Source organism: Vreelandella sp. V005, assembly GCF_052645115.1.
Genome location: NZ_JBQXYA010000009.1, coordinates 1 through 115,343, shown reverse-complemented (window position 1 = coordinate 115,343; position 115,343 = coordinate 1). Strand labels below are relative to the sequence as shown.

The window sequence follows — 115,343 nt, the reverse complement described above, 5'->3', positions numbered from 1 at the left end:
ACGAGCGAAAGGCGTCTCTAGCAAGAACAGAGCCACTCTTTTCCGAACGACCACCTTCCCGTGCCTGAGCACAGTGGCGTTTTAGCCGTTCTTATCTCGATCACCGTTGCGGGGGCAGCGTTGGAATCACGCGAGGCGTTCACCAACTTCCCGTTTCACTAGCGACATTTCAGCCGCTAGCACCTGAGAGTGGGCGTAAACTAGCAACTTGCCAATGGGAGGTCAATTGAAACAGGGGGGCTATTGGAGCGCCATTACCAGCCCGTGGCGCACATACCACACATGGCTGGCCTGGGCAGTGGCGTCTTGGGTGAACCAGCCGTTGAGATCGCGCAGGCGACGCTGTTCTGGCTGCATGGGCACAATCCCGCGGCCGACTTCAGTGGCAATAATGATTAACGCCGCGTTTAGCTCGTCGGCACGCTGGCAGAGCGTCGCCATATCGCGTTGCCACTGCTGGTGCAGGGCATCGTTATCGTCATGCTCAAGGGCAGCGTCAAGCCACTCAAGCACACCGGTAATCACCAGCGGCGTATTAGCGGCTAGCGCCTGCTGGCTATCGATGAGGGGTTGCCCCGCCTCAAGCCGGTGCCAGTTTGCCGAGGGAAAGCGCGACGTTACGGCGTTGCGTTTGCCAGCGCAGGCACCGCCGATGAAGAGCTGCATTGCCATTCCCCTTTTCCATGCTCGTCTGTCTGATAAATAAGCTGCCAGCGCCTGCCCTGGGCTTGAAGTACCGTGCCGTCCCAAAAGTGGATCGTTTCAAAACGTCGGCGCAGCTCGCGGATCACGCCGCCATGGGTGACGGCTAAAATCTTTTTATGGCCATCAGCCCGAGCATTGGACGCTAGATCATGCAGCCAGGCATCCAAACGCTCGCGCAGTTGGGCCGCCGATTCGCCACCGGGAATTTGCAGTTCACCCACGCTATCGATCCAGGCGCGGAAGTGGGGTAAATCTTTGAGTTCGTCGTAAACCTTGCCTTCGTACTCGCCAAAATCGAGTTCGCGTAAGTGGGGCTCAAGGGCTAGCGGCGTTCCTTCCCTCGCCGCTTCCGCCCATTTCAGCGTCTGCTGGCAGCGATCAAGGTCACTTGTGTAGATGGCATCAAAATGTTCATCAACCAAGGCTTCCCGAAGTGCCAGCAGTCCCGCTTCCGCCTCGGGGAACAGCAGCGGAATATCACGTTGGCCTTGATAACGGCGCTCTAAATTCCAAGCGGTAATACCGTGGCGAACTGCCACCAGCTCCACAGTAAGATCAGTAGCCAAAGCTCTCCTCCTTCAATGGTGGCGCCTACCATATCGCCGTTAATGCCGTTAAACAGTCTCATCATGCACCAGCGCATGATGACCACAAAAACCGTGACGATTAGCACCATTACCACCACGCTGGGCACCCACAGCGCTATTAATGCCAGCGGCAACAGCGCCAACGCCGCGTCCTGGCCGCTAAGCGATTGCTGCCAGCTCCAGGCTAAGCCTTTCGGCTGGGCGCAGGGAGTCAACACCAGTAACACCACGCCAGCCCAGCGCCCTAGCGCGGGAACCATCAATAGCCACCACCAGGGCGCGTGATAAGCCAGTAATGCCCATAGCAACACGGCCTTCCAGGCAAGCAGAAACATCAGCGCCAACATACCGAAGCTACCGATTTGCGGGTCTTTCATGATTTCCCAGCGGCGCGCTAGCGGCTGGTTACTGCCCAGCGCGTCGGCAATATCCATCACGCCATCCAAATGCAGCCCACCCGACAGCGCCACCCACACACTCAAGCACGCTAATGCGGTGATCGGGGCCGGAGCGCTTTGCATTACGAACGCGATGAGTGCCAACAAACTGCCAATCATCACCCCCACCAGTGGATAGGCGCGCACGGCCCAGCGCCGGGTCTCCGGTGTCCAGGGGGCGGCGATGGGAATGGGGAGGCGAGTTAGAAACTGCAGCGCCAGCACGGCTCCCCATAGGGCATTTTTCAAATCTTCGGCTCCTTATCTGGCTTCCATTCGACTGCGCCGCCAGCCACCACTTCGATGACCGAGTCCGCCTCTTTCGCTAGCCAGCAGTGCGCACGCTGAAGAAAATTGAGGTAGCGCCAGGTTTCAGCATCGGTGGGCGGCAGCGCTTCGTTAATATCGTTGGAAACAATCACCATATGGAGGCTACGCGCTCGGGCATCGGCAAGTGCGCGAGCCAGCAGTGATAGCCCCGCTTGCTCGCTAAGCTCACTGGCATACAACACTTGGCTGGCCCAGAGCGTCAGGCAGTCGAGGAGCACGGCGCTGCCATTGGGCACCTTCCCCAGCGCTTGATCAATAGCCAGTGGCTCCTCCAGCGTTTTCCATTGAACGCTCTGCTGCTGCATTTGCTGGGATGTTTGCCTGGACTGCTGATGACGGGCCACTCGTGCCGCCATTTCGGCGTCGTAGACGTCTGCGGTGGCTAGGTAGTAACAGGGCAAACTGCCCGCGGCACTGGTCACCTGCTGTTCGGCGATCTCGCTTTTACCCGAGCGCGCCCCGCCGCTAACGAAGACAATCATGCAGCGCCTTCTCAAGCTCGTGATTTAACCGCTGATTAGCGGGTGCATCGCGTAGCGCCACGCGCAGCCATTCGCCATCAAGCCCGGCAAAGTTATGCGTATGGCGCACCAGCACGCCTTGGCGCAACAACCGCTCGAACAGCGCGTCCGTGCTTATTCTCTGTGAAATACGAGGCCGGATGAGAAAAAAACATGCGTGGCTGGGCACCACTTCCAGCCCCAGTTGCGCAAGCGCTTGGGCCATACGCGGCCACTCGCTGTTTAGCCATTGCTGGGTGCGGTCGGCAAATGCCTCGTCAGCCAGCAGCGGTGCCACCAGTTCAGCCGCCAAATGATTAACACTCCAGGCCGGTTGGTGGCTTGCCGCCACCTCAACGGTCACCCTATTGGCCAGCAGATAACCCAGGCGTAGGCCCGGCAGGGTATAAAACTTGGTCATGGAGTGCAGCAAAATTAAATGTGGAAAGCGCGCCAGCAGAGGCACCAGTGACGCCTGAGGCCGCGCCCCGCCGCTCAAGCCGATAAACGCTTCATCGATCACGACGCGACAGCCAATGGCGGCGGTATGCGCCAGCAAGGCTTCCATCGCCGCGGTATCCATCAGCGTGGCGGTGGGGTTATTTGGGCGGCATAGAAACAGCACATCGATGTTGTCAAGCGCCGCCAAGAGTGAATCCATAGCCAGCGTAAAGTGCGGCGCTGGCAGGGCTATTTCGGTCACCGTGAGCCGGTGGGCACGACAGGCGCGGGCATACTCGCCAAAGCTTGGGGTCACAATGGCGGCGCGCTCACCCGCATGCAGCGCCGCGGCAAGATAAATCGCTTCCGCGCCGCCATTCGTCAATAACACTTGGTCGGATTGGAGTTGATAATGAGCAGCAATGGCGCATCGCGCTTTGCCGTAATCCGGTGCTGGGTAGCGTTCAAGGCCCGCTAGCCGTTTGGTTAGCCAGTCGCGTACCCAGGCAGGCGGCCCTAGCGGGTTGAGGTTGGCACTAAAATCTTCCAGCGGGTGATCGGCGGGTAAACCGAAGTGTGCCAGCAACGTTTCGGCTTGGCCGCCATGCGTTGGCCATTGAGGAGTGATCAATGGCGAGTTCAGCCCTGAAGCGCTGGGCCATTCGGATAAACTCATAGCGCTCCTCGCAGAATTAACATCACGCCGGCTATCACGAGCACGGACAGCCCCATAAACAGTAGCCATGCACCGTGCATCAATTGAAGGGTGGTGCTGATATGGGCAACGCGAAGCGGTTCAAGCGGCTCGCCCAGAGTGGCACGGCGGGAAGCCACGCCTTGGTAGTAGTTAGTGCCGCCCAACTGAACCCCGAGCAGCCTGGCCACCATGGCTTCCGGCCAACCGGCATTTGGGCTGGGGTGGCGCGGTGCATCCCGGCAGGTGCCGCTTAACGCGCCTTGCCAGCGTAACGATAAACTGCTGAACAGGCTCAGTAGCAGCCCGGCAAGCCATAGACAAAGCGTGGTTAAGCGAGCCGGTAGCCAATTGGCCACGTCATCGAGCTTGGCGGAGGCAAAACCAAAATCGCCGTAGCGCTGGTTTTGGTAGCCTACCATCGAATCCAACGTATTCACCGCCTTGTACGCCAGCGCCAGCGGTGCGCCACCGATTAGCGCAAAAAACAGCGGCGCGGCAATGCCGTCAACGGTGTTCTCCGCCACGGTTTCGACCGTGCCCCGGGTGATCTCTGCCTCGTCCAAGTGCTGGGTGTCGCGTCCTACAATCATGCCTAGCGCTTTTCGCGCCGCGGGCAAATCGCCCTGACTCAGTGGCGTTACCACCGCGCGGGCCGCATCACCCAAGCCTTTGATCGCGAGCGTGGTGGAGAGCAGCCAGAGTTCAGCGATCAGCGCCAGGCCAGGATGCAGCTGTGTTAACACTGCGAGCAGCAGCCAACTAGCGCCCCCTACCCCGCCTACCACGATCAACGTCAACAGCAGGCCGCTAATGCGCCGCTGCTTGGCCGTACCGCGATTCCACAGCCGTTCAAAGCTGGCGATAAAACGACCTATCAGCACCACCGGATGCGGCAGTGAGCGCGGGTCGCCGACGATGACGTCGAGCCCGATCGCCAGCAAGATCAGCGTCATCCCACTGAACGTGGCACCGACGATCATGACGTTGCCTTATCGCTAATACCGGCGGAATCAAAAGTAGCCATTTCCGCCATCATCGCTGCGGCTGACTGTAGCAAGGGATAGGCCAGCACGGCGCCGCTACCCTCGCCTAGCCGCATGCCCAGATCCAGCAGCGGCTTCGCGTCGAGCGCCCGCAGCGCTACCTCGTGCCCGGGCTCTTGAGAGCGATGACCAAAAATCAAATAGCCGCGTACGGCGGGGGAAAGCCTGCAGGCAATCAAGGCGGCTACGGTGGCGATAAAACCATCGACAATGGCTGGCAAGCGTTGCTTGGCGGTGGCTAAATACGCACCGGTCATGGCGGCAATTTCCAGCCCACCCAGCTTGGCCAATACCGCCAAAGGAGCCTCGGGATCGGCATTGCGCGCCGCGATAGCACGTTCAATCACCGCTACTTTATGGCTTAGCTGCTGCTGATCAATGCCCGTTCCAGCGCCCACCAAACTCGCCACCGGCTCGCCGGTTAATACGGCTAACATGGCGCTGCTGGCGGTGGTATTGGCGATGCCCATCTCCCCCACCATCAGGCATTTTGCCCCCGCCTGTGTAGCCCGCTCAACCGCCTGCGCCCCTGCATTGATAACCGCTAACGCCTGCTCAGGCTGCATCGCGTCCGCTTCCAGCATATTGGCGGTGCCATGGCGTACCTTGGCATTCATCACGCCAGGAATCTTTTCATCGCCGACAATGCCGACATCCACGATTTCCAGTCGCGCGCCCACCTGCCGGGCAAATACATTGACGGCAGCGCCACCCTGGGCAAAGTTGGCGGCCATTTGCGCCGTTACCGTTTGCGGAAAAGCGGACACGCCCTCAGCAGCCACCCCGTGGTCAGCGGCAAACACAATCACAGCGGGAGGCATAACGCTGGGCTTGAGCTCGCCCGTTATAGCGCTTAGCTGAATGGCTAACGTTTCGAGCGCGCCCAAGCTGCCTGGCGGCTTGGTCAATGTATCCAAGTAACGACGCGCCTGTTCACCTGCATGGAAATTAACTGGCTGGATGTCGTCAATAATCACGTGCATGCAGGCTCCGCCTAGATGGATAAATAATAAAGATTAAACATAGCGCGCAAAATGGTAGCAAATGCCTGAATGCTATACTTGCTATTTCCTTGGTGGCTCAACCAAGCTGTTGAGGCCTGTGGAATTCATCGCTTATAGGCGTGGCGATCTAGCCTCCCAAATCGGGTAATAAAACTACAATTATTGTTTTTATTACCGTAAAGTCTCTTATAACGACATTAAAAGATGTAAAATAACTACATGCTATAAACACCGTCTCTATCATGCAGAGGTCCCTATGCCGAGCCCAACACCTGCCACCTTAAACCCCACCGTTGCTGAGGTTACCCAGCGCATCCGTGAGCGCTCCCGGCACCGGCGTGGCCTGTACGAATCCCATATGGCCGCCCAGCATAAGCAAGGCGTTCACCGCGGTGAGCTCTCCTGCGGGAACTTGGCACACGGTTTTGCAGGCTGCGATGTTCCTACCGATAAAGGGCGCTTAAAGCTAACCAATAGCGCCAACCTGGGTATCGTATCGTCTTATAACGATATGCTTTCAGCCCACCGGCCGTTTGAAGACTACCCGGCCGCTATTAAAGAAGCCGCACGCGGCATGGGCTCAACCGCTCAGTTTGCGGGTGGCGTGCCCGCCATGTGTGATGGCGTGACCCAAGGCCAGCCGGGGATGGAGCTATCGCTGTTCTCACGCGATGTGATCGCCATGGCCACCGCCGTGGCGCTTTCGCACAACATGTTTGATGCGGCGCTGTATTTGGGGATCTGCGATAAAATCGTTCCGGGACTGTTCATTGGCGCGGCGCGTTTTGGTCATCTACCGGCCATGTTCGTTCCCGGTGGCCCGATGACAACGGGGCTGCCCAACGATGAAAAGGCACGCGTTCGTCAGCTTTACGCAGAAGGTAAAGTCGGCCGCGACGAGCTGCTGGAGGCCGAATCACAGTCGTACCATAGCCCCGGCACCTGCACGTTCTACGGCACCGCCAACTCCAACCAGTTGATGATGGAGATGATGGGCCTACACCTGCCCGGCGCCTCCTTTGTTAACCCAGGCACTCCGCTGCGCGAAGCTCTCACCCGCTACGCCACTGAACAAGCTATTCGCAATACCGAGCAGAGCGGCAACTATCGCCCGTTCTACAAGCAGATTGACGAACGCGCGATCGTCAACGCCATCGTTGGTTTGCTGGCCTCGGGCGGGTCGACCAACCATACCCTGCACCTGGTCGCCATGGCGGCTGCGGCGGGCGTCACCATTAACTGGGATGACTTCACGGACCTCTCCGCCGTGGTACCCAGCATGACCCGCATCTACCCCAACGGCCAAGCGGATGTGAACCACTTCCAGGCGGCTGGTGGCATGAGCCTGCTGATTCGTGAGCTACTTGAGGCGGGGCTTATCCATGGCGATATTCCCACGGTCTTTGGTACCGACATGATGGCCTACACCCAGGAGCCTTTCCTTGAAGAAGGTAAGCTTACCTGGAGAGAAGGTCCGGCCACGAGCCATGACACCGACGTGCTGCGCCCGGTTAGTAATCCCTTCTCGCCCACCGGCGGGCTTACCGTGCTTGACGGCAACCTGGGCCGCGGCGTGATTAAAATTTCGGCCGTCAAACAGGCTCACCGCGTTATCGAAGCGCCGGTGCAGCTGTTCGATGATCAAAATCAGGTCAAAGCGGCGTTTGAATCAGGCCAGCTTGATCGTGATGTGATTGTGGTGGTGCGCTTCCAAGGCCCCAAAGCCAACGGCATGCCGGAACTGCACAAGCTCACCCCGTTCTTGGGCGTGCTTCAGGATCGCGGCTATAAAGTGGCGCTGGTAACAGACGGGCGTATGTCCGGCGCGTCGGGCAAGGTGCCGTCCGCTATCCATGTAACGCCAGAAGCGGTCGACCGTGGGCCACTCTCAAAACTCCAAGATGGCGATATCGTTCGTTTGGATGCCGAGAGCGGCGAACTGAACGTGTTAGTAGATGCTGCCACCATGAATGCCCGCCCTTGCGCAGAAGCCAACCTGGAACATAACCACTTTGGTATGGGCCGTGAACTGTTTGGCGGTTTCCGCCACTTGGCCACCAAGGCCGAAGAGGGTGCGGGCGTTTTTGGTGGCTTTGAGGCCGAAGTGTTGGCGCGGGAGCTGGAGAAAATTGAGCAGGAGGATCAATGAGCCGACCGGCCCTCATTGGCGATATCGGGGGTACCAATGCTCGCCTGGCGTTAGTGACGCCAGGTGAGGTCACGCCGCACGATATCGTTAATCTTCCCTGCGCTGACTATCCCGGCGTTATCGAAGCGGTGCAGGATTATTTACAGCGTGTGGGCGCTACCGGCGATAAAGCGCCCCGTGAAGCATGTCTCGCCTTTGCCTGCCCCGTTCACGCTGAACGGGTCAAAATGACCAACAACCATTGGACGTTTTTAAAAAGCGAGGTGCAGCAGGCGCTGAACCTGTCGCTTTTTAAAGTCATTAATGACTTTACCGCCCAGGCGCTGGGGGTGCCTCATGTGGCTGCCAGTGAATTGGTCGAGGTGCAGCCAGGCACGATCCAGCCACATGCCACGCGTTTGGTGATCGGGCCAGGAACAGGCTTGGGCGTTGCCGGTGTATTTCCCGGCCAACACGCCTGGATTCCGCTTCCCACGGAAGGCGGCCATGTCACCTTTGCGCCTACCGATGATACCGAGCGTTCAATCGTCGAGATGTTTAAACAGCACCATCAGCGGGTCAGCGTCGAACGTTTACTATGCGGCCAAGGCCTGTTTGAGCTTTACCAGGCCTACTGTTCGTTTGAGGGTGCTGAGCCACGCTTAACGAGCCCGGCAGACGTCACCCACGCGGCGAATCAAGGCGAGCCTCTGTCGACGGCTGCCCTGCTCCGCTTTTTGAAGATTCTTGGCGATGTCTGCGGTGACGCCACGTTGACCATGGGCGCCCGTGGCGGTGTTTATCTGTGTGGCGGCATTCTTCCTCGTCTGCTGGACTGGCTACCAAAAAGTGAACTACGCAGCGCGTTTATCAATAAAGGGCGCGTGGGCAGTTACAATGCCGACATCCCCATTTGGGTAGTCACCGCCCCCTGGACAGGCTTGCTGGGTGCTGCCGAAGCCCTGCATAACGAAGAAGTCTTCTAACCACTGCCATTTGGATCCTCTATGCCCGCCGCTACTTTTGAGGTGCCGTTCCTGCTCGGCATGATGCGCCTGCACGAATCCCCTGCTATGCACGACGCCAAGCAAATGGCCGACTGGATCGAAGCACGCCTGGCGCAGGGATTAAACTGGTTTGACCATGCCGATATCTATGGCAGCGGCCAAGGCGAAACACTGTTTGGCGCCGCACTACGGTCACGCCCTGCGCTCGCCAAGCGGGTTAACATCGTCACAAAAGCCAGCATTGCTAACGACAACCCATTCCCCGGTTCCGGCAAGGTGAAGCATTACAACGCCAGCCCCGCTTACTTGAATAGCGCCATCAACGCCTCGCTGGAGCGTTTACAGGTTGAACGCCTTGACCACTTTTTGATTCATCGCCCCGATTTACTGATGGATGCCGAGGCCACCGGCCGTGCGCTGGATGACGCTATTGAGGCAGGCAAGATCGGAGCTGCCGGCATTTCCAACCACTTGCCCAACCAATGGCAACGCTTACAAAGCGCTATGCATCAACGCTTGAGCGCTAACCAGATCGAGCTTTCGATTACCCGTTACACACCGCTCTTTGATGGCAGCTTTGATGCGCTATGCACCGATAGGCATGTGCCATTGGCTTGGTCACCCTTGGCTGGCGGGCAGTTATTAGAAGGCGCCGTGGGTGACTGCTTGAATAAATGGGCCGCTGAATGGGAGAGCTCACCAAGCGCTTTAGCGCTGGCATGGCTGCGCAGCCTGCCCAACTCGCCGGTACCGGTGATTGGCAGCCTCAAGCCTGAACGCATCAGCGATATGTTGAATGGCCCCGCCGTATTACCGCGCGAAGCGTGGTATGAGTTGTTAGAAGCCGCCCGAGGGCACTGCGTGGCATAACACCGGGCACAATGCTGCGATAACACCGCACCACCAGAAAACCATTATTCTAATCACAATAAGGAACCACCAATGACACCCGTTATCGCCTTTGGGGAAGCACTGGTTGATATGCTCTCGAGCCGTTTAGGGGAACCCACAGAAGCTCTGGAAACCTTCACGCCTTACGCGGGCGGCGCACCGGCCAACGTGGCGGTCGCCTGTGCCCGCCTGGGGGTGCCTAGCCAGTTTCTGGGCATGGTGGGCGACGATACGTTTGGGCATTTCATCGTACGCGAACTCGACAGCCACGGCGTAGATACCCGCGGCGTGGTCTACACCCAAGATTCGCGCACGGCGCTTGCATTTGTTTCCCGTGATGCAGTGGGTGAGCGCACCTTTGATTTTTATCGCCCGCCCGCGGCTGACTTGCTGTATCGCCTGGAGCATTTACCCCACGGCATCTTCGAAAGCCCGGCCATTTTGCACCTGTGCAGCAACAGCCTCACCGACCCGGAAATTGCCGATGTCACCCTGGCCATGGCCACCATTGCCAAGCGCGCAGGCTGTCTGGTCAGCGTTGATGCCAACCTGCGTCATAACCTGTGGCCAGGCGGTGAGGCGGATGCCAGCCTGGTGACACAATTGCTGGACGGTGCTGAGCTGCTCAAGCTCTCGCTAGAAGAGCTCGATTACCTGCGCGCCGACCACCCCGCCGAGGCCTGGCTTTCAGAACGGCTGGCGGCTGGCGTCAAGGTTATTTTGATCACCGATGGCCCTAACGAAGTAGTACTGAAAGGGATAGGTTTTGACCAACGCATTGCCCCGCCAGCCGTGGACGCGGTGGACACCACCGCGGGTGGCGACGCCTTTATCGGTGGGCTATTAGCGGAAATCTCCGCACACGGCATCAATGAAGACTGGCAAAGTAATCGCGATTTTCTCAACCGCGCGGTGGCTACCGCCTGCCGCTGCGGCGCTCACGCAGTGACTCGCCCCGGCGCCTACGCTGCGCTGCCCACTCGAGACGATGTCGGCTTGTAGCTCATACAAGATCCGCTAACGTGGCGCGCCTTCCTATAGGCGCGCCATTTTTTTATGCTCGCCAGCAGTGAATAGGCGCAGTTCACTCGTACTTATGTCTATATCCGCCTGCTTGCGCAAATGTCAGACATTTAATAAGCTTGTCATGACCGAATAATGACCGAGTGATAAAACCCAACATGACGCTGGACGCCCTTCCGCCCCACCAGGGGGGCGCTGAACAGTTAGCACATTTGCTCGCCCAGGCACTGTTGGCGGGCCACTGGCAGCCAGGGGACACTTTTCCCCGCGAGCTGGATATCGGCAAGCACTTTGCGGTGAGCCGCAATCAGGTTCGCAATGCGTTGACTAGCCTCACCGCAGCTGGCCTGTTAGAACGCACGGCGGGGCGTGGCACACTGGTGCGTAAGATGGGGGAATGGCACCTGCTCGACCCGCTGATGAGTGAATGGATGACCGGCCTGGTCAACCTTGACCCCCAATTAGTGCGCGCTATTTACGCGTTTCGCTACTCTGCCGAGCCGGTGGTGGCAGCATTGGCGGCGCAAGCCGCCCAGGCCGACGACCTGGAGCGCCTGGAACGTGCCTTTGCAGGCATGGAGTACACGGCAGGCAGCGTTGATAAGCGCGCGGAACATGCTGAGTACGATGTCGCTTTTCACGATGCCACCTATCGCGCCAGCCACAATTTAGTCTGGCGGCAAATGGGACATTTACTACGCCCCTCCATCATGGCGTTGATCCATCGTTCCCAACATCGAACCGACACCTTAGACGACAGCCTCGCCCGCCATCGGCAGGTGCTTGACGCCATTAAACTCCGCGATACTCACGCCGCTGAAACGGCTGCCAGAGAAGTGTTGCGCCGTACCGCAATCGATCTTGGCATTGTCAGCTAATTCACGCTTTGAATAAGGACTACCCTCCATGAAAATCACCAAACTCAAGACATGGCAAGTTCCCCCGCGCTGGCTGTTTCTCAAGATCGAGACCGATGAAGGCTGCTACGGTTGGGGCGAGCCGGTCATCGAAGGCCGCGCCGCCACCGTTGAAGCCGCCGTGCACGAGCTTTCCGACTACCTCATCGGCCAAGATCCTCATCGTATCGAGCATCTCTGGAACATGATGTACCGCGCCGGCTTCTACCGTGGCGGGCCCATTTTGATGAGCGCCATTGCCGGTATTGACCAAGCGCTGTGGGATCTTAAAGGTCGCGATCTGGGTGTGCCCGTTCACCAACTGTTAGGCGGTGCTGTGCGCGACAAAATGCGTATGTATGCCTGGACCGGCGGCGACCGCCCCAGCGATGTGGGTGCGGGTGCCAAAGCGCTGGTCGAAAAAGGCTTTACCGCCTTCAAAATGAACGGCACGCCTGAACTGCAAATCGTCGACTCACATCGCAAAGTTGATGAAGCCGTCGCCCGAGTGGCGGAAGCCAGGAATGCGGTAGGGCCTGATGTAGGCATTGGCATAGACTTTCATGGCCGCGTTCATCGGCCCATGGCCAAAGCGCTGCTTCGCGAGCTGGAGCCCTTCCACCCCATGTTTGTGGAAGAGCCGGTCGCCCCCGAACATCTGCCCTGCTTGAAAGATATCGCCGGTGGTTTAGGCTACCCGCTGGCCACCGGCGAGCGGCTGCATACCCGCTTCCAGTTCCGCGACCTGTTGGCCGATGGCATGATCGATATTATCCAGCCGGATATTTCCCACTGCGGGGGCATTAGCGAAGGTCTCAAAATCTCCGCACTAGCGTCTGCCTACGATGTCGCCCTGGCTCCCCACTGCCCCCTTGGCCCATTAACGCTGGCCGCGTCGTTACAGCTGGACGCGGTGAGCCACAATGCCTTTATTCAAGAACAGAGCATGGGCATTCACTACAACCAGGGCAACGACGTGCTCGATTATCTGGTCGACAAATCCGCCCTCGCGATTGAAGACGGCTTCTGCGTGATCCCGCAAGGCCCAGGCCTGGGTGTTGAGATCAACGAAGAATTTGTTGAAGAGCGCGCAAAGGTAGGCCACCGCTGGCGCAACCCCGTCTGGACACACGAAGACGGCTCAATTGCGGAGTGGTAAGCCATGGAATCAACTGTGATCAGTAAAACCCCTGACACTGCGGATCCGTTGGCTTGGATTGCGGTGGATTGGGGCTCCAGCAACCTGCGCGCCTGGGGGCTGGACCAACACGATCGAGTGATTGCCCAAGCCAGTAGCGATAAAGGCATGCTGTCGCTTAAGGCCGACGAGTACGAAGCCGAGCTGCTGCGACTGGTGGGTGATTGGCTGCCCGCCACCGGGAACACTAAGGTAATGGTGTGCGGGATGGCGGGCGCCCGTCAGGGCTGGCTGGAAGCCGCTTATTTGCCGGTACCGACACGCCTTGACCAGCTTAGCCAAGGCGCCGTATCGCCAACGCTTACCAGCGAGCAGTTACGTGTTTACCTGCTGCCAGGTTTAAGCCAAACGAGGAGTACCGCTACCCACTTTGACGTAATGCGCGGCGAAGAGACCCAGCTGGCGGGCCTGGTCGCCGACGCGCCAGCCGTGTCGGGGCTCGCTTGCTTGCCTGGTACCCACGCTAAGTGGGCGACGCTTGAAGCGGGCGCTGTTACCCAGTTCACCACCTACCTGACCGGTGAGCTATATCAGCTGTTGGCGCGCCAATCGGTATTGCAGCACTCTATCGGCAGTGATGATTTAAACGATTCGGCCTGTCGCGATACTTTTGTCTCTGCCGTCAAAGAGTGTGTTGACGCGCCCGCCACCTTCAGCAGTCGCCTGTTCGGCCTACGTGCGCAGGATTTGCTCGACGGTCAGCTAGCCAGCGGCGAAAAGCGGCGGTCTTTGCTCGCCGCGCGGCTTTCTGGGCTGACGATTGGCCTTGAACTGGCTGGCGCCTGTAGTGAACAGCCAAATCAAGTGCCTATCACGCTGATCGGCAATCAAGCCCTCTGCCAGCGTTATACGTTGGCCCTTAATGCCATCGGGTATCAGACGCACCATGTGGATGGCGACACAGCGGTGCTTTCAGGCCTTCGGCTTGCGCATCAAGCTTTAAAGGCTTAATGCTGCTAACTGTTAATGGAGAACTATCTATGTCGCTGCCCTTGATTGGTATTTTGCGCGGTGTCACCCCTGAGGAGGTGGTAGAGATCGCGAAAGCGGTGCTGGCCGCAGGCATCACCCACATTGAGGTGCCTCTCAACTCGCCCAACCCACTGGAAAGCATTCGCTTATTGGCAGAAACGTTAGGGGAACACGCGGTAATTGGCGCAGGTACGGTGTTAACCCCCGCCCAAGTGCGCGACGTGCAAGCCGCAGGGGGGGGCTTGATCGTTTCACCCAACTGTCGACCAGCGGTCATCGCAGAAACCCACCGCCTTGGTATGGCCAGTTGGCCAGGCATCGTGACGCCTTCAGAGGCCTTTGACGCCCTGGAGGCAGGAGCCACCGGGCTAAAACTCTTTCCCGCTGTGCAAGTGGGTTTAGAGGGCATGAAAGCGGTGCGTGCAGTACTCCCCACTGGCACGTTGCTCTATGCTGTGGGTGGTGTTGGCATCGACAATTTCGCCGAGTGGCGTGCGGCTGGCGTCGATGGTGCAGGCCTAGGCAGCGCGCTCTACAAACCGGGTCAAGGAGCTGCTCAGGTAGGTAAGCAGGCTCAAGCCCTGGTCGATGCCTGGCTAGCAGGAGAACAATAAGGAGAACCAACCATAATGAATGCAGACAGCAGTGTTGTCACTTGGCAGGCCGAGCTAGCGGTTGATAGCCGCTGTACGCTGGGGGAAGGCCCACAGTGGGATGCCGTAAATAAGCGCCTGTATTGGTGCGACATTCTCGAAAAAAGACTGCACTGGCTGTCCCCTGCCAGCGGAGAAAGTGGCCTTTTTCAGTTAGATCATATGGTGTCGCTAGCCACCCCGCTTGAAGACGGCGGGCTACTGTTAGTCGGAGAAGATCGCCTGTGCCGTTTCGACCCCACTAACGGTAACGTTGAAGCGTTTTGTGACTTTGAAACCGATAACCCGGTGACGCGTAGCAATGATGCCCGGGTCGACCGGCATGGCAGCTTGTGGCTTTCCACCATGGGTAAACATGCCGAGAAAAACGCAGGCAGCCTTTACCGCCTGCATCGAGGCAAACTTACCCAATTACGCACTGGTTTGACGATCCCTAACGCGATCTGCTTCTCTGCCGATGGCCACTTCGCCTGGTTTACCGACACGGTGACAGGCGTGGTAATGCGTTGGGCACTCGACAGTGAAGGCTGGCCCGAAGGCGAACCTCACCCCTGGGCGGACTTCTCTTCCACTCTGGGCAATCCCGACGGCGCGGTCGTCGACAGCGAAGGCTGTCTATGGCTAGCCCTTTGGGGGGCTGGGCAGGTTGTGCGGCTTAATCATGAGGGAGAAGTGATAGGCCGTGTCCAGTTACCGGTCAGCCAACCCTCTTGCTCTGCCTTTGCAGACACCGACCTGCAAACGCTTTATATCACCACGGCGCAAGAGGGGTTCAGTGCTGAACAGCTTGCCCAGGAGCCAACCGCTGGTTCGCTTTATGTCGTCGAGACTGGCATCAAAGGGCTAGCTGATCCGCTGCTGCGTCTGGAATAAGCTTGGTGTCACTGCCGTGTCGCTGCGCTCTTCGCAACGACGCGGCCTCGCTTCCGACAATCTCCGCTTAACCAGCGAAGCTGATGTACATAACAATCACCAATACCACCAGTACGATACCGGCGGGCACGGCGCCTTTCCACGGGGTTAGATCCACGTCACCGCTGTGCTCTTGAACCCAGTCGGTTTCCCGCGGGCGCACCTTACCGATCAGCAGCATGGTCACCACCAGCAGCACAAATACCAGCGCCACGAAGTGGAACTCGTGCATGATCTGCGGCAGCAGCGTGAATGGCGGCACAAAGTAACCAGCGGCAATTAATAAGCAGCCACCCACCAGGGCAATTTTAGCCGCCATTGGCGGAACACGCTTGGTCAGCAGACCTACCAGCACCACCGCCAGAATCGGAATAAAGTAGATCGCGTTCATTTTCTGCAGGTAGCCAAACAGGCTCTCCTGACCTGCCAGAAGCGGCGCAATAATCATGGTGATGATCGCCATGATCCAGCCAAACACCTTGCCGGATTTAACGACCTGCTGTTCGGTGGCATCTTTATTCAAAACGCCTTTGTAGATACCCAGACTGAAAATAGTGGTGGTGCTGTTCAACGCCGAGTTAAACGAGGAAAGGATCGCACCGACCATCACCGCAGCGAAAAAGCCGGTGAGATAAGGCGGTAGCACGTTAAAGACCAAATGGCCGTAGGCTTCATCGGCACGCACGCCCTGGTCGGCATAAAGGTGATAGGCAATGATGCCCGGCAGCACCAGGTAGAGCGGCCCCAGCAGCTTGAAAAGACCGGTTAAAAGAACACCCTTTTGGCCCTCGGCAAGGTTTTTAGCGGCAAAGGTACGCTGAATGATCTGCTGGTTAGTGCTCCAGTAAAACAAGTTGATCAGGAAAACACCGGTAAACAGGGTAAAGAAAGGTACCTGCTGCTCGGCGCCACCGATCGAGTTAAGCTTTTCTGGGTCGCTCTCTTTTAGAATGCTCCACCCTTCCATAATCCCGCTGCCGTCACTGACGGCCTGCAGGCCGAAGTAGACGATCACGAAACCACCGATCAGTAGCCCGACGCCGTTAAGCGTGTCGGAAACGGCAACCGTGCGCAGCCCCCCAAACAGCGCGTACACCGCGCCGATAATGCCGACGATCCACACCGTCAACCACAGCAGCGTGGTGGACGATTCAATACCGGTTAACCCTTGAAGATCAAGCATTCCCTGCAGGCCTATCGCGCCTGAGTAAAGAATGATGGGCAGCAGGATCACCGCATAGGCAATAAGGAAAATGATATTGGTGATCAGTTGGGTGTCTTTATCGAAACGAATTTCGAGTAATTGCGGCAGCGTCGCGATGCCGCTTTTCAAAAAGCGTGGCAGGAAGAATAGCGCCAGCGCCACCAGGGCAATGACCGCCACTACCTCCCAAGCCATCACACTCAACCCATCGGCAAAAGCGGCGCCGTTGAGCCCGACCATCTGCTCGGTGGAGAGGTTCGTCATCAACAAGGAGCCAGCGATCAGCGGAAAGGTCAATGATCGGCCGGCCAAAAAGTAGCCGCTGGTACTGGAGTGGTCATCCCGGCGGGTAATGCGCCAGGTAATAAAGGCGACTAATCCTGTAAAGAACAGGAAGGACGCCAAGGTCAACGCGTGCATAGTGAATCACCTCATCATCATTATAGGCGGTGCGCACCTTTAGAAAGGCGTGCAGTGAAAATGTCAGACATATTGTTAAGTCATTTTAGACGAGCCGAATATAGACCCGTTATACACCTTTGGTCTTACGCGCTCTCAACTGCTAAACAAGGGGGACAAAACCAAAAAACCCCGGTCTCGTTGTTAAACAAAGTGTTTAAACAACACAAACCAGGGTTGATGTGACTTAGTTCAGCAAAACCTTCAGCGTATTACTTAGTGATGAAAACGCTCGGCTGCTTGGCGCGCTAACTCACGAATGCCGTCCCAGTCTTCCGCTTCCACCATTGCTTTAGGCGTTAACCAGGAACCACCCACACACATTACATTGGGCAGCGATAGATAATCCTCAGCATTATCAACCGTAATGCCACCCGTGGGGCAAAAGCGTGCTTCGGGAATCGGTGCACCAAATGCTTTGATCGCTTTAGCGCCGCCACTGGATTCCGCCGGGAAGAACTTGAACCGGCGGTAGCCGTACTGCCAGCCTGTCATTAGTTCAGAAATAGTCGAGACACCCGGCAGCATTGGCACGGGGCTTTCAACGCCATAGCGGTAAAGCGCGTCGGTAGCGCCTGGCGTCACTACGAAGTCTGCACCGACCTGCTCGGCCTGGCGATACTGAGCTGGGGTTAGTACGGTACCTACCCCAATGCTTGCACCGGGCAGCGCTTCACGCATGCGCTTTACGGCTTCTAGCGCGCAGTCGGTACGCAGAGTGATTTCCAGCACGGTTAAGCCACCTTCCACCAGGGCACGGCCCAATGGCACGGCATCTTCAAGACGCTCAATGGTGATGACGGGAATCACTTCAGCTTTCGAGCAAATGCTATCCAGCTCGGCGGTGCGTGTGGACGGTAACTGTTTTTCGATGGTCATTAGTGAGTCTCCAAGCAAATTGTTATTGGCTAAGGCGGCTGAATCTCAATGATCAGTCTTGAGCAGCGGCCTAAAGCGAAACCTTAAGGCGCCCAATATATCGCCAGCGGGCAGGTTAGAAAGACACGAATAGGCAGTTGACGGGCATCGTCGCCGTTCAGCGCCTTAGCCAATACGGCGCGTTTATCATCGCCGGTAATATGTAAAAAGTGACGGCGCGCTTGGTGTAAGCGATCCGCTGAGAAGGTAATGCGTGGCTGCGGCTGGCTAGGCGTGCGTACGGCCACCAGCAGTTCGTCTGTGGCTAGTGCTAGGTCTAGCTCACGGCTATCGGGAAACAGGGAGGCGGTGTGACCATCGCCGCCCATGCCTAAAATCACCACACTCGCAGGCCATGCCAAGGAAGCCGCTTGTTGAGCGACGGTCTCGACCCCCTCTTCTGGCGTTGAGGCATCGCAAGTTAACGGTATAAAATTGGCCGCCGACGCACCGCCCTGTAGCAGGTGCTCACGCACCAGCCGGGCATTGCTATCGCTGCTCTCCTCGCCCACCCAGCGCTCATCGGCAAGGGTGATATCAAGACGTTTCCAGGGCAATGGTTTCGCCGCCAGCGCTTTAAAAAATGGCACCGGCGTCGAGCCGCCTGAAACGACCAGCAGCGCGCGTTCTTGATGGCTTAAATCTTCTTGAAGAGCTTGAAACACTGCTTCGGCAAGCTGCTCGGCGAGCTGTTGACGTGCTTGGCTCATATCAATAATCCTCGTACCAGCTGCGGCCGTCCTGGGTGATCATGGCGATAGAGGCAACGGGCCCCCAGGAGCCTGCAGGATAGCGGCGTGGCGGCGTATCGCGTTTTTTCCAGCCGTCGATTAACTGATCGCACCAGCGCCAGGCATGTTCGATTTCATCGCGCCGAACGAACAGATATTGTTGGCCCTTCATTACTTCCAACAACAGACGCTCATAGGCATCCGGTATCCGCGATTTGGGGAAGGCACTGTTGAAGTCTAGGTGCAGCGGGCCGGGGCGTAGGCGCATGCCTTTGTCCAGACCGCTGTCTTTGGTTAGTACCTGCAGCGCAATGCCCTCTTCCGGCTGAAGACGGATAATCAGCTTATTAGAGGCAATACCGCGCTGGTCTGGGTCGAAGATGTAGTGCGGCTGCTGACGGAAGTGAATCACGATCTGTGACAGCTTCTCCGGCATGCGTTTACCCGTACGCAAATAGAATGGTACGCCTGCCCAGCGCCAGTTAGAGACCTCTGTTTTCATCGCCACAAAGGTCTCGGTCTGGCTTTGGGTATTGGCACCCTCTTCTTCTAAATAACCCGGCACCGACTGGCCATCGCTGGTGCCTGCGATATATTGGCCGCGCACGACATCACGCCCCAGCGCTTCGCCGACAAAAGGTTTGAGCGCTTTCAGCACCTTCACCTTCTCGTCGCGGATAGCATCGGCATCCAAGTTCGAGGGCGGGTCCATCGCAATCAAGCACAGCAGTTGAAGCAGGTGGTTTTGCACCATATCGCGTAACTGGCCTGCCTCGTCGAAGTAGCCCCAGCGACCTTCAATGCCTACTTTTTCCGCAACCGTAATTTCTACATGGGAGATATTGTTCTGATTCCACTGAGTGCCGAATAAAGGGTTGGCAAAACGCAGTGCAATCAAATTCTGTACGGTCTCTTTGCCCAAATAGTGGTCGATGCGATAAACCCGCGATTCAGGAAACACCTCACCAATGGCGTCATTTATTTCGACCGAGGAGTGCAGGTCGTAACCGATGGGTTTTTCAACCACCACACGGGACTCGTCATCTAGACTTTTGCTGGCCTGAAGATGGCGGCAAATATCGCCATAAATACGCGCCCCTACGGAAAGATAAACCACCATGGGCCGTGACGAGCCTTGGCGCCATTGGCGAATAGCGTCGTAGCCTTCGACGTTGGCAAAATCGAGCTGTAAGTAATCCAAGCGGGCAAGAAAGCGCTCCAGGCTTTGCTTATCTTGCTCGTTGCTCTTGATTCGCTTTTGCAGCGTCTCGTTCACCATCTGGCGAAACGACACCACATCGTGCTCTTGGCGAGCCAGTCCCATGATGCGCGTGCTTTCTGGCATTAAGCCTTCACGGTCAAGATGGTATAAGGCAGGAAACAGCTTGCGCATGGCAAGATCCCCCAGCGCGCCAAACAGGGCTAAATCGATAGCATTATTTGGATCGCCCAGCGGGGCACCTTGGGAAGCATTGGACTGGCTCATCGTTGCTCCTATTTATAATTAGGCTATCTAATGTAGTTAGATTACCTAAAATTTACCGTATTGCGGGCTTTGTTCGCAACAATTCGTGTAATTTTACTACAAAAAAGCAGCTAGCTACAATTGATAGTCGATAGGCTTACTGTACGCTTCTAACATGCCCAGCGGCGATGGCAGTGGCGCTCCACCCCCACAAAACTAGTCAAATGCGCTGATTTTTTACAGACTTTTTATGGAAGGTCGTGTTCTCTTAGCGCATGCTTAAGAATACTAAATGGCGAGCTGGGCATATGGCACCTTTGACACCGTGGTTTCATCGCAGCAGGGAGATGTACCGGCACTGGGCGCCAGTGTTTAAAATCATGGCGATTCTGTGGATGGTGCTCGCGCTTTTCATGCTGGTGCCGCTGCTGGTATTGCTGATTGAGAATGACCCCGATGCGCCCGCCTTTGCTGTTTCCGTGTTGATAATCATCAGCGCAGCCGCGCTGACTTGGCTACTTACCTATCGAGCATCGCTGGAACTCAAACCCTGGCAGATGTTTATCCTAACCGCGGCGAGTTGGGTCACAATTAGCGGCTTTGCCAGCCTACCGTTGATCCTGGGTGCTCCTCAATTAACCTTCACGAACGCCGTGTTTGAATCGGTATCGGCGATCACGACCACCGGCTCTACCATCCTGGTCGGCATTGAACACTTCTCCGATGGGTTGAAGCTGTGGCGCGGGCTAATGCAGTGGATGGGAGGCATTGGCATTATCGTGATGGGCATTGCCATTCTGCCTTTTCTGAAAGTCGGCGGTATGCGGCTGTTTCATACCGAATCGTCCGACTGGTCGGATAAAGTAATGCCACGCACTGGCGGCATCGCTAAAGCGACGTTAACGATTTATGTCAGCCTCACCTTGTTCGCGATCGGTAGCTACTGGTTTGGCGGAATGACGCTGTTGGACGCCACCGTCCATGGTATGAGCTCTCTCTCTACCGGCGGCTTTGCGAACTCAGACGCTTCTTTCGGCGCTTACAGCGAGCAGCCATGGCTACTCTGGATGGCGAGTTTATTTATGCTCAGCGGCGCATTACCGTTTGTGCTTTATATCCGTTTTATACGCTCATCACGTGATGCCCTGTGGAAAGACCAGCAGGTTCGTGGCCTTTTGAAGCTATTATTGGCTGCGATTTTAGTGCTCAGCGCTTGGCGAGTCCTGCACGGCGATAACTGGTTTGTGTCGTTAACCCATGTCACCTTTAACGTGGTATCCGTAGTGACCACCACCGGCTACGCCTCTGATGACTATACGCTGTGGGGAGCGCTGCCGGTGGCCGCTTTTTTCTACCTGACCTTTGTGGGTGGCTGCAGCGGTTCGACCAGCGGGGGGATGAAAGTTTTCCGCTTCCAAATTGCTACTTTAATGCTGCAAAACCAACTGCGGTACTTGATTCATGCCAACGGCGTTTTTACTAATCGCTATAACCACCAACCGGTGACTAGCGATATTTCGCGCAGCGTCGTGGCGTTCTCATTTTTCTTCTTTATCACCATCGCAGCCCTGGCACTCAGCCTATCCGCACTGGGGCTAGACTTAGTAACAGCGCTTTCCGGCGCCGCCACCGCGGTGACCAATGTCGGGCCTGGGCTTGGCGATATTATTGGCCCTGCTGGCAACTTTTCATCGTTACCTGATGCGGCGAAGTGGTTGCTATGCATTGGCATGCTAATGGGTCGTTTAGAGATCTTGACCGTCGTGGTATTGCTGACGCCGATGTTCTGGCGGCGCTAGTGAAGTACCCTCCAGGACGACAGCCACTATTTGCGCATTGTGATAAGCAAACTGCGCTACAAACGTGGCGACGATCCCCAGTCGCCTAACCTGCTGCAAACAGAACCCGGCATTGGTTACCGACTCTCCATTGAGCCCAGCCAAGAGGACAATAACCCATGAAAATCATTATTCTCGGCGCTGGCCAGGTCGGCGGCACCTTGGCAGAACACCTCGCTCGCGAGGAGAACGACATCACGGTCGTGGATACCGACGCGAAAAAGCTGCGCGATCTGCACACCAAGCTCGATATCCGCACCGTGACCGGCGCGGGCTCCTACCCGATCGTGCTGCGCCAAGCAGGCTGCGAAGACGCCGACATGTTGATCGCAGTGACCAGCAGCGACGAGATCAATATGATCGCCTGCCAAGTGGCGCATACGCTGTTTCGCACGCCCACCAAAATTGCCCGGGTGCGCGCCACGGCGTATTTAACCCGTAAAGGCCTGTTTGCCCACGAAGCCATCCCCATCGACGTACTGATCAGCCCTGAGCAGGTGGTGACCGACCATGTGCGCCGCCTGATCGAGCACCCCGGTGCGCTACAGGTACTGGAGTTTGCCGGTGGCCTGGTGCAGCTGGTAGCGGTAAAAGCGTTTTACGGCGGCCCGCTGGTGGGCCAGGATTTGGCGTTTCTGCGCCGCCATATGCCCAACGTGGATACCCGCGTGGCGGCGATCTATCGCCGTAGCCGACCGATCATTCCCCGTGGCGATACGGTCATCGAAGCCGACGACGAGGTCTTCTTCCTCGCCGCTCGGCGGGATATTCGCGCGGTGATGAGCGAGCTGCGCCGGGTCGAGCGGGATTTTCGCCGGGTGGTGATTGCCGGGGGCGGCAATATCGGCGAACGGCTGGCGGAGCATTTGGAGCATAGCCACCAGGTCAAGATCATCGAGCACAACCTTGAGCGCTGCACAACGTTATCTGAGCGGTTGGATCGCACCGTGGTGCTCCACGGCAGCGCCACTAGCAAGAGGCTGTTGGAAGAGGAGAATATCGAAGAGTGCGATATCTTCTGCGCGCTGACCAACGACGATGAGGTCAATATCATGTCGTCGCTGCTGGCCAAGCGGTTAGGCGCCAAGAAGGTGCTGACGCTGATTAACAACGCTGCTTACGTCGACTTGGTGCAAGGTGGCGAGATCGATATCGCCATTTCGCCTCAGCAGGCAACCATCGGCAGCCTGCTGACCCATGTGCGCCGCGGCGACATCGTCAATGTCCACTCACTGCGCCGGGGTGCCGCAGAAGCGATTGAAGCGATCGCCCACGGCGACAAGCAGTCCTCTAAAGTGGTTGGGCGCACCATTCGTGAGATAGATCTACCCGAAGGCACCACGATCGGCGCCATTGTGCGCGGTAAAGAGGTCATCATCGCCCATGGCGACGTGATGGTGGAGAGCGGCGACCACGTGATTCTGTTTGTGGTCGACAAACGCCGAATCCGCGAGGTAGAGCGCCTGTTCCAAGTGGGTCTCACGTTCTTTTAAAACGCTGCTAACAGGCGCTTTTTCAGTAGTTAAATCTCGACCGCGCGGCCAATAAACTCGATTGGCCCAGTAGGCAGGCCGGTGGCCGAACCGGTTTCGTCTTCCAGGGTCAGTTCAAACAGCTGGTTATCTTCAAGCGGCGGCAGCTGATCCAGGCGCATCCGAATCGGCTGACCTGGCTCCACTAAACCCAGTGATACCGGTGCCTGCCATTCATCCGCCTTGGTCCAGAATTCTAGCGCCTTACCTTCAGGCACTTCGAACGCACCCAGCGGGATGAGCTCTATTTCCTGGCGCGATGATGCCTGTACTACCCAACCGGCCGACTGCGTTTGCGGGGCAAGCAGCACCACCATATACTCCGGCGTCGTCGGTTCAGTGGCTTCATTGGTCAACATCACGCCCATGACTAACGCCGCCGCCAAACCAAACCCGGCCGCACCTCGCCACAGCGGCAAGCTGTGCAGCATTCGGCGGGGCCGTGGCGGCGTATTAGCAGAGCCAGCACGTTTAGCGGATGCTTCTCGTGCCTTTCCTTCTCGAGCCTTTAAGCTGCGTTCAATACGCGGCCATAAATAATCAGAAGGAGTGACCGGCGTGGTGATGGCGGTATAGGGCAAAAAGCGCTCTTCCCAGGCCATCACGGCTTTTTGTAATTCGGGTTCGTTAGGTAACCGTGTTTCCAGCGCTTCTCGCTGCGTTAACGACAGCGTGCCCAACACGTACTCCCCCGCCAAGGCATGGTCGTCTTCACTTACATGTTCGTGCTGACTGGGGCGGGTCATGCCATACACTCCCGTAAGCGCAGTAAACTGCGTTTTATCCAGGCTTTTACGGTGCCGAGCGGTGCCCCTGTATGGGCAGAAATTTCTGCATGACTCAGGCCATCAACGTAGGCATGGAGCACACAGTTGCGCCGCTCTGGCTCGAGTTGTTCTAAACAGCTATCCATCCGCTGGCCGGTCTGCCAGTCAAAGGCTTCTTCAGCAACATAAGCGTGCTGGAAATGTTCGTCCTGCGCTAATTCGTCGGCAGGATCATTGGCAAAATTAATTTCACGGTCACGGTAGCGAATAGCATTCAACGCCAAATGGCGCGCCACACTAAATATCCATGCTCGCGCAGATCCTTTGCTGGGGTCGAAGCTGTCGGCACGTTGCCAAATATTGAGACAGGCATCATGCACGATATCTTCCGCCATCCCCCGGTCTTTGACGATTCTTATGACGACACCTAATAGTCTGGCGCCTTCGTAAACGTAGAGTTGATGCAAAGCATCATGCTCGCCGCGGGCACATTTCGCCAATGCGGCAGCATGATCAAATTCTAAAGACACGTCAGTCAAAACCTAGCTCCCTGGTGACGGCACCGACGCCAGTCGTCGTTATCACAGACAGCATAGCCGCTAGGGACCCGACAAACGAGTCCCCAGCAGAATTAGACTTACTCAGCGGTCCAGAAGATGTAATCGGCTTGATAGGTAACGACAGCAGTTGCACCATCGTGATCCATATCGCAAGTCACATCAGGCGCAACACCGCCCTGAGTGTTCAGACGCTGAATGTAGCTAACACCAGTCATCGCGCCTTCACCCTCGGCGGGGTTCGCTTCTACAAGCTGTAGCGGAATATTGCCGTCGCCGTTGGCTGCCGTTGCTAGCTGGGTGCCGGTCACTTTAGAACCATCCAACGCTTCCCACGTGGCCGGGGGGCCATAGTAGCTGCCTACTTGGCTGCCATCGCTATCGTTAAGCGCAGCGTGCGGGCCTTTGAATACCCAGCCCATGTTGCCGTCATCTTTGGTTTCGCACATGTAGGTAATGGCGCCAACGCCTACAGTTTCAAGCGCGATGGTGTTGCCGTCCGGCACTTGGACGTCCGCAGGCGTTTCGGCCAAAGCGGCTTGACTGAAGGATGCAATCAGAGTGGCGGCCAAGGTAGCGCGCGTTAGATGATGTAGTGTCATTTCAGTCTCCTAAAAGGGTTGTTATCAGCGGCCAACAATGGCAGCTGTATAGTGAATACCCGCGAGACCCTTGATTGGATGCAGCTCATTAAAAAAAATTTTAAATTACCGCAATAAAAAAGCCCGCGAAGGATCGCGGGCAACGAGCATTGGAGAAGAAACGGTGTCGTTAAAGAGCTCGCATCGTTTAGAACCACACTTCTGTTTGAACGCCGAACGACCATTGGCCGCCGGTAAAGCCTTCGTTACCTAATGAGCTAGCACCGTAATTATTTAAATCGTCATCCCAATCGCTGAAGGTGGTGAACAGACGAATCTCAGGGCGTTGCCAGAAGCCGCCAACTTGCGGTTTGAAGGTGGGCGCAATCGTAAACTTGCTAAAGCCCCCATCGACGGCGTTGCGGCCACTGTATCCCTGGGGATCAAGATCCATCCATTGATAGCCCGCTTCGTACTGCATTTCAAAGTTTTGCGTTAGCTCATTAGCCAAACGCACATTGATGCCCGCCCAGTTGTATTTGTCACCCTGGGCATAACGGTCTTCGCTGGTTTCAGCCAGGATAGAGGGTGCAATACGCCACTGAGGGGCAATGTACGTGGTGCCGTATACGGCCAAGCGGGTGGCGGTAGCGTCGTCGGTTAGCTCACCACGGGAACCAAGGCTTTTCGTTTCAGCGCCCAAGCCCTGGCCATGGAGCACGGCCGCCTTGAAGTTACCTTCGCCCATACCAAAGAAGCTATCGCCGTGATAAGCAATCATGGTGTGGAAGCCGGTGTCCGCAGCAGTTTGGCCGGCACTGATATCACGCTCGTCGTTGTCCGCGGCGGACATGCCGTTGACCATCCACTGCCAATTACCAAAATAGTTGTTAGAGGTCAGGATAAGGTTGTCGGTATCGCCTTCAAGACCTGGGTTTTCGCGGTCCACAATCGGATAATCGGAAAAGCTGCGGCCGTAAATCGACAGGTTGGATTTCCAGTTATCTGCCAACTGCATGTCGTAGATACCGCCACCAGTACCCGCCAAGAAAATCACATCACTGTCGAGCCAGTGGATATCGAAGTTGTCGCGATCAAAACGTTTACCAGCCCAAATTGAGGCGTTTTCAAACACACCGGTAAAGCTGGGAAGCTCGCTGAATTCAGCAAATACCTGGCGCACGTTAAGGTCCGACTCTCCCCCGGTCCAATCGTTGCTGGAAGTTGTGCCATCCGCAATCATGGTGCGATACAGGGCCTTCGCGCCGTTATCGAACTGCATCCGATAATTAAAAATGGCTTCCGCGTAGGTGTCAGGCTCATTGCCCAAACGGCCAACCGCCCCGCCTTCACCACCTGCTGGCGTTAGATAAGGGCCAGCGTTCTCGCTTTTACCATCTTCGCCAATCAGCAGGCCTGAACGCGCATAAACATTAAAAGAGAATCCCTCTTCGCCATCGGTATGACGTTCGACGCGAGCTAACCGCTCTTCGATCTCAGCGTCACTTTGGGGTGCGCTTTGAGCCTGCTCAGCAATCTCGGCCCGCCGCTCGGCAGCATCGGCGCGCTGTTCCGCTGCTTCTATTCGGGCTTCCAACTCGGCAAAGCGTTGTTCCAGGCTCATCTGTGCCGTAGCGTTGCCACTCACTGCGAAGCTAGCAGCCGCAACGGCAATCGCTAATGGCGTTTTGAATGTCATTTTATGCATTGTTATTGGTACCTGTTGTTATTGGTTAGTGTCTTTAATCCCACGCTTTCAATCGCTTTTTTTCAGCTCCCTTGTCGCACCGCCTTTGGCTGTGTGGTGATGTCTTTATTGCTAGGTGCATCATCAAAAAGCGCCTTATCTAAATCGATTAAGATAAAGTCAAAAATCTGCCCTGAGCTAGTGCATTCTGCTAAGCAACGCCCTGGTGTATCTTGGGCCGCTAAGCCATGCACGCTAAGCCATGTACGCTAAGCGATGCCCTGCCCTTGGGACGACAAAGCTAAGAGAAGATAGCCGAAACTTAATCGATTAAGCACGGTTTTAACAACCACTATTTGCTGATTAAAGACCAATGTCTAAGGCAAGATGTCCAAGCGAGAATTCGAGCATTTTCATAGTGGTCTATCGTACCCTTCGTTTATCATCAGGATGGCGCCGCGCGCAGGAGATATTTGGATTACTTTGTGACGACTTTTCAACTAAATAGCTTATTAATAATTAGCCTTTATAGGAGGCATCGTGACTGATCAACGCCGGATGACACTCAAGAACCTTGCCCAGGAACTCGGCGTCTCCACAGCGACGATCTCCAATGCTTTCAACCGCCCAGATCAGCTCTCACCTGCCCTACGCGAACGCATACTTAAAGAGTCCAAGCGACTGGGATACAGCGGGCCCGACGCTAAAGCGCGCAGCCTACGTACAGGCCGCTCTCGAATAATTGCGGTGGTTTTAACGGAGAGCCTTACCTACAGTTTGAACGACGCTGTGGTATGCGAGTTTCTATCAGGCGTCGCCGAGGTGCTTGACGCCCATGGCCATACGTTACTGCTGGTCCCTGGGCGCGGGCATGCCTCCCAACCGCCAGGGTCCGCTAACATTGCCGATGGTTTTATCGTTTACGGGTTAATGCCCAACAATAAGCTGTTAGACGAACTACCTGCTCAACGCACGTTGGTAACGGTCGATTTCAATATCGAAGGCTATCCGACCGTCCATGTTGATAACAGCGCGGCCAGTTACCAAATCGCGAAGCATGCGCTTCGCACACTCCCTAAACGCCCAGCGATCATTAACTTGCGCTTAACAAAACAAGCCTATAACGGCCGGGTGAAACCGGAGCATACGCTGCTACCCGATACGAGCACGATGAGCCGAGCTCGACTAGAAGGATTTCATAGCGCACTTGATGAGCATGGGATTGATACTGAGCAAGTACCGCTATGGAACATAGAAGAAAACACTTTTGAGGTTTGTTCCACCGTCATTGCTGAGATTCTGGATCAGCCTTTAGGACAACGCCCTGATCTATTGCTATGCATGTCTGACCGCATTGCATTGACAGCCCTCATCCTGGCTGAGGAACGAGGTATAAAGGTTCCTGAAGAACTCCGCATTACAGGCTTTGATGGCATTGCTGAAGGACAATACCGCGCACCGCGGTTAACCACGGTGCGACAGGATAGCGCAGGTAAAGGGCGGCTAGCCGCGCAGATGATCTTGGGGCGTACCCCGTTCGCCCAACAACTGCTCAAAACAGAGCTGTTGCTGGGCGATACCTGCCCTTAGGCTTTCTACGTACTACTTTTCAGTCTTCTGCATCGCAATGGCGGTGTCCAGCATACGGTTGGAGAAGCCCCACTCGTTGTCGTACCACGCCATAATTTTCACCAGACGACCATTCACGCGAGTATGGTTGGCATCAAAGGTGGATGAGTTGGCATCGTGGTTGAAATCGATGGAGACCAGCGGCTCGGCGTTAACCGCCAGTACCGGCGACTTGGCCGCCGCTTTCTCGACGATAGCGTTAATTTCTTCCTTGGTGGTGTCCCGACTCGCGGTAAAAGTGAGGTCCACCAGCGACACATTGATCACCGGCACGCGCACCGCCAGGCCATCGAACTTACCGGCCAGTTCGGGCAACACCAAGCCTACCGCCGCCGCTGCCCCGGTTTTGGTCGGGATCATCGAATGAGTCGCACTACGGGCACGGTACGGGTCGGAGTGGTAAACGTCCGACAGGTTCTGATCATTGGTGTAGGCGTGTACCGTGGTCATCAGGCCGTTCTCGATACCCACCGCATCATTCAAGGCTTTCGCCACCGGTGCCAAACAGTTCGTAGTGCAGGAAGCATTCGACACCACTGTATGCTCGGCCGTCAGAATATCGTCATTTACGCCGTAAACGATGGTGGCATCCGCATCCGGGCTGGGCGCAGAGATAAGTACCCGCTTGGCACCCGCCGCAATGTGTTTGGCGGCTGCATCGCGCTTGGTAAATAGCCCCGTGCACTCCATCACCAAGTCGATATCCATTGACGCCCACGGTAACTGGGCTGGGTCACGCTCCGAGGAGATCGCAATCCGATCACCATCCACGGTGATGCTCTCAGCATCGTGCTCGACCTTGAAAGGAAAGTGCCCATGTACGGTATCGTGACGCAACAGATGGGAGTTCAGCGCGGGATCACCCAGGTCGTTAATAGCAACGACCTGGACACGATCACGGTAGCTATTTTCATAAAGGGCGCGTAGTACGTTGCGGCCGATACGGCCAAATCCGTTAATCGCAACTCTTATGGTCATGATAGCTCCTCAATCAACCAATGGTAGCAAGTGGCGTATTTTGTAAAATATTTACTAAAAATACGTATTTAAGCGTCAAGAGGCTGATAATCCGACTTACAATCGCCCCAAAAGGCTTTCAAATATCCAATATGTAGTAAAATTACTATATAAGCGCTATCGTAGTCCAATATTTAATCACCAACAACACCCCTCCAAGGAGCGTGTCACCGTGACGAAAGCGACCGCGAAGACAGCAGCCCAAGCCTTCACTTCCCCCCTTTCTCCTTCTGCATCCGGTGCTCATGTCCCCTTGAGACGCACTAAAATCGTTGCCACGCTCGGCCCTGCTAGCGACCGCCCCGGCGTGCTTGAAGCAATGCTCAAGGCGGGCGCCGATGTGGTGAGGTTAAACTTCTCGCATGGCTCAGTTGACGATCATCGTCGGCGACTCAATGACGTGCGGGAAATAGCCGCTCGCCTTGGGCGCAGTGTCGCGGCGCTGGGCGATCTACAGGGCCCTAAAATACGTATTGCGCGTTTTGTTGAAGGTGCCGTCAAACTCGATGTCGGCCAGGCGTTTGTTTTGGATATGGCGCTTGACGCCAATAGCGGCAACGCAGAGCGGGTCGGCTGTGATTACCAAACCCTACCGGATGATGTCTTAGAAGGTGACCGGCTACTGCTGGATGATGGCCGTTTGGTACTTGATGTCACACGAGTAGTTGGACAGGAAGTGCACACCCGCGTTCACGTGGGTGGCAAGCTCTCCAACAACAAGGGCATTAACAAACAGGGCGGCGGACTTTCAGCGCCTGCCCTGACTGAGAAAGATAAGGACGATCTAAAAACCGCTATTGAGATTGGCGTTGACTACTTAGCTGTCTCCTTCCCGCGCAGCGCCGCGGATATGCAGGAAGCCCGTGAGCTGCTTGGGGAGGCCGGCAAAGAGATCGGCCTGGTCGCCAAGCTCGAACGCGCCGAAGCGGTGGCCAATGACGCCACACTGGATGCCATCATTGAAGCGTCAGAGGCGGTGATGGTGGCGCGGGGTGATCTTGGCGTTGAAATTGGTGATGCAGCACTCATCGGCACCCAGAAACGCATTATCAAGCATGCACGCTCCCTGAACCGTGCGGTGATCACCGCCACCCAGATGATGGAGTCGATGATCGAATCGCCGCTGCCTACCCGCGCCGAAGTCTTCGACGTAGCCAATGCGGTGCTCGACGCGACCGATGCGGTAATGCTCTCAGCGGAAACCGCCGCAGGGGATTACCCGGTGGAGACCATCGAAGCAATGAACCGCGTCTGCCTGGGTGCCGAACGGGAGCGTCTGGCTCAGGAATCAGGCCATCGCATTCACGAAGGTTTTGAGCGTATCGATGAAACCATTGCGCTATCGGCCATGTATGCCGCTAATCACCTGTCTGGCGTCAGTGCCATCGCCTGCATGACATCGACCGGCTATACACCGCTGATCGCCTCCCGCATTCGCTCCGCGCTGCCTATCATAGGGCTGGCCCATAGCCCCATCGCCCAGCGCCGCATGGCGCTTTACCGCGGTGTTGTCTCGATACCTTTCGACACTACCGAGATGGACCCGGCCAACCTCAATCAGGAGGCCTTGAAATGCCTGCAGGCGCAGGGATTCATACACCCTGGCGAGCATGTGATTCTAACGCGCGGCGATCATATGAATGCACACGGTGGTACCAATACAATGAAAATCCTTGCTCTCGATAGCGAATAGTGGAGCAATAACCACGCGAGCTTAAAAAGAAAAGTGACGGGCCTCCAGGGCCATCAAGGAGAGTAAAGCCATGACTGACGCGCAACCGCCCCGCCAAGCCATCCGTACCCTGCAAGCGCGCAAGCGAATTGCGCTCATTGCCCACGACGGCAAGAAGAGCGAAATGCTGGAGTGGGCAACCCGCTGGCAGGGTGTACTCAGCCAACACGAGTTGATTGGCACCGGCACCACCGCCGGACGCTTGAAAAGTAGCCTGGGTCTCAGCGTTGAAGGCTTGATGAGCGGGCCGCTGGGAGGCGACCAGCAGATTGGTGCTCGCATCGCCGAGCAGCGCCTGGATGTACTGATTTTCTTTTGGGACCCTTTCTCGCCTCAGCCTCACGACCCGGACGTGAAGGCGCTGCTGCGCTTAGCCGCCTTGTGGAATGTACCGGTTGCCTGCAATGCGGCTACCGCCGACTTCCTGCTTTCATCGCCCTACCTGGGCGAAAGTTACGATATGTCGATTCCGGATGCGAGTGCCTGGGCGCAGGCTAGAACGGTTTAAGCCAGCCGTCTAACGTTAGGTCAGCAACAACGGAGCACCGTGTTCAGCGGGCGTGCAGATGACGATCAACCACCTGCAGCCCACACTCATAGCGGCCCTCTAAGGCGGCCAAGGCGCAGTTCAACGTTAATGCGGCAATACGATCATAATCCTGCAGCGCTGAGTTGACCGGCTGGGGAAGAAAATCCAGCAGCCGGTGATCGCCAAACGTGGCCAGTCGAACGGTCTCTGGCAAACCGCCGCGCTCCAGGAACACATCAAACACCCCTTCCAGTAGCGTATAAGACGCTGTTACCAGCGCATCGGCACCGCCCATTTCATCCAGCAGCCGGGTGGCAAGGCGCGCTCCTTCATGACGCTCGTAACGCGTGCCGCTTAAAATAAGCGGCTCTATATCAGCCCCTTTGAGCGCCGTCTGAAAACCTGCCCGCCTTTCACTGCTGATCGAAAGATTCGGCATCGCCTCCAGCCAGGCAACGCGCCTGGTGGCGTTACCGATGACCGAGCGAGTCAGCTTTTCAGCCGCTTCACAATCATTGCTCACCACGCTGGCAAATAGCGCGGGATTCAGGCCACGATCCATGCCCACCACGCACCAGCCCTCATCGACCAAATCGGCGTAGAAGGTGTCGTCGCTAGGCAAGCAACTGGCGGTGATCAACACCTCGCAGCGCTGGGCACGCAGCGCCAGCGCGAGCGATCGTTCACTCTCGGCACAATCATCCGAACTGACAATCAGCAATTGATAGCCCTGCTCCCGCGCGCCGCGCTCCAGGCGTTTTGCCAGCCGGGCATAACTGATGTTTTCCAAATCCGGCACGATCAGGCCCAGCAGGCGGCTCGCCCCACGGCGCAGCGCGGCCGCCTGCGGGTCAACGTGGTAGCGATGTTGACGCACCACTGCCATCACTTTCTCAATCGTGGCTACGCTGATGCGGCGCTGCTCGGCCTGGCCATTAATCACGTAGCTAGCCGTCGTGCGCGAGACGCCCGCTAGCCGGGCAATATCGGCGAGTGTCATTCGGGTTCCTCTTAATGTGACCGGGCAGTTTATCAGTAAGTTAGCGCCTACCAGACCAAAGTCTAAAAGCACAAACCTTGTGTCATTTAGTGAATCGATTCAGCATAGCACTAAACCCAGATTCGATGGCAAGGATGAAACACGCTTGCAGCCAGCTTCATTCTACTGGCAACACCGCCATCATCATTTAGCTACGATCATTTACGACAATCACTTATGTACACGCCCTGCTACCGACCCACAGTACTCATCTGAGGTACTGAGCCTGAGGCATTGAGGAATGGCAGAGCGCGTTTACAGGAGAACTCTATGTTGACCCTCGGCCCCGATGACATCTTGCTAGACCGCCATGCGGATGGCTGGCAAACCGCGCTAGACAGTGCCGCTGAAGCGCTGGTAAACGCCGGATTGGTTGAGGCCGAGTACCGTGACGGCCTGCACGCCCGTGAAGCCCAGTCATCGACGTACCTGGGTAACGCTATCGCGATCCCCCATGGCACGCCGGAAAGCCGCCAATATGTGAAACAAACCGGCGTGCGAGTACTGCAATTTCCCCAGGGGATCGAGTGGCACGACGGCCAGCAAGTGTACGTCTTGGTGACGATTGCGGCCCAAAACGACGAGCACCTGGATATTCTGCGCCAGCTCACCCACGTATTGGATCGTGAAGGCGTTGCCGAACAGTTGGCCAATGCCAACTCCGCTGCCGATGTCGCGCGCCTGCTGTCCAAACCAGCGCTTGAGCCACGCCTGGATGCCGACACGCTTTGTGTGAGTTTTCCCGCCCAAGACCCGCAAGAGCTTGCCCTCGCCGCCGCTGCGCGCCTGCGTCAAAGCGGCTGTGTCGATAACGCCTTCATTACGGCAGTCGCCACCGCTCAGCCCACTTGGTTAGGCAAAGGGCTTTGGCTTGCCAGCAGCTCACAGGGCGTCAATCAGCCCGCGCTTGGGGTCGCCACACCGGCCTCATCCACGCTGGAAAGCGACGGCCACCCGGTCCATGCGCTGTTTTGCCTGGCCGCCCATGGCGATGCCCACCGGCCGCTGTTGGATCAACTGATGGCAGTGCTGGAAAGCGGCGAAAGCGACACGTTACTCACGCGCAACAGTGATCAGTTGTTAGCCCGGCTGGCGGGTGAAAGCGCCTCTACCCATACCCGCCGTGTCCGGGTGCTTAATCCCCATGGCCTTCACGCCCGCCCTGCCAAGCAATTGGTACAGGCTGCTCGCTCCCAGCCCATGGCTATCAATGTCCGCCTGGAAGAAGGCAGCGCCACGCCGGTTTCCGCGGCCAGCTTGACCAAGGTGATCGGCCTGGGGGCACGCCGTGGCCAGTGGCTGATGCTATCCGCCGAAGGCGACAACGCCGCGCAAGCGCTCGAGAGCGTAGCAGCAACGATCGAGGCGGGATTGGGCGAGAAAGTAACGCCTTTCGATGGCGGCTTTGATGCAGCACCGCTTGCCAGCGCGACCCAACCCGCCGTTGAGCCGCTGATTGCCGATACGCCCCATACCGGGGTGGCTGCCTCACCAGGCTTGGCCATTGCCCCCGTGTTTGTGATCCGGCCGCTGCAATTTGAGTACGCACAGCACGCGGCAGATACCGACCAGCAGCTCGCTCGCCTGGATCACGCCATTCAGGAGGGCGCGGCTCAACTGCAAACCCTGGTGCGCAATGCCCAAGGCGGCGAAGTAGCCGATATTCTCTCGATGCATGAAGAGATGCTCGCTGACCCCGAGCTTCACCACGCGGCCACGGATGCCATTCGTGAGGGACGCTCGGCGGAAGCGGGCTGGTGGGAGGCGATCGAAACCGCCGCCCACGCCCAGGAAATGCTGGCTGACCGACTACTTGCCGAACGCGCTGCCGATCTGCGCGACGTAGGACGCCGGGTACTGGGCGTACTCTGCGATGTGACGCTGCCCGAACCGCCTGACCACCCCTATATTCTTGTAATGGACGACATCGGCCCTTCCGATGTGGCCCGGCTGGATACCTCCCGGGTCCGCGGCCTGCTCACCGTGCGCGGTGGTGCCACGGCGCACAGTGCTATTCTGGCCCGCGCCTTGGGTATTCCCGCCGTGGTGGGCACGGGGCAAGCGGTCATGGCACTCAAAAACGCCAGTATGCTGATTCTTGACGGCGATCGTGGCCGGGTAACGTCGCAACCCTCTGAGGAGCGGCTTCAGCGTGCCGAGCAGCAGTTGCTCGACCTGCAGCAGCGCGAAGCCGATGCCTGGGAGACCCGCTTTGAGGTTGCCCAGACTCGTGACGGCCACCGTGTTGAAGTCGCCGCCAACCTAGGCAACACCGCCCACGCCGCCGACGCAGTGGAACGCGGCGCCGAGGGTGTTGGCCTGCTGCGTACCGAGTTTCTGTTTATGGCTCACGCCAGCGCGCCCGATTTGGACACCCAGATTGGCGAGTATCGCCAAGCGGTAGACGCGCTAGGTGACCGCCCGCTGGTGGCACGCACACTGGACGTCGGCGGCGACAAGCCGCTGCCCTACTGGCCGGTGCCCCAGGAAGATAACCCCTTTCTGGGCCTGCGCGGCATCCGCCTGGCGCTAACCCAGCCCGACGTGCTCGAGACCCAACTGCGTGCACTTTTGATGGCCAGTAAAGATCATCCGTTGCGCATTATGCTGCCGATGATCAAGGACATTGCCGAGTTCCGTGCAGTCAAAGTGATCTATGACCGCCTGCTGCAAGAGATACCCGCCTCCCAGCGCGCTACCGATGTGCAACTGGGCGTGATGATCGAAGTCCCTTCCAGCGCGCTATTGGCACCCAGCCTCGCCGCCGAGGTGGACTTCTTCTCAGTGGGCACCAACGATTTGACCCAGTACACCTTGGCGATTGACCGCGGCCACCCCGAGCTTTCCGCCCAGGCCGACGGCCTTCACCCGGCGGTGCTGCGCTTGATCCAGATGACCGTAGCGGCAGCACATAGCCAAGGCAAATGGGTTGGCGTGTGCGGCGAGCTGGCATCCGATGCCGTTGCTATTCCGGTATTAGTAGGCTTGGGCGTTGATGAACTGTCGGTCAGTGCGCGTCAAATTCCTTTGGTCAAAGCTCGCCTGCGCGAGTTTGACTTCGCAGAAGCTCAGGCAAGCGCCCAGCTTGCCCTGGCACAAGCGACCAGTGACGACGTGCGCGATGCGCTGGAGGCGCGCTGATGGCCCGCGTTCTGTGTATCACTCTCAACCCTGCGCTGGACTTGGCGTTTAACCTTGACGCTTTAGTGCTGGGCAGCGTTAACCGGCCCCGCAGCGCACAGTTAGAAGCGGCGGGCAAAGGCGTCAATGTTGCCCGAGTGCTGGCAGGCCTTGGTCACCGCGTCACGGTCAGTGGTTTTTTAGGAATCGAGAACGACGCTCCCTTTGTCCTTGCCTTCAAACAGTTAGATTTGCTCGATGCCTTTGTACGGGTACCCGGCAGCACGCGCATCAATGCCAAGCTAGCCGAACAGAGCGGCCGCGTTACCGATATCAACGGTCCCGGTATGCCGATCGACGCCACCCATTTACAAACGCTGATCACCTCGCTGGAGGCTGAGCTTAAAAGTGCGACGCCACCCCAGGCGGTGGTTGTCGCCGGCAGCCTGCCCCCTGGGCTGTCACTAGACAATTTCAGCGCGCTATTAAACCACTTAAACGCCAGCGGCGTACCGCTCTGGGTAGATACCAGTGGCCCGGCACTCAATGCGGCGATAGCGACTCACCCCGCAGGCGTTAAGCCTAATGAAAACGAACTGGCAGAGTGGGCAGGCGCAGAGGTGACCTCTTTCGATGCGCGCTTGGATGCGGCCAAGCGGCTGCATAAAAGCGGCATCGCCCATGCGCTGATTTCAGCGGGTGCCGAAGGGGTGCTATGGGTGAACGCCCAAGGCGCCTGGCACGCCACACCCCCTAAGGTCACCGCGACGAATACCGTCTGCGCTGGCGATACCCTTGTTGCGGGCATGCTCCACGGCCTGCTGACTCATCAGAACGGTCAGCACGACGCTGAGCAAACGCTGCGCTTTGCCACCGCGCTCTCGGCCGAAGCCGTGCGCCACGTTGGCGTGGGCAACCCCCACGCTGCCGATTTCGATTCACTCCAACAACACACCCGGATACGGCGTCTTGACGACACCATCACCGAGGGATCCACGCTATGAACATTATTTTGATTACCGCCTGCCCCAGCGGCATGGCCACCACTTTCCTCGCGGCCAAGCGTCTGGAACAAGCGGCTCAACGCCAAGGCTGGTCGATTCACGTTGAAATGCATGGCGAAATCGCACCGCTACAAACGGCCACCGCCGAGCAGATCGCCCATGCCGATCTGATTGTGGTCGCCGCCGATCATGTGCCCGCCCCGGAGCGCTTTGAAGGCAAACGCCTTTTTCAGGCGCCGATTGCCAGCGCCCTGCCCAACCCCAACGACTTTTTAGCCCAGGCCAAGCGCGAGGCGCCCATTTATAGCGCCCCCAAAGCCACCAGTGCGGCGGGCGGAAAAAGAATCGTTGCCGTCACCGCCTGCCCTACCGGTGTCGCCCATACGTTTATGGCCGCCGAAGCACTGGCAGAGGCGGGCAAAGCCATGGGCCACGCCATCCGCGTGGAAACCCAGGGCTCGGTGGGAGCTCAAGATAAATTGACGGAAGAAGAGATCGCCGACGCTGACGTCGTCGTACTAGCCTGTGATATTGACGTTGATCCATCGCGCTTTGCAGGTAAGCGTATCTACCGCACCTCGACCGGCAATGCGCTGAAAAAGCCACGCCCTACGCTTGAAGCCGCCCTCAGCGAGGCTGCCACAGAAAACGGTAATAGCAGCGCAGGCACAGCGAACAAGAGCGTTAAAGAGAAAGGTGTTTATAAACATCTGCTCACCGGCGTTTCCTTCATGCTGCCGATGGTCGTGGCGGGTGGTCTGCTGATTGCCCTCTCTTTCGTGTTTGGCATTGAGGCCTTTGAGCAGGAAGGCACCCTGGCTGCCGCGCTGATGCAAATCGGTGGTGGCACCGCCTTCGCACTGATGATTCCCGTTCTGGCAGGTTATATTGCCTACTCCATCGCCGACCGCCCCGGCATTGCGCCGGGGATGATTGGCGGCATGCTGGCGGCCAATATCGGCTCCGGCTTTATCGGCGGTATTTTGGCTGGTTTCCTGGCAGGCTATGTGGCGCTGGCGGTGACGCGCTACGTCAAACTGCCCTCCAGCGTTGAATCCCTGAAACCGATTCTTATCATTCCGCTGGTGGCCAGTTTGGTTACCGGCCTCACCATGATCTACGTGATTGGTGAGCCGGTCGCGGCGCTGCTTAGTGCCCTCACCAGCTTCTTGGAATCCATGGGCTCCACCAACGCGGTGCTGCTGGGTATTCTACTGGGCACAATGATGTGCTTTGACCTGGGTGGCCCGGTCAATAAAGCCGCTTACACCTTTGGCGTGGGCCTGCTCGCCTCTGAAACCTACGGCCCCATGGCGGCGATTATGGCCGCGGGCATGGTGCCTGCCATTGGTATGGGGATTGCCAGTTTTGTCGCGCGCAACAAGTTTTCAGCACCGGAGCGCGAAGCGGGGAAAGCCTCCTTCGTGCTGGGCCTCTGTTTTATCAGTGAAGGCGCGATTCCCTTCGCGGCCAAGGATCCGCTGCGGGTCATTCCGGCCTGTATCGCAGGCGGGGCGCTTACCGGCGCGCTCTCGATGCTGGTGGGTGCGAAGCTAATGGCGCCCCATGGCGGCATTTTTGTGCTACTGATCCCCAACGCCATTACCCCGGCGCTGCTCTACCTTGGCGCTATTGTGGCTGGCTCATTGGTGACGGGTTTAAGCTATGCGTTTATCAAACGCGGCGCAGCCCAGGTCGCCGTTGCCACTTAACTACTTTTGATTACAAATGAAGGGCAGGCATGCCGCCTGCCCTCACAAAAGTAGGTAGCTTTACGCAGCTAACCTCTTTTCAAGTACAAATACCCTCTACTATTTGCCGCTTTTTAGGTAGTATTTTTACATAACGCCACTTTTTGTACTTGATTACCACCTTCACTTATAACAAACGGATCGCCCTATGTTTCAGCTCACTCGCAGTGTCACTTGGCAGGCGCTTGACCGCCTGCGCGGCAAAACCGCTAACGATCGAATTCGTGATTACTTCACCAATGATCCGCAGCGTTTTGAGAAAATGAGCCTACGGGTGGGCGGTCTGTTTCTCGACTACTCCAAGCACCACGTTTCCGATGAAGTGCTCGCCAAGCTGATAGAGCTGGCCGACCACTCGGCGCTGGTTCAGCGCCGTGCGCAGATGTTCTCCGGCGATATTATCAACGTCACCGAAAACCGCCCGGTACTGCATACGGCCTTGCGTCACTTGGGCGATGAGCCGGTCTATGTAGACGGCGAAGACGTGATGCCGGAGATCACCCGCACCCGCGAGCAGATCAAGCTTTTTTCAGAAGCAGTGCGCAGCGGCGAGTGGAAAGGCTACAGCGGCAAACGCATTAAAGACGTGGTCAATATCGGTATTGGCGGCTCGGATCTGGGGCCCAATATGGCCGTGCGCGCGCTGCTCAAATACCGCCACCCGGAGCTGCACTTCCACTTCGTTTCCAACGTGGACGGCACGCATATTCAGAAAGTGCTCTCGCGCCTCGACCCCGCCACCACGCTATTTATCGTCTCCACCAAGACTTTCTCTACCCAGGAGACGCTGCTTAACGCCAAAACCGCGCGGCGCTGGTTTCTGGAGAACGCTGGCGAAGACGCCGATGTGGGCGCGCACTTTATTGCCGCTTCCACCAACCGCAAAGCAGCCATGGAGTTCGGCATTCGCGAAGAGAACGTGTTCGAGTTCTGGGCCTGGGTTGGTGGACGCTACTCCATGTGGTCGTCCATCGGGCTGCCGATTGCGCTTTCGATCGGTTTCGAAGGCTTTATCGAACTGCTGGAAGGCGCTCATGAGATGGATAACCATTTCATTAACACTCCCTTCTCGCAAAACATGCCGGTGCTGATGGCACTGATTGGTATTTGGTACATCAACTTTATTGGTGCCGAAACGCAAGCCATCGTGCCCTACGACCAGGCGCTGAACCAACTGCCCTCCTTCCTGCAGCAGCTGGATATGGAGTCTAACGGTAAGTCGGTGGATATTTTCGGCCACCCGGTCAACTACAAAACCGGCCCGATTGTGTGGGGCCAAACCGGCTCCAACGGCCAGCATGCCTTCTTCCAGCTACTGCACCAGGGCACCCGCTATGTGCCGATTGATTTTATTGCCTCGCTCAAGCCCGAGCCAGGCGTCGAAGACCACCACTTCGCCCTACTGACCAATATGCTCGCCCAGGCCAACGCCTTTATGGAAGGCAGCCAAGGGGACAGCAAAGAGCTAAGCCAACACGACCCCTACAGCTGCCCAGGGAACCGCCCCTCCAGCACCCTACTACTGGACGAGCTAACGCCAAAAAACCTGGGGGCACTCATCGCGCTCTACGAGCACAAGGTATTTGTCCAAGGCGTCATCTGGAACATCAACTCCTTTGACCAGTGGGGCGTCCAGCTCGGCAAGCGTATCGCCGGCGAAATCAGTGAGCGAATCGACACCAACGCCGCCGACTTCGATGCCTCCACACAAGGCCTACTGGAGTTAGTGCGGGCGCACTTCCCTAATGGCGGTAACGGCGAAAAGGAAAGCACAACAGTCAGTGCCTATAAAAAGCCAGCACGAAAGAAATGTTGAACGGATAGGTTGGTAAATTTTTATAAAAATGCGCCTTGGCTTGAGTACGTCAAGGCGTTTTCCGTTCTTGGTTCTTTCAGTCTTAATAATTGTCAGCCCCTGAAACTAGGCTCTTATATGAGAACTTACTTCCTTACGCCTCATCCGGAATCAACGCCAGCAGGTCGGTGACGCCAATATCTACACCGGCTTGCGAGAGCAAGGTAGATACCTGCCCGCGGTGGTGGGTTTGGTGATTAAAAAAGTGGTAAATAAGGCGTGAGTAACTTTTAGTTGAAGCCACGCCTTTGGTGTTGTGGTAACTCAGCAGCGTATCCAGATCATCATCGGTCAGCGCGGCTACCCAGTTGATAATAACGTTGTCCAGCCAATGGCGATGCGCGCTTAGGCCTTCCAAATCATCAAACAGACGTTGATCAAGATGCGTTGGCGTAGGCAGCGGCTCCATTATCGCCAGTGTTGCGGTTGAAGAAGCATGCGCCGCAAACCGTTTAAGCCAAATTGTGTCGGCGACGGCGATATGATTCAAAGTGCCAAAAATAGAGCCAAAGAAAGCGCCTTTATCTTCTATCAGTTCAGCCGCACTCAGCTTGTTAGCGGCTTCATATGCCTTGGCATTCATCCACTGGTTGTAGGATGCCATTAATGCAAAATGTGGTTGCAGTTCCATAGGTCAAATCGCCTCTTTCCATGCTGGCAACAACGGGGTCTTTAAGCGTATGAAATAAAGACGCGTTTGTATCCCCGAATTTGCTATTTAAGCCGCTAAGCCTTTTCTTGCGCCTTTGCCCAAACGCCATATACTGTATAAATAGCCATATAGTTATACAGGTCCGAGGTGGCAAATGACGAGTCCCTATCAAACATCGAGTGTTTCAGCCGTGCGTAAAGGCCGCGGGGCAACGTACGACCCGCACAATCGTTTTTCACCCACCCGTAGCGAGGTAGAAGACGATGGTTGGTGGCGGGAAGAAACATCTACCACCATCGCCACCGAAGTGCGTGAGGAAGTGAGCAAGAGCGCACTATCGTGGAATAAATCCCCGGACTTGCCGTTCGATCGCTCGCTGAATCCATACCGTGGCTGTGAACATGGCTGTGTCTACTGCTACGCACGGCCCTCACATGCTTACTGGGATCTATCGCCAGGGCTGGATTTTGAAACCAAACTCATTGCCCGCAGCGGTTTGGTGGAAAGGTTAACGGAGGAACTTTGCCATCCCAACTACGTGTGCCGCCCCATCAATCTTTCAGGCAATACCGACTGCTACCAGCCGTTAGAGGCGACCTACCAAACCACACGCCGTTTATTGGAGCTCTTACTCAAGTGCCGCCATCCGGTGACGCTGGTAACTAAAAGCACACTGGTGCTACGTGACTTAGATCTATTGGCAGAAATGGCGGAACATCGCTTAGTGCGGGTATTTGTGAGCCTGACCAGCTTAGACGCCAATTTAAAGCGCACGCTGGAACCGCGGGCAGCGTCGCCTCAAGCGCGCTTGCGAGCAATCCGTGAACTCAATACGGCGGGGGTGCCGGTAGGAACACTGATTTCACCCGTTATCCCAGGGCTGACTGATCATGAAATCGAAAAACTACTCGAAGCCGCCAGCCGAGCAGGCGCACGAACGGCGGCTTGGATGTTGCTGCGCTTACCTTATGAAGTCGCGCCGCTATTCGAGGCGTGGCTGGAAGCTCACTACCCGGAACGTGCCGCCAAAGTGATGAGCCTTATGCGCCAGTGCAGGGGCGGTAAGGCCTATGATGCCAAGTTTGGTAAGCGCTTTCGCGGGGAAGGTGTCTTTGCCGATCTGATTGCGCAGCGCTTTGCACGCGCCAGCCGCCAGTGGAACATGCAGGATCGCACCGAGCAGGGTTTAAATACGCGGGATTTTCACCCGCCGCGGGCGCAGGGTGACTTATTCATTTAAGCTACACAGCGGATGAATCATTTTACTGTTAAGGAAGCCCCATGCCCGCACTAAGCAAAACCAAATCAAGTTTTTACCGACGTTTATATGTGGCCCATTTGATCGAACAAGGCACTGCCAGCGTACCCGCCTTGATGGATGCCACCGGCATGCCGCGGCGTACCGCCCAGGATACAATCGCTTCACTTGCCGAGTTGGATATTGAGTGCGTGTTCACTAAAGATGACGGCGAACGCCATAATATTGGCCGCTATCAGATACACGACTGGGGCGCGATAGACCCACGTTGGGTAGCCACACACGCCGAGCAACTTAAGCAAGCGCTTGGCTATGCTATTTAGTTAGTCCTTTTCATCCGGCTCTGCCCAAGCCAGCCTTGCTGCGTTGAGGGTAACCGTCAGCGAGCTTGCCGCCATGGCAAGCACCGCGACCAGGGGTGGAATAGCCATCACCACCACCAACCCCAAGGCCAGGGTGTTGTAGAGTGCTGAAAAGAATAGATTCTGTACCATGATGCGCCGGGTGCGTTTAGCAATGCTAAGCAGTTTAACCACACCACCAATACCTGGTGTCATTAGTTGTGCCGAAGCACCTTCACGGGCGGCTTCGCTGGCACTCAATGGGGCAATGCCAACCTCTGCCGCGGCCAGGCTCAATGTGTCGTTGACCCCATCTCCCACATAGAGCGCTGGCGATGGTAACGCCTGTAGCAGCCGCGCTTTGGCTTCAGGCGAGCGTTGGGCATAGCAAGCTTCTCGGGCAAGCCCTACCTGCTCACCCAACCAGCTAACGGCCCCCTGCCGGTCGCCGCTGATCATCGCGACCACGTAACCAGCATCAAGGAGGCGCTCCACGCTTGGTTTAGCGTCGTCTACCGGCTGATCGGTGAGATAGAACGTAGCCAGCCAGCCCGCTTGATCAGCCAACATCACTTGTGAAGCAAACGCCATCGCGGGGTCTTCTGCTTGGGATGGCAACGCAATCTGCTGACGATTTAGCCAATTAGCGCTGCCAAGCGTTAGCCACTCGCCGCTATTTAACTGTACACGGCGCCCTTCCCCAGGCGATTCATTTACTTCTATGTTTTGTTCGGGGTTTTGCTCAGGGTGCTGAGCACGTTGACCGCCTGACCAGTGTGCTAACGCGTGGGCTAACGGATGTTCACTTCCAGCAACGGCTGCATTTAGCGTGTGCTGTACCCTGTGTTTATCGACGCCCTCCCGCGCCTGCCAATGCTGCACGGAATGAATACCGGTCGTTAAAGTGCCGGTTTTATCCAGCGCTACCGAGCGAATACGCGCTAAGGTTTCAAGCGCTGCCGGCTCGCGTAGCGCAATACCTTGCTGCATGGATTGGCCGCTACCAGCAAGGCTTGCCAATGGTACGGCCAGGCCCACCGCGCAGGGGCAGGCCACCACCAGTACGGAAAGCGACCGCACCAACGACTCCTCCCAGCTCAGCCCCATTAACAGCGCGCCCGGTAGTGTTAACAGCGCCAAGAGCAGCGCAAGGGGGCTTAGCCAAGCGGCAAAGCGGTCAGCAAGTTTCTGCAATTCCCCTTTTTTGGCCTGATAGCGGCGCATTTCATCACATAAACGGTCTAACCGGCGCTTGCCTACCCCCGCACTTACCTCTATTACGGCAGGTACCGTACCCAGGAGTCGGCAGCCTGCGTATACCTTTTGACCTGCGTTGAAATGGCGCGGCAGGCTTTCACCGGTCAGCGAGGCGGTATCGATCCAAGCCGCGTCAACCAAGGTGCCATCAAGCGCCAGCAGCTCTCCGGGTGCTAACTCGACACGCCACCCTGCAGCGACTTCATCGGCGGGCAGCGTTATCCACTTTTTATGTTGCGAAGCGCGAACCTTAGCGTTCGGTAGGGATACTGCGTCCAGCGCCCTTAGCCCACGATGACGGCACAAGGTTTCCACTAATCGTCCGACTAATAGAAGCACAATCAGCATCACCGCCGTATCGAAATAAACCTCCGTTGAACCGCGCCACAGCAGACCTATCGAGACGCTGACCGCACCAACGACGCCAAGGCTAACGAGCACATCCATACCTGGGCGCTTGGCGAGCAGCGTGCGCCAACCCGCACGGTAAAACGGGACACCGGCAAACAGCACCACGGGAAGGGAAAAAGCACCCGACACCCACGCCACCACCTGCTCGATCTGTTCATTAGGCAAAGCCGATGCGTAAATCAAAATTGAGGCAAGCATGGACCACATGCCAAATAGCGACCCCACCATCAGCCTAAGCGTGAGGTAGCGGCTCTCCTCCTCCAAACGCGCATGGGCGTCGCCCACTGGCTCAAGCTCCGTCAGTCGGTAGCCTAGCCGTTTAACCTTTGAGGCGAGTACTGAGAGCTGGGTCGCGGCTGGCGTGCCGCTTATACACAGCGTAGCGCTGGGGTAATGCACGCTAACGTCTTGCACGCCACTCAGCCGTTTGAGGGAGCCTTCCACGGCCAAAGCACAACTGGTGCACCACATTCCGTGAAGGGTATAGAGCTTGTCTGCACTGGTGTCCGTCATGCCACTCACAGGCAAGGCGGAATGCCGAGGATAGGCATCGCCGCGAACAAGACACCAAGCATAGAAAAGAGATACAGCCCCGCTGACACCCGAGCATTAAAGCGCAGCCGCCCTTCGTGGCGTTTACCTATGCGATAACAGCCCACGGTTAACATGGCCAGCAGCCCAACAGCGGCAAGACTGACCACTAACAGCAACGCATTTACCAGGGTAAATATGCCCTGCTCTGGGTCAGGAGGAATCACTTCACAGGCCACGGCATGGCCACCGTAAACCGTTACAAACCAAGCGCTCCAAAGCGTTAGGCCAATGACAAAGTGCAATGGATGGGTTAGCTGTAAGCGTTGCATCGCGATAGCCATCGGTTTAGCTCCCTATCACCCGCGGCAACACGGCAAGTGCGCCGACGATAATCCAGAATGTCGCCACGTTGTATCGCCATAGTTGAGCAACCACGGCGGGCTCAAAAGGCGCATGAGCGCCCACATAGCCATAGCCCACTCGCAGCCCCTGAAGCAGCGTTAGCACCGCCCCCAACCCACCATGTAACACTGCATAAGCCAGCCCAACCATGATAATGGCATCGTGGGCGCTTGCCGTAACCGCCAGTTCTGCGCTCAGTAAGACCCAAAGGGTAACACCTACCTGGGCAAACCCCAGCGCACTGATACTAAACATCGCTAACGCCAGCCCCGCATCACGCTTCTGGCGCAAACCATGCACTTGTTTCTCAAGGATGCCCGCGCCTATCGTTAGCGCCCCACCAGCCACCAGAAGGCCCATTAAAGAGAGGGGTGATTCCTCAGGCATTCTCCATCCAGGCGAAACCGTCCAAAGATAGAACCAGCCAAACAGGTAGGAAAGGAAAAACGAGCCATTGGCCAGCATGGTAATCGACATTGCCCACAAGCCGGGGCCATCCATGGTGCGCGAATGGAGCGGCGGATCGCCGGGCGCCACCTGGGCATCAGGCGCGGCCTTGGGGTGCGCGCCGTTTTCCCATGACCAGCGTAATAGGAACAGGGTAGCGATGACCACGGCGATAGCGGCCAGCGGGTAAAGGCGCGTCAATAGGCTCAAACACACCACTGCCAACGCCATCGCAGCGAACAGAGGCCACCAGGAGTTGCCCGGCAGGTGAATGACTTCGCGCACTTTGCCGGTTAACGGGTCGGTACCCCACATTTCACGGCGCCCATGGGTCGCTACCGCCAGGCCATGCTGGCCTTCTGCGATGGTGTGCGGTAGTTCAGGGTCCTCCCATAGCGGGTGCCGGGTTTCAATATTGGGCAGGCTGACGAAATTATAAGCACTCGGCGGCATGCGATTAGCCCACTCCAAGCCATCAGCATGCCAGGGATTGATTTTAGCGGGTTTACCGAAGCGGAAATGCAGCGCCATATCCAGTAGCACCATGGCGATGCCGGCCGACATAATGAAACCACCCACGGAGGAGATGAGATTAGTTATATCCCAGCCCATGCCTGATTCATAAGAGTAAACGCGGCGCGGCATACCCAGCAGCCCGGTCCAGTGCATAATCAAGAAAGTGGTGTTAAAGCCGATAAACGTCAACCAAAAGCCCCATTTGCCCAGCGTTTCAGAAGGCATGCGCCCCGAGAATAACGGCAACCAGTAGTAAAGCCCGGCGATCAGCGGGAAGAACATTCCCCCTACCAAAACGTAATGCATATGCGCGACGACAAAGTGTGTGTCGTGCACCTGCCAGTTAAACGGCACCAGCGCCAGCATCACCCCCGTTAAACCACCGCATACAAAGATAACCAAAAAGCCTACGATCCATAGCATCGGCAGTTTCATTTTTGGCTTGCCCAGCCATAGCGTCGCCAGCCAAACAAACACCTGTATCGCTGTTGGCACCGCGACCAACATACTGGCAGCTGAAAAAAAGGCTTGAGCCAGTTGTGGAATCCCCACGGTAAACATGTGGTGAACCCACAACCCAAAGCTGATGAAACCGGTGGTTATAATGGCAAAAACCACCCAGCCGTAGCCCACAATAGGGCGGCCAGCGAAGACAGGGATCAGCGTGGAAACGATCCCGGCTGCCGGTAGGAAGATGATGTAAACCTCGGGATGGCCGAACAGCCAGAAAAGATGCTGCCAAAGGATCGGGTCGCCGCCCCCGGCTACATCGAAAAATGGCATCCCCGCGGCGCGTTCGAGTTCCAGCAAAATACTGCCCAGAATCAGCGGCGGAAAGCCCACTACAATCATCATCGCCATCGCAAGGATGTACCAAGCAAACAGCGGCATTTTGTGCAGCGCCATTCCCTGGGTGCGCGTACGCAGTATCGAGACGACTAATTCAACACCTGCAGAGAGCGCGGAGATTTCAACGAAGGTGATCCCTAATAGCCAAAAATCTGACCCTAAACCTGGCGAGTACTCGCTGCTGCTGAGCGGGGTATACATGAACCAGCCGCTGTTGGGGGCCATCTCTATGACCAAGCTAAATGTTATAATGATACCGCCGAACAGGTAACACCAGTAACCAAGCGACGTTAGCCGTGGGCAGACCAAATCACGCGCCCCAATCATCTTGGGAATCATGTAAATCGCCAGCCCTTCCAGTATCGGGATAGCGAACAGGAACATCATCACCGTGCCGTGCATGGTAGTGACTTGGTTATAGATGTCTGGCGTCATAAAGTCTTGATCAGGCAGCGCCAACTGAGTGCGCACGAGCATGGCCAACATACCGCCAATCAAGAAAAACACCATCCCGGTGATCATGAACCTCAGACCAAGCGTGGTGTGGTTGACGATGGTCAATGCTTTTAAACCACGCGGGTTACCCCAAATTTCATTCAGATCACTGTGTAACTGATCGGGGTGGCGTTGATCGCTGGGCGGAGTTACATCGCGGTCAATAGTCGTCATGGTGTGAGCGTCTCCAGCCAAGCACCCAGGGACGCCAAGGTAGCGGTATCAATATCATCGTGGGGCGGCATTTTATTGCCCGGTTTTAGCTGCTGATGATGTTGCAGCCAGTAGGTCACCGCGCCCTCTTCCATGGCCATAATGCCCGCGCCCAAACTAGTGCGACTACCAAGATCGGAGAGGTCTGGTCCCTCATTACCACTCGAGAGTCCCGCTACTCGGTGGCAGCTCGCGCAATGGTTCATAAATGCCTCCCTGGCAGGTTCATGCTGTTGATCGTTGGTCGCCAGCGTCGATAGCTGGTCATCTTGGCGGGCAGCTAACCACGCGTCATACTCGTCACGCTCAACGGCTTCCACATAAAGCTGCATTTGGGCGTGTTGGGCGCCGCAAAATTCGGCGCACTGAGCACCAAATACCGCTGGTTCATCTGCTTCCAAGCGTATTTTGTTAACGCGCCCAGGTACCATATCGATCTTGCCGCCCAGCCGCGGCACCCAAAAAGCATGGATGACATCAGCGCCGGTAACGTGGAAATCAATCGGCTCGCCTGCAGGCATGATCAATTGATTGGAGGTCACTACTTCTCCCCCTTCTGCCCCTGGGTAACGGACTTCCCACCACCACTGATGGCCGATGACTTCAATGACCTCCGGCGGCTCGCCAAGCGGCAGGGGCAACATCCGCTGCGCGGTTGGCACCCCAAAAGCGAGTAACGCGGTAATGCTGGCAACCGGCAATAAAATACCCCCACCGATAATCCATCGCCGTGCCACTCGACGCTCTTCAACAGGGGTGCGAGTCACCTCTTTACGCTTGAAGGTAAACAGCCAAAGTAAGGTGACCATGACCAACACCACGGTGCCAAACCCTAGCATTACCCACCAAATCATCACCACATCTCGCGCGGCTTGGCCTGCCGGGTTTAGAATAGACTTATCGCCCGCACAACCGTTTAGCAGTGCTGTCGCTAACAGTGCGAGCAGAGCACCCAGCCGGTTGACCCTCGGCTGGGTTAAGCGTTGAATGCTTATTAAGCGTTGAACAGTGAGCCTCATCCCTGAATTCCTTTTTCTGCCCACAGGAAGTGATTATGGCAAAAAATCGTCAGCTCTCGATCGTGAGCCGCGCCTCTATCGCCGGCCATCCTTTGCATCCGGTGATGATCCATTTCCCCGTCGCCGCGCTGTTGGCGCTGGTGGCCAGCGACATCGGATTCTTGCTGAGTGGTGATGAATTCTGGCTGCGCGCTAGCCTGTGGCTGGCTGGCGTCGGCGCGTTTGGCGGGTGGATTGCCAGTACAGCAGGCATCATCGACTTGGTAACCGTGCCGCGTATTCGCCGCCTGATTACCGGCTGGAGCCACGCCATCGTTGCCGTCGTGATGCTCTCGCTGGCGTCGCTGAACTGGCTGCTGCGGTTTAACGACGCCAGCGCGATTTTGCCCTGGGGCTTGGCCGTTTCGCTGGTCACAGCAGGCTTGATCGCCGTGGCGGGCCTGTTGGGCGGGCAATTGGTGTATGAACACGCGGTGGGGGTCGACGTTGAAAAGTAGTGCCACAGTGTTAACTCCAATCCAATGGTTTTGCTAACACAAACCCCAGTACGCTAAGAATAGCCGCCAACGCGACGCACATCGCTGTCCAGTTGGCGGGTTTCACCCAGCGATAGTGGCCCGTTTCAAGTCGAAGTATTAGCCAGCCAAAACAGCCATGCGCGGCCACCATTGCCACCACAGCGCCAAGCTTTAAGATCAGCCAGCCACCCAATATGCCATTAATAAGAAACAGTAGCGTACCCGACGCAATCGCCACTAACGCAGCAGGCGTCGCCACCGAGATATAAAAAAACCGCGGCATGGGCGGCGTGCCCTGGGCAAAGCCCGAGTCTCGGCGAAGCTGCAGCGACTGGCTGAGCAAAGCGGGTAAATAGAGCAGTGAGCCGCACCAGATCACGAGTGCGGCAATGTGAAGCAGTTTAAGCCAGGGCATCGGGGCTTCCTTGCATTGCTTAAGGCGGCATAATTCCTGACCTAACCTTAGACAAAACGCCGCACTCTGGCTAGCCGTTTAACTCACCTGAATTTCGTAACCTGTGAATTTGCGGAGGTTAATGACGCCGCTATCAAGTAGTAAATATTGGCCTTTGATGCCTTGCAGAACGCCTTCTACCCGCGGGTGCTTGTCAAAATTATGTGACACCACTTTTTTCGGAAAGACGCTGACCGGGTAGTGAAATGCTTGTGCAGGCTGTTCCAGAGCGCGGATAGCGCCTGCCCCGTGGGTATCGCGTAATTGATCTAAGCCACTTGCTAATAGGGTAAGCAAACGATCTCGCTCAGCCGCTAAATCTATTGGCGGGACATCGCCCTTCAGCATCGCTCGCCAGTTGGTGCGATCAGCCACTTGCTCTTTAAACAGCATCTCGACAAAACCGGATTGCTGGCGGGTATCAACCTCGAGGATGGGCAGCGCCTGTATGGCGCCTTGATCCAGCCAGCGGGTCGGCATTTGGGTTTTGCGCGTAATGCCCACCTTTAAGCCAGAAGAGTTCGCCAAATAAACGATATGAGGTTGAAAACAGTGTCTCTCGCCCCATTCTGGCTCACGGCAGGTGCCTTGGAAAAAGTGGCAGGTTTCTGGCTTCATAATGCAGGTGTCGCATTGGGCCAGCCGCTTGAAGCATGGGTAACAATGCCCTTGAGCAAAGCTCTTTTTGGTTGCCCGCCCGCAGTGAGTGCAGGCAATCGCCCCCGTCCATCGCAGCGTAAGCGGCTCGCCGATACGCTCATTGAGGGCAAGGCGGTGCTCCCCCGCACGCAAGTGGTAAACCACCTGTTCGTCTTGGCGGCCCGGCAGCGCTGCCGCCATTTTGCTTAAACACCCTGTGATTACTGCTTCAATCACGCGTGGCATCCCGCGCCAAACCCGCCATTTCGGGCGTGACACCCGCGCCGCTGGCTGCTGCTCCGCAGGTTCGTTGCTCTAAATAGCCCACGCGATTCTCTTCCGGCACGTTGTTCTCGGCTTCATAGCGCATCACGGCTTCCAAGCAGAGCGCAGTCTGCTCAGGCGTTAAGCGACGACCATCAGGCCATTTGCGCAGCGATACCGCCTGTTTCAGGCTTTCATAAATTGCCGGCGTCATCTGGTTAATCATTTTATCAAACGTCATTTCGCTCATTGCTGGCCTCTTAACGATTTTTCAAACGGCGGGATGAATAATACCAGCCTGTGATAAGCCCCACGAGTAGTCCGCCCAAATGCGCTTCATTGGCGACATTACCAAAGCCGACACTGCCTGCCATGTCTGTCATGGTGAACACCATCCACCCCAGCATGAAGACCACCAGCATTTGCGGCACAAAGAAACCACTGCCAGGTACTCGGCGTGACATTAACCAAACATGCGCCAGCAGTGCATACACCACACCCGACATCCCACCAAACAAGACAGTGCCTGTGAGATATTGGGCGATATTCGCACCAATACCTGCCACGACGAGTAGCATTAACATCGTAAGGCTACTTTGTCGCCCTTCGATCTGACGGCCGAAATACCACACCCACATTAAATTGAATATTAAATGCATCCAGCCAAAGTGCAGAAAAGCTGGCGATAGCAACCGCCACACCTGCCCTGATGAAAGCGTTTGCGACAGTGTACCGAACGCCAGCTCCCCCCCCGAAATGCCAATGGGCACAATGGTTAACGCCACAATCAACTGGTCGCCGAATATCGCTATTAGGGCAAAGACTAGGAGGCTAATCACTATCATCAGCGCAGTGACCGGCACATGTATTAGCGTACTTAGGGAAGTATTCATGTGGCGGCGGCGCGGCTGTTTTTGTTGAATCTCTAGGGGGTCGCCACGCCTCCAGCGCTCTACCAAAGCGGTCAGTTCATCTTGTTGACGTGGGTCGGCGATCCACAGCAACTGACCATCGGCCTCATCGGTAATGCGGTGACCAATGCGGTGGCGCCAAAGCGCTTGGCGCAGTTGGCTTGTGTCCGCGTGATCGGGCAAAAGCATCACTGGATGCATAACGTCCCTCTAATCAATGTGCTAGCGGCTCGTGAACCGCAGCGGGTAATGGGTTACCAGCATTGGCACCAAAAAACAGGCAAAAAAAACCGGCGGTGGGGACCGCCGGAGAATAAAAGCAAGGGATCATTCAAGGGAACACTTACTCTGATAGCCGACAGCACGGTTAGTTCAGCCGTTTTTCAAAAAAAAAGTAACGGTATGTAATTTTAAAAAAAGTTTATCAATCGAAGTCCATTTCCCAAGCGTTGGGTAACGCCCGCTCCTCTTTAGGCACCTTAATCCAGACAAAATGGTCGGCATTCAACACGCTTTCCCCACTCCAACGATAGGCGACCAAGCGTCCATACTTAACTGCGCTGTAGTCCAGGCAAGCGATATTGCTGGCAGGAAGCGCCGGTATACCTTCGCACCAATAATGACCAATAAAGAGGGGCGGCTGTTCTGGCCCATAGTAACTCAACTGCTGGCGTTCTTCGTTTGATAGCGCATGCGTCTCAAGATCGCCGGGCAAATTATCGGGCTGGAAGACTACATCGCCCCACTGCTGTGGATCTTTGGCCCAGAAATGGGCGCGAAAGCTTTTACGCGTAAACCCATCGCCTGAATGTATCGCTATCCCTTCAGGCAGCGATACGTGGGGCCCACGGGTGAGCCGATCCAAAATCTTATACGCCTGTGTACCGGGTTTAGTGGACTCGACCAAAAACGAGGTATCCATGCATTGATCTGGGCGCCGCTGTTTGAACGCATCAATCAATGCCTGATCCCAACACGCATGCACCACCCGAATACCATCGATTTCTAGGCAGAGCGGTATGGTTTTAAACCACGCCAACGTATCTTCCCACTCATTGGTGTAATCGCGATACTGCTCCAAGGTGTCTTGAATAATACGATTATGGCGTGGGGTGTGTTCACGCAGCCAGCGCTTATGACTGCCTGCCGGACCTGGGTGCGTATAGGCCAAAGCATTGTATTCATGGTTGCCCATGACAATATAGGCTTCCCCCTGCTCTACCATTCGCCGTGCAATGGTGACCGCCAAACGAATACGCGGCCCACGGTCGATCAAGTCACCGAGGAAAATTACTTTTCGCCGGGAGTGGCAATAAACACCATTGCGCTGGTGATAACCCAGCTTCTCGAGTAATGCGGCCAGTGTTGCGCCACAGCCGTGGACATCACCAATCAGGTCATATCCTTCCATACTCAATCCCCCAACCGATGGCTCCAGCCTAACTTGCTGCGTAGCACTTCATAAAAATTGTGGCCGATAGGATGAACCAGCTGCACACGTTCAGGCTTGCGGGTGATGACCAGTACATCATTGGGCTTTGCCACTGCCCGCGTTTGACCATCGCAACTGATATGCGGATAAGACTGGTTGGTCTCTCCAATATGAATACGAATTTCGCTGGCAGCATCAATCACAATCGGCCGACTCGATAGCGTATGAGGAAACATGGGCACCAGCGTTACTACATCAAGCTTGGGGTGCATGATGGGGCCGCCCCCTGACAGCGCATAGGCCGTAGAACCGGTAGGGGTAGCAATGATCAACCCATCGCTGCGCTGGCTGTAAACAAACTGGCCATCTATAAACAGTTCAAATTCGATCATGCGTACCGCTTTGCCAGGATGCAGCACTACCTCATTCAAAGCATCGCCATTGCCTACCGCAACACCGTTACGATATAGCACGGCATCAAGCAAAAAGCGTTGCTCGATTTCAAACTCGCCAGCCAATACTTCACTGACACGTGTTTCCAGTTCATCTGGCGAGATGTCGGTGAGAAAACCCAAGCGACCACGATTTACGCCTAAAATAAGCGTTCCACTTCGGCAAAGCGTACGCGCAGCCCCCAGTAAACTGCCATCACCCCCTATCACAATGACCAAGTCGCATAATTCTCCCAGCATGCGCCGGCTTGCTTCCGGTTGGCCATGGTGGGGTAAGGCAGTGGCCGTACGGTCTTCCATCAACACCGAATACTCATGGGCGACTAGGTAAGTCACTAGACGCTGCAAGGAGTCGATCACTTTATCGCTGCCCAGCCGACCAATCAGCCCGATGGTTTTAAAAGGCCTGCCTGTTCGACCGCTAGCGTGCGACAGAGACATTGAAGTCTCGCCCTCTGGAGACTCAGCATCTAAAGGCTTATCTCCCAAAGGCTTATCCTCAAAAGGCTCAGTCTTTAAAGACTCGGTCCTTAAAGGGTTCGCGTCGCGTGGTAAGGAGTTGCTCATGAGCCGGCTCTCGCTAACATAAGCCGCCATTATGGAGATACCTCACGTATCGGGCAAATACGCTTAGCTAACGGCCACTTGCCGACGCTGGCACCACCAATGGTTCAGCCATAGGGAAGCCACGATAATCAGCGCACCCAGCAACAGCCGTGGAATATCTGCATCACGATTCCAAATCACCAGGTTAACGATTAACCCCGCGGGTACCAGGGCATTGTTCATGATCGCCAAGGTGCCCGCGTCCACCCGGGTAGCGCCCTGATTCCACGCGAAGTAACCAATGCCCGAGGCGACCAACCCCAGCCAAGCCAGTACGCCCCACTGTAGCGATGTAGTCGGCAGTGCAGCGCTATTACCAAACAATAAATAAGTGGGCAGTGCCACCAGCATCGCACCGATGAAAAACCAACCGAATACGTTGTGCCACGCTAAAGAAGACGGTAAATCAGCGGCTAACCGACGATAGCCCACCTGGCCTATCGCAAAGCAGAGGTTTGCCCCTTGCACGACAAGAAAACCTGCCCAAAAACCGCTATCAACGCCGTCATAACGAATAACCCCGGCCCCGAGCACCGCCAGCAGGGCCGTCACCAGATAGATAGGCGTAAAGCGACCAAACAGCAGATCATCCAACAGGGCAATATAAATGGGCGTAAAGATGGTAAACAGCAGCACTTCAGGGACTGACAGCAGCAAAAAGGACTGATAAAAGAAGGTGTACATAATGCCGAGTTGAATGGCACCCAGGCCCATCAGTGCAAGCCGCTGCTTGCCCCGCAGGAGGCTGGGGCGTAAAAAAGGCAAAAACACCAGCATGGCAAGCGTTACCCGCATGAGCACAGCAAAGTAGCTGTCAACTTGACCGGCAAGATAGACTCCTATCAGCGAAAAGGAGAACGCCCATAACGCAGTGACGCCAATCAGATACCCCATCGTAAACCTCGTCTTATTAATTAGTTTACGGGGATTATACGCGCCTGGAAGCACCTGCCAAGCGGTAAACACCAATCATGTGTACTGGTTAACGCCGCTGCAACCACCAAAGCGCATACACGATACCCGGCAGCCAGCCCAACAAGGTCAATAGTACCGCGATCCCCACTCGCTTCGGGCCAGCTTGTGTCAAGCCAAGGGCCAGTGGCGGTAGGAGTATTGCCAATGCATAGTAAGCGAGCTTCAACGCAGCAGGTTCCGGTATCAACTGTTCTGGCGGGCTGACTGGCGTCGTTTTAGACGTTGCCGCTGGGGACGCAACTGATGCCACTTCAGGGGGTGGCGTGTAATGCTCTACTGGGCTGGCAGCCGGTTGTTTTGCGGCTTGAGCGGCACGTTCCTGAGCGAGTCGATGCGCCTCTTTATCGATTTTTTGCTCAAGGGTTTCAGCCCCCTCCGCTAGATCATCATGATGACGCTCCCAGTCCTCCCAATCATGTGGCGTGCCCGACTTAGGCCGCTGGTGTCCAGAGCCTCGGGCGCGCTCCCAGGCTTTCTCTTCCAGCGTGTTAGGGCGGTCGGGATCACGGTCAACCCCGACGCCTTTACGGTTTAAATACTCACGTGCATCCATGGAAAGCTCCTTGATGCCTTAATTAACGAGCGATTAAAGCGGTTAGAAAATTATCCGCGCCGATAATTCAGTACTTGCAGCGTTGAATTAAGATAGCGCGCAGGAAAGCCGCCCTTGGTCAAATCACCTACAGTGAAAGTGTCGATTCTACCTTAGCGTCTACAACATCAAACAATTAGAACGCATTGTCTGTGCTAGCTTTCGCTGTCACAGCATTGAGCACGATGAGCGAGGAGTGTCCAGAATGAATAAAACAACCCCTAGCATCGTTCGCGACATCATGTCCCGAGATTGCTACCGTGTCTCCCCTGAAGCATCGATCACGACATTAGCCAAGGGTTTGGCACTGCATCGTTTGCCCGGAGCCCCTGTTGTGGACGCTGCCGACCGTTTAATCGGTTTTATCTCGGAACAGGATGTGTTGGGCCGTGTGCTGGATAGTATTTACCATGACGATGAGGCACCGCTCGTTAAAGAGTTGATGCGCCATGAGGTCCTCAGCGTTTCACCCAATAAAAGTATCACTGATTTGGCCCAGGAAATGCGCAGCGCCAAGCCCAAAGTGTACCCAGTCGTTGAACAGCAGCGGTTGATAGGCATCGTGACTCGGCGTGATATCCTTATTGCGCTGCTGATGATTCGCCGCCATTAATCGCCGTTCCAGATTGTTTTCATTCAAGCGGCGATGAATGGCTAACGAGTCGCCAAAAAAAACCGCTACTCAATGAGTAGCGGAAGCAAGGGATCAAAACAAAGAGCCAGAACAACAACTTTAGCGACTGCTATCGCGCTGTTGCCTGTACTTACTCAGACACGCCGCGATTAAAAAGTTCGCAAAAAAGTAAAATTTTCGACCTGGGTAGCGTCAAGCGTATAATTAAGTGGCAATAAGTTAACCGATGACGGCTAGGAGCTCAGCGAATGGCACTGTATATTTTGGTATTTGGGGTGTGCTTGCTGGTCATTGGCGCAGTGATGCTGGTATTAATGACCTCAAGTACGCCACGCTACCGCACTGAACCCAAGGATTTACTGGCTCTGTTTGATAAAGCACTCAACAGTCAGGTAAGTGAAACCGAGTGGAATGCCATTATTGGCTACCCCATCCGGCATAATGAGTACCTAGATGACATTAGACGGCGTGCCGCACATTTAATGGAGCAATACGGTAGGCGCTGGATGATTGCCCAGGGCAAGCCGTTACTCAATCAAGAGGGTCAAGCAGAACTTCAGGCTCTTCGTGACCATTTGTCCGCCCATACGGCCCTTCGCCAGCAGTAGCTGATGCGGTTTTGGAGACTGCTATGCCGAGCACCATTCGACAAATACCCCTCGCCAGCGCTACGCAACACCATGCCCATGACTTTCACCAAATAGTCATTACAATGTGTGGCTCGTCAGAATTTGAGATCGAAGGGTTGGGCGGCCGCGTCAACGCGTTTTCGGGCTGTATCGTGCCCGCCAATCACGAACACTACTACTCTGGCAATGGCCATAATCGACAACTGATTCTTGACCTGCCCGACGATGCTCCCGCGCTTACCGGAGAAAATCGTGAATTGGTAGCGCTATTTGATGCTCCCCGCTTTTTCGGGTTGGACAATGCACTGCGCCACTATCTTGCCTTCATGGAGAGCGAGCTTGCTCAAGGGTTTGATACGTCTATCGACTCCTTTCAGCAAGACCGTTTAGCTGCCACTCTGTTAGGTTCACTCAAAGCCAGACTCGGCGCCACCAGCCATGCCAACCAGCAACGCCTGGACCTAACGCGCATCAATCGCTTTATTCGCCAGCACCTTGCCGATGAACTGCGGGTCGCGGATTTAGCGCGGCTGGCGTGTTTGAGTGAGGCCCATTTTTCCGACTGCTTCCGGGCTCAAACGGGGCTTTCTCCCTGGCAATACGTGAAGCGTCAACGACTGAATGCGGCTCGCCAACTGATTTTACAAAGCCGACTGCCTCTTACCGATATCGCCCTTCAAACCGGCTTTGCCAATCAAAGCGCACTTTCTCATGCGTTTAGAAGCAGCTATGGATTGTCGCCGCGTAAATTGCGCCAGGGCGATGGTCTCACCATAGCCTTTAGTGTACCAAACGCTTCTATGGGCCCTCTAGCAGGCCAACAAAAACTCTACTAAAGTCGTAAGGTCACCTCGCTTACCGCGAAATTGACATGTTTTACCGTCAAATCAGCATACACCTGAGGTGGCCTCACTCTACATTCGCTTATTAGCTTGGGCGTAACGCCCTGTTACCCATTCGTTCTGTATAGACTTTCGGGGGCTTCAATGCTCAATGCCAAGAAAATGCGTGACCCTGCCATCTGGCAAACTGATCTCGACACTCTCATGGCTCGCGTTAGCGACCACTATCTAGTGGATGAAAGCGCCTATGTTAGCGAGCTGATCAAGGTGCTTGATGCTGACCGCGACGACTTTGCCCGCATTGAAGCCAATACGGCCGCTCTGGTTCAAGATGTTCGCAAAATGGACACGGCTGTCGATACTATCGATGAGCTGCTTCAGCAGTACAGCCTGGATACCCATGAAGGCTTAATGCTGATGTGTCTGGCGGAAGCGATGCTGCGCATCCCCGACAAAGCCACCGCCGATGCGCTAATCGAAGATAAGCTTGGCCCCGCCGACTGGCAGTCCCACGTTGGTAAGAGCGACTCGTGGATGGTCAACGCCTCGACCTGGGGGCTATTAATGACCGGGCGCGTGCTCAAGCTGGACCACCCCAAAGAGGGCCAGCCAGCCAACTTTATCAACCGCATGGTCAATCGCATGGGCGAGCCGGTGATTCGTCGCGCCATGTACGAAGCGATGAAGATCATGGGCAAGCAGTTCGTGCTGGGGCGTGATATCAATGAGGCACTGAAACGCTCGAAGCCGCTGTTTAATAAAGGCTATACCTACTCTTACGACATGTTGGGCGAGGCCGCCCGTACCCGCAACGATGCCCAGCGCTATTTTGACGACTACGCGCGGGCCATCGAACAAGTGGGTAAAACCTGTAAAACCTTAAGCGACAGAACACCCGCGCCATCCGTATCGATTAAGCTTTCAGCGCTTCATCCTCGCTATGAGTTTGGCCGCCGCGAGCAGGTGCTCACCGAGCTGGTCGATACCGTTATCAAGCTGGTCAGCAAAGCACGTGCGTTGGATGTAGCAGTCACTATCGATGCTGAAGAAGTCGATCGCCTGGAAATTTCACTGGAAGTGTTCCGAGCGGTCTATGAAAGTGACGCTGCCAAAGGCTGGGGGCACTTCGGCTTGGTGGTCCAGGCTTACTCCAAACGCGCTTTGCCGGTACTGCATTACATCAACCGCTTGGCCGACCAACAGGGCGATGAAATTCCTTTACGCTTGGTCAAGGGCGCTTACTGGGATACCGAAATCAAAGAGTCTCAGCAGCTAGGTGTCGACGGCTATCCGGTATTTACCCGTAAAGCGGGCACCGATGTGGCCTACCTTGCCTGCGCGCAATTCCTGCTTTCCAACGACACCCAAGGGCGTATTTTTCCCCAGTTCGCCACGCACAACGCACATACCGTGACGACGATCCTGGAGTTCGCTAACCACGATAGCCGTCCATTTGAATTTCAACGCCTGCACGGCATGGGCGAAGCGCTTTACGACGCCGCGCTTGAGCGAGCCCCTAAAGGCACTTACTGCCGTATTTATGCACCGGTCGGAGCGCACAAAGACCTACTGCCCTACCTCGTTCGTCGCCTGCTTGAAAACGGTGCCAACTCGTCATTTGTTCACCAGTTGGTCGACCCAGACGTACCCGTTGAGTGGCTTTGCCAACACCCGATAGAAACGCTAAAGCAGCAGAAAAATCTGGCCAACATGAACATTCCGCTGCCCAAAGACATTTATGGGCCTAAACGGCGTAATTCGCGGGGGGTCAATCTCAATATTCGCAGCCACTACTATCCGCTCATGGAGAAGATGGCCGAATTTATGGATAAGCAGTATTTAGTAAAACCGCTGCTAGCTTTTGAGGTGGCTGATGATTCGGCCAACACGCATGGCGTTACCAGCCCCTATGACCGCCGCCAAACGGTGGGCAGCGTACAGTGGACGAGCAAAGACCAAGCCACGCAAGCGCTGGATGCCGCCTGGGCCGCGTTCCCCCGCTGGGATGCCACGCCGGTAGCCGAACGGGCTGCCATCGTGCGTCGCTTGGGCGATCTGATGGAAACGCATATGCCGGAGCTGATGGCGCTCTGTTCTCGTGAAGGGGGCAAGCTGCTTACCGACGGCGTTGACGAAATCAAGGAAGCCGTGGATTTCTGCCGCTTCTATGCCATGCGTGCGGAAGAAGACTTTGGCCAAGTGGTGGAGCTGCCTGGGCCCACTGGTGAGTCCAACCGCTTATTCATGGGGGGCAAAGGTGTGTTCGCTGCGATCAGCCCCTGGAACTTCCCGGTAGCCATCTTCTGCGGCCAGATCGTCGCGGCGGCGGTGACAGGCAATACTGTCCTGGCCAAACCTGCGGAACAGACGTCTATCGTCGCACACCGCGTCATCGAGTTGCTCCACGAAGCGGGCATGCCACGCGATGTGGTTCAGCTACTGCCGGGCGATGGCCCCACCGTGGGTAGCGTGCTCACCTCTGACCCACGCATTACCGGCGTAGTCTTTACCGGTGGTACCGATACTGCACACATTATCAACCGCGCCCTGGCCGCTCGTGAGAATGCGCCCCTACCCACGTTGATTGCCGAGACCGGCGGCATGAACGCGATGATCGTGGATTCTACCGCCCTGCCTGAGCAGGTCGTGGTGGATGTGGTTCAGTCAGCGTTCCAGAGCGCAGGACAACGCTGCTCGGCGCTGCGCGTGCTGTATTTACAAGATGACGTTGCCGACCGGGTCATTGAGATCCTCAAAGGCGCCATGGATGAACTACGCATTGGTGACCCGCGCGATCTGGGCACCGATGTGGGGCCGGTGATCGACGAAGATGCCCGCAAAGGCTTAATCGCGCATATCGAAAAACTCAAGGCAGAGGACCGTTTGGTCGCCGAAACACCCATGGCTGCTGAGCATACCCAGGAAGGCACCTTTGTGGCGCCGGTTGCCTTCGTTATTGACAGCATCGATGCGCTAACCCGCGAGCAGTTCGGGCCGATATTGCACATCGTTCGCTACAAAGCTAACCAGCTTGACAAGGTCATCAACGACATCAACGGCCGCAACTACGGCCTGACATTTGGGGTGCATAGCCGTAACGAATCGTTTGCCGCTGAAATAGCGCAGAAAATGCGCGTGGGCAATGTATACATCAACCGTAATATCATCGGGGCTGTCGTGGGTGTGCAGCCGTTTGGTGGTCAAGGCCTCTCGGGCACAGGCCCTAAAGCCGGTGGACCGCACTACCTGCAACGTTTTGTGACTGAAAAAACGATTACCAATAACACCGCTGCTTTAGGCGGGAACGCGTCCCTGTTGGCGCTAGGCGATGAGTGAACGACTCATCAACACCACTAACCTGAACTCCTGAAAAGGAACCGTCTCATGGTTGAAAACAATAGAGCGATTGCCTTCACAAACGCGGCCTCTCCAGGCCGTGTGCTAGGCATAGGGAACATTGCAAAACGTATTACCGACAACCTCTCTGACTACCTTCCTTTCGGGTGCTCGTTTGAGCCAATAACCTGAATATGTAAAGGGGTTAACAACTATAAGACTGCGCCTTTACCAATATCTTATTGGTAAGCGCAGACACCTGACGGAGCTAACTCCGTCCTGATGAACTGGAGATATTTCATGGATATTGGCGTTTGGATCAGCCTTTTTGCCTACTTTGCACTCATGATCGCCATCGGCGTTTATGCAATGCGCAAATCGACGTCTACCTCTGAAGATTACATGCTCGGTGGCCGCACCCTAAGCCCTAAGGTAGCGGCCTTGTCAGCCGGTGCTTCGGACATGAGTGGCTGGCTGCTGCTTGGCTTGCCTGGAGCACTCTTTGCCTCCGGCCTGGGCTCAGCCTGGATTGGGATCGGCCTGTTTGTAGGTGCGTTCTTTAACTGGGTACTGGTCGCACCGCGCCTTCGTGAACAAACGGTTCACTATGGTAATGCAATTACCATTCCCGCCTTCCTGGCCAACCGCTTTCCTACCCGCGCAATGTCGCTTAGAACGGTGTCCGCCATCGTCATCGTTATCTTCTTTGCGGTCTATACGGCATCAGGCTTGGTAGCTGGTGGCAAGCTGTTCGAGAGCGCCTTTGCGGGAATTTTCAACTTTGGCGGGCTAAGCGACTACGCCGTGGGGATTGTCATCACCCTAGGCGTCGTTCTTGCTTACACCGTTGTGGGCGGCTTCCTGGCAGTGAGCATGACCGACTTCGTGCAGGGTTGCATCATGATGTTGGCGCTGGTGATCATGCCCGCTGTAGTGCTCTTTGGTGAAGGCGGCGGTGGCTTCAGCCAAGCATCGCAAACCCTCAATGAAGTCGATCCCACGCTATTATCCTGGACGGATGGATTGACCTTTATTGGCTGGCTGTCTGCCGTTACGTGGGGCCTGGGTTACTTCGGGCAGCCTCACATCATCGTCCGTTTCATGGCAATCAGAACGCTCAAGGATGTGCCTATTGCCCGTAACATCGGCATGGGCTGGATGGCCATCTCGTTGATCGGTGCCGTCTCTTTGGGTGTATTCGGGCGGGCCTACGCGGTACGCAATGGCATGAATGTGGAAGATCCCGAAACGATCTTCATCATCCTAGCCGATCTGCTGTTCCATCCGCTGGTAACGGGTTTCCTCTATGCTGCCCTGCTAGCTGCCGTGATGAGTACCATTTCTAGCCAGCTGCTAGTGGCGTCTTCATCTTTGACCGAGGATTTCTACCGCCTATTCTTCCGTAAGGAAGCCACTGACAAAGAGTGTGTGGGTGTCGGCCGGATTAGTGTCATCCTGGTAGGTCTGGTGGCCGCCGTTATTGCGTCAGACCCTGATTCACAAGTTCTGGGGTTAGTGAGTAACGCCTGGGCAGGCTTTGGTGCTGCATTCGGCCCGCTGATTATCTTGTCGCTGATGTGGTCGCGCACCAACGGTGCGGGGGCTATTGCTGGCATGGTAGTCGGTGCCGCGACGGTCATGATCTGGATTGCACTGGGCTGGAACGGCGAGTTCATGGGTGGTCCCGGCGTGTATGAGATCATTCCTGGCTTTATCGCTTCCTTCATTGCCATCTTGGCAGTCAGCAGCATGACTGCCGATGCTGGTGAATATCAGCATATCCAACGTTAAGAGAGCGCCAATAAGGCACTCAACGTAGCCTGTTAATGAAGCCTTCCCGTGGTGGAAACCGTTCAGGTATCCAGGCATGGGAAGGCTTCATACGTTCTCCCTTGGGTTAGGTCCTTTTTTCAAGCTTATTCATTGCCTGGGCACCGCCATTACGTATCGGCCAGGAGCAACGCCAAGCGCTATTTATCGTTGCCTATCCTAATCGCCATCAGTATGGCTGCTGCCACCTTGGCCCTTAGTCGCCACGCCGTTGCCTACGGTGCAGGGGGATTTATTTACCCGCGAGGGCAGTGCAAGGTAGCCCCCACTAGCGACAACAGCGCGGTGGCTGGTAGCTTTGAAATCGACCCGTTGGTGGTCATGGCAGGCCTCCGCTATCGCTTCTGAGCTATTTTTCTAGCAATGCTCATTGCTCTACTCTACTACTCTGCCTTTATCCTCAAAGCCTGCCTGTTGGCAGGCTTTGAGGATCCAGCGAGATTAGCTTTCAGTGACGATCTGATCGACTTTTTCGACGGCGCGCACGACGAGGAGTTGATGATGAGCGGGTGTTTTCTCTTGCTGTAAATACGCTGCAACGGCAGGTGCCACCTCGCACTTAGCGGGCATATCAGCATGTGCTTCCATCAAGGCATTTAAGCGGGCAATAAATACAAAACGTATCCACTGGGGGAGCGACATCGTATCGATGCAAAACGGCTGCTGACTGGCAAATGCATCAGCGTCAGGTGTAGGCATGCGCCATAGATCGGCGGCTTTCATTGCGGCTTCGAGTTCTAAAAGGGCTGCCTGTAGCGGTTGAAAAGTACTCATAACGTCGATTTGTCATTGCCTCGGGATAGAAAAAGATGTCTTGCTGCTATTATCCCTACTCCATGCGCTGCTTGCCAATCCATCTCCTTTGCGAAATGTTATCCATAGACCCACAGAAAACCTGCACGAGCCTGTGGATAAACTATGGAAAGGTATCGCAACGCTTGATCTCATGGGGCTTTCGAGCAGTTGTTTATTTTTTAACCGCACTGTCATAAGGGTCGTACCCCTGGGTCGCTATTTATCAGCCAAGGCGGCTGACAGTCACCCCTCATCAAGGTAGAGTGCAGGCTTGCAACGCGGAAGGATGTCATGCAACCGATTCAAACCCTTGATGAGTTTTTTACCCGCAGCGGCGCAGAGGTTTCCCTTTATCACATGGGGCGCCATGTGGTCGCCTGCCCTCGGGAGTCGCTAGCTACTTTTGAGCGTGGCGAAACGGCCTGGCCAGAGCCATGGCAGGGTCAGGCACGTATAGCCATTTTGTTCCGTTTGGGCGATATGCCCGAACCTGCCATTTGGTTTTTAGCCCTACCGCTAGATGAGCAGGGAATGCTCGCTCCAGCGCAGCGCGACGCCTTCATAAATCGCCTGCTTGAAACCTTAGGGCGTGCCGTTTCTCAGGTGGGGCGTGAAGAAACAGCGGACGTCGAGCACTTAATGAAGGATAATCCACTTGCCTTCACGCCTAGCGTTACCTTTCAAGCCGTACTGAATGCCCGTGCAACGTATGCCGCAGGCCTTCCTGCCAGCCAACATTTTGAGCCCGTTGACGCCTACCTCAGCGGCCAGCAGACGATTGATTGGCAGGCCTTGGGATTACAGGGCATTGCTGACTACGTCATTCGCATGGAAAAAACCGAGGCCGACTCACTGGCGCGGCGACTTCCAACCTTGCCAGCCACCGTAATTCACTCTGTGTGCTACTGTTTAGAGCATCAATCCTTACCTACGGTGCTGACCGCCGCGCTGCGCCGTTGCGGCGAAGCCGCTGCCCAAGCGGGCGATGTGGAAACGCTGTGTGGGTGCCTGCGGGCCGTTGGCAACACCGATGCGCGTGAAGTAGGTAAGTGGTATACAGCATTACTTCATGACACGGCAGCCAGTGGGCCCGATGTGTTAGCGGCCATTGCTGGGCGCGGCTGGCATTACCTTGAAGACGCTGAGCGCTTGCCTCTTTTTTTACAGTGTTTGGCGGAAGACGAGCGCACGGATTTTGCCGCCGTCGTGCGTGATTTGGCGCTCATCCCACGGCTGCGCTTACCCATTATGATGGCATTGCGCGATGCGCCTGAAGGCTCTTCTATTCAGCGCCGTTTGAGCATGATGATGACACAGAGAAAGGCATGATGAGATGTTGTCACTTTTAATTGCAAGGAGTGAGCCGTGAAGGAATTACCCTATCAGGCCAAAGCGGTCATTGGTCGCCGTGAAATGGTGACATTACCTGAGCTAGGGCTTCATCTTTGCTGTAAAGCAGATACGGGTGCGCGTACTTCTGCCCTGCATGCAGAAGAGATAGAGACACATGAAGATGAACATGGTCAACTATGGGTAAGCTTTATTACCCACAGCGGCGGCCCTACGACACCCGCCCATCGCTACAGCTTGCACTTGCATGATCGACGCCGGGTCACCAGTTCAAATGGTCACAGCGAGTGGCGTTATGTCATACGCACCCCTATGCAAATGGGCGATCTTAATTTTCCTGTTGAACTGACCCTGACTGATCGCAGCAATATGCGTCACCCCATGCTGTTAGGACGTCGCGCAATGCGCCGCTTACTGGTCGCTCCCGGTGCTGCGTTTTTGCACGGTGAGCCTTAACTCAATTACTCGTCGCCACTATTTAGACTCGGAGTCCTCTACATGCATATCGCTCTGCTATCGCGCAACCGTAATTTGTACTCTACTCGCCGCCTGGTTGAAGCCGCAGAGCAGCGGGGGCATACCGCTCGTGTGGTGGACACGCTGCGCTGCTACATGAGCATTACGTCCCACCACCCTTCGATCCATTATAAGGGTCAAGAAATTGAGCACTTTGATGCGGTTATTCCCCGCATCGGTGCGTCGGTTACCTTTTATGGGTGTGCGTTGCTACGTCAGTTCGAGATGATGGGCACTTATGTCATTAACGACAATGTTTCGATTACCCGCTCACGAGATAAACTGCGCTCGTTGCAATTACTGTCACGCAAAGGGCTGGGCCTGCCGATTACCGGCTTTGCCCACTCGCCGGATGATATTCCCGACTTGATCACCATGGTGAAAGGCGCACCGCTGGTGATTAAGCTGCTTGAAGGCACTCAAGGGATTGGCGTGGTACTGGCGGAAACGAACCAGGCGGCAGAATCAGTGATTCAGGCATTCATGGGCATGAAGGCCAACATCATGGTTCAAGAGTATATTAAGGAAGCACGCGGGGCTGACATTCGTTGCTTTGTGATCGGCGATAAAGTCGTCGCTTCAATGAAGCGGCAGGCAGCAGATGGTGAATTTCGCTCGAACCTTCACCGCGGTGGCACCGCGAGTGTGATTCGGATTACCCCTGAAGAACGCTCAACGGCTATCCGCGCTGCCAAGGCGATGGGTCTTCGTGTCGCCGGGGTCGACTTACTGCGCTCCAATCACGGCCCGGTGATAATGGAGGTCAACTCATCGCCTGGATTGCAAGGCATTGAGAACGCCACCGGCAAGGACATTGCAGGTATGATCATTGAACACATTGAAAAGAATGCTGCTCCAGCCCGCAAAGCACCGCCCAAGCCTAAAGGCTAAGGCAAAATATTAAAATAATCCGATTCGGGGGTGGCAAATCGACGCTGTCCCCCCCACAATCTGCGTCACCGAAGGAGGTAGACGCTCATGTTTCTCGATAATCGCCAAGTGGCGATGGACAGCGTATTGGAAGCGCTGGCCGATAGCATTGATTATTTCCAGGACAATATCGAACGCCTGCGGCCCTCGCTGCGCGACGCTTTAAAGCCGCACTACACGACGCGGCTCAAGCAGATGCGAAAGTTACAGGAGCTTGCCCGCGCACATCTAAAAATGCTGCCTCGGGATGCAGACGTCGAACGCGACGATTTTTTATGGCTATGGAGCCGTCTGAAAAGCTTCGTGGGTAACGATAGCCAAGTATTGATCAATGAGTTACTGGAGCAAGAGCGTGTATTGATGCAGGCGCTCTCCTCACTGTTTACGCACCCCTTACCCGACCCTATCGAACCGGTGGTGGAAGAGTGCATGCAGGGGTGCCGTAAATTGATTCGTGAACTCTATGCGCTGCAGAAGCGCAAAACCCACCGTTAGGGTGCGGTAAACCGTTCGTTTAATGACGGCAGGATAAGGTCGATTGGCGCCCGTTTTTTAAACTCAATGGGCTCCGGTGTACCGAGGAAATAGGGCTTTCTGTCCCATATATACAAATCGCCCAGGGTAGCCACGCGCGCTGCCCATTCGCGCAGCTTTAATCGCCACTCCAGGCTGACGTTAGCATCATCCGCTACGCAGCCCGCCACATCCATACCCAGTGCTCGACCAATGTAAACGGCGCGGGGCAAATGCCAACTCTGGGTAACCAACAGCGCTTTATCCAACTGGAAAACGTCGCGCGCACGCACCAGGGTGTCATAGGTGCTAAAGCCTGCAAAATCCATAGTCAACTGCTCGGCTGCGACACCCCGCCGATAAAGCTCACGCCACATCGCTCGTGGTTCGTTATAGGCTTGGGTACGATTATCCCCAGAGAGCAGCAGGTGTTCGACCTGATTCTGCTCGATTAACGTGGTGGCCGTGCGCATGCGCGCATGGAAGTGAGGGTTCCGCACGCCGCTACGCGTCCAGTGAGAGGTTCCGAAAACAATGCCCACGCGAGCAGAACGGCACTGCTGCGGCTGACGCTCGATGTAAGCTGCCGTAGTAGCCAGCACCCAAAAATTGCCGCCTATAAACAGCAATGTCGCCAGCAGCGACAATGCTCCTAGCGACATCAACAAGCGCTTTAACCATGTTAACAAGAGGTTATGCATCCCGCTCCCCAGCAGGGGTTAGAACATGCCGAGTTCAAGCTTGGCCTCGTCACTCATCATGTCACGGCTCCAGGGGGGGCTGAAGACAATTTCGGTGTGCACTTTGCTAATCTGTGGCGCACCGAGAATCTTATTACGTGCGTCAGCAGCAATCACGTCCCCCATGCCACAGCCAGGGGCTGTTAGCGTCATTCGAATGGTGGCAATCCGCTCACCGCTAATGAGACGCTCAATGCGGCAACCGTAAACCAGGCCCAGATCAACGATATTGACCGGAATCTCCGGGTCGAAGCAAGTGCGCAACTGATCCCATACGAACTGCTCTATCTCATCCTCACTGGCCGTTTCAGGCAGTGTGGGCCGTGGCAACGACTCAAGACCTAGCGCATCGAGGTTGCGCCCTTCTATCAAGTAGAGACGCCCCTCAAAACCGACGCTCACCGAACTACCTTTGGCCTGCATGACACTGACAACGCTGTCTTCGACCAGCGTTTCCGTCTTGCCAAACGGAATCGCAATGGCGTCCACATCGCGCTGAAGGGGTAACTGCTGGCCTCGTTCGAGGCTGGCGACTTGCTCAAGATCCATAACTATCCTTAAATGACGATCCTTAAAGAACCGACCTTAACGTACCATGCCAATCACGCGATTAAGCGCTTCAACAAAGCGATCCACTTCATCGAGCGTATTATACGCAGCAAATGAAGCCCGGCAGGTGGCATCGACACCAAAGTGATGCAACAGAGGCTGCGCGCAGTGGTGGCCGGTGCGAATAGCGATGCCGAGCTGGTCGATCAGCAGGCCGATATCTTGCGAGTGCGCGCCCTCCACCACAAACGACAGCACACCTGCTTTTTGGGGTGCGGTGCCCAAAATACGCAGCCCATCAATGTGCCCTACGGCTTGTGTCGCGCGCTCAAGCAATTGTGCTTCCCAGGCACCAATAGCGCTAACGCCCACACTTTCTACCCACTCAAGGGCACGCCCTAGAGCAATGACTTCTGCAATGGCTGGCGTTCCGGCTTCAAACTTATGCGGAATAGCAGCGAAAGTAGTGCCCACACCAAAAGAGACGGTTTTAATCATCTCGCCGCCGCCCTGCCAGGGCGGCATCGCCTCCAATAGCGCCTGCTTACCGTAAAGCACGCCTACACCTGTTGGCCCATACACTTTATGGCCCGAGAAGGCGTAAAAGTCGGCATCGATCGCCTGCACATCGACCTGCTGATGCGGAGCAGCCTGGGCGCCATCAATTAAGATCAGCGCGCCGTGCTGGTGGGCAAGGGCTGCCATCTCCTGCACTGGGTTGATCGTACCCAGCGCATTGGAGACATGGTTGACCGCGACCAACTGGGTACGCTCACTGAGTAGCTCGCGATAAGCGGCCATGTCGAGTGCGCCATTATGCTCAACGGGAATGACCTTGATGCTAAACCCGATCTCAGCGGCCAGCAGTTGCCAGGGCACAATATTGGAGTGGTGTTCCAACATGGAAATCAGCACTTCATCGCCAGGCCCGAGGTTTTTACGCCCCCAGCTCTGCACGACTAAGTTGATAGCCTCTGTGGTGCCACGGGTAAAGATGACCTGACGCGCATCTTCCGCGTTGAGAAACGCCCGCACCTTATGACGCGTGCCTTCAAACGCCGCCGTTGCCTCATCGGCTAGGGTGTGTAGCCCACGATGAATGTTGGCGTTGTAGCGCGAGTAGTAATCGCTAAAGACGTCGATCACCTGCTGGGGCGTCTGGCTGGTAGCCGCATTGTCCAAATAGATGAGCGGCTTGCCATGCACTTCACGAGCAAGTACCGGGAAATCCTGACGCAGACGAGCGACATCAAAGGGTGCTTGTGCTTGCAGGGGCGCCTGCTCAATAACGGTATGTGGCATCGATCACTCCTCTTAGAGCTCTTGGAACTAGTCTTTAACAGCCGGCCTTGAAGAGCTAGTCGTTCAGAGCAGCCGCCGCCTCAACAAGCCCAGCAAGATTAAAGCGCTCTGGCAATTTACCCGCCACCGCAAGCTCAACGCGCTCGGCAATCGCGTCCAAACTCACTTTATCCAACACCTCTCCCGCAAAGGCGAGGGTTAGCAAGCCTCGTGCGGTGGCTTCATCGATACCGCGCGTGCGAAGGGCGTAAATTGCCTCTTCATCCAGCTGGCCCGTTGTAGTGCCGTGTGAACACTTAACATCATCCGCGTAGATCTCAAGCTCAGGCTTGGCATCAATGTGGGCACGGTCTGATAGCAATAGGTTTTGGTTGCTCTGAAAACCTTCAATCTTCTGACTGTCGCGCTTGACGTATACCTTGCCGTTAAACACACCGTGAGCGCGATCATCCAGAATGCCTTTGTAGTTCTCATTGGAGAACGTCAGCGGCGCATTGTGGTTGACCTTGGTGTGGTTATCGACGTGCTGACGGCCCTGACCAAAGAACAGACCCAGGAAGTTAGTTTCAGCGCCCTGTCCGTTCAAATCACTGATCAAGTCGTTACGCACAAGCGCGCCGCCCAGGCTTAGGTTATAAGAGGTATAGCGGCTATCCCGCCCTTGCTCTACGTGAATGCTCGCCACGTGCATGTCGCCCAATGGCGCTTCCTGCAGCTTGTAATGGGCGAGAATCGCACCACGATCAAGCATTAGCTCAGCCACGACGTTGGTGAAGTTAGCCGCTTCGCGCTCGCCCGTATAATGCTCGATCAGCGTGGATTCGCTGCGGCTACCCGCCTCTACCAGCACGCGCGGGTGACTCATCACCGGCTCGCCGGCGCGCGACAGAAATTGCAGAAGAATGGGTTTCTCAACCACCGTGCCCGCCGCAATGCGAACCACGGCGCCCTCTTCCATAAATGCCGTATTCAGTGCGGCAAAAGGAGAGAAATCCACCCCCGTTAGCCGCCCAAGAGGGCCACCCACGGCCTCGTGATTCTCTGTTAACGCCTTGGAAAGCGGCAATACCTGAACGCTTGATGGCAGCGAATCCACATCCGAAAGTGCCGCTGAGAAAACACCATCCACAAACGTAAGGCGGTGAGCCTCAATCGGCAGTGTCAACGCAGCCGCACTGGCTTGAGAAAATTCGGCGTTATCGGCGAGCGCAAAGTTGCCCTGGGCGATTGAGCGCACGTCGGTGTATTTCCACTCTTCATCACGTCGTGTCGGAAAACCCAGCGCTTCAAAGCGGGCAGCGCCCGCCTGACGACGAGCAGCAATCCAGGTTGGCTCTGCCTGATAGTGCGGGCTGCGCGCTTTGAGTGTGTCTAAAAAGGTTTGCGTATCGCTCATGCCACAGACTCCTCGATACCTTCGTACCCATTGGCTTCCAGCTGCTTGGCAAGCTCAGCGTCACCGGTTTTGACAATACGGCCATCAACTAGGACGTGCACCTTGTCCGGCACGATGTAATCCAGCAAGCGCTGGTAATGAGTAACCAGCAGAATGGCACGCTCTTGAGAACGTAGGCTGTTAACGCCATCGGCAACGACTTTCATGGCATCGATATCGAGGCCGGAATCGATCTCATCAAGCATGGCTAGCTTCGGCTGCAGCACCAGCATTTGCAGAATCTCGTTGCGTTTTTTCTCACCGCCTGAGAAACCTTCGTTAACGGCGCGCTGTAGGAAGCTAGCGTCCATTTTCATGTAACCAAGCTTCTCTTTCACCAGCTTCATAAACTCTGGCGCTGGCATTTCGCCTTCGCCGCGAGCGACGCGCTGGGCATTCAGCGCCGATTTCAGCAGGTAGATATTTTTAACACCTGGGATTTCTACCGGATACTGGAAACCCAGCAGCAAGCCGGCCTGGGCGCGCTCTTCGATTTCCATTTCAAGCACGTCTTTGCCTTCAAAGGTAATCGTGCCCTGGGTGACTTCGTAGCCATCTTTACCGGCGATAACTGCCGATAGCGTCGATTTACCCGCGCCGTTTGGCCCCATAATGGCATGCACTTCACCCGCATTGATGGTTAGGGTGAGGCCTTTAAGGATTTCATTGCCTTCGACGGTGACGTGTAAATCATTCACTTGCAACATATTGATTACCTTCTAATTCTGACGAGTCGCTACGGCGACACTAATTAAATGAGTGAACTGAACGGTTAACGATTAACCTACCGCACCTTCCAGGGTGACGTTGAGCAGCGCTTCCGCTTCGACGGCAAACTCCATCGGCAGCTCTTGGAAGACATCTTTACAGAAGCCATTCACAATCATGCTGACCGCGTCTTCTTCCGAGATACCGCGGCTCTGGCAGTAAAACAGCTGATCTTCACCAATTTTAGAGGTGGTCGCTTCGTGCTCAATGGTCGCCGTGCTGTTGCCAATCTCCTGATAAGGGAAGGTATGCGCACCGCACTTATCGCCAATCAACAGCGAATCGCACTGGGTAAAGTTACGCGCTCCTTTGGCACGCGGGCCGATTTTCACTAGTCCGCGATAAGACTGATCACTGCGACCCGCTGAGATCCCTTTAGCGACGATATAGGAACGCGTGCCTTCGCCAATGTGAATCATTTTAGTGCCGGTGTCGGCCTGCTGACGGCCGTTCGTCACGGCAACGGAGTAGAACTCGCCGATACTGTCCTTGCCGCGCAGTACACAGGAAGGGTATTTCCAGGTAATGGCGGAGCCGGTCTCTACCTGCGTCCAGCTAATGCGTGAACGATCACCGCGGCAGTCGCCCCGTTTGGTCACAAAGTTATAGATACCACCCTTGCCATTTTCGTCACCGGGATACCAGTTCTGCACGGTTGAGTATTTGATATAGGCATCGTCCAGAGCGACCAGCTCAACGACGGCGGCGTGCAGCTGGTTTTCATCACGCATCGGCGCGGTACAGCCTTCCAGGTAAGAAACCTGGGCGCGGCTTTCGCAAATAATCAGCGTGCGCTCAAACTGGCCGGTATTGGCCGCGTTAATGCGGAAGTAGGTAGACAGCTCCATCGGGCAGGTAACGCCTTCTGGCACAAACACGAAGGAGCCGTCGGTGAAGACCGCTGAGTTGAGCGCCGCGAAGTAGTTGTCCGCCACCGGCACGACCGTACCCAAGTACTGTTTGATCAGTTCCGGGTAGTCACGGATAGCCTCGGAGATGGAGCAGAAAATCACGCCTGCCTCACCAAGCTGCTTCTTAAAAGTAGTCGCCACCGATACAGAGTCGAATACTGCATCTACGGCAACACCAGCCAGCGCGGCGCGCTCGTGCAACGGAATCCCCAGTTTCTCGTAGGTCTCTAGCAGTTTGGGATCGACTTCATCCAGGCTCTGGGGGCGGTCTTCCGGGCGCTTGGGCGCACTGAAATAGGAGATCGACTGGTAATCAATCGGCGGATAATCGAGATGCGCCCAGGAGGGCGCTTCCATTTTCAGCCACTGGCGATAGGCATCCAGACGCCACTCCAGCATCCACTCGGGTTCGCCCTTTTTCTTGGAGATAAAGGCGATGGTGTTTTCATCCAGGCCAGGTGGCAGGGTGTCGCTTTCAATATCGGTTACGAAGCCGTCTTTGTATTCGCGACGAACCAACTGTTCCATTTCTTCGCTTGCCATGGTGATACCCTCCGGGCAGTTGGGTGGCGAGATTATCGCCTTTAATAATAAATAAGGCCTGCTGTGCTTGCGCCGCGGTTAGGCCGACGCCGCCGACAGGCTGATCGTTTGAATAGGCAGTTGCACCGGCAATTTTATCGGTGCTGTATCGGCTAAATGCGCTAACGTCACGCTTTCAAGCAACGTACGCATCGCCAATGAAACCCGCTGCCAGTTATCTGCCACACCGCAGGTAGCGACAAGCTCGCAATCCCCTTCTGCTTGGCTGCATTCGGTCATGGCAACGGGGCCTTCAATCGCCGCAATAATGTCGGCGGCCGTAATTTTTGATGCTGGCCGCGCCAAGCGATAACCGCCTTGAGCACCGCGTTGGGAAACTAACAACCCGGCACGCGCCAGCATTTTAAGCGTTTTACTTACCGTGGGGTGTGGCAGTTGCACAGCCTCAGCCAAATCAGCCGCTGCGTGTGATGCTTGAGCGTGACGGGCAATTTGCGCCATCACCACAGCGGCATAATCTGTCAGCCGAGAAAGCTTGAGCATATCGACTCCCCTTTTATGTACTGAGTGCGCACGCCAACGATCGGTGCCCGCGTCAATTGAGTACCATTTTAGTCCTGTATAAATTTGATGTGAAGCCCTTGAGCTAAATGGTTGGCAATTTGAGCAAAATAACAGCACGATCGACGCCAATCGCATCAAAAACAACAATCATTATCATTTAAAAAAACTATGGAACTTGTAAGCTTATTGTCTTGGCTTTACTTTAATGAGCAACGTCTGGTAATTTCGACTGAGTATTGAGTGCCATCAAGCTGGATGGCGGCCTGCTATTCGAGGATTTCAGATGGATTCAGCAGTCAACAATATGGTCAATGCGTCATTGGCGATGCAGCAAGTACAAGTTGCACAACAAGCGCAACTGACCGTTTTTAAAGACGCTTTAGACGGACAAGCAGCGCATATTTCTGCACTTATGGAAAGCGTTGCTCAGGTGCCTCAACTGGCCACGAGCGGAAGCGTAGGTACGCAAATTAATACCACGGCGTAATAAATGTGGCGAAAGATAAGCAAATAGCCCCCTGACTAACGCCAGGGGGCTATTTTTTTACTACCTGTCTTAACCCGCTAGGCTTTTTTAACAAACTCGGATTTAAGTTTCAGCGGCCCGATACCGTCAATCTTACAGTCGATATCGTGATCGCCATCCACTAAGCGGATACTCTTCACTTTAGTACCCACTTTTACCACCAGTGAACTGCCCTTGACCTTCAGATCCTTGATGACCGTTACACTATCACCGTCGGCCAACATATTGCCGTTGGCATCTCGCACGCCTGAAGCGTCATCATCGCCCTCTTCTGCTGCCACTTTTGACCACTCATGGCCACACTCTGGGCACACATATTGAATCCCGTCATCGTAACAAAATTCGGAGGCGCAGGCAGGACAGTTAGGGATATCACTCATGGAACGGCTCCATCACTTGGCTATTACAAAAGACGCTGACAGGGTCTTAGAAAGCGATGGAGCCTACACGGGTTAAGCAAAATGTCCAGCGAGAAGCGATAGAAGCCGCGGGCATTAACCGCGCTGATAAGTCCCCACCAGGCGATTCATACCCAGCAGGTTAGGCTCTACTTCTTTGAGTAATTCAGCAAGCGTTAACCCTTCCGGCAGTGACGTTTGACGATCCAGCGCCAGCACCCAAAAATAATAAAGGTGTTTGCCGTGCCCTTCGGGAGGCATAGGGCCACAGTAACCAACGTCTCCTTTATCATTGGCGCCTGGGGTGCCCGCCTCGCTTTTTTCGGTGAGTTCTAGCGTATCGGCGGGTAAATTATAAAGCACCCAGTGTACAAAGCCGTAGCTCCCTTCTTTTACTAAAGGGGCATCAGGATCGTGGCAGATAACCGCAAAGCCCTGAGTTCCCTCGGGCGCATCTTGCCAAGCGAGCGTTGGCGAAACATCGTCTCCTTCTCCCGTATGCTTGGTAGGAATCGCTTGGTGGTCGGCAAAGGCCGAACTAGTAACCTGCATTGATGAAAGTGCAAATGCCATGCTTCTCTCCTGAGTAACGGTTAGGGGTATGAACTACTTGTGCGTCAAAAACAAGCAACTAAAAATTAACCACCGCTGCATATTGTTGCCACCACTGCCGCGCTATATGAACGTTTTCATCGTTATACGCTGGGTCAAGAACAACACCCAACTGAACATAGTCGCCACGTGTTCTGACCATGAGCTGAGGATCCTGAGTAGCCAGCTGGAGCGCGTAGAGCACCAGCATTTGTTCATACGCATCGCTGGTGTTCAGCCGAGCAAACAGCAGGGGGACCGCAGGCAGGCCTATTTCACCTAATCGTTCAGCGGCAATGTACCAGGGTCGACGGTTATCACGATCGCCGTAGCTGGCCACAAAACGCCGGTCGGCCAACCGGCTAACGTAATAGGAAGCTTCCTCTTCAGGACTCATAAACAGTGGCGGCACCCAGTCACTGTCCATAGCAGTCACCGGCGCGGTTGTGGCGACGGGACTAGGTTGCGGCGTAGTAAGCGGTGCTTCAGCCGCTGCCTGGTTAGGGGTGGGCGAAGAGCGGTGCCCACCGGCACAGCCCGCAAGTAAAAGGCATGCCCCCAAACATATCACTCCTAGATAATGCGCGCTTTGCTGCATTGGCAAGCTTCCTTGGCTAGATCTTAAACGGGCCATCGCCCCTGTTTTTTCAGGCGACGTTTAACCCACATATCATAAAGCGCCCGCAACGCTGATTTAATCCCCGGCAGGCCAATTATCCAAGCGATCGGCAGTAGCCAGGGAATTCGCTTCATTAATAAACGGTAGGCGTCGATACCTTCAATCAGTTGGCCTTGCGCAGTCTCAATGTGCAAAGAACGCAGTGCCATGCCGGGATCAACGCCTTTTTCTCGGAGAGCTGGCGCATGTTCGCTTACATCAAGCCAGCCTATATCACCGGCATGCTGCCCCGACCAGCGCTCATAGCGGCGGCGCTCTTGTCGACACAGCGGGCACTGGGCATCGTAAAAGACATTGATCGATCTCTTACTGGACATATGGCTTCTCAACTTTAAAACTCTTAAGCAGTGTGGCATTTACAACAATTGGCGCAACCCCTTGCTGTCCCACTCTTCAATTAGGTCTTCACTATGAATGCTGAGCTTAATAATGAATTTAGTAAACAACTGTTAGTGATCGCTCATGCCCCGTCACCGAATACCCGGCTTTTACATGAAGCGGCCGCGCATGGCGCTAGCCATCCTGATCTGGATCAGATCCAGTGTGTGGTGAAAGCACCTTTGGAGGCAGGCCCAGAGGATGTACTGGCCTGCGATGCCATTCTACTCGGTACCACGGAGAATCTGGGCTATATGAGTGGTGCGCTAAAAGATTTCTTTGACCGCACCTACTATTCTGTTCTAGAAAAAAAGCAAGGATTGCCTTGTGCACTTTATATCCGTGCTGGCCATGACGGCACAGGCACGCAACGCGCAGTAGAAAGCATTGTGACCGGCTTACGCTGGCGCTGGGTGCAGGCACCCCTCATTTTACGCGGCGAATGGCAGCCAACGTTTGTAGATCAAGTCGAAGAAATTAGCATGACCTTAGCGTTTAGTGTTGAAAGTGGCATTGTTTGAGAGTGACATTGTATGACCTCGCCTAGCCTGCCTTACTGTAGGTAGGCATTTCGCGCCATCAGCGCGATTGAAAGGAATCAACGCACTTATTTCAGGTAGCCATTATGCACAATGTCATTGCCTTCTATGATGATCGCGTACTCGCTCACGAACCCAACATTGATGCCGACTTCTTACCGCAGCGAATCGATAAGCGTATTCGACACCTTCTTGCCGGGTTACCCGTGCCATGGAAGTACCCTGAACATCCGGGTCGATTAAAAGCCATTCAACAACTGCTTGAAAAATCGCCGATTGAGGGGCTCCACATTGAGGGCGGCAAAGCGGCGACACATGAACAGTTAGCGCGGGTGCACACCACTTCCTATCTCAGCGATATTTTTAGCCTGCGGGGTAAAAATGCCTGGCTGGACGTAGACACCACAGCGGTTTCACCGGGAAGCGTTGATGCCGCTGAAGTAGCCGCGGGCACCGCTATTGCCGCGGTCGAGGCCGTGATGGAAAAACGCACGAAAACCGCCTTTGCCCTTGTGCGCCCGCCGGGACACCACGCGGAACCCGTTCGCGCCCGCGGCTTCTGCTTATTTAATAATGTCGCGGTGGCAGCCGCCCATGCCCGTAGCGCGTTCGGCTGCGAACGCGTGTTGATCGTTGATTGGGACGCCCACCACGGCAACGGCACCCAGGACATTTTCTGGGCCGAACCGAACGTGATGTTTTTCGATATCCACCGGGCAGCCCCTTTCTATCCTGGCTCCGGTCACCTTGAAGAGGTTGGCGCCGGTTTAGGCGAAGGCACCACCATCAACGTCCCTCTACCCGCTGGAGCCGGTGATGAAGCGTATTTGAAAGCCTTTCGTGACATTTTGGCGCCAGCGGCGGCCTGGTTTAAACCCGATATCATTTTAGTGTCAGCAGGCTTTGACCCCCACTGGCATGACTTAGCGCTCAACGTTTCTTATGAGGGGTTTGGCGCGCTGACCGGCATTATGCAACAACTTGCCGAACAGCACTGTGAGGGCCGTTTGGTCTTCGTATTAGAGGGGGGCTACAACCTTGAGTCGCTAGCTAATGGCACACGTGCCGTGCTGGCTGTACTGGCGGGCAACACCGTGCCGGTGCCTGATACCTGTGGCATTGCAGAAGTACAAGCCGCCGCGGATTTTCACCGCACGGCTTTTGAATCTGAATAAAGCCCTTCTGAAGAGTGGTTTTCTGAATAAAAACCTGACAAACAAAAACGGCACCTCGAATGAAAGGTGCCGTTGGCAATGCCAGTACCACCGTTATTTCAACCGCTCAAACTTATTTCAACCGCTCAAACACCGTTGCTACGCCCTGCCCCATGCCAATACACATGGTGGCTAAACCGAGGGTGGTATCGCGCTGCTGCATCACGTTAAGCAGCGTAGTGCAAATACGCGAGCCCGAGCAACCCAACGGGTGTCCAAGGGCAATTGCGCCACCGTGCAAGTTAACCTTCTCGTCCAGCGAGTCCAGGAAGCCCAGGTCTTTCAATACGGGAATACCCTGCGCGGCGAAAGCTTCGTTAAGCTCAACGGTCTGTATATCCGCCGCGGATAGACCAGCAATTTTCAGCGCTTTTTTGGAGGCTGGAACGGGGCCATAGCCCATAATAGACGCATCGCAACCCGCCACACCGGTTGATAGTACACGTGCAATGGGCTGAAGGCCCAGCGCCTGAGCGCGTTCGTAGCTCATGACCGCCATCGCCGATGCCCCCACAGAGAGCGCCGACGAGGTACCTGCCGTAACAGTGCCGTTACGGGGGTCAAACACCGGCTTCAAGTTAGCCATTGACTCCAAGCTGGCGTCTTCACGGATGACTTCGTCGCGCTGCACCATGACTTTAAAGCCGCGCTGATCGTGCCCTTCGACACCGATAATCTCGTTGTCAAAGTAACCCTTCTCCATCGCCGCCTGGGCGCGCTGGTGGGAACGTACCCCAAACTTATCCTGCTCTTCCCTGGAAACGCCGTGCATCTTACCCAGTAGCTCTGCGGTCAGGCCCATCATCATCGCCGCTTTAGCAGCGTATTTGCTGGCGGCGGGATTAACGTCAACGCCGTGAGCCATGGGTACGTGCTCCATATGCTCAACGCCGCCGATGATAAAGAAATCGCCCATGCCTGCTTTGATATTGGCAGCGGCGATATGCAGCGCAGTCATCGAAGAGCCACACAGACGGTTGACCGTTTGGGCGGGCACCGAACGGGGAATGCCGGTCATAATGGCGGCATTACGCGCAATGTTCATCGACTGTTCAAGCGTCTGGTTCACGCAGCCCCAGATCACATCATCTACTTCCGATGGGTCTAGATTAGGGTTACGAGTAAACAGTGCCTGCATAGCCGCCGCCGAAAGGTTCTCAGCGCGAACGTTACGAAAAGCACCATTCTTGGCTTTTGCCATGGCGGTACGGACACCGTCAACCACCACAATATCTCTCGGACTCAAACTCATCTTTTATCTCCTATGCGTGGTGGTTAGGCTTAATTGGCAGACTTATCGCTGGAATAGAACAACTCGCCGTTTTGAGCCATCTGACGTAGCCTGTCGGTGGGCGCGTATAGCGGCCCTAGCTCTTCGGCTAGCCCTTCCGCCACTTTCACAAACGCCGCCACGCCCATCGCGTCGATGTAGCGCAGCGCGCCACCGCGGAATGGCGGGAAGCCGATGCCATAAATCAACGCCATGTCGGCTTCAGCCGGTGTGGCCACAATGCCATCTTCCAAGCAGCGCACGGTTTCCAAACAGAGCGGCACCATCATGCGGGCGATGATGTCCTCGTCGGAAAACTCCTTGTGCTCCTTCACCACTTCTTTGACCAAGGCGTAAGCCACTTCATCGGTCACTTTCTTCGGCTTACCTTTCTTATCTTCCTCGTAGGCGTAAAAGCCCTTGTCGTTCTTCTGGCCTAAACGGTCGTTGTCATACATGACCTGAATAGCGGTTTTACCGGCGCGGGCCATCCGATCTGGGAAGCCTTCCGCCATTACTTCATTGGCGTGAACGGCGGTATCCAGACCGACCACATCCAGCAGGTAGGCCGGGCCCATGGGCCAGCCGAACTTCTCCATCACTTTATCAACGTGCTGGAAGTCAGCGCCCTGCTCAACCAAGAAGCTAAAGCCGCCAAAGTAAGGGAAGAGTACCCGGTTGACCAAGAAGCCTGGGCAGTCGTTAACCACAATCGGCGTTTTGCCCATTGCCCGGGCGTAGGCCACGGTGGCGGCAACGGCGGCATCCGAGGTCTTCTCACCACGGATGACTTCTACCAGCGGCATGCGGTGAACGGGGTTGAAGAAGTGCATCCCGCAGAAGTTTTCCGGCCGCTTTAGGTTTTGCGCCAAGCGGTTGATAGAAATCGTCGACGTGTTAGAGGTGAGAATAGTATTTTCGCTCACCATGCCTTCCACTTCGGTCAACACGGCGTCTTTGACCTTAGGGTTTTCCACTACCGCTTCAACGACCAAATCGACGTTACCAAAATCACCGTAAGAGAGCGTCGGGCGAATATTGGTCAGTTTTTCAGCCATTTGCTCGGTAGTGAATTTCTTCCGCTCTACCTGTTTGGCGAATAACTTACGGGCTTCTTTCAGGCCCAGCTCAATGGCATCGTCCTTAATATCTTTCATCAGGATCGGCGTGCCCTTGGAAGCGCTCTGATAGGCGATACCACCGCCCATGATACCAGCGCCCAATACCGCTGTTTGTTTCACCGGCTGCGCCTGCTTTTCGTAATTGCTGGCTTTCTTCTTGACCACTTGATCATTGAGGAACAGGCCGACCAGATTGAACGCCACACTACTTAGCGCCAGTTTGGCGAACGCTTTGGCTTCAATTGCCTGAGCGCGCCCGCGGGTCTCACCAGCACCTTTCTGAATTACTTTGATCGCTTCAACGGGGGCAGGATAATGCGGCCCCGCCTTGCCAGCGACATACCCTTTGGCCGTTTCAAAGGCCATCATCTGCTCGATGGGATTGAGCTTGAGCGGGCTGGTCTTTTCAGTACGGCGGGCCTGGTAATCTAGCTCGCCTGCATTGGCACGATCGAGCATATCCAGCGCGGCGTCTTCCAACTGTTCAGCACTCACCACAGCATCAACAGCGCCCATCTTCAACGCGGCATCAGCGCGGTTTTCAGTGCCGCCAGCAATCCATTCGATAGCGTTATCAGCGCCGATAATGCGTGGCAGGCGCACACAGCCGCCCCAGCCGGGCAAAATACCGAGCTTGGTTTCTGGCAAGCCAATCTTGGCTTTCTCGCTCATTACGCGAAAATCCGTGGTCAGCAAGACTTCACAGCCACCGCCCAGCGCCAGCCCGTTAATGGCCGTCACCGTGGGGAAAGGCAGATCTTCAATGGCATTGAAGATGTCGTGTACCTTGAGATTCATCTCCACCAGGTACTCTTCGCCCTTATCGAACAGGGTATGAAATTCGGTGATATCGGCGCCCACGATAAACACGTCTTTACCGCTGGCAATGAGCAACCCCTTCAAGCTATTTTCAGCTTGAAGGGCCTTCACTGCCTCACCCAGCTCTGCCACTACAGCGCTGGATAGTTTGTTGACGGACTCACCTTTCAAATCAAAAGTGAGCATAGCGATGTCATTGCCACTCGGGGTGTCACGACGTGTCACCGTAATGGCGTTGCCTTGATAGATCATCCGCGCGCTCTCCACAATTCGGGTTGGCTCCCTAAAAGGGACCCGCCACACTTTTATTCGGCCAACAGAAATATACGGTCAATTCAATCCAATCGATTTCATACGGTCGTTTGATTGCTTTAGCTTGGTTGAGTTACCGGTGTTCGTCAAGCCCTGACTTTCGGCTAATTTACCCATCTACTGAGACCAGCACTCCCCTGCGTGCGTTCATACTGCTAGGATCACGCTTCCAATTATTTTGCAGGTTAACTTTCTATGGGCGCACTGCTCACGCCATCGCGCATTGCCACTGTTCAGCGACATATTGAACGCATTGTCGAGCGATTAAAGCCATGGAGCTGGCTATGGCCACCCATGGCGTTTACGGCCGGTTTAGGCAGCTTCTTTCTGGTAGATCGCCAACAGTGGCTGGGCGCTGCCCTTGCGCTAGGGCTTTTATTCGCCTGGACGCTACTGCTTTCCGAGGGCTTAATCAGCCGCTGGCTAAAACGCCGTGGCCACCCGACGCCGCCAAGAGCCGTAACGACGTTTATTGCCCAGATGATTCACCAGGAAACGCTTTTTTTCACGCTGCCATTTATTTTAGTCACCACCGTGTGGAATAGCGGCCAAACGCTGTTTGCACTGCTTGTGGGCGTGATGGCGATACTGTCTATCATCGATCCCATCTATTTTAAAATTTCCGAACGATGGCGTAGCCTTTATTTCTTATTCCACGCCATGTGCGTGTTTCTCGTGTTGCTTGTGACGCTACCGATCATGGTACACCTCACCACCGGGCAAAGTTTACTCTTAGCTCTGGGTATCACGGTCGTGGTCGCCCTCCCTAGCTTTTGGCATCTGTTAAAGCAAAGTTCTTTCAAGCGCTGGTGCGCCTTTTTTGGCTTAACGTTAGTGTTAGCTTACGGCGCTTGGCTAGGGCGCATTTGGGTTCCCCCTGCCAGTCTATGGATGACCAGCAGCGCGCTCTCGCCTGGGTTTGATGTCGCGCAGCGCCTACCCCAAGGCTCAATGACCCTTACTCCCCAAGCCATTAGCGATAACGGGCTCTATGTGTATACCGCTATCAGAGCACCTCGGGGACTGAGTGAAACCATTACCCATGCTTGGCATCATAATGGTGAGCAAATGGATGTCGTGGAACTCAATATCGACGGTGGCCGTGAGCAGGGATATCGAGCCTGGAGCCACAAGCAGAATTTTCCGGCAGATCCGGCGGGAGATTGGCGTATCGATATTATGACGAGCACGGGTCAACGCTTAGGGTTGATACGCTTTAAAGTGGCAGAAGACAGTCAGCAGGCCTCGCTCGCCGATGGAGAAATACACGCCAGTGGTCTCAGCAACTGGAACCTACGCCGCTTCGTGCCTGGTCGCACTAATGATGAAGAGGCACGACCGGATGACTAAGTAGTAAAGCGCCTTGCATTCGGCGCCACAGCTTATGACAATTCGCCTACTCACTCTTATTGGTAGTTAGTTGCTTATGGCTTCAACGATTGGTTTTCGTATCGCGCGCTTGCCGCATCTATGGCGTTCCATTCTAGATCGACGACTTGCGCCCTTAGGCTTAACGCAAACGCGCTGGGTAACGCTTTATCATTTATGGCGCTTGGGCGAGGGACACCCACAGTGTGACCTGGCGCGCGCCATTGGCGTTGAAGCCCCCTCCTTGGTGCGAACGCTTGGCCAACTCGAAGAACAGGGCTTAGTTGAACGCCGTGCCTGTGATAATGACCGCCGTAGCAAGCGTATCTACTTAACACCTGCCGCGATGCCGTTGTTGGAAAAAATCGACAGCGTTGCGCAGCAGGCGCGTAAGGAAATGTTTGCTGGCTTGAGCGAAGATAATCTTGAACAGCTTAACGAGTGGCTGGCAGTGATTGAAGCCAACGGGTTAGCCATTCAAGCCCGGGATCAAGACGACCCCGCCTCATGATCACTCTTTGAAGTTACTGGCGGCTGCTCGTCCTCCATGAGCGGCGGTGCTGTGGGTCGGTCCGAATGGCCCTGAAGCGAACGCTGCAGTTGCTGAAACTCGGGTAAATAGGTCGCGAATCGTTCAGCGGTTTGCGACTCCCACCACCATAGTGTTAACGAATAGGCAGTCGATTGGATGACAAGCGCGTCTTGTGGCAAACGCTCAAGCAGCGCTTTTAATGCTATTTCGGCCTCTTCTGGTAGCGGTCGCAACGGGGCTATGCGCCATCGCCAGCCTGCGTGATAGGGAGCTAACGCTTCACTGGCATTACTGTCTCTGACCAACAGGAAATCAGGCCCGAGCGCTGACTGGGGGTAGTGCCACCGATAGGCAGGCATTGTGCCTTTGAAGTGATGAAGCGGTGGTTTTTCCAGTTTGATGGTGACGCCTTGCTTACCCATTTGGGTACGCAGGGCCTGTTGGCGCTTCTGGCGAGGACTAGGTTTTAGCCACATCACAGGCGCGATGACAAACAGCATTATTGCTATAATGATTAACCATTCCATCTCTACATTTCCCTCCACATGAGCCACACTTTAGGTAATATTCTAACCACCATGGCCCAGGTCGTTGTTTTGATGCGCGTCATGGTTAAAACGCTGATCATTGTTAAATTAAGGCACGCCATCTAAAGTAACGGATATCCTACAAAGCTTCTCTTTGTTAGCCTCACTAAGGAGATACGCCATGAGCTATCACCACATTTTAGTTGCCGTTGACTTAACCAAAGACTCCCACAAGATCTTGGAACGCGCCGTTGCGATCGCAGAGCGCAACGATCAAGCCAAAATCTCCATTATGCATACCCTTGAGCCATTAGGGTTTGCTTATGGTGGCGATATCCCAATGGACTTGACCAGCATTCAAGACCAACTGGATGAACATGCCAAAAAACGCTTGGCTGAAATTGCCGCTCCCCATATTGCAGAAGCTGATCAACACGTTGTTGTGGGTATGCCGGACACTGAAATTCACCGTTTTGCTGATGAGCATGGCGTGGATCTCATCGTGGTGGGCTCCCATGGGCGCCACGGTTTTGCTTTGCTGCTAGGCTCAACGTCTACGGGTGTCCTACATGGTGCACAATGCGATGTTCTCGCAGTGCGCGTCGGTAAGAAAGGCGAAAAAAGCGACGAGTGAACGGACAACTTAATGGCATCAACGCAAAAGGCGCCCCTGTGGCGCCTTTTAACGTTACTAGATTTTATTCCCCTGCAGCCATCGCCTCAAGCTCCATCCAGCGCTCCATGGCCACTTCCAACGCCTTCTGTAATTTTTCCATCGCCTGCAATCGTTCAGTAATGGTGTCAGCATCCTGCTGATAAAACGCCGGATCCCCAATTTCACTTTCCAACGTTTCTACTTCATTCTCAAGTCGCTCAATCTCAGCAGGCAGTGCATCCAACTCACGCTGCAGATTGTAGGAAAGCTTGACGCTTTTCTTAGCTACTACCGCAGGTGCTTCGGCTACCTTTTTAGGCGCTTCTGAGGTGGGTTCCGTACGCTGACGCGCCGCCCCTTCCCAAGGCGCGGGCGGCAACTTGCCACCTTGGCGAATCCAATCCGTATAGCCACCTACGTACTCGCGCACTACGCCATCGCCTTCAAAGGCCAGCATGCTGGTCACCACGTTATCCATAAAGGTACGGTCGTGGGAAACGAGCAGCAGCGTGCCATCGAAATCGAGCAGCAGCTCTTCGAGCAACTCCAAGGTTTCCATGTCGAGATCGTTGGTCGGCTCATCGAGCACCAGCACGTTAGCGGGCTGCGTAAATAGCTTAGCCAGCAGCAGGCGGTTGGACTCGCCACCAGAAAGCGCTTTCACCGGCTGGCGCACACGCTCGGGGGTAAACAGAAAATCCTGCAGGTAGCTCATCACATGACGATCTTTGCCACCCACGCTGACCCGGTCACTGCCTTGGGCCACATTGTCGTAAACGGTTTTTTCGAGTTCCAACCCGGCGCGCAGCTGGTCAAAATAGGCCACTTTTAGATTGGTGCCCATTTGCACCTTGCCTTCAGTGGGTTCCAACTCGCCCAGCAGGATTTTCAGCAGTGTGGTCTTACCGGCCCCGTTGCGACCGAGGAAGCCGATACGGTCACCACGCAGTACCTCAAGGTTAATATCGCGCAGTATGACCTCATCACCAAACCGCTGGGTGACACCTTGCAGTTCTACTACCCGTTTGCCGGTACGCTCACCGCGATCTACCGTCAGGTTGGCATTACCCTGGCGCTCGCGGCGCTGACTGCGCTCGTTGCGCATTGCTTCTAGTGCGCGCACCCGGCCTTCGTTGCGGGTACGCCGAGCTTTAACACCCTGACGAATCCAGGCTTCTTCCTGGGCAAGCTTTTTATCGAACTCGGCATTTTCACGTGCTTCCACTTCAAGCTCGTGCTGCTTACGAGCCTGATACTCTTCGTACTTGCCGGGGTAGCGCCCTAGCTGGCCGCGATCCAGTTCTAGAATATTGGTGGCCAGCTTGGAAAGAAACGCCCTATCGTGGGTAATCAGCAGCACCGCGCCGTTAAACGCCAGCAGTTGCTCTTCCAACCAGGCAATGGTGTCTAAGTCCAAGTGGTTGGTAGGCTCATCGAGCAGCAGTAGATCAGGCTCGGCGACCAGGGCGCGCGCCAGCGCCACCCGGCGGCGCCAGCCACCGGAGAGTGAACTCATCTCAGCCGCCGGGGGCAGGCCCAGACGGGTAAGCACGGTATCGATACGCTGGTGGAACGACCAGCCATCAATGGCTTCCAGGCGCGTTTGTAGGGTCGCCATGCGATCCATATCAGGGTCGGGATCATTGATAAGATGGTCGTACTCGGAGAGTAACTCCCCGGCTTCCGGCAAGCCTTGGGCGACCATATCGAAAATGGTCAGTCCGGATGACTCAGGTAACTCCTGGGCCAGTACGCCTATTTTAAGACCAGGCGCGCGCCAGATCGACCCATCGTCGGGCAGGATATCACCCGCCACCAGTTTCAGCAGGGTGGACTTGCCGGTGCCGTTTCGCCCGACCAGCGCCAGCCGCTCGCCTTTTTCAACCGTCAGGTCGGCGCGATTGAGTAGTACATGGGTGCCGTAAGCGAGTTGCAGCTGTTCGAGTCGTAACAGGGCCACGCGGTGTCCTCCTTAAACATAAGGCGCATAGTGTAACGCATGAGCGACTCAGGAGGGGGAACCATATAGAAGGGAAATCGTAGAGGGGAAATCACCAGCGTGATACCGTTTTGCCAGCCGCTGCAATATCTCAACCAAAAAACAACTTTTAAAGGCGGGCTGACAGTGACGGTGACCGTCTCAATGCATTTTGTAAATGAGCTGTTTGAAGGCTTGCCTAACAGCTCAACATCGCCCACACGCTACTTGGAACAAGCGGGTATTTCGCCCTTTTTGCTTTCGGCACCCCACGGTCGAGTGACGGTTGAGCAGTTTGCCGAACTCTACCGTGGACTGGTGAACGAACTTGATGATGAAACACCCGGCTTTTTTTCCCGACCGCTGCGGGGTGGCACCCTGAAGTTGCTGTGTTTAAGCATGCTGGATGCACCCAATTTGCAGGTAGCGCTCCACCGCTATACACAGTTTTTTCGTATTCTGCTCGATGACTTTGGCTACGCGTTTACGCTCGAAGGGGATCTTGCCCGCATGGCCCTGGTGGAGCATGCGCCACTGGCGGGCAGTCGTACTCTGATTCATGAGCTGATGCTCAAGCTGTTTCACGGCATCGCATCATGGATGATAGCGCGGAAAATACCACCCATTTTAATGGAGTGCGCTTACCCCCAGCCGCCGCACAGCGCTGATTATCTTTACTTTTATCCTGGCACTGTACGCTTTGGGCAGCCGCAAACCGCGATCTATATAGATCGCAGTTTTCTTGATCACCCTATCCGCCAGACCAAGCGGCACCTGGGCGCTTTTTTAAAGCGCGCCCCCGCAGATTGGTTCTATGTGTCGTTTGCAGATCGCCTGCTCACCCACCGGGTGCGCGAACACCTCTCACGTCACCTGACCACGTCTGGCACCGTGCATAGCGTAGCCGGTGCGCTACATATGTCTGCTCGCACGCTGGCGCGGCACCTCAAAAGGGAGGGCACTCACTTTCAAGCGGTCAAGGATGAGTACCGCCGCGATGCCGCTATTCAGGCGCTCACCTGCAGTGAGAAGCCGCTTATCAGCATCGCTGAAGCGTTAAGCTTTGAGGATCTGGCCTGCTTTAGTCGTGCTTTTAAAACCTGGACAGGAAACTCGCCCGCCGCGTATCGCAAAGCGCGCACGGCGGGCAATGTTCGCTGATTCGCCTATATTTCGGTGCGGATACGTTTTTTATCCAGCTTACCCACGCTGGTTTTAGGTATCTCATCGACAAAGCGAATCATGGAGGGAATCGCCCAGCGGTTGAGTTTTCCTTGAGCCACAAACTGCTCTAAAAACGTCTGCACGGATTCTACAGTGGGCGGGTTATTCAGATCCGCAGGGACAGCTAAAGCAGCAGGACGCTCCCCCCAGTTATCGTCCGCGACCCCAATCACCGCCACTTCAGCAATACCCGGACACTGGCTGATATAGCTCTCCAGCTCTAACGAGGAGAGCCACTCGCCGCCGGTTTTAATTACGTCTTTTATACGGTCGCTAATGGTCAGAAAGCCCCGCTCATCAAGCGAGCCCACATCCCCGGTATGCAACCAGCCGTTGCGCCATAGCTCCGCACTGCGCTTCTCCTCTTTGAAATAAGCCTGGGTCAGCCAGGGTGCTTGAACGCGCACTTCACCAACGCTTTTACCATCATTGGGTAGCGGCTCGCCGTCCGCATCGACCACTTGCAGTTTAACCAATGGTATCGGCAGGCCCGCTTTACAGCGCCACGGCAGCTGGATCTCAAAATCAGCGTCGCCTATATCTCGCGGCAGGATATCGGCAGTAAGTAGCGGACAGGTCTCCGACATGCCATAAGCACTACGGGTATCAATTCCCAACGCCCATGCCTTGCTTGCCAGCGACTGAGTTAACGCACTACCGCCGACCAATACCTTCCAGCCAGAGAGTTCGACTTGTTTTGAGGCAATCGCTTCGGCGCTGACCACCATGTTGAGCAAGGTGGGCACACAGTGGGAGAAGTCAACCTTTTCGCTAACCAGCAACTTGACCAACATTTCCGGTTCGTAGCGACCAGGATAGACCTGGGTGGCCCCCATCAGCGTGGCGGTATACGGCACACCCCAGGCGTGAACGTGAAACATGGGGGTAATGGGCATATAGACCTTGTCGCGGTTGAGCAGCTCAAAACCGGGCGCCTGGAAAGCGCTCGCCTCGTTCAAGGTATGCAGCACCAACTGGCGGTGGGTAAAGAAAACCCCTTTAGGATTACCCGTGGTACCGGTGGTATAGAACAGTGTGGCGACGGCGTTTTCATCAAAGGTGGGAAAATCGTAATGAGTGGGCTGCTGGCTTAATAGCGCTTCAAACTCGCCCACCAGTGGCAGTGAGGTATCGACTGTTTGCGCAGTCTCCTGACATAGCAGATAGCCACGCACTTGGGGTAGCTTATCGGCCAGCGGCTCAAGCAGCGGCACAAACTCTTCGTGCACGATGACGAAAACGTCTTCGGCATGATCCATGGTGTAGAGGATTTGCTCCGGGGCCAGACGCACGTTCACCGTATGGAGTACCGCGCCGATCATCGGAATGGCGAAGAAGCACTCCAGGTAGCGATGGCTATCCCAATCCAGCACCGCCACAACATCACCGGCTTGTACGCCCTGTGACGTCAGTGTATAGGCCAGTTGGTGCACCCGCTCACGAAAACGCGCGTAGCTGTGGCGGCTCTGATCACGGTAGACAATCTGATTATCGCCCGCCATGCGCACACCTGCTTCCAGCAGGTCACCAATCATTAATGCGGGGTTTATCGCAGAGGCCGCGGCGGGTAAAATTTTCGGGGTAACGGAAGACATAAAAACTCCAACAAGCTTGTTCTTGTGGTAATCGATTCGGATCAGGCGCGCTCGATAAGTAGGGCGATACCCTGCCCGCCACCAATACACAGCGTTATCAAGCCGTAGCGACCATTAATACGCTCCAATTCGTGCAGCGCCTTGAGAATCAGAATGGCCCCCGTGGCCCCCACCGGATGCCCCAAGGCTACCGCACCGCCGTTGGGGTTTAGCTTCGCTAACGGGAAACCGAGCGTTTCCGCCACCGCCATGGCTTGGGCCGCAAAGGCCTCATTGGACTCAATCACGTCAATATCGTTGATGCTCAGCCCCGCTTGCTTTAGGCAGCGTTTCACCGCAGGAATGGGCCCTAGCCCCATGAGCGTTGGTTCAACGCCGGCGGTCGTAGCGACGCGAAGATGCGCTCTGGGCGCTAAGCCGCGCTGTGCAGCTTCGTCGGCATGGGCCAGCACTAACGTGGCGGCGCCATCGTTGATACCCGAGGCATTGCCTGCGGTCACCACGCCCTCTTTTTGGAAGGCGGGCTTGAGCCGCGCCAAATCGCTAAGCTCAACGCCTTCGCGTACATGCTCATCGCGAGAGAAGAGCACTGTTTGCTTACCGCGACTGACCTCCACCGCGACGATTTGATCGTCAAAGCGCCCCTCGGCAATCGCACGCGCTGCTTTTAGATGGCTCTCAAGGGCAAACTCATCCAACTGCTCGCGGCTTAAGCCATACTGCTTAGCGATGTTCTCGGCGGTGCAGCCCATGTGGCCGCTGCCAAAGGGGTCGCTCAATACGCCGAGGGTTAAATCCTGTACGTTCATGTCCCCCATGCGCACGCCGTTACGCGCCTGGGGCGGCAGCAGGTAAGCCCCTCTCGACATTGACTCAGCGCCGCCTGCCAGCGCTAAGCGGCTATCGCCCATAGCAATCTGCTGGGCGGCTGAGACCACCGCCTGTACACCTGAACCACACAGCCGATTGACGTTGAAGGCCCCCGCCTCTTTCGGCACACCTGCTTCGAGGGCAATATGGCGGGCCAGATAGGCATCCTGGGGGCCGGTGGTAATAATGTGGCCGTATACCGAGTGATCGATATCTCCGCCTTCTACACCAGCACGGTGCAACGCCTCTTTGGCGGTTATTGCCCCCAGCTCAAACGGCGCCTTGGTTGAGAGCAAACCGCCAAAACTACCGATCGCGGTTCGCGCACCGCCTAGAATCACTACCTCATCCAACCGCATGGCTCTCTCCTGTTTTCAAACGCCAGCTTGTGTTTAATCGCCTTGCTTTTTAAACGCTTGGCTAGGCCACTTTGCCCAGCAGCGAACGCGCAATGACTTCTCTCATGATCTCTGAGCTGCCGGCATAGATCGTTTGCACTCTGGCATCCAGATAAAAGCGTGAAATGGGGTATTCATGTGTGTAGCCGTAACCGCCAAATAGCTGCAGACAGCGATCCACCGCTTGGCATTGCAGCTCGCTTAGCTGCAGTTTTAAAATCGCCGCATCCGTGCTGTTCATGGTGCCCTGGCGGTACTTTTCGACGCAGTGCTCAAAGTAGGCGCGTGCTACGTCCAACTGGGCTTTTATCTCCGCCAAGGTAAAGCGGGTATTTTGAAAATCCGCCACCCGCTGCCCAAATGCTTGGCGCTGCTGTACGTACTCCAACGTCAGCGCCAGCGATCCCTCTACGGCACCCAGCGCCTGTGCCCCGACGCCCAGGCGCTCGCGGGGGAGTTCCTGCATCAAATAACGGAACCCCGCGCCCTCCTCACCTAACAGGGCATCATGCGGCAACTTGATTTGGTCAAAGGCAAGCTCAGCGGTGTCACTGGCGTGCTGGCCGATCTTTTTAATCGGCTTACCCCGCGAAAAGCCGGGTAAGCGGGTGTCGACCAAAAAAAGTGACACGCCCTTTGACCCGGCGGAAGGGTCGGTTTTGGCACACACGATCACCAGGTCAGCAAACTGACCGTTGGTGATAAAGATTTTGCTACCGCTTAACTCCCAGCCATCGTGAGTGCGCTTTGCGCGGGTTCTCATTGACGCAAGATCACTACCTGCATGGGGTTCGGTCATCGCGATGGCACCAAGCGCATCGCCACGCGCCATGGCTGGTAACCAATGTTCACATTGAGCCGCTGTCCCCAGATTCTGCAGGTAGGGCATAACGATATTGGCGTGGATATTATAGGCACTGGCAAGGCCACCAAATCCCTGTCGGGAGAGCTCTTCCAGCGCCAGCTGGGTGATGGCGATGTCGGCCCCTGAACCACCGTGCTGTTCGTCAAGGTCAATACCGAGCAGTCCCGCAGCGCCCAATGAATGCCACAGTGAGCGCGGCATTTCACCCGCGGCTTCCCACTCATCATAGTAAGGGGCGACCTCCTGACGGAGGCAGCGTTTGATCATGGCGTGAAACAGTTCGGTCGTTTGCGCGTCCATGCTTACCCCTTAAGGTCTTCACGTAGATGGCGTTTAAGGATTTTGCCTGCGGTACTTTTGGGCAGCGCATCGGCAAAGAGGATGTGTTTAGGCACTTTATAAGGCGCCATCAGCGTTTTGGCGTGATGGATCAACTCCTCCTCGCTTGCCTCTTGGCCCTCTTTCAATACAACTACCGCCGTGATGGCTTCGATCCACTTCTCGTCAGGCTGACCGATCACCGCCACTTCGGATACTGCCGGGTGCTTAAACAGCCCCTCCTCTACCTCACGGCTAGCCACCAGTATGCCCCCGGTATTAATCACGTCTTTAATGCGATCGACGACATACAAGTAACCCGCTTCATCGAAGTAGCCCACGTCCCCCGAGTGGAACCAGTCGCCTTGAAACGCCTCTTCGGTCATCGCCGCTTTATCCCAGTAGCCCTTCATAAGCTGCGGTGAGCGGTGAACGATTTCCCCATGCTCGCCGGGTGGGACGTCATTCATATCGAGATCGACGATGCGGGTTTCCACCGTCAGAATCGGCCGCCCGGCGGACGCTGGCCTCTCGGCGTGCTCTTCGGGGCGCAGCACAGTCGCCAAAGGCGCTATTTCGCTCTGCCCATAACAGTTATAGAGCCCAACGCCGGGTATACGCTGCTGAAGCTCTTCCAGTACCGACACCGGCATAATCGAGGCACCGTAATAGGCCTTGTTTAGGGCGCTAAGGTCAAAGCGATCAAATTCAGCGCAGCGCAGCAGGCTGATCCAAACGGTGGGCGGGGCAAAAAATGACGCGATCTGATGCTCAGCGATGGCGCTTAAGCACAGCTCGGGAAGCGGCGCCTCTAGCAAATAGACAGGCGCACCGAGCAACAGCGCTGGCATGAGAAAGACGTGCATTTGCGCCGAGTGGTAGAGCGGCAACGCAGCAAGCATGGCGTCGCTACCTTTAATATCCAGTTCGACCATGCAGGCCATATATTCGGCCATTAGCGCCTGATGGGTCATCATCGCGGCTTTCGGCGCGGCGGTGGTGCCCGAGGTATAGAGCAACTGAGCAAGGTTGGTACCGTCGACCGTCACATTGGGCTCTTCACTATTGGATCCTGACGTAGCATGAGCGAGTACATCAAAGCTTTTCGCATCCCGCCCCTGATCCGCGTGCAGGGTTCCCACCAGGGCTAGCTCCAGGCCTTTGGTCGCGGCACTCACTTTGTCGGCGAGGCTGATATCGCTGAGTAAGCCTGTTGCTCCCGACTGGTCAAGAATATAGCGCAACTCATCGCTACTTAATGCGAAATTGATCGGCACATGTACCAAACCCGCTTTCGTAGCGGCCAGCCAGGCGATGACGTAGGCGTCGGAGTTTTTGCCATACACCGCCAGTCGATCTCCTGGGGTAAGCCCTGCTGCCAGCAGGCCGTTGGCAACGCGGTTAGCTGCTTGGTTGAGTGCTGAGTAGCGCCATTGACGTTCGCCAAATACCAGCGCCAGCTGATGTGAATATTTTCGAGCGCTGCGGTTTAAAGCAGCCCCGATACTGTTTTGCTGAATAACAGACGTTCCAGACATGCCAAATCCTCTGAGTCGTTGTAGTGAGTTGGCAAAGACTTAACTATTTACCAGCGGGCAGACACTCTCTGAAAGCGGACGAAAGGCCTCTTCTGCCGGAATGGTGCGAATAACATGAAAGAGATCATCCTCATCTTGCGACTCTTCAGGTGTTTTCACTTCTACTAAATACATGTCGTGTACCATGCGGCCATCCTCACGGATGTAGCCATCGGTAGCGAAGATGTCGTTAATGGGGGTATCGGCCATTTGCTGGCGAACAGTTTGTGTGTCGTCGGTACCGGTAGCTGCAACCGCTTCGAGGTAGTGACGGGTACTGGAGTAGAGACCCGCATGTACCATGGTTGGCATATTGCCGGTACGCTCACGGAAGCGCTCCGCCCAGGCACGGGTTTCATCGTTTAAATCGTAATACCATGCCTTGGTGAATTGGAGCCCCTGGGCGTTCTCAAGACCGATGCTGCGCACATCAGTACTAAACAGCACCATCCCTGCCAGGATCTGCCCTGCCTGGGTAATGCCAAACTCGCCAGCTGTTTGCACCGCGTTAATCGTATCGCCGCCAGCGTTATTCAGCGCAATGACATCAGCGCCGGAGGCTTGCGCCTGGAGCATGAAGGAGGAGAAATCACTGCTCGGGAAAGGGTGGCGTGCGCTACCTACGATAGTGCCGCCATTTTCAGTCACTACTCGCGTGACGTCGGCTTCCAGTGCGTGGCCAAAAGAGTAGTCAGCGCTTAACAGGTACCATTTTTTGTGGCCCTCATCAGTAATCGCCTTTGCCGTACCGTTGGACATCGCCCACGTGTCATAAACCCAGTGAATATGATTGGGCGAGCAGTGCTCATTAGTGATAGCCGAAGAGACAGCGCCATTAACCAGTCCAAGTTTATCCGCCTCTTCCAGCAGGCTCACCGCCGCCAGAGTGACAGAAGATGCCACCAGCCCGGTGACCATATCGACGTTGCGCTCATCGATCCACTCACGCACGACGCTTGAGCCTACATCGGGGCTATTACGGTCATCGGCGCTAAACACCACAATATTGGCCCCATTGACGCTGCCGCCCATATCTTCAATCGCCATATTGATAGCGTCTTCACCCAATGGGCCAATGGGGTCGCGATAAACGCCGGACATATCGGCTAAATAGCCAATGCGGATTTCGTTATCAGAGATATTCTCAGCAGCAATGGTAGTTGGCACATAGCAGGCCACCAGAATGGCTGCGGCGAGAGTGGAAGTGGCAAGGCGGTGCGATGCACGATGAGCAGAACGATAAGATAGTGGCATAGTTATGTGGCTCTCTTTTGTTGTTGTTAAAAGCTGTTATTGAATCAATCGCAGTGACGTAGCACGCCATAGCTTGCGTTCATCTTAGGCGCTAATAAACGCTAGCTGTTTACCTATCGAGCCAGTTTTTTTGCAATTCGTGCCATTTCCTTGCGTCCATCATCTTTAACACACCATTAGTCGATACTTGCGCGTACCGTTACAATAGCGCCTTTGCATATTGAACGGGAGACACCTTTGGACACCGCGTATGCCGATGACTTTTTACCCGAAGCACTACAGTTTCGGCCTAGCGCCCCCTTGGTAGATATTGGCGCTAATTTGACCCACGAAAGCTTTGGGCGTGATCTTGACGCGGTTATCCAGCGCGCTCAGGCGGCGCAGGTAACCACCATGATCGTGACGGGCACCGACCTTGCGCATGCCGAGCAAGCGGTTGCGCTTGCCAAGCAGTATCCTGGCCTCTACGCCACAGCGGGAGTGCATCCCCACGACGCCAGTCGCTGGGATGATAACCTTGAGCGCGCCATGGCAGCCCTGCACGCCATGCCGGAAGTCGTCGCCGTAGGCGAGTGTGGTTTGGATTTTAATCGCAACTTCTCGACGCCCCAGGAGCAGGAGCGTGCCTTTGAAGCGCAGCTGGCTCTGGCAGTAGAAAGCGGTTTGCCGCTGTTTTTGCACGAACGGGATGCCGGCCAGCGTATGCGCGAAATCCTGCATGCATGGCGAGACGATATCAGCCACGCAGTAGTGCACTGCTTTACCGCCGATCGCGATACGCTGTTTGGTTATCTCGACCTAGACTTGCATATCGGCCTGACCGGCTGGATTTGCGATGAGCGGCGCGGCCATCACCTGCGCCCAATGGTAAGCGATATACCCTTAGCGCGTTTGATGGTAGAAACCGACTGCCCTTATCTATTGCCCCGCAACCTACCGGCGAAGTTAAAGGGCCGCCGTCATGAGCCCGCTCTGCTGCCATGGATAGTGCGCGAGATTGCCCAGTGGCACGGCATCAGCGAAACTGAGCTAGGCAACGCCACCACACAAACCGCCCAGCGTTTTTTCCGTCTTCCCACGGAATCTTAAAAGGAGTACTAGCGTGGCCGATTATCCAGGGTTTATTGCTATTGAAACGGGCGAAGACGATGGCTTACCGCTCGCCATTGCTTGGTCACTGTCCGATGGCCGTGTAAAGCAAACGCTGATTCAGCCTGACGATAGCTGGATCAAAGAGGATACTAATGCGATGGGCGCCTACAGCATTGAAGAGCTGGAGAGTCTTGGCGTTAGTCCCTTGGAAGTGATTCGTGAACTTGAGAACGATCACTTCTCCGCCACGCTTTATACCAGCGACAACGGCGATGACGAAGCGGCCCTGGCGCGTCTATTTGACACCTATGGATTAGATCCTTTCGTAGAACTGGCACCTGCGTCCGTTCTCTACCCTTCGATCACTCCTAGCGAATGGCATCGCCAACGGCGTGAAACCTTTAGCGAGCTGGGTCTGGAACCTATGCGTCCAGAGCATGAACTGGAAGTCATGCTGTCGATGCATTACCGTTTAACAGAAGAGGAGTAGGCATTAGACATCAATCGCTAAGCGCGTCTGTCGGATAAAAAACGCGCCACTGAGTGGCGCGCTCATGCTTTCTTGAGAGTGAGTAACCACCGATGATTGCCAGCGTTTCAAACCAGCTTTCATCAAGCTCTTATGCTGTTTTCCGTCCAGTGAGCTTGTCTCGAAGCCTATCCACCATACCGACACCCGCGCCGACACTCTTATGAAAGAGTTCTGAGTGAGGCGCACTGGGATGCGGACGTGTCGGTGCCAGTGTCTTGGCCTGCTCGACTTTTTCGCCTAAATCGATCAGTTGATCACTGGACATATGATTGCGCATTTTAGGGAATTGCTGTGACTCTTCGTCATCAGCATGGTGGCTCAACAAACCCGCTAACTTTTCAAGCCGCGCCATAAAAGCCGGATCGTCAGCGTTACAGTCTTCGAGTTGTTTCATCACCTGAACGATTTCATCATGCTCCTGCTTGTCGTGCTCGACCTCATCGGTTCCATTGGGTATACATTTTTCGATTGCTGGATAGACGTACATTTCCTCGGCAACGGCGTGGCGCATTACTTCAGCAATCAAGGTGTCCGCCGTGTTTCTTTTCCACTGCGGGTCGTTTGAGTCTTTGATCTGATTTGCCAGTGCCATCATTTCCTGATGATCTGTGGTCAGGATATTGATGACATCTTTGGCTGATCCATTTGCGTTGTGCTGGGTCATAAGATTCCCTCCTTTGACACCTGATGACGACTAGTATTACAACTTCAACATAGACCTATGCGCAGTAACCTTTCAAGTCCTTGAGCAATGGCCGCTTCACGTCTCAACCCCTGTTGATAATAAGCATCCAAAGCATGATGAAAAGCCGCTGCCCGGTGGGGCAATCCTTCACTTGCGTAGCGCTCAGCCCGCGCCATAACGCGCTTGTGAAAAGCAACGCGATCCACCTCAACCTCGCCGCCCAGATTGTCCACACTGACATGAAAATAACGCCCACATGCTTTGGTAAACCAATATTCCAACGCTTGCGGGGCGATTTCTGCCTGCTCGAATGCAGCTTGTTGTTCTGCGTTACGACCATCCGGTGAATACCAGTAACCGTAATCTTCTAGCTGACGGCGTTTTTCACCCGCAATGCACCAGTGGCTCATTTCTACTAACATCATAATCATTAATGTACACACATAACCATATGAAAAGCATAGAAAAAAATACAAAAAACTCAAGTACAGCAAATGCACTTAAAAGTGTACAAAAAAAGACCGTGAGCAATTGATTTGTACATCAAACTTAATAAGGAACTGATGTAATTTACTCAGAACAATCCGCTCTGGCACGGTTATGCCCTGTTCCGTTTTAAGCAATAGAACTAGGCTAAACTGACGGCATTTTATAGCTAACATTTCTAATGTACACATTCAGAACAATCGCACCAAACATGCTTAACACAACAGCTTTGATCATGAACAACTGAATAGATGTATGCTAGATAATGCAGAAAGGATTGAGCAGGTAGTTTCATTATATAAAAAGAGTTTTATATTACTACGTCAGGTTTCACAGCAGAATATTGATGCTAGAGGATAAAGAAAGTTTTAATTTAGTTTAGTGGGAAAAGGCCACGCTTCAACATCTGGTGTGTGGCACCCTTACGGTGCTCTCAAGCCGTTGCTCATGAGGGGCTTGCGGGCCCAAATGAATCTGCCGTTAAACAAAAACATCTCGGTTTTCAACGAACTGAATGTCAAATTCAACTCTTTTATACCTATCGGCTCAAGTTCAACCATCAAAGCAATCAAGAGCAAAAGATGAAGAAGTAATATGGCGTGGCCTTCACCACACTACCACTATACCTGATTAGTACTGCGATTTCAATTCATTACGTTCGATTAGTTGCTTAATGTTCACGTTTTTCCAATTCACAAACCAATACACACTATCGATAGCTCGAATATATGATGATAGATCATGTTCCGTAGGTTTCGGGACAGAGATTCCATCATAAATAATGGCAAGCAGTTTTACCCTTTTAGACTCATGTAAGTAAGGGCAAGCAATTAAATCAAGGAGCATATGAACACACTCTGAGTCGTTTTCTATCTTTTCGAACGAAGAAAGCTTTTCAATAGCAAAATCGACAACATTGCTCTTAATATGAAGGTATTCCTGATGATCTTTAAAATAGTAAAGCAAAGAAATTACTTCAAAATAATTAAGATCACAGGGAGCGTTTATCAGTTCAAAAAAGTAAGATTCAGGAAGTCGAAAACAATCGCCAAAGTCACCAGTTGATAAGATTATATTCAAACGTTCTATAGATATATATCCCTTTCTTTTACCGTTTTTATTTCTATCAAAGGTAAAATCTATAATTGAACTAACAACCAACAATTTTATTTGAGGGGTAAAAGTAAATAAAGATTTTTTTAAACTTAAAAAATCAATCAACGATATAACAACTTTTGCTATCTTACTGGATGAATTTATCGTTGGATGAACTTTATAATAGAAAAACATTAGATCAATCATTATTTCAATATCGGCTATAAATATACTCGCCTTACCATCTTTCTCTATATATTCAGAATAGCAATTCATAGCAGACTCTATTCTTTTTGAGAAAAAAGAAACTAAGTAAGATGAAACTTCTGAATAACCATTTTTATTGCTCGACAATGCAATTAGCCTAACTTCATTCATGAACTTATTGATAAAGTTATGCTTTTTATATATTTGAACAGGAAAATGCTTCCTTTTAGAAAGATTTTCTTTTGAAAATATTGTACTTTCAAAGTAATCTAAAGACTTAGACATTGAAATAATAACTCTAGATTTTTCTGTACAGAAAGGACGCTCGAATTTAGTTAATTTCTCAGAGTTAATATAAAGATTATACTCTGAAAGGCAATCGCTGATAGCATTAGAGATGACAGTACATATTTCATCTGTCATACCGAAAACAATATAGTCATCAACATATCTTAAAACTTGATAATCTACGCTATTAATATATGAATGTTCAATCTCAAGGATCTTCTTGATATTAATGTCGATACGTTGAAAAATCACTTCCGCAAAAATTCTGCTAAACTCAGAACCAATTGGAATACCGTTTGTTTCATTGGCATTACTTCTTTGCATAGTGGTATCAAGTTTTTGAGCAAATTGGTTTTTCCATTCGACGTAATTATCCTTTACATAATTTTTATCTTTCGCAGCCCAAGCAATTGTATGAGTGTAGATACTGTCGAAGCAATTTGCTACATCAAGGAAAAACATAAATGGAAACTTAGACTCAAGCTCTTTATATAAAGGGGAAGAGAATAGCTTATGAATACGATTAAACCCTTTATATGAAAAATATGAAGATGCATGTTTCTTGTACATCTCTTCTTCAATTGTTTCAATTTTTATCTCTTTATAATTATTGTTCGTTATTTTATTTTCATCTTTAACATAAAATGAATTACAAACCTTCATTGGTGATCTAATAGAAAAATCACTTTTGTCGCATAATGAGAGCAAATAATCCGAATGTTCTTTATATATATCTGAGTAGTTAATTTGAGACCGTGGATGAATCAGAGATAGCGTTCTTAAACTTACGTCATTTTTTATTATCTTATACTTAAATGGTATAGTTTGCTTTAATTGTTCTTTTTTTCTGTCCGCTATATTTAAAGAAGTATTAAGCTCAGGATTGATCAAAGCAATGTAGATATCGGACACAACTTTTGTTTTCTTATCAGAAACGGCTTTCCGAACAATATGACCGTTTATATATAGTCCATCATTACTGAATATAACAGGAACATCTGTCGGATATGTATCGGTTAACAATGCCCTAGAGTGATCTTTTTTATCCAGCTTGATACTTTTCATTTAATATCTCCAGGCATTCTTAATCTCAGCCAATTTATTGGGCGAAAATTTCTTATAATTATTATTCCGATAACCATTCAAGAAAGAGAATTTCAGCAACTCTCTTTTCTGGCTTTTAGAGAGTATTTGTTTAAAATGTGCACCACGCTTACATGAATAGCCTAGAATTCTTTGTTTTAAATAAACATCGATTTCGATTAGGCTTTCACTATTATCTGTCAAGTTAACATTATTATAGTAAATCCCAGTTGCAATCATATGTTTCGACTTTTTATCTTTCATCAATCTATTTGATGTAAGATAATCTATTCGTTGCTTTAATATATCAAAATTACCGTCTTTAGAAAAACAAAAAAGAGATCTTGATATTCTGGATTTTATCTTTTTTACTCTTGAAACAGAAAGCGATATAACAACCTCACGAAAAACATTTTTGTTTGCTTTAGCTTGAGTATCTTTAACTGTATAGTTGTATCCGAGGTAATCAAACGTCGCTACAACTTTATCTAACTTTGTTCTAGCATCTACAAAAATAACTTTTTGCTTATTATAGTTAAGGGAAAGCTCTTTTGGCAATTTACTTTTTATACATCTCAAGAATTTTTTTTGATTCTCAAAGCCATTGGTAATAAAAATTATATCATCTACATATCTACAATAGAAAAAAACATCCTCATGATTTTTCATTTCTTTATCAAAATCATTTAATACTAGCTCAGCTATACTGGGACTAAATTCTAGACCTCTTGGTATACCTTTATTATTGGGCTGGTTTAATCCATTGATGATGGAACTAATTAATTGTCTTGTTTGGTAACTGACTTTACTTTGTTCTAATGAACTTTGAATAGTTGAATATTCCACACTTTCAAAAAATGACTTAATATCCAATCGGTATATTCGGTAACTAGTACCTTCCATCAGATGCTGAACTAACTGCCTAGATATTTGATTTCTACTTTTAGATTTACCTAGTACTTTGCTTACATTCTTTGCCAAGTTCCGTGAAATTAACACTTGATCGAATTTTTTCAGAGCATAACAGCTTTTACCATTCCTTTGTATCTGTACAGTCGAGAAAGACAGATCAGTGGATAAAGAAAAACTAAAAGCAGAATCGATAAGTTCTTTCTTTTTTTCTGGATCTAGTATATCAATAAAATTGAAGATATCACCTTTATAGATACACTGGCTTAATGTTGTAGGTGTGATAGCCTGAGATACCATTATGTTATTCCAGTAATTTCAAGAAATAGCTAAATTCTATCACATTAAAAACAAAGATTCAGTACTGTTAGCTAGTCTTAAATCCCTAATACTGAACAAACCCTACGCTCTTTATAATCAAACAATCTAAAAACCTTTTCCATAGAAGTGAAAGACCAATCTGTTCTAGCACGCATAATCCCTTCATGTGTACGTTCCGCTTCGTTTGCGGCTCGGTCTTACTTTTTCATAACTATAGGAACTCGGTTTATATTGCTTGCTGCAGACTCGAATCCTGTACTTAAAAGTGCGAAGGAAGCCAAGCTAATTTCTCAAATCGCACAGCAACAAGGCTGATTTTATCAAAGCATATTTTTATACTGCATATCGTAAAATATCTTCACTGAGTTTACATATATACTTAGAAGAGAAAATTATCGTTAGATAGAGAGCTCAGTTTAATTTTTTAAACTTAATTAAGTTATTAATTTTCCAGTAGCTTTTCAAGCCAGACAATACTTTATTTGCGGTGGGTGGTGGGTTTACCCCCATTTCTTGATAGGCTATTTCTAAATCTTGAAGAAAACTTGCTGATAGTGGCCGTCCTGAAAAATCGTCAAGGCTTGGAGAAAACTTAATTCCAACAATTTCACACATTGCTTTTTCCAATCCTTGTGGCCTCGCTTCAACCATTTCAAAACGCTGCTGCTCTTCGGCTGTTCTTCCGCACGGGGCGTACCAGTATCCGAAATCGTCTAAATCTCTTCGTCGATCACCAGCTAGACAATAGTGTGAAATTTCATGCAAGAGGCTTCGTGGGTAGTTACTTCTAAAATATAGGATTGCATGAGTATTCGCCCTCGGAGCTTCGTAGAACGGTTCATCAGCGTCACCTTTTATTGTTAAGTTAGGAAAAATGTCCGCAAATGCCTTTATCAAATTTTGACAGTATTCATCATCGGTACTGCACGCACTCATTTACTCATTACCTCTTGCGAACTGATAACTCGAAAAATTCAAAAAGTAGATATAAAAAAACCTTCTATCTTTAACATACGTACTTAGCGCACATTGGACATTCTGGTTATTTTAACATCCTTAGCCTCTGCAAGCCCTGTTTCAAGCTCAAAATTACGCCGAACAATGTTTAAATATTCAGTCATCAATAAATCATATTCTTGTCTGAGCTGATTGTATTCATCTCTTGCTTTTTTCTTGAGTTCTTTTTGCTTTTTAATTTTATTAGCAACACTAGAGGCTTCAAAACCACCATTTTTTCGCGTAGCTTCAGCATCTACTATAGCATCACAAAGCAATGGATAACGTTCATAACGCACATACCCTTTACCTCGCCCAGCTTCACGACCCACGGCGTCTTTAGTGTACTTAAACCGAGTCGATCTTGTATTAACGATCTTAGTTTTTCCACTCTTTAATCGTTCAAGGGCATCCCAATATTGTTGCTCTGCTTCGCTACGAGCTTTCACGAGACCTCCATAGATTCAACCAAATTCTGCAAGAAAATATCAATTTGCCTAATATTCGTTTCATACTCTTGGCGAGCACGCTTAGGGATGTCTCCGATTAGCTCCGCCTCGTAGAACTCCTTCGTTTGCTCCAAGGCCACCTTCGATCCAGGTAGGAACACCGCATTTTCACAGCTAATGCATGCGGAAGCGAGAACGCCAGCACCTTTGTTACAGGGTTTCATCGACATACACCCTCCTACCAAAGTAGTACGATAACGAATCTTCCCATTTTTTACAGCCTGCTTTGTTGTTTTACGATTCTCTAAAAAATCAGGTAATTGTCCCTTAGCTTGATGCGCTCTTAATTTTTTGCCCGCGCTACCAGCCAATGGCAGAGTATTATCTAACAATTGGAAGAGCTCATCTGCTTCAGTACGGGCCTTCGCCTCAGCCCACTCGGCACGTAAGGCTTTAACTTCAAGCCGATCCCCCAGTATGTTGACAGCTCTTGAGCTGGAGTTGGAATAATATGCAGTCATCACCATGCTAATGTGCTTAAGCTGAGCCTTTAAAACTGGATAAGATACCCGTCCACTCGCAGCTGCATAAACCGCCATCGATCGCCTGAACTGATGAAATGTTAGAGGCCATGTTTCGCCCACGCGAATGCAGTTTGGTACGTTTTCGCCATACAAAAACCAACTTACTTCCTCTACATCTTGAGCAGTAATTTTACGTTCATCTTTGTAAAGGTCTCCCAAGGCACAACCTCCATTAAATGAAGTTGCTGTGTAGCGAAACCGAGCATGGGGCTTTCCCTTTTTCCCATGCTCGACTGATAAAAACAAAGGTATATCTTGCTCATTTGCATCTGCTACGGCTCTGTCATCAGACCAAGATAGCGCACCATTCGCAATAATCCTGGCTACTTCAAATGCAGCTTCGACTGCCGAGCTAGTAATCCACCTTGTAAAACGAGGCACTCCATTACTCTCGAGTTTTGTTGTCGATGACCAAACAACGGGAATATCGCCATTATCGGTATTTAGAGTTTTTAATCCATTGAGAGGTATAGACAATAACTCACTTTTTCGCATTCCAGTAAAAGCAGCAATTATAATTGCGCAGCGAATCTGCCAACGACCCAAATTATCTACGATACCAGCCCAGCTTTCGCTTTTTGAAACCCCCACATCACAAAGTTCTTTTAGGGCAATGGACACCCGACCATTCTCTCGAATCAATTTATTCCACTGAACTCCTACTCTAGCGGCTTGATTACTAGTCAGTGGATTAGCTTCAAGCTTTCTATCCAGTCTCAACGCCTTGTCTCTAGCAAGAGTTCGCATCTGAAATATAAATTTTATAGTATCTTTATTCTCAATAAATCGATCTAAATCCTCAATCGTATTTTTTAGCAAGCCTTGATAAATTCTCGATGGAATAAGAAGCGTCTGAAATGAATCTCCTGTTTCCGGAAACTGCCTTCTAAATCTTTTTAACCGATTTGAAAACTCTACAGATAACGGCAACTCTCCCCAGAAGCAACTGTTACCGAGTGCAGCCGATGTATCTGTAAAACGTTGAACCTTTGCAAGCAATATCCCTATCTGTTTGTCTGACGATCCACGGCTAATCAAAAAGTCAATAGCATTGGGAGTAGAGAATACGTTCTTCAACGGAGCACCACTATCAGCGCAATAACAAACCAAATTTGCCATTGCCACCATATCGCCATTAAGCTTTGACATTGAGCATCCACCGAGGACACTAACCCAATGAACAGCAATAGTTTTAAGAAAATTGACTGCATTAGAAATATCTAAATATTTAGCCTTATCCTCCCCCATGCTAGCAAGTACACTCTCAATTTTCGTATAAAAATTTAGTGTTTTCATTGATGTACTTGTTGCACTGTAATCCCAAATATCATCAGCAAATCTCGACAGAGGACTCCCATCCTTAGCAATAGTAACTACCATTTCATCATCGAGTATTGATGTTAGTACTTGCTTAGGCGGAATCACCTCCTTCACAGTAGAATGCCGCGATATTAACGCTTCCATAATTAATACTCTTCTAATGACTCATTATATTGTGTTGATAGAGCTTGTATATGCCTTTTCCAGTGCACATTATATCTACCCATTTCAATTTCCTCCTCTGCTTTGTAAAGTGCTTCACCAGCACATCCATTCTTTTCCGACACAAATGCTAAAATTTCTTCAATCCGGAAAATCGCGGGTTGCACAACCCCCTCGTAATGCTCTGGATCATTTCTAATCAATGAGGTGATACGCAACGCCTCTCGAAGGCTTAGGAGTTTATGCATATCTTCAAAATCCGGATGCATTGCAAAATATTCACAAAACAGACAACTTTCAAATGTACCGCAATCAGGCTCAGGGGCTTCTCCATTAAAACCTTCTCGCTTCAACGGCGTATTACTGCCTAAGTTAGAGCAAGACCCAGTAGCGATTCTTTCAACCCTACAATCACTCGCAATGTTAACCGAAACAGGTTCTTCTTTTTCCCTATTAAACATTCTAACTTTAGAGCTAATCGCTTCATGAAAACTATTCATCTCGATAGCTTGCGACTCTAAATCGATAGATGTATAAGCCTTTGCAGTTGTAGCTATAGAGTTATTTAACTTTTTCGCCACCAAGGAAATTCTTCCTTGTGATTTTTTTATAAAAAATTCACTAGTCAGTTGCCTTACCTCTCGTGATGCAATCATTGAAATCCCTTTGAACAGCGGTGATTCCCTTATAAGCCAAGTACCGCTGCCTCTTTCCAATCGCTTCAAAGATTGGTCCTCGCCTATTTTCACGAATAGATAATCACCGACATTCCCAGAAAGGCCTAGACTTCCCACCCACTCTCTTAGTTTTATGTATCTTAGTAATTCTTTCTTCAAATGACTAGGTGCATAAAAATCAACGGCCCTTCCTGCACGAAATTTATGCTTTTTTGCGAATGAACGATAACCAATCGCGCTTAAATCTATATCTGATATTTTTAGATCAAGAGTCGTCTGCACATTCGCCGCCGTAAACCCCAGGTATAATTGAAAAAAACAAAAAACACTCAAATTGTAAGCATAAACTTTTTGAATGGTTAACTTCCCGCCTCGCCATTGATCCCTATTAACAACTAAAGTCTTTTCGTAGAAACCCGTTTTCCCTTGAACAGCATTTTTACTTTTGAAATTTCTGGAGATAATGTGTTCAACTTCTTTCTTAGGTAGTGGATTGCCATTCACATCAAAACAATTAGGTAAACTTTTTAAAGTAGTCCCTCTTGGAGAATGCCAATAAAGGTCTTTGTCAGTAGTATTTGGTGGTGTCACTCGAATAGGATATTTATTACCTAGAATAGCATCAGAAAATTGACTAAAATAGACAGCACATGCGCGCAAATAATCTTGTCCATCTTTAAGATTGATAGTTCTAGCCTCTGGTTCTATTTTGGATTTTCTATACCGATGCTTGGGAATATATTCCAGGATTTCACTTTCCGATAGTTGGAGCCCCCACTGAATAAAGCTTCTAGCGGAATTTAAACGACCATTTAATGCTGTTGAACCTAGCGCTGCCGCACCACTCATGCGCGCTCGCTGGCCAAGAGCTATCTGGTAACGCTGATATTCATTAACCAACCCAGATAGCGTAGTTGGCTTCGCCCCCTCATTAAAATCGCAAAAATGAAAAAAATACCGTATATAATGTAGTCTTCCACGCAAAGTTTCATCACGCCACCCCTTACGAAGAACGCAATCCAGATAATTTCTTAGCCAGTCCACTCTTTCTAACGATAAAGAATCAGTACTAACCAAGCCCAGCGAGTGGTGCTTCCCCCCTGACGAACGCCCTGAGTCTTCATCTCGTTCTAAATAACATATTCTGCCAATATCTACTTTATAGAATAAACCGTCAGCTCTAACCCCTTTCACAACAACAGCTTGGGGTGCATAAAGCTTAGGTGGATTTTGTGGGTTTACTTCGATCGTAGGTCTAGCGGTGAGTGACTTACTCATCACGACCCTCCGTATAAATTATCGCGCCCAACTCCTCTTGGATGTTATTAAACTCAGATAGCTCTGCATCGAAATTCAAATACAATTCTGTAGTTTTAATATCACTATGATTTAAACGCTGCCTGACATGGTCAAATATCTTAGAATCAGGGTAACCTTTTCCCCTCAACGCCCGTACAACGTTCATGCCCATCGTAGCTCTGAGGTCATGAAAAGAGAAACCGTTAAAACCTGGCTCATCTTTTTGGATACGTGCAATAAATCTTTTCAACTCATTTCTAAGCGACTGACCGTTCTTAGGAACCATCAACGGCGCATTAATATTCCATGCAGCCATCGGGTTTTGGCGATCCTGAATTTCTCGTTGAGCTGTTAAATATGGATTACCATCACGGGTTAAAAAAACATAATTTTCATCTGTTTCAAAATAAAAACTATTCTGTCGACTTTGCCTCTTTTCTGCACGCTCACAATAAATATACGTTATTAAATCGTTAATAAGTTTGCGTCGAAAAATCAGCCTATTAAGCCGCCCTCCCTTCGTATCTGCTTTGTATCGTTGCCCCGTATTTATAATGACATTATCCATAGAAGGGGATGCATCTAGCTCTTCAAAGGCACGCTTAATGCATCCAATACTCAATGTACATACAGTTTGTTGTCTGGCACCTGTTTCTAGAGCAACTCGAATCATTAATTGAAGCTCTATAGATGCGTAATTTTTTCTAAATCCTTCGCCAATAACCTTCTGCTCTTCTGGCGTTAAAGGGCGCAGACTACCACCATCTCTGAGCTTCCCTAGTTGAGGAATCGGACGTCTGCTACTCTTAATTCGGAGGTCATTCGTTACAGTCTGAATACTGCGAACCAAACCCACACGATTGGTCGTCAAGACTGTCTTTCTGATGGGAGTGAATGGCTCATTCTCCAGACTAACCTCTGCCACAAGCGACTCATAACGAATGTTTGTGTAAAAATGAGCAACGGTGGAAAGAATATTATTGATATGTTCAGCACTGAATTCATGATCATTTAGAGCCTGTTTCATAAATACGCTGAATTTTTGCGGCGCACGCTCATAGTATTTCTTGGGCAAATCAAGAAAGTGTTGCCCAGTGTCTTCGAGGTATTGCAGGTAGTATTTCAAATGTGTCGCTCGAGCAGTGAGCGTTTTCATATTTGAGAGGTTAGGCTTTTCAAGCTGCCCTAACAAATAGGCGTTTCCTATACCCCAAGGTAATCCATCAGACTGAAGAATAACCGGCATTTTTGGGAAATAGCCAACGTTCTCTAAATAAGAAAAGTAGTATTCATATTCACAATCGTCTTCCCCCTTCGACCATACCAATCGGCCTTTATGGAAATGACTTAGATGAATGACCCTAGCTTTTGACCTGAATAATTTATTGAGGGTGGCTTTCACGTCCATGGTTTCCTATCAAGATGTACACCATATGAGCGTGAGTTTCTTAGCGTGTCAACCTTTAAAGAGATGCCTGAATTTCGTGCAATGCACTGGCATAATAACCGCGTGCAAAAATAAGTTGATGATAGGGGGTGTCGTTATCTGCTGGCCGATAGAGAGGTTCATCCTCCCCTCTCACTAAGCGAGTTTGATAATGCTTGGCAAACACACCATCAAACAGCGTAGTAATATCGGCCAGCGTCCATCGCTCCTGCACTTGATTCACATAGACCTCGTTTACCATTGATATTAATGAAAGTATAACGTCCTTATCGGGACAAGCTGAATAGAGGGAAGCAAGGCTTAGTCTCCCCTGCTAATCTAGCGCTTTTTTAAAGATCAATTCGCCAACCAGGAGCGAAACATTGGGCGATTTCACTCGACGCGTTAAATCGGTCTATTGGCCAGAAACCCGAGCCCTGCTCTATTTGGCGTTACCTATTTGCGGTGCCCAGTTGGCTCAAGCAGGGATGAGTGTTGTCGATGTCATGATGACTGGTCGCCATGATGCGACCTCTCTTGCGGCCGTTTCGGTAGGCTCTAGCCTCTGGATGCCATTAATGCTGTTTATGACGGGCACTCTGATGGGGCTCACACCGATTGTGGCCCACTTGTTAGGAGGGCAGCGCAATAGCTTTATCCGCCCAGCCGTCCATCAGGCGCTCTGGGTCGCCCTCCTCCTGGGTGTTGTCGCGGGCCTGCTGCTTTGGTCAGTGGTTATGCCCATTTTTGACTTAATGAACGTGCCCGCAGCCGTGGCAAGCCAATCTGCAGCCTACCTTTCTGCGATCGCTTTTGGCATGCCAGGTATTGCGTTGTTTCAGGCCCTAAGAGCATTTTCAGATGGCATGAACCATACCCGCCCAGCTTTGTGGATCAGCCTTATTGGCCTAGGCGTCAATATTCCTGCCAACTATCTCTTGATCTACGGTGGCGAAGGTCTGGTCGAACTATTAGGCAACGGGGTTCCTAACGCTCTGCAACAACTGCCTCCCTTGGGAGCTTTTGGCTGTGGTATTGCCACCGCACTCTCAATGTGGACGATGGCGCTGACAATGGCTTATTACACGCGCAGAGGAAGTACTTATAAAAGCGTGGCGATTTGGCAAAAACTGACACCGCCTCAGTGGGTGGGTATACGTGAGTTAGTAGTCGTGGGCGTACCTATTGGCGTGGCAATTTTTGTCGAAGTGACCTTGTTCACGCTCATTGCGCTCTTTATTGCCAGCTTTGGCGAAGTGACCGTAGGGGCCCATCAAATAGCACTAAGCTTCACCTCTATTCTATTCATGTTGCCCTTATCATTGAGCATGGCGCTAACCGTCAGGGTAGGAAATACACTTGGCCAGCAGCGTTTGAGTCTTGCCCGCCAGGTCGCTTGGAACGGTATTGTCATCAGCGTGATCATTGCCATCATCAATAGTATTTTGCTGTGGTTGAGTGCCGTACCTGTCATTGCGCTCTACTCCTCGAACAGCGAGATACAGGCGCTGGCGCTATCGATCATTGCCTTGGCAATTATCTTTCAACTCTCAGACTCGCTACAGGTCAATCTGGCAGGGGCTTTACGCGGCTATAAAGATACCCGAATCGTCATGGTGATCACGGTGCTCTCATACTGGATAGTGGGGTTGGGAGGTGGGCATTGGCTAGGTTCCCAAGGTGTTGGCAGTCTCGTTGCTCCGCTCGGGGTTCATGGCTACTGGATAGGCTTGATTGTCGGCCTAAGCACTGCGGCCCTGCTACTCGGCTGGCGTTTGCAGCGCATTAGCCTTCGGGGTAACCATGGTTAGGTGGGCAAATATTTTTCACATACTGATCTTCAGCCTCCTGCTGGCTGGCTGTGGCGATAACCCCGCTGAACAGGAATGGCAGGCTTACCATCAGCAGCTTGCCAATGACCTCGGCCATGCCGATATTGAACGCTCAAAGCCCGTTAATATCGGTGATTTTCCGGAGCGCTCCGAACGGCTCATTGAGGTAGCCGAAACTCGAGACAGCATGCTCAACGTATACGCACTGCGCGAATGCCAAATCACCTCACTGATTGCTGCTCGTAATAATCAATTAGGCCGCGTAGCGCCCCCGAGCCAGCAATGGCTCTATGAGCGCACGCTATGGCAACGACTGAGCACTTGCTGGAATAGCGAGGTTCCTGACCAGTTGAGCGATGAAGACCGCACCCGGCTACGGCAGCTAACGGAGACTAAGACAGCTCAGCTACCCAGCGTCAGTTGGAATGCCATTTTTGACTCCAGCGAGTGGGTTAAAAGTTTTTCACGGGCCAGCCAGCCTTTTGTCACTGACGAAGAGGCGGCTATTGCGAATCAACTTGACGCCATTAATTACTTGCAACAGATGACTGACCACCAGTTTGATCTCAATTGGCAGCAAAACTCCTCTACCCTTGAAAATCATTTAAAAACACTACAAGAGCGCCCCCTGACGGCTGAAATTTTGCGCGCATTGCTTCTTGCATCGCAGCGCTTAAACGAAGCGAATACGCTATTAAAACAGTCGTTAACCCAGCACAGCGAAGAGCCCTCTCACTGCTTGCGAGACGGGACGACACCGCCCCTTGCGCCATTGACAACGCTAGCCAATCGCTGGCTAACGGCCGTCAATCGCTTGATTGATGCACAGCAGGTGGAAAAGCCCAGATCTATACGCCGTTACCAAGCACGCTGGCTTTCTCTTAACGACCCACAGGCACCTTTGCAACAGTACCAGCGAGCACGTTTTAAACATGAAACGCTCAGAGCTCGCTTTCCAGCGTGCGCAAATAATTAATACCCGCAGAACCCTTAACCTTATGGGCAACTTGTGCTATTGGTTGATAGGTGAGGTGAATAACAAAGTAAGTACTGAGGCAAGCCATGCAACTGCTTCGCCAATGTGATGACCACGCAGCACAAGGAGGGACACAATGGGCGCATCCCTGTCACCCCGCTCTGCCCAGGTCATCGACCTGGAAACTGTGCGTCAACGTCAGCAGGCGCAAAAGTGCTTAGTCCGTTTAGCCCCTGAGCTAGATGGTTTAGAGATGGTGTACCAACTCGCTGCGAGTCCTGACAGCTACTACGGCATGCCTATTTTGGCCTGGGGGCTTAGAGAAGATGGCAACGTTGTCGGCTTGGTGCCGTGGATGGAAACGCTGGCAGCTTGCCATGAGCTGAACAATCAAGAAAATGGCTATTTCGTGGGTTATCGTGATCCCGAGACGGAAGAAATCTTCGACTCACCGCCCGATCACAAATACCAAGAGCTAGTGGCTTCAGCGGACTACTTTGACTATGAAGCCTCCGGAGAAGTCACTCTCATTCAGCAAATCCCCGATACCCTAGGCACTCATGCGTTATGTATGAATCACCCGAATGCGCCTTGGGAGATGAAACCCGTATATGGCTGGCGACTTTATAGCAACGGCACTCTCGACGCATTGCTGGCAGATGAGCAAAAAGCCACAATGACTCCCATTTTGCTAGGCGATAAGTGCCTTTACAGCGCTCACGCTCGCCATCGAACGGTCTACTTTTTTCAGCGCCATATCGCCAACCGTATTTTGGAAGAAGATCCAGCCACGCTGGATGCATTGGCAATGATTGTCGTGCCAAGCGAATAATGGCGCTTACCTGCGTAACAGCACAGCAAGTGAAGACGCGCGGGTAAAAACGAATGGATGATTACGAGGGCAATTTAGTTGCATGATTTGCCCTCACTCGTTTTCAAACGGCCGTTTATTCAGCAAGGGGGATCTTTAAAAGGCCATTGTTTTGAAGAGCTATGCTAAACGGATAAAGTAAAGGTAGTTACTCGATGACGTGGTGTCCTGACCAAGCAGCTCGTGTCCTAAAAACTGACAAAACTTTGGTACATCCCGCGTGGTAGCTGGGTCAGTCGCAATCACCTTGAGCACTTGGCCTGAGGTCATGCCGCGCACTTTATTGTGCATCAACATAATCGGCTCAGGACAGTACAGCCCGGAGGTGTCTAATAATGCATCGTAACTGGGTAATGTAGCCGTATCATTAGCCATTAATATTCTCGCTGTAGGAAGCAAAACGTATGATTAAAGTTATCATCGAACGGCGAATCATGCCCGGCCTCGAAGAAGAATTTGAGCAAGCAGCACGCGAGGCCATGCGTGTTTCCCTGGGCGTCAGGGGCTTCATCAGCGGCGAAACGCTCGTTGAGCTTGGCCATACCGATCGCCGACTGATGATCACCAAATGGCGTGATATCCGCGCCTGGAAGGAGTGGCACTCAAGCGAAGCGCGGGCAATGGCCATGCAGCGTATCTTACCTTTGTTGACTGAAGATGAAACCGTTCGGATTTACGAGCCGGGCTACTGAATCCACTTCACCTCTTTTTCAATCTCTCAGTCTTACGTGCACCGTCACTTCTTCACGATCATGGTAGAGGTGGCGGCATGATACGTTAGCATGCACGCCCGCCTTCTCCAGTGACTCATCCAGCATACTAAGACAGCGCGTTACCTCCTCCCACCGCTTTTTCATGGGTAATTTAAGGTTAAAGATAGCCTCTTTACACCATTTGCGAATAAGCCAACGCTCTACCATCGCGAGTACTCGTACCGGCTTATCAACGATATCGCAGACCAACCAATCCAGTCGTTGCGGTGGCTCCCAGGTAAACCCATCCTCTTGTAAATGGTCGATCTGCCCCGTTTTCATTAACGATGTATCCATAGGGCCATTATCGATGGCATACACGTACATACCGCGCTGAACCAACTGCCATGTCCAACCACCTGGCGCAGCTCCCAAATCAGCGGCCTGCATATGGGGCGCCAAGCGCGCTTCCCACTCATCACGAGGAATAAATTCATGCCAAGCCTCTTCCAGCTTGAGGGTAGAGCGGCTAGGCGCTCGAGACGGAAAGCGCAGCCGCCGAATACCATTAATCAGCTCGCTACGATTGCCTGGAAAGCTCATCGCTAGCTGGACTTGATCACCATCGGTCCAAAAAATATGTAGCCGCCGTGCCCCTGCACTACGCCTTAGCGCACCACGCTTTTTCAGCATACTGGCCAATGGCTTTGTCAACGCCTTGATCAACCCTGCTAGTGCCTTTCCATCATTAGTATCCGGCGTTTCGTGCCAAATATCTTCGAAGCTCCAGCGGCTGGTTTTTACCTGCTCTAAAATGGCAGTGAGGCGATCATCCCGTGAAAGCTCAAGCGCGGGCAGTGCTGCCAAACTCTGACGCGCGAATATGAGTCGAGAAAACGCCGCTTGACGGTGTAAATCGTTTATTGGTTCACCATCACCACGTGTCAAACTTACCCACCCCTCGCCCGAAGACGCCTCACAGGCCACACCGTGCAATGCGGCATGATGCTGCAGCTCCGCTAGCGCATCATGTTCAAACCCTGGACGGCAGTAAACGAGCCACGAAGTGGGTACTGTTTCACTCACCCTTTCACCTCAAACGTTAAATACAAACAAGATGGACTATCGCGTGCCAGACTTCTTTCTCATCGATTAGCACACAGCGACCGGCATCATAGCATTTTATCTGGGCAATACGGCTGCCGTTAGGTGTTGCTCGTACCATGGTAGGCAACTATCGTCTTTTAGTTGGAAGTGTCGTAAACTGGCTATAACAGCTCTTTCTTATTTTATGGAAAGAGCTGTTTTTATTATGTATTTTTGCCTAATCTTATAACATACGGCACCGCTTATAATTAGCGGCCCTTTGCCAAGGAGAGCAACATGGGGCAGCGTCCACCCCTTCTCATTAACCGGCTTGATGCCGAACGCTTGCAGCGTTTAATCGACGCTGCTGGTGAAGAAGATCAAGCGGTAGCAGAAATGCTCGAAAACGAGCTAAGCCGCGGCGTTGTCGTTGATCCGAATGAGATTCCTGACAACGTAGTCAGTATGAATAGCCAGGTTCAATTCACTGACCTTACCCGCCAAAAGCAGATGATCCGGACGCTGGTTTATCCTCATGCCCTGAGCAGCACTGGAGACGGCCTTTCAGTCATGGCGCCCATTGGGGCCAGCTTACTAGGACTTAAAGTGGGCGATGCTATTGATTGGCCCCTACCGAACAACGGTAATACCCTATTACGAATCGACGCCATTCTTTGGCAACCAGAACGAGAAAAGCAATTCCATCGTTAATGATGCGTTGTCATCGCAAGCGCAGCGCGGCGATCTAGGCCGGGAGTGACCGCAAACCCGAGATGGCCACGTCGCTGCGCTCCTCGCCATGACATGGCTCTGTCACCTCAGCCGCACTACCGTTAGCTCTGTGATTGCGAGCGCAGCGCGGCAATCTGGATGAGGAAAACTTTTCTTCCCGGCAACAAAAAACCCAGCCGGTTGGCTGGGTTTTCTGCGGTATAAGTGCCTGACGATGACCTACTCTCGCATGGGGAGACCCCACACTACCATCGGCGCTAAGCGGTTTCACT

106 protein-coding genes, 3 pseudogenes and 1 riboswitch (1 of these 110 running past the window's edge) are annotated in these 115,343 nt (G+C 53.6%); of the genes and pseudogenes, 46 read left to right on the top strand and 63 right to left on the bottom strand.

All coding sequences use genetic code 11. The features are described 5' to 3' along the window. Positions 1-202: riboswitch (cobalamin riboswitch) on the bottom strand (it extends 34 nt beyond the left edge of the window). Positions 203-240: 38 nt separating this feature from the next. The 7 genes from ACUN8H_RS16950 to cobT are packed head-to-tail and all read right to left on the bottom strand — an operon-like array spanning position 241 to position 5,723. Further along, positions 241-666: a bifunctional adenosylcobinamide kinase/adenosylcobinamide-phosphate guanylyltransferase gene (locus ACUN8H_RS16950; protein ID WP_445533224.1), complete on the bottom strand. Its 426-nt coding sequence runs from the start codon at positions 664-666 to the stop codon at positions 241-243. Beyond that, the gene (locus tag ACUN8H_RS16945) at positions 618-1,271 is read right to left on the bottom strand and encodes a histidine phosphatase family protein (RefSeq protein WP_445533223.1); all 654 of its coding nucleotides are present in this window, start codon (positions 1,269-1,271) and stop codon (positions 618-620) included. The genes ACUN8H_RS16950 and ACUN8H_RS16945 overlap by 49 nt, the downstream gene beginning before the upstream one ends. Next, positions 1,208-1,978 carry an adenosylcobinamide-GDP ribazoletransferase gene (gene cobS, locus ACUN8H_RS16940; RefSeq protein ID WP_445533222.1) on the bottom strand — a complete coding sequence of 257 codons (771 nt, stop codon included), beginning with the start codon at positions 1,976-1,978 and terminating at the stop codon, positions 1,208-1,210. Before cobS ends, ACUN8H_RS16945 begins: the two co-directional genes overlap by 64 nt. After that, the gene (locus tag ACUN8H_RS16935; RefSeq protein WP_445533221.1) at positions 1,975-2,541 is read right to left on the bottom strand and encodes a bifunctional adenosylcobinamide kinase/adenosylcobinamide-phosphate guanylyltransferase; all 567 of its coding nucleotides are present in this window, start codon (positions 2,539-2,541) and stop codon (positions 1,975-1,977) included. The genes cobS and ACUN8H_RS16935 overlap by 4 nt, the downstream gene beginning before the upstream one ends. Further along, positions 2,525-3,676 carry a threonine-phosphate decarboxylase CobD gene (gene cobD / locus ACUN8H_RS16930; protein ID WP_445533220.1) on the bottom strand — a complete coding sequence of 384 codons (1,152 nt, stop codon included), beginning with the start codon at positions 3,674-3,676 and terminating at the stop codon, positions 2,525-2,527. Before cobD ends, ACUN8H_RS16935 begins: the two co-directional genes overlap by 17 nt. Beyond that, positions 3,673-4,677 carry an adenosylcobinamide-phosphate synthase CbiB gene (gene cbiB, locus ACUN8H_RS16925; RefSeq protein WP_445533219.1) on the bottom strand — a complete coding sequence of 335 codons (1,005 nt, stop codon included), beginning with the start codon at positions 4,675-4,677 and terminating at the stop codon, positions 3,673-3,675. Before cbiB ends, cobD begins: the two co-directional genes overlap by 4 nt. Further along, positions 4,674-5,723: a nicotinate-nucleotide--dimethylbenzimidazole phosphoribosyltransferase gene (gene cobT, locus ACUN8H_RS16920; protein WP_445533218.1), complete on the bottom strand. Its 1,050-nt coding sequence runs from the start codon at positions 5,721-5,723 to the stop codon at positions 4,674-4,676. Before cobT ends, cbiB begins: the two co-directional genes overlap by 4 nt. Before the next feature lie 277 nt (positions 5,724-6,000). On the opposite strand from cobT, the gene edd reads away from it, so the two are divergent. From edd to ACUN8H_RS16875, 9 genes are all read left to right on the top strand, one after another. Continuing rightward, positions 6,001-7,893, top strand: coding sequence for a phosphogluconate dehydratase (gene edd, locus ACUN8H_RS16915; RefSeq protein WP_445533217.1), 1,893 nt, complete (start codon positions 6,001-6,003; stop codon positions 7,891-7,893). Beyond that, positions 7,890-8,858, top strand: coding sequence for a glucokinase (gene glk, locus ACUN8H_RS16910; protein WP_445533216.1), 969 nt, complete (start codon positions 7,890-7,892; stop codon positions 8,856-8,858). Before edd ends, glk begins: the two co-directional genes overlap by 4 nt. Positions 8,859-8,879: 21 nt before the next feature. Then, positions 8,880-9,749: an aldo/keto reductase gene (locus ACUN8H_RS16905; RefSeq protein WP_445533215.1), complete on the top strand. Its 870-nt coding sequence runs from the start codon at positions 8,880-8,882 to the stop codon at positions 9,747-9,749. A gap of 72 nt (positions 9,750-9,821) precedes the next feature. Beyond that, positions 9,822-10,772: a carbohydrate kinase family protein gene (locus ACUN8H_RS16900; RefSeq protein WP_445533214.1), complete on the top strand. Its 951-nt coding sequence runs from the start codon at positions 9,822-9,824 to the stop codon at positions 10,770-10,772. 179 nt (positions 10,773-10,951) lie between these two features. After that, positions 10,952-11,671 carry a FadR/GntR family transcriptional regulator gene (locus tag ACUN8H_RS16895; protein WP_445533213.1) on the top strand — a complete coding sequence of 240 codons (720 nt, stop codon included), beginning with the start codon at positions 10,952-10,954 and terminating at the stop codon, positions 11,669-11,671. Positions 11,672-11,699: 28 nt separating this feature from the next. Continuing rightward, complete coding sequence (gene dgoD / locus ACUN8H_RS16890; protein ID WP_445533212.1) at positions 11,700-12,848, top strand: galactonate dehydratase; 1,149 nt, start codon at positions 11,700-11,702, stop codon at positions 12,846-12,848. 3 nt (positions 12,849-12,851) lie between these two features. After that, positions 12,852-13,838 (top strand): 2-dehydro-3-deoxygalactonokinase, encoded by a 987-nt coding sequence (locus tag ACUN8H_RS16885; protein ID WP_445533211.1) that lies wholly within the window; start codon positions 12,852-12,854, stop codon positions 13,836-13,838. Between the two features lie 29 nt (positions 13,839-13,867). Beyond that, positions 13,868-14,473, top strand: coding sequence for a 2-dehydro-3-deoxy-6-phosphogalactonate aldolase (locus ACUN8H_RS16880; protein ID WP_445533210.1), 606 nt, complete (start codon positions 13,868-13,870; stop codon positions 14,471-14,473). 15 nt (positions 14,474-14,488) lie between these two features. Then, positions 14,489-15,385, top strand: coding sequence for an SMP-30/gluconolactonase/LRE family protein (locus ACUN8H_RS16875; protein ID WP_445533209.1), 897 nt, complete (start codon positions 14,489-14,491; stop codon positions 15,383-15,385). Positions 15,386-15,452: 67 nt separating this feature from the next. On the opposite strand, the gene ACUN8H_RS16870 is transcribed toward ACUN8H_RS16875, so the two are convergent. The 4 genes from ACUN8H_RS16870 to zwf form a co-directional block, all read right to left on the bottom strand. After that, entirely contained in the window at positions 15,453-17,048 is a 1,596-nt protein-coding gene (locus ACUN8H_RS16870) for a solute:sodium symporter family transporter (protein WP_295709497.1), read from the bottom strand. Between the two features lie 255 nt (positions 17,049-17,303). Beyond that, positions 17,304-17,966, bottom strand: coding sequence for a bifunctional 4-hydroxy-2-oxoglutarate aldolase/2-dehydro-3-deoxy-phosphogluconate aldolase (locus ACUN8H_RS16865; protein ID WP_445533208.1), 663 nt, complete (start codon positions 17,964-17,966; stop codon positions 17,304-17,306). Positions 17,967-18,049: 83 nt separating this feature from the next. Beyond that, positions 18,050-18,715, bottom strand: coding sequence for a 6-phosphogluconolactonase (gene pgl, locus ACUN8H_RS16860; protein ID WP_445533207.1), 666 nt, complete (start codon positions 18,713-18,715; stop codon positions 18,050-18,052). Position 18,716: 1 nt separating this feature from the next. After that, positions 18,717-20,222: a glucose-6-phosphate dehydrogenase gene (gene zwf / locus ACUN8H_RS16855; RefSeq protein WP_445533206.1), complete on the bottom strand. Its 1,506-nt coding sequence runs from the start codon at positions 20,220-20,222 to the stop codon at positions 18,717-18,719. A gap of 287 nt (positions 20,223-20,509) precedes the next feature. On the opposite strand from zwf, the gene ACUN8H_RS16850 reads away from it, so the two are divergent. The 3 genes and pseudogenes from ACUN8H_RS16850 to trkA all read left to right on the top strand — a co-directional run bounded on the left by ACUN8H_RS16850 (position 20,510) and on the right by trkA (position 23,532). After that, the gene (locus ACUN8H_RS16850; protein WP_445533205.1) at positions 20,510-22,000 is read left to right on the top strand and encodes a TrkH family potassium uptake protein; all 1,491 of its coding nucleotides are present in this window, start codon (positions 20,510-20,512) and stop codon (positions 21,998-22,000) included. A 24-nt stretch (positions 22,001-22,024) separates the two neighbouring features. Then, a pseudogene (locus ACUN8H_RS16845) lies at positions 22,025-22,162 on the top strand (DNA-binding response regulator); the annotation flags it as partial. After that, positions 22,159-23,532, top strand: coding sequence for a Trk system potassium transporter TrkA (gene trkA, locus ACUN8H_RS16840; protein WP_290699255.1), 1,374 nt, complete (start codon positions 22,159-22,161; stop codon positions 23,530-23,532). The pseudogene ACUN8H_RS16845 and the gene trkA, both read left to right, overlap by 4 nt. A 29-nt stretch (positions 23,533-23,561) precedes the next feature. Here the strand turns inward: trkA and ACUN8H_RS16835 are convergent, their stop codons facing one another. The 4 genes from ACUN8H_RS16835 to ACUN8H_RS16820 all read right to left on the bottom strand — a co-directional run bounded on the left by ACUN8H_RS16835 (position 23,562) and on the right by ACUN8H_RS16820 (position 27,184). Beyond that, positions 23,562-24,317, bottom strand: a complete 756-nt coding sequence (locus ACUN8H_RS16835) for an anti-sigma factor (RefSeq protein WP_445533204.1) — start codon at positions 24,315-24,317, stop codon at positions 23,562-23,564. Beyond that, positions 24,314-24,868, bottom strand: a complete 555-nt coding sequence (locus tag ACUN8H_RS16830) for a sigma-70 family RNA polymerase sigma factor (protein ID WP_290699487.1) — start codon at positions 24,866-24,868, stop codon at positions 24,314-24,316. Before ACUN8H_RS16830 ends, ACUN8H_RS16835 begins: the two co-directional genes overlap by 4 nt. Positions 24,869-24,975: 107 nt before the next feature. Beyond that, on the bottom strand, positions 24,976-25,497 hold the full coding sequence (locus ACUN8H_RS16825) for a DUF3455 domain-containing protein (RefSeq protein ID WP_290699249.1): 522 nt from the start codon (positions 25,495-25,497) through the stop codon (positions 24,976-24,978). A 187-nt stretch (positions 25,498-25,684) separates the two neighbouring features. Then, entirely contained in the window at positions 25,685-27,184 is a 1,500-nt protein-coding gene (locus tag ACUN8H_RS16820) for a carbohydrate porin (RefSeq protein ID WP_445533203.1), read from the bottom strand. Positions 27,185-27,703: 519 nt separating this feature from the next. Between ACUN8H_RS16820 and ACUN8H_RS16815 the strand changes: the two genes are divergently transcribed. Continuing rightward, positions 27,704-28,753 (top strand): LacI family DNA-binding transcriptional regulator, encoded by a 1,050-nt coding sequence (locus ACUN8H_RS16815; protein WP_445533202.1) that lies wholly within the window; start codon positions 27,704-27,706, stop codon positions 28,751-28,753. A 12-nt stretch (positions 28,754-28,765) separates the two neighbouring features. Here the strand turns inward: ACUN8H_RS16815 and gap are convergent, their stop codons facing one another. Beyond that, positions 28,766-29,770 carry a type I glyceraldehyde-3-phosphate dehydrogenase gene (gap, locus tag ACUN8H_RS16810; RefSeq protein WP_445533201.1) on the bottom strand — a complete coding sequence of 335 codons (1,005 nt, stop codon included), beginning with the start codon at positions 29,768-29,770 and terminating at the stop codon, positions 28,766-28,768. 211 nt (positions 29,771-29,981) lie between these two features. On the opposite strand from gap, the gene pyk reads away from it, so the two are divergent. Continuing rightward, positions 29,982-31,502, top strand: coding sequence for a pyruvate kinase (gene pyk, locus ACUN8H_RS16805; RefSeq protein WP_445533200.1), 1,521 nt, complete (start codon positions 29,982-29,984; stop codon positions 31,500-31,502). Between the two features lie 70 nt (positions 31,503-31,572). After that, positions 31,573-32,049: a methylglyoxal synthase gene (locus tag ACUN8H_RS16800; protein ID WP_445533199.1), complete on the top strand. Its 477-nt coding sequence runs from the start codon at positions 31,573-31,575 to the stop codon at positions 32,047-32,049. A gap of 43 nt (positions 32,050-32,092) precedes the next feature. Here ACUN8H_RS16800 and cra read toward each other — a convergent pair whose 3' ends face one another. Further along, positions 32,093-33,070 (bottom strand): catabolite repressor/activator, encoded by a 978-nt coding sequence (gene cra, locus ACUN8H_RS16795; protein ID WP_445533198.1) that lies wholly within the window; start codon positions 33,068-33,070, stop codon positions 32,093-32,095. 309 nt (positions 33,071-33,379) lie between these two features. Between cra and ptsP the strand changes: the two genes are divergently transcribed. The 4 genes from ptsP (at position 33,380) to pgi (ending at position 40,800) form a co-directional block, all read left to right on the top strand. Further along, complete coding sequence (gene ptsP / locus ACUN8H_RS16790; protein WP_445533197.1) at positions 33,380-36,250, top strand: phosphoenolpyruvate--protein phosphotransferase; 2,871 nt, start codon at positions 33,380-33,382, stop codon at positions 36,248-36,250. Continuing rightward, on the top strand, positions 36,250-37,233 hold the full coding sequence (pfkB, locus tag ACUN8H_RS16785; protein ID WP_445533196.1) for a 1-phosphofructokinase: 984 nt from the start codon (positions 36,250-36,252) through the stop codon (positions 37,231-37,233). The genes ptsP and pfkB overlap by 1 nt, the downstream gene beginning before the upstream one ends. Next, on the top strand, positions 37,230-38,945 hold the full coding sequence (locus ACUN8H_RS16780) for a PTS fructose-like transporter subunit IIB (RefSeq protein WP_445533195.1): 1,716 nt from the start codon (positions 37,230-37,232) through the stop codon (positions 38,943-38,945). The genes pfkB and ACUN8H_RS16780 overlap by 4 nt, the downstream gene beginning before the upstream one ends. Positions 38,946-39,132: 187 nt before the next feature. Then, on the top strand, positions 39,133-40,800 hold the full coding sequence (gene pgi / locus ACUN8H_RS16775) for a glucose-6-phosphate isomerase (protein ID WP_445533194.1): 1,668 nt from the start codon (positions 39,133-39,135) through the stop codon (positions 40,798-40,800). A gap of 133 nt (positions 40,801-40,933) precedes the next feature. Here pgi and ACUN8H_RS16770 read toward each other — a convergent pair whose 3' ends face one another. Continuing rightward, a complete protein-coding gene (locus ACUN8H_RS16770) occupies positions 40,934-41,470 on the bottom strand; it encodes a DinB family protein (protein ID WP_445533193.1) in 537 nt (178 codons plus the stop codon). 175 nt (positions 41,471-41,645) lie between these two features. On the opposite strand from ACUN8H_RS16770, the gene ACUN8H_RS16765 reads away from it, so the two are divergent. Both ACUN8H_RS16765 and ACUN8H_RS16760 read left to right on the top strand, forming a co-directional pair. Further along, positions 41,646-42,731 (top strand): PA0069 family radical SAM protein, encoded by a 1,086-nt coding sequence (locus ACUN8H_RS16765; RefSeq protein WP_445533192.1) that lies wholly within the window; start codon positions 41,646-41,648, stop codon positions 42,729-42,731. A gap of 41 nt (positions 42,732-42,772) precedes the next feature. After that, positions 42,773-43,072 carry a winged helix-turn-helix domain-containing protein gene (locus tag ACUN8H_RS16760; protein WP_445533191.1) on the top strand — a complete coding sequence of 100 codons (300 nt, stop codon included), beginning with the start codon at positions 42,773-42,775 and terminating at the stop codon, positions 43,070-43,072. Here ACUN8H_RS16760 and ACUN8H_RS16755 read toward each other — a convergent pair whose 3' ends face one another. From ACUN8H_RS16755 to coxB, 4 genes are read right to left on the bottom strand one after another with little or no spacing between them, the layout of a single operon-like run. Then, complete coding sequence (locus ACUN8H_RS16755; protein ID WP_445533190.1) at positions 43,073-45,271, bottom strand: heavy metal translocating P-type ATPase; 2,199 nt, start codon at positions 45,269-45,271, stop codon at positions 43,073-43,075. A gap of 5 nt (positions 45,272-45,276) precedes the next feature. Next, positions 45,277-45,633: a hypothetical protein gene (locus ACUN8H_RS16750; protein ID WP_445533189.1), complete on the bottom strand. Its 357-nt coding sequence runs from the start codon at positions 45,631-45,633 to the stop codon at positions 45,277-45,279. A 4-nt stretch (positions 45,634-45,637) separates the two neighbouring features. Then, complete coding sequence (gene ctaD / locus ACUN8H_RS16745) at positions 45,638-48,175, bottom strand: cytochrome c oxidase subunit I (protein WP_445533188.1); 2,538 nt, start codon at positions 48,173-48,175, stop codon at positions 45,638-45,640. Then, positions 48,172-49,233, bottom strand: a complete 1,062-nt coding sequence (coxB, locus tag ACUN8H_RS16740) for a cytochrome c oxidase subunit II (protein ID WP_445533187.1) — start codon at positions 49,231-49,233, stop codon at positions 48,172-48,174. The genes ctaD and coxB overlap by 4 nt, the downstream gene beginning before the upstream one ends. Positions 49,234-49,268: 35 nt before the next feature. Between coxB and ACUN8H_RS16735 the strand changes: the two genes are divergently transcribed. After that, positions 49,269-49,730 carry a DUF2231 domain-containing protein gene (locus tag ACUN8H_RS16735; protein ID WP_290702451.1) on the top strand — a complete coding sequence of 154 codons (462 nt, stop codon included), beginning with the start codon at positions 49,269-49,271 and terminating at the stop codon, positions 49,728-49,730. A 10-nt stretch (positions 49,731-49,740) separates the two neighbouring features. Here the strand turns inward: ACUN8H_RS16735 and ACUN8H_RS16730 are convergent, their stop codons facing one another. The 8 genes from ACUN8H_RS16730 to ACUN8H_RS16695 all read right to left on the bottom strand — a co-directional run bounded on the left by ACUN8H_RS16730 (position 49,741) and on the right by ACUN8H_RS16695 (position 56,037). Further along, entirely contained in the window at positions 49,741-50,166 is a 426-nt protein-coding gene (locus tag ACUN8H_RS16730) for a CopD family protein (RefSeq protein WP_290702453.1), read from the bottom strand. A gap of 78 nt (positions 50,167-50,244) precedes the next feature. Further along, the gene (locus tag ACUN8H_RS16725; protein WP_445533186.1) at positions 50,245-51,090 is read right to left on the bottom strand and encodes a DUF2797 domain-containing protein; all 846 of its coding nucleotides are present in this window, start codon (positions 51,088-51,090) and stop codon (positions 50,245-50,247) included. Then, complete coding sequence (locus ACUN8H_RS16720) at positions 51,074-51,358, bottom strand: YeaC family protein (RefSeq protein ID WP_445533185.1); 285 nt, start codon at positions 51,356-51,358, stop codon at positions 51,074-51,076. The genes ACUN8H_RS16725 and ACUN8H_RS16720 overlap by 17 nt, the downstream gene beginning before the upstream one ends. A gap of 10 nt (positions 51,359-51,368) precedes the next feature. After that, entirely contained in the window at positions 51,369-52,220 is an 852-nt protein-coding gene (locus ACUN8H_RS16715; protein ID WP_445533184.1) for a rhomboid family intramembrane serine protease, read from the bottom strand. A gap of 223 nt (positions 52,221-52,443) precedes the next feature. Beyond that, positions 52,444-53,430 carry a metallophosphoesterase gene (locus tag ACUN8H_RS16710; RefSeq protein ID WP_445533183.1) on the bottom strand — a complete coding sequence of 329 codons (987 nt, stop codon included), beginning with the start codon at positions 53,428-53,430 and terminating at the stop codon, positions 52,444-52,446. A 2-nt stretch (positions 53,431-53,432) separates the two neighbouring features. Continuing rightward, positions 53,433-54,344 (bottom strand): NAD(+) kinase, encoded by a 912-nt coding sequence (locus ACUN8H_RS16705; protein WP_445533182.1) that lies wholly within the window; start codon positions 54,342-54,344, stop codon positions 53,433-53,435. Between the two features lie 189 nt (positions 54,345-54,533). Beyond that, positions 54,534-55,403 (bottom strand): carboxylate/amino acid/amine transporter, encoded by an 870-nt coding sequence (locus ACUN8H_RS16700; RefSeq protein WP_445533181.1) that lies wholly within the window; start codon positions 55,401-55,403, stop codon positions 54,534-54,536. Between the two features lie 88 nt (positions 55,404-55,491). Beyond that, the gene (locus ACUN8H_RS16695; RefSeq protein ID WP_445533180.1) at positions 55,492-56,037 is read right to left on the bottom strand and encodes a YqaE/Pmp3 family membrane protein; all 546 of its coding nucleotides are present in this window, start codon (positions 56,035-56,037) and stop codon (positions 55,492-55,494) included. Positions 56,038-56,281: 244 nt separating this feature from the next. Between ACUN8H_RS16695 and ACUN8H_RS16690 the strand changes: the two genes are divergently transcribed. From ACUN8H_RS16690 to ACUN8H_RS16665, 6 genes are all read left to right on the top strand, one after another. Then, positions 56,282-56,689, top strand: coding sequence for a CBS domain-containing protein (locus ACUN8H_RS16690; protein WP_445533179.1), 408 nt, complete (start codon positions 56,282-56,284; stop codon positions 56,687-56,689). Between the two features lie 269 nt (positions 56,690-56,958). Then, on the top strand, positions 56,959-57,318 hold the full coding sequence (locus ACUN8H_RS16685; RefSeq protein WP_445533178.1) for a hypothetical protein: 360 nt from the start codon (positions 56,959-56,961) through the stop codon (positions 57,316-57,318). A 23-nt stretch (positions 57,319-57,341) separates the two neighbouring features. After that, positions 57,342-58,175 (top strand): helix-turn-helix domain-containing protein, encoded by an 834-nt coding sequence (locus ACUN8H_RS16680; protein ID WP_445533177.1) that lies wholly within the window; start codon positions 57,342-57,344, stop codon positions 58,173-58,175. Between the two features lie 150 nt (positions 58,176-58,325). Beyond that, on the top strand, positions 58,326-61,517 hold the full coding sequence (gene putA / locus ACUN8H_RS16675) for a bifunctional proline dehydrogenase/L-glutamate gamma-semialdehyde dehydrogenase PutA (protein WP_445533176.1): 3,192 nt from the start codon (positions 58,326-58,328) through the stop codon (positions 61,515-61,517). Positions 61,518-61,817: 300 nt separating this feature from the next. Continuing rightward, on the top strand, positions 61,818-63,308 hold the full coding sequence (putP, locus tag ACUN8H_RS16670; RefSeq protein ID WP_445533175.1) for a sodium/proline symporter PutP: 1,491 nt from the start codon (positions 61,818-61,820) through the stop codon (positions 63,306-63,308). A 213-nt stretch (positions 63,309-63,521) separates the two neighbouring features. Beyond that, positions 63,522-63,695 (top strand): hypothetical protein, encoded by a 174-nt coding sequence (locus ACUN8H_RS16665; protein ID WP_445533174.1) that lies wholly within the window; start codon positions 63,522-63,524, stop codon positions 63,693-63,695. Positions 63,696-63,788: 93 nt separating this feature from the next. On the opposite strand, the gene ACUN8H_RS16660 is transcribed toward ACUN8H_RS16665, so the two are convergent. Next, the gene (locus ACUN8H_RS16660) at positions 63,789-64,121 is read right to left on the bottom strand and encodes a YqcC family protein (protein ID WP_445533173.1); all 333 of its coding nucleotides are present in this window, start codon (positions 64,119-64,121) and stop codon (positions 63,789-63,791) included. 312 nt (positions 64,122-64,433) lie between these two features. On the opposite strand from ACUN8H_RS16660, the gene ACUN8H_RS16655 reads away from it, so the two are divergent. The 4 genes from ACUN8H_RS16655 (at position 64,434) to ACUN8H_RS16640 (ending at position 67,433) form a co-directional block, all read left to right on the top strand. Further along, on the top strand, positions 64,434-65,471 hold the full coding sequence (locus ACUN8H_RS16655; RefSeq protein WP_445533172.1) for a DUF3549 family protein: 1,038 nt from the start codon (positions 64,434-64,436) through the stop codon (positions 65,469-65,471). 36 nt (positions 65,472-65,507) lie between these two features. Next, positions 65,508-65,948, top strand: a complete 441-nt coding sequence (locus ACUN8H_RS16650) for an ATP-dependent zinc protease family protein (RefSeq protein WP_445533171.1) — start codon at positions 65,508-65,510, stop codon at positions 65,946-65,948. A 42-nt stretch (positions 65,949-65,990) separates the two neighbouring features. Further along, entirely contained in the window at positions 65,991-66,899 is a 909-nt protein-coding gene (gene rimK / locus ACUN8H_RS16645; RefSeq protein WP_445533170.1) for a 30S ribosomal protein S6--L-glutamate ligase, read from the top strand. An 87-nt stretch (positions 66,900-66,986) separates the two neighbouring features. After that, on the top strand, positions 66,987-67,433 hold the full coding sequence (locus ACUN8H_RS16640; RefSeq protein ID WP_445533169.1) for a hypothetical protein: 447 nt from the start codon (positions 66,987-66,989) through the stop codon (positions 67,431-67,433). Here ACUN8H_RS16640 and ACUN8H_RS16635 read toward each other — a convergent pair. From ACUN8H_RS16635 to ACUN8H_RS16605, 7 genes are all read right to left on the bottom strand, one after another. After that, positions 67,430-68,152: a SanA/YdcF family protein gene (locus ACUN8H_RS16635; RefSeq protein WP_445533168.1), complete on the bottom strand. Its 723-nt coding sequence runs from the start codon at positions 68,150-68,152 to the stop codon at positions 67,430-67,432. The two genes, ACUN8H_RS16640 and ACUN8H_RS16635, sit on opposite strands and share 4 nt — an antisense overlap. An 18-nt stretch (positions 68,153-68,170) precedes the next feature. After that, positions 68,171-68,740, bottom strand: a complete 570-nt coding sequence (gene sufT / locus ACUN8H_RS16630; RefSeq protein WP_445533167.1) for a putative Fe-S cluster assembly protein SufT — start codon at positions 68,738-68,740, stop codon at positions 68,171-68,173. 36 nt (positions 68,741-68,776) lie between these two features. After that, positions 68,777-70,042 (bottom strand): SufS family cysteine desulfurase, encoded by a 1,266-nt coding sequence (locus tag ACUN8H_RS16625; RefSeq protein ID WP_445533166.1) that lies wholly within the window; start codon positions 70,040-70,042, stop codon positions 68,777-68,779. Between the two features lie 55 nt (positions 70,043-70,097). Further along, positions 70,098-71,438 carry a Fe-S cluster assembly protein SufD gene (gene sufD, locus ACUN8H_RS16620; RefSeq protein WP_445533165.1) on the bottom strand — a complete coding sequence of 447 codons (1,341 nt, stop codon included), beginning with the start codon at positions 71,436-71,438 and terminating at the stop codon, positions 70,098-70,100. Next, positions 71,435-72,184 (bottom strand): Fe-S cluster assembly ATPase SufC, encoded by a 750-nt coding sequence (sufC, locus tag ACUN8H_RS16615; RefSeq protein WP_445533164.1) that lies wholly within the window; start codon positions 72,182-72,184, stop codon positions 71,435-71,437. Before sufC ends, sufD begins: the two co-directional genes overlap by 4 nt. 72 nt (positions 72,185-72,256) lie before the next feature. Then, complete coding sequence (gene sufB, locus ACUN8H_RS16610; protein ID WP_176304600.1) at positions 72,257-73,699, bottom strand: Fe-S cluster assembly protein SufB; 1,443 nt, start codon at positions 73,697-73,699, stop codon at positions 72,257-72,259. A 78-nt stretch (positions 73,700-73,777) separates the two neighbouring features. Next, entirely contained in the window at positions 73,778-74,242 is a 465-nt protein-coding gene (locus ACUN8H_RS16605) for an SUF system Fe-S cluster assembly regulator (protein ID WP_445533163.1), read from the bottom strand. A gap of 304 nt (positions 74,243-74,546) precedes the next feature. On the opposite strand from ACUN8H_RS16605, the gene ACUN8H_RS16600 reads away from it, so the two are divergent. Continuing rightward, entirely contained in the window at positions 74,547-74,750 is a 204-nt protein-coding gene (locus tag ACUN8H_RS16600) for a putative motility protein (RefSeq protein WP_445533162.1), read from the top strand. Positions 74,751-74,827: 77 nt separating this feature from the next. Here the strand turns inward: ACUN8H_RS16600 and ACUN8H_RS16595 are convergent, their stop codons facing one another. From ACUN8H_RS16595 to ACUN8H_RS16580, 4 genes are all read right to left on the bottom strand, one after another. After that, positions 74,828-75,169, bottom strand: a complete 342-nt coding sequence (locus ACUN8H_RS16595; protein WP_445533161.1) for a zinc ribbon domain-containing protein YjdM — start codon at positions 75,167-75,169, stop codon at positions 74,828-74,830. A gap of 114 nt (positions 75,170-75,283) precedes the next feature. Beyond that, positions 75,284-75,760: a YbhB/YbcL family Raf kinase inhibitor-like protein gene (locus ACUN8H_RS16590; protein WP_445533160.1), complete on the bottom strand. Its 477-nt coding sequence runs from the start codon at positions 75,758-75,760 to the stop codon at positions 75,284-75,286. A gap of 58 nt (positions 75,761-75,818) precedes the next feature. Next, positions 75,819-76,349 carry a hypothetical protein gene (locus ACUN8H_RS16585; RefSeq protein ID WP_445533234.1) on the bottom strand — a complete coding sequence of 177 codons (531 nt, stop codon included), beginning with the start codon at positions 76,347-76,349 and terminating at the stop codon, positions 75,819-75,821. Between the two features lie 50 nt (positions 76,350-76,399). Beyond that, entirely contained in the window at positions 76,400-76,774 is a 375-nt protein-coding gene (locus ACUN8H_RS16580) for a thiol-disulfide oxidoreductase DCC family protein (RefSeq protein WP_445533159.1), read from the bottom strand. Between the two features lie 93 nt (positions 76,775-76,867). On the opposite strand from ACUN8H_RS16580, the gene ACUN8H_RS16575 reads away from it, so the two are divergent. Together ACUN8H_RS16575 and ACUN8H_RS16570 are read left to right on the top strand one after the other, a co-directional pair. Further along, positions 76,868-77,356, top strand: coding sequence for a flavodoxin family protein (locus tag ACUN8H_RS16575; RefSeq protein ID WP_445533158.1), 489 nt, complete (start codon positions 76,868-76,870; stop codon positions 77,354-77,356). Positions 77,357-77,460: 104 nt separating this feature from the next. Further along, positions 77,461-78,549, top strand: a complete 1,089-nt coding sequence (locus ACUN8H_RS16570) for a histone deacetylase family protein (RefSeq protein WP_445533157.1) — start codon at positions 77,461-77,463, stop codon at positions 78,547-78,549. A gap of 112 nt (positions 78,550-78,661) precedes the next feature. On the opposite strand, the gene fadA is transcribed toward ACUN8H_RS16570, so the two are convergent. Together fadA and fadB are read right to left on the bottom strand one after the other, a co-directional pair. Further along, the gene (gene fadA, locus ACUN8H_RS16565) at positions 78,662-79,840 is read right to left on the bottom strand and encodes an acetyl-CoA C-acyltransferase FadA (protein ID WP_290702520.1); all 1,179 of its coding nucleotides are present in this window, start codon (positions 79,838-79,840) and stop codon (positions 78,662-78,664) included. Positions 79,841-79,869: 29 nt separating this feature from the next. Further along, positions 79,870-82,050, bottom strand: coding sequence for a fatty acid oxidation complex subunit alpha FadB (gene fadB, locus ACUN8H_RS16560; RefSeq protein ID WP_445533156.1), 2,181 nt, complete (start codon positions 82,048-82,050; stop codon positions 79,870-79,872). A 255-nt stretch (positions 82,051-82,305) separates the two neighbouring features. On the opposite strand from fadB, the gene ACUN8H_RS16555 reads away from it, so the two are divergent. Together ACUN8H_RS16555 and slyA are read left to right on the top strand one after the other, a co-directional pair. After that, positions 82,306-83,460 (top strand): DUF5924 family protein, encoded by a 1,155-nt coding sequence (locus ACUN8H_RS16555; RefSeq protein WP_445533155.1) that lies wholly within the window; start codon positions 82,306-82,308, stop codon positions 83,458-83,460. Between the two features lie 76 nt (positions 83,461-83,536). Further along, positions 83,537-83,989 (top strand): transcriptional regulator SlyA, encoded by a 453-nt coding sequence (gene slyA, locus ACUN8H_RS16550; protein WP_445533154.1) that lies wholly within the window; start codon positions 83,537-83,539, stop codon positions 83,987-83,989. Here the strand turns inward: slyA and ACUN8H_RS16545 are convergent. After that, positions 83,968-84,537, bottom strand: a complete 570-nt coding sequence (locus tag ACUN8H_RS16545) for a preprotein translocase subunit YajC (protein WP_445533153.1) — start codon at positions 84,535-84,537, stop codon at positions 83,968-83,970. The two genes, slyA and ACUN8H_RS16545, sit on opposite strands and share 22 nt — an antisense overlap. A gap of 181 nt (positions 84,538-84,718) precedes the next feature. Between ACUN8H_RS16545 and ACUN8H_RS16540 the strand changes: the two genes are divergently transcribed. Then, positions 84,719-85,171 carry a universal stress protein gene (locus ACUN8H_RS16540; RefSeq protein WP_290702530.1) on the top strand — a complete coding sequence of 151 codons (453 nt, stop codon included), beginning with the start codon at positions 84,719-84,721 and terminating at the stop codon, positions 85,169-85,171. Positions 85,172-85,235: 64 nt separating this feature from the next. Here the strand turns inward: ACUN8H_RS16540 and ACUN8H_RS16535 are convergent, their stop codons facing one another. Beyond that, positions 85,236-87,152: an ATP-binding cassette domain-containing protein gene (locus ACUN8H_RS16535; protein WP_445533152.1), complete on the bottom strand. Its 1,917-nt coding sequence runs from the start codon at positions 87,150-87,152 to the stop codon at positions 85,236-85,238. Between the two features lie 183 nt (positions 87,153-87,335). Between ACUN8H_RS16535 and ACUN8H_RS16530 the strand changes: the two genes are divergently transcribed. Next, complete coding sequence (locus tag ACUN8H_RS16530; RefSeq protein ID WP_445533151.1) at positions 87,336-88,331, top strand: AraC family transcriptional regulator; 996 nt, start codon at positions 87,336-87,338, stop codon at positions 88,329-88,331. Positions 88,332-88,336: 5 nt separating this feature from the next. Here the strand turns inward: ACUN8H_RS16530 and ACUN8H_RS16525 are convergent, their stop codons facing one another. The 5 genes from ACUN8H_RS16525 to ACUN8H_RS16505 form a co-directional block, all read right to left on the bottom strand. Beyond that, positions 88,337-89,989, bottom strand: coding sequence for a fatty acid--CoA ligase (locus ACUN8H_RS16525; protein ID WP_445533150.1), 1,653 nt, complete (start codon positions 89,987-89,989; stop codon positions 88,337-88,339). Positions 89,990-90,030: 41 nt separating this feature from the next. Further along, entirely contained in the window at positions 90,031-91,218 is a 1,188-nt protein-coding gene (gene bktB / locus ACUN8H_RS16520; RefSeq protein ID WP_445533149.1) for a beta-ketothiolase BktB, read from the bottom strand. Positions 91,219-91,279: 61 nt separating this feature from the next. Beyond that, positions 91,280-92,422 carry an acyl-CoA dehydrogenase family protein gene (locus tag ACUN8H_RS16515; protein ID WP_445533148.1) on the bottom strand — a complete coding sequence of 381 codons (1,143 nt, stop codon included), beginning with the start codon at positions 92,420-92,422 and terminating at the stop codon, positions 91,280-91,282. 2 nt (positions 92,423-92,424) lie between these two features. After that, positions 92,425-93,978 carry a fatty acyl-CoA synthetase gene (locus tag ACUN8H_RS16510; RefSeq protein WP_445533147.1) on the bottom strand — a complete coding sequence of 518 codons (1,554 nt, stop codon included), beginning with the start codon at positions 93,976-93,978 and terminating at the stop codon, positions 92,425-92,427. A gap of 39 nt (positions 93,979-94,017) precedes the next feature. Beyond that, positions 94,018-95,271: an ABC transporter substrate-binding protein gene (locus ACUN8H_RS16505; RefSeq protein ID WP_445533146.1), complete on the bottom strand. Its 1,254-nt coding sequence runs from the start codon at positions 95,269-95,271 to the stop codon at positions 94,018-94,020. A gap of 237 nt (positions 95,272-95,508) precedes the next feature. On the opposite strand from ACUN8H_RS16505, the gene ACUN8H_RS16500 reads away from it, so the two are divergent. Together ACUN8H_RS16500 and ACUN8H_RS16495 are read left to right on the top strand one after the other, a co-directional pair. Next, entirely contained in the window at positions 95,509-96,360 is an 852-nt protein-coding gene (locus ACUN8H_RS16500; protein ID WP_445533145.1) for a TatD family hydrolase, read from the top strand. Between the two features lie 13 nt (positions 96,361-96,373). Beyond that, positions 96,374-96,853, top strand: a complete 480-nt coding sequence (locus ACUN8H_RS16495) for a hypothetical protein (RefSeq protein WP_445533144.1) — start codon at positions 96,374-96,376, stop codon at positions 96,851-96,853. A 130-nt stretch (positions 96,854-96,983) separates the two neighbouring features. On the opposite strand, the gene ACUN8H_RS16490 is transcribed toward ACUN8H_RS16495, so the two are convergent. From ACUN8H_RS16490 to ACUN8H_RS16445, 10 genes and pseudogenes are all read right to left on the bottom strand, one after another. Further along, positions 96,984-97,559, bottom strand: coding sequence for a hemerythrin domain-containing protein (locus tag ACUN8H_RS16490; protein WP_445533143.1), 576 nt, complete (start codon positions 97,557-97,559; stop codon positions 96,984-96,986). Between the two features lie 44 nt (positions 97,560-97,603). Then, positions 97,604-97,999 (bottom strand): annotated as a pseudogene (locus ACUN8H_RS16485) (elongation factor P hydroxylase); the annotation flags it as partial. A 697-nt stretch (positions 98,000-98,696) separates the two neighbouring features. Further along, positions 98,697-100,721 (bottom strand): antiviral reverse transcriptase Drt3b, encoded by a 2,025-nt coding sequence (gene drt3b / locus ACUN8H_RS16480; protein ID WP_445533142.1) that lies wholly within the window; start codon positions 100,719-100,721, stop codon positions 98,697-98,699. Then, positions 100,722-101,948, bottom strand: a complete 1,227-nt coding sequence (drt3a, locus tag ACUN8H_RS16475; RefSeq protein ID WP_445533141.1) for an antiviral reverse transcriptase Drt3a — start codon at positions 101,946-101,948, stop codon at positions 100,722-100,724. A 432-nt stretch (positions 101,949-102,380) separates the two neighbouring features. Beyond that, positions 102,381-102,905: an elongation factor P hydroxylase gene (locus tag ACUN8H_RS16470; protein ID WP_445533140.1), complete on the bottom strand. Its 525-nt coding sequence runs from the start codon at positions 102,903-102,905 to the stop codon at positions 102,381-102,383. A gap of 83 nt (positions 102,906-102,988) precedes the next feature. After that, on the bottom strand, positions 102,989-103,414 hold the full coding sequence (locus tag ACUN8H_RS16465; RefSeq protein ID WP_445533139.1) for a hypothetical protein: 426 nt from the start codon (positions 103,412-103,414) through the stop codon (positions 102,989-102,991). Next, the gene (locus ACUN8H_RS16460) at positions 103,411-105,462 is read right to left on the bottom strand and encodes a hypothetical protein (RefSeq protein WP_445533138.1); all 2,052 of its coding nucleotides are present in this window, start codon (positions 105,460-105,462) and stop codon (positions 103,411-103,413) included. The genes ACUN8H_RS16465 and ACUN8H_RS16460 overlap by 4 nt, the downstream gene beginning before the upstream one ends. A gap of 2 nt (positions 105,463-105,464) precedes the next feature. Further along, positions 105,465-107,435 (bottom strand): hypothetical protein, encoded by a 1,971-nt coding sequence (locus ACUN8H_RS16455; RefSeq protein WP_445533137.1) that lies wholly within the window; start codon positions 107,433-107,435, stop codon positions 105,465-105,467. After that, positions 107,428-108,858, bottom strand: a complete 1,431-nt coding sequence (locus ACUN8H_RS16450; RefSeq protein ID WP_445533136.1) for a hypothetical protein — start codon at positions 108,856-108,858, stop codon at positions 107,428-107,430. The genes ACUN8H_RS16455 and ACUN8H_RS16450 overlap by 8 nt, the downstream gene beginning before the upstream one ends. Before the next feature lie 76 nt (positions 108,859-108,934). Continuing rightward, positions 108,935-109,144 (bottom strand): annotated as a pseudogene (locus tag ACUN8H_RS16445) (elongation factor P hydroxylase); the annotation flags it as partial. 121 nt (positions 109,145-109,265) lie between these two features. Between ACUN8H_RS16445 and ACUN8H_RS16440 the strand changes: the two are divergent. The 3 genes from ACUN8H_RS16440 to ACUN8H_RS16430 all read left to right on the top strand — a co-directional run bounded on the left by ACUN8H_RS16440 (position 109,266) and on the right by ACUN8H_RS16430 (position 112,522). Then, positions 109,266-110,693, top strand: a complete 1,428-nt coding sequence (locus ACUN8H_RS16440; protein ID WP_445533135.1) for an MATE family efflux transporter — start codon at positions 109,266-109,268, stop codon at positions 110,691-110,693. After that, entirely contained in the window at positions 110,686-111,690 is a 1,005-nt protein-coding gene (locus ACUN8H_RS16435; protein WP_445533134.1) for a DUF3080 family protein, read from the top strand. The genes ACUN8H_RS16440 and ACUN8H_RS16435 overlap by 8 nt, the downstream gene beginning before the upstream one ends. Before the next feature lie 136 nt (positions 111,691-111,826). Beyond that, positions 111,827-112,522, top strand: coding sequence for a hypothetical protein (locus ACUN8H_RS16430; protein ID WP_445533133.1), 696 nt, complete (start codon positions 111,827-111,829; stop codon positions 112,520-112,522). 159 nt (positions 112,523-112,681) lie between these two features. Here ACUN8H_RS16430 and tusA read toward each other — a convergent pair whose 3' ends face one another. Further along, positions 112,682-112,936, bottom strand: a complete 255-nt coding sequence (tusA, locus tag ACUN8H_RS16425; protein ID WP_445533132.1) for a sulfurtransferase TusA — start codon at positions 112,934-112,936, stop codon at positions 112,682-112,684. A gap of 29 nt (positions 112,937-112,965) precedes the next feature. Between tusA and ACUN8H_RS16420 the strand changes: the two genes are divergently transcribed. Continuing rightward, on the top strand, positions 112,966-113,253 hold the full coding sequence (locus tag ACUN8H_RS16420; RefSeq protein WP_445533131.1) for an antibiotic biosynthesis monooxygenase family protein: 288 nt from the start codon (positions 112,966-112,968) through the stop codon (positions 113,251-113,253). An 18-nt stretch (positions 113,254-113,271) separates the two neighbouring features. On the opposite strand, the gene rlmM is transcribed toward ACUN8H_RS16420, so the two are convergent. Then, positions 113,272-114,339 carry a 23S rRNA (cytidine(2498)-2'-O)-methyltransferase RlmM gene (gene rlmM / locus ACUN8H_RS16415; RefSeq protein WP_445533130.1) on the bottom strand — a complete coding sequence of 356 codons (1,068 nt, stop codon included), beginning with the start codon at positions 114,337-114,339 and terminating at the stop codon, positions 113,272-113,274. A gap of 297 nt (positions 114,340-114,636) precedes the next feature. Here rlmM and rnk point away from each other — a divergent pair, with 297 nt between their 5' ends. Next, positions 114,637-115,050 carry a nucleoside diphosphate kinase regulator gene (gene rnk, locus ACUN8H_RS16410; RefSeq protein ID WP_445533129.1) on the top strand — a complete coding sequence of 138 codons (414 nt, stop codon included), beginning with the start codon at positions 114,637-114,639 and terminating at the stop codon, positions 115,048-115,050. Positions 115,051-115,343 lie beyond the last annotated feature (293 nt).

Bases quoted from the DNA above. Each gene is read 5' to 3' on its own strand.
- ACUN8H_RS16950 (WP_445533224.1), bottom strand. From the start codon at position 666: ATGCAGCTCTTCATCGGCGGTGCCTGCGCTGGCAAACGCAACGCCGTA.
- ACUN8H_RS16935 (WP_445533221.1), bottom strand. From the start codon at position 2,541: ATGATTGTCTTCGTTAGCGGCGGGGCGCGCTCGGGTAAAAGCGAGATC.
- cobD (WP_445533220.1), bottom strand. From the start codon at position 3,676: ATGAGTTTATCCGAATGGCCCAGCGCTTCAGGGCTGAACTCGCCATTG.
- cbiB (WP_445533219.1), bottom strand. From the start codon at position 4,677: ATGATCGTCGGTGCCACGTTCAGTGGGATGACGCTGATCTTGCTGGCG.
- cobT (WP_445533218.1), bottom strand. From the start codon at position 5,723: ATGCACGTGATTATTGACGACATCCAGCCAGTTAATTTCCATGCAGGT.
- edd (WP_445533217.1), top strand. From the start codon at position 6,001: ATGCCGAGCCCAACACCTGCCACCTTAAACCCCACCGTTGCTGAGGTT.
- glk (WP_445533216.1), top strand. From the start codon at position 7,890: ATGAGCCGACCGGCCCTCATTGGCGATATCGGGGGTACCAATGCTCGC.
- ACUN8H_RS16905 (WP_445533215.1), top strand. From the start codon at position 8,880: ATGCCCGCCGCTACTTTTGAGGTGCCGTTCCTGCTCGGCATGATGCGC.
- ACUN8H_RS16900 (WP_445533214.1), top strand. From the start codon at position 9,822: ATGACACCCGTTATCGCCTTTGGGGAAGCACTGGTTGATATGCTCTCG.
- ACUN8H_RS16895 (WP_445533213.1), top strand. From the start codon at position 10,952: ATGACGCTGGACGCCCTTCCGCCCCACCAGGGGGGCGCTGAACAGTTA.
- dgoD (WP_445533212.1), top strand. From the start codon at position 11,700: ATGAAAATCACCAAACTCAAGACATGGCAAGTTCCCCCGCGCTGGCTG.
- ACUN8H_RS16885 (WP_445533211.1), top strand. From the start codon at position 12,852: ATGGAATCAACTGTGATCAGTAAAACCCCTGACACTGCGGATCCGTTG.
- ACUN8H_RS16880 (WP_445533210.1), top strand. From the start codon at position 13,868: ATGTCGCTGCCCTTGATTGGTATTTTGCGCGGTGTCACCCCTGAGGAG.
- ACUN8H_RS16875 (WP_445533209.1), top strand. From the start codon at position 14,489: ATGAATGCAGACAGCAGTGTTGTCACTTGGCAGGCCGAGCTAGCGGTT.
- ACUN8H_RS16870 (WP_295709497.1), bottom strand. From the start codon at position 17,048: ATGCACGCGTTGACCTTGGCGTCCTTCCTGTTCTTTACAGGATTAGTC.
- ACUN8H_RS16865 (WP_445533208.1), bottom strand. From the start codon at position 17,966: ATGACCATCGAAAAACAGTTACCGTCCACACGCACCGCCGAGCTGGAT.
- pgl (WP_445533207.1), bottom strand. From the start codon at position 18,715: ATGAGCCAAGCACGTCAACAGCTCGCCGAGCAGCTTGCCGAAGCAGTG.
- zwf (WP_445533206.1), bottom strand. From the start codon at position 20,222: ATGAGCCAGTCCAATGCTTCCCAAGGTGCCCCGCTGGGCGATCCAAAT.
- ACUN8H_RS16850 (WP_445533205.1), top strand. From the start codon at position 20,510: ATGGCACCTTTGACACCGTGGTTTCATCGCAGCAGGGAGATGTACCGG.
- trkA (WP_290699255.1), top strand. From the start codon at position 22,159: ATGAAAATCATTATTCTCGGCGCTGGCCAGGTCGGCGGCACCTTGGCA.
- ACUN8H_RS16835 (WP_445533204.1), bottom strand. From the start codon at position 24,317: ATGACCCGCCCCAGTCAGCACGAACATGTAAGTGAAGACGACCATGCC.
- ACUN8H_RS16825 (WP_290699249.1), bottom strand. From the start codon at position 25,497: ATGACACTACATCATCTAACGCGCGCTACCTTGGCCGCCACTCTGATT.
- ACUN8H_RS16820 (WP_445533203.1), bottom strand. From the start codon at position 27,184: ATGCATAAAATGACATTCAAAACGCCATTAGCGATTGCCGTTGCGGCT.
- gap (WP_445533201.1), bottom strand. From the start codon at position 29,770: ATGACCATAAGAGTTGCGATTAACGGATTTGGCCGTATCGGCCGCAAC.
- ACUN8H_RS16800 (WP_445533199.1), top strand. From the start codon at position 31,573: ATGACTGACGCGCAACCGCCCCGCCAAGCCATCCGTACCCTGCAAGCG.
- cra (WP_445533198.1), bottom strand. From the start codon at position 33,070: ATGACACTCGCCGATATTGCCCGGCTAGCGGGCGTCTCGCGCACGACG.
- ptsP (WP_445533197.1), top strand. From the start codon at position 33,380: ATGTTGACCCTCGGCCCCGATGACATCTTGCTAGACCGCCATGCGGAT.
- pfkB (WP_445533196.1), top strand. From the start codon at position 36,250: ATGGCCCGCGTTCTGTGTATCACTCTCAACCCTGCGCTGGACTTGGCG.
- ACUN8H_RS16780 (WP_445533195.1), top strand. From the start codon at position 37,230: ATGAACATTATTTTGATTACCGCCTGCCCCAGCGGCATGGCCACCACT.
- pgi (WP_445533194.1), top strand. From the start codon at position 39,133: ATGTTTCAGCTCACTCGCAGTGTCACTTGGCAGGCGCTTGACCGCCTG.
- ACUN8H_RS16770 (WP_445533193.1), bottom strand. From the start codon at position 41,470: ATGGAACTGCAACCACATTTTGCATTAATGGCATCCTACAACCAGTGG.
- ACUN8H_RS16765 (WP_445533192.1), top strand. From the start codon at position 41,646: ATGACGAGTCCCTATCAAACATCGAGTGTTTCAGCCGTGCGTAAAGGC.
- ACUN8H_RS16760 (WP_445533191.1), top strand. From the start codon at position 42,773: ATGCCCGCACTAAGCAAAACCAAATCAAGTTTTTACCGACGTTTATAT.
- ACUN8H_RS16755 (WP_445533190.1), bottom strand. From the start codon at position 45,271: ATGACGGACACCAGTGCAGACAAGCTCTATACCCTTCACGGAATGTGG.
- ACUN8H_RS16750 (WP_445533189.1), bottom strand. From the start codon at position 45,633: ATGGCTATCGCGATGCAACGCTTACAGCTAACCCATCCATTGCACTTT.
- ctaD (WP_445533188.1), bottom strand. From the start codon at position 48,175: ATGACGACTATTGACCGCGATGTAACTCCGCCCAGCGATCAACGCCAC.
- coxB (WP_445533187.1), bottom strand. From the start codon at position 49,233: ATGAGGCTCACTGTTCAACGCTTAATAAGCATTCAACGCTTAACCCAG.
- ACUN8H_RS16735 (WP_290702451.1), top strand. From the start codon at position 49,269: ATGGCAAAAAATCGTCAGCTCTCGATCGTGAGCCGCGCCTCTATCGCC.
- ACUN8H_RS16730 (WP_290702453.1), bottom strand. From the start codon at position 50,166: ATGCCCTGGCTTAAACTGCTTCACATTGCCGCACTCGTGATCTGGTGC.
- ACUN8H_RS16725 (WP_445533186.1), bottom strand. From the start codon at position 51,090: ATGCCACGCGTGATTGAAGCAGTAATCACAGGGTGTTTAAGCAAAATG.
- ACUN8H_RS16720 (WP_445533185.1), bottom strand. From the start codon at position 51,358: ATGAGCGAAATGACGTTTGATAAAATGATTAACCAGATGACGCCGGCA.
- ACUN8H_RS16715 (WP_445533184.1), bottom strand. From the start codon at position 52,220: ATGCATCCAGTGATGCTTTTGCCCGATCACGCGGACACAAGCCAACTG.
- ACUN8H_RS16710 (WP_445533183.1), bottom strand. From the start codon at position 53,430: ATGGAAGGATATGACCTGATTGGTGATGTCCACGGCTGTGGCGCAACA.
- ACUN8H_RS16705 (WP_445533182.1), bottom strand. From the start codon at position 54,344: ATGTCTCTGTCGCACGCTAGCGGTCGAACAGGCAGGCCTTTTAAAACC.
- ACUN8H_RS16700 (WP_445533181.1), bottom strand. From the start codon at position 55,403: ATGGGGTATCTGATTGGCGTCACTGCGTTATGGGCGTTCTCCTTTTCG.
- ACUN8H_RS16695 (WP_445533180.1), bottom strand. From the start codon at position 56,037: ATGGATGCACGTGAGTATTTAAACCGTAAAGGCGTCGGGGTTGACCGT.
- ACUN8H_RS16690 (WP_445533179.1), top strand. From the start codon at position 56,282: ATGAATAAAACAACCCCTAGCATCGTTCGCGACATCATGTCCCGAGAT.
- ACUN8H_RS16685 (WP_445533178.1), top strand. From the start codon at position 56,959: ATGGCACTGTATATTTTGGTATTTGGGGTGTGCTTGCTGGTCATTGGC.
- ACUN8H_RS16680 (WP_445533177.1), top strand. From the start codon at position 57,342: ATGCCGAGCACCATTCGACAAATACCCCTCGCCAGCGCTACGCAACAC.
- putA (WP_445533176.1), top strand. From the start codon at position 58,326: ATGCTCAATGCCAAGAAAATGCGTGACCCTGCCATCTGGCAAACTGAT.
- putP (WP_445533175.1), top strand. From the start codon at position 61,818: ATGGATATTGGCGTTTGGATCAGCCTTTTTGCCTACTTTGCACTCATG.
- ACUN8H_RS16665 (WP_445533174.1), top strand. From the start codon at position 63,522: ATGGCTGCTGCCACCTTGGCCCTTAGTCGCCACGCCGTTGCCTACGGT.
- ACUN8H_RS16660 (WP_445533173.1), bottom strand. From the start codon at position 64,121: ATGAGTACTTTTCAACCGCTACAGGCAGCCCTTTTAGAACTCGAAGCC.
- ACUN8H_RS16655 (WP_445533172.1), top strand. From the start codon at position 64,434: ATGCAACCGATTCAAACCCTTGATGAGTTTTTTACCCGCAGCGGCGCA.
- rimK (WP_445533170.1), top strand. From the start codon at position 65,991: ATGCATATCGCTCTGCTATCGCGCAACCGTAATTTGTACTCTACTCGC.
- ACUN8H_RS16640 (WP_445533169.1), top strand. From the start codon at position 66,987: ATGTTTCTCGATAATCGCCAAGTGGCGATGGACAGCGTATTGGAAGCG.
- ACUN8H_RS16635 (WP_445533168.1), bottom strand. From the start codon at position 68,152: ATGCATAACCTCTTGTTAACATGGTTAAAGCGCTTGTTGATGTCGCTA.
- sufT (WP_445533167.1), bottom strand. From the start codon at position 68,740: ATGGATCTTGAGCAAGTCGCCAGCCTCGAACGAGGCCAGCAGTTACCC.
- ACUN8H_RS16625 (WP_445533166.1), bottom strand. From the start codon at position 70,042: ATGCCACATACCGTTATTGAGCAGGCGCCCCTGCAAGCACAAGCACCC.
- sufD (WP_445533165.1), bottom strand. From the start codon at position 71,438: ATGAGCGATACGCAAACCTTTTTAGACACACTCAAAGCGCGCAGCCCG.
- sufC (WP_445533164.1), bottom strand. From the start codon at position 72,184: ATGTTGCAAGTGAATGATTTACACGTCACCGTCGAAGGCAATGAAATC.
- sufB (WP_176304600.1), bottom strand. From the start codon at position 73,699: ATGGCAAGCGAAGAAATGGAACAGTTGGTTCGTCGCGAATACAAAGAC.
- ACUN8H_RS16605 (WP_445533163.1), bottom strand. From the start codon at position 74,242: ATGCTCAAGCTTTCTCGGCTGACAGATTATGCCGCTGTGGTGATGGCG.
- ACUN8H_RS16600 (WP_445533162.1), top strand. From the start codon at position 74,547: ATGGATTCAGCAGTCAACAATATGGTCAATGCGTCATTGGCGATGCAG.
- ACUN8H_RS16595 (WP_445533161.1), bottom strand. From the start codon at position 75,169: ATGAGTGATATCCCTAACTGTCCTGCCTGCGCCTCCGAATTTTGTTAC.
- ACUN8H_RS16590 (WP_445533160.1), bottom strand. From the start codon at position 75,760: ATGGCATTTGCACTTTCATCAATGCAGGTTACTAGTTCGGCCTTTGCC.
- ACUN8H_RS16580 (WP_445533159.1), bottom strand. From the start codon at position 76,774: ATGTCCAGTAAGAGATCGATCAATGTCTTTTACGATGCCCAGTGCCCG.
- ACUN8H_RS16575 (WP_445533158.1), top strand. From the start codon at position 76,868: ATGAATGCTGAGCTTAATAATGAATTTAGTAAACAACTGTTAGTGATC.
- ACUN8H_RS16570 (WP_445533157.1), top strand. From the start codon at position 77,461: ATGCACAATGTCATTGCCTTCTATGATGATCGCGTACTCGCTCACGAA.
- fadA (WP_290702520.1), bottom strand. From the start codon at position 79,840: ATGAGTTTGAGTCCGAGAGATATTGTGGTGGTTGACGGTGTCCGTACC.
- fadB (WP_445533156.1), bottom strand. From the start codon at position 82,050: ATGATCTATCAAGGCAACGCCATTACGGTGACACGTCGTGACACCCCG.
- ACUN8H_RS16555 (WP_445533155.1), top strand. From the start codon at position 82,306: ATGGGCGCACTGCTCACGCCATCGCGCATTGCCACTGTTCAGCGACAT.
- slyA (WP_445533154.1), top strand. From the start codon at position 83,537: ATGGCTTCAACGATTGGTTTTCGTATCGCGCGCTTGCCGCATCTATGG.
- ACUN8H_RS16545 (WP_445533153.1), bottom strand. From the start codon at position 84,537: ATGGAATGGTTAATCATTATAGCAATAATGCTGTTTGTCATCGCGCCT.
- ACUN8H_RS16540 (WP_290702530.1), top strand. From the start codon at position 84,719: ATGAGCTATCACCACATTTTAGTTGCCGTTGACTTAACCAAAGACTCC.
- ACUN8H_RS16530 (WP_445533151.1), top strand. From the start codon at position 87,336: ATGCATTTTGTAAATGAGCTGTTTGAAGGCTTGCCTAACAGCTCAACA.
- ACUN8H_RS16525 (WP_445533150.1), bottom strand. From the start codon at position 89,989: ATGTCTTCCGTTACCCCGAAAATTTTACCCGCCGCGGCCTCTGCGATA.
- bktB (WP_445533149.1), bottom strand. From the start codon at position 91,218: ATGCGGTTGGATGAGGTAGTGATTCTAGGCGGTGCGCGAACCGCGATC.
- ACUN8H_RS16515 (WP_445533148.1), bottom strand. From the start codon at position 92,422: ATGGACGCGCAAACGACCGAACTGTTTCACGCCATGATCAAACGCTGC.
- ACUN8H_RS16510 (WP_445533147.1), bottom strand. From the start codon at position 93,978: ATGTCTGGAACGTCTGTTATTCAGCAAAACAGTATCGGGGCTGCTTTA.
- ACUN8H_RS16505 (WP_445533146.1), bottom strand. From the start codon at position 95,271: ATGCCACTATCTTATCGTTCTGCTCATCGTGCATCGCACCGCCTTGCC.
- ACUN8H_RS16490 (WP_445533143.1), bottom strand. From the start codon at position 97,559: ATGACCCAGCACAACGCAAATGGATCAGCCAAAGATGTCATCAATATC.
- drt3b (WP_445533142.1), bottom strand. From the start codon at position 100,721: ATGAAAAGTATCAAGCTGGATAAAAAAGATCACTCTAGGGCATTGTTA.
- drt3a (WP_445533141.1), bottom strand. From the start codon at position 101,948: ATGGTATCTCAGGCTATCACACCTACAACATTAAGCCAGTGTATCTAT.
- ACUN8H_RS16470 (WP_445533140.1), bottom strand. From the start codon at position 102,905: ATGAGTGCGTGCAGTACCGATGATGAATACTGTCAAAATTTGATAAAG.
- ACUN8H_RS16460 (WP_445533138.1), bottom strand. From the start codon at position 105,462: ATGGAAGCGTTAATATCGCGGCATTCTACTGTGAAGGAGGTGATTCCG.
- ACUN8H_RS16455 (WP_445533137.1), bottom strand. From the start codon at position 107,435: ATGAGTAAGTCACTCACCGCTAGACCTACGATCGAAGTAAACCCACAA.
- ACUN8H_RS16435 (WP_445533134.1), top strand. From the start codon at position 110,686: ATGGTTAGGTGGGCAAATATTTTTCACATACTGATCTTCAGCCTCCTG.
- ACUN8H_RS16430 (WP_445533133.1), top strand. From the start codon at position 111,827: ATGGGCGCATCCCTGTCACCCCGCTCTGCCCAGGTCATCGACCTGGAA.
- tusA (WP_445533132.1), bottom strand. From the start codon at position 112,936: ATGGCTAATGATACGGCTACATTACCCAGTTACGATGCATTATTAGAC.
- ACUN8H_RS16420 (WP_445533131.1), top strand. From the start codon at position 112,966: ATGATTAAAGTTATCATCGAACGGCGAATCATGCCCGGCCTCGAAGAA.
- rnk (WP_445533129.1), top strand. From the start codon at position 114,637: ATGGGGCAGCGTCCACCCCTTCTCATTAACCGGCTTGATGCCGAACGC.